This is a genomic window from Cutibacterium sp. LaCa_255, assembly GCF_057458005.1.
This window is the reverse complement of the sequence record NZ_CP190956.1, coordinates 1,494,339-1,609,681: the sequence shown is the minus strand read 5'-3', so window position 1 is coordinate 1,609,681 and position 115,343 is coordinate 1,494,339. Positions and strand designations below refer to the sequence as shown.

Sequence of the window (115,343 nt, the reverse complement as noted above, 5' to 3'; positions counted from 1 at the left end):
CCGATCTGGCCGACGACACCGTTCGGCCTGCCGTGGCGTCGGCGGTCGAGAAGTTGCGCCAGGTCTGCCCGCAGTCCGGTCCGGATCCGGTCGAAGCCAGCGTGGAGGCCGATTACGACCCGCGTTCGGAATGGTTCACCGGAGCCTGCGCCAACAAGTGGCGCATCGAGATCGTCCACAAGCGAGGCGATGACCCCACCCCGCACACCCAGGTCGTCGATCCTGTCCGGGTGGAGGTTCGTGACGGTCATCGTTACCTCGTAGGGTGGTCGATGGCCCGCAAACAGTGGCGAACCTGGCGTCTGGATCGCATCGTGACAGGCAAGAGGGTGGGTCACGCCACAAATCATGGCCGTCCGCCCAAGACTCTTGAGTGGTTTTCCGATGTCGTCGATGAAGTGACACTGACCCTGGCCCCGCGTGCCGGATGGGTCGCCGAATACCACCCGGTGCGTCACGTCGAGAAGGATGGGGACGTGTGGAAGGTGACGTTCGCAGTCGCCTCACCGACCTGGCTCGCCGAGCTCATGGTGGGTCTGAGCCCCGATGTCCTCGCCGTAGATCCGCCTCGTGCGGCTGCTCCAGCGATTCAGCTGGCACGCGCGGCCGCCATCGCCAACGGTATTGAGGTGCCACAGCGTGAGGCTGGGGGCGAGTCCTGATATGTGGTGGATGTGGGTCCTTGTCCTCGCATTCGTCCTGTTTGTCGTGGAGATCGTGGTCGGCATGATCTGGTTGTGGCACAAGGTCGTCGCATTGCTGAGCGACGTGGAACGGACGACCAGTCGGCTCGACGAGTTGGCTCACGTCCTGGAGGATCTCGACACCACTGCTGGCAAGGAGTCGATGAGGCCCGATGTACGGTGAGCGTCGTGGTAGCCTGAACGCCGATCGTCGAGCTGGCGGCCCTCCTGTGTGGTGCGGGAAGGGTGCCAGCCAAGTCTGGAAGGAGAGCCTCAATGGCTCCTCTGCTCATCGCGAATGACATGACCATCATCATCATCGTCGTCCTCGCGCTTGTTCTCTTCGGTGGTTCCCGTATCGCCGGTGTTGGCAAGGGTGCCGGTCGCGCCATCCGTGAGTTCAAGGAAGAGACTGCCGGTCTCGACAAGGGCAAGGACAAGGAGGCCGAGAAGGACATCGAGGCCGTCGAGGCTGACGTCGTCAAGGATCAGAGCAAGCCGACCGAGTGAGTCAACTCATGGCCACGGATACTCCGGTCGAGCAAGCTGAGGTGGGGCAGACCGTCGGTGAGGAGCACCGTCGGTTTGCCCGATTTCGTCCGCCCGAGGCCGGGGAGGGCGGCACGATGTCTCTCCTGGATCATGTCCGGGAGCTTCGCTACCGAATCATCGTGTCCTTCATCGCGGTTGTCATCACGAGCTCCGTGGCCTTCGTGTTCTACCGGCCGCTGGTCGAGATCGTCATGTATCCCTACCAGCAGGCCAGCGCCGCGATCAAGGAAAAGAATCCGACGGCCTCCTTGCAGGTCGTCAACAACGGTGTCGTCGCCCCGTTCGTGTTGAACATGAGGGTGGCCATCGTCGCCGGACTCATCGCAGCCTGTCCTGTCTGGTTGTACCAGATCTGGGCCTTCATCGTCCCTGGTCTTCTCGTCAACGAGAAGAAATGGGCGCTGCGATTCCTGGGATCGGCCATTCCGTTGTTCCTCATCGGCTCCGCGCTGGGATATTGGGTGCTGCCCAAGGGCATCGCCCTGATGTTGAACTTCACTCCCCACGGCATGGGCATCACCAACCTGCTGGACATGAATGCCTTCCTTGCGCTGGAGATTCGCGTCATCCTGCTGTTCGGGGTGAGCTTCCTGTTGCCGGTCGTGCTGGTCCTGCTCAACCTGGTCCACGTGTTGTCGTCTGCGCAGTTAAAGTCGGCGCGCAAGTGGTCCATCTTCGGCTTCTTCTGCCTTGGCGCCTTCGTCAATCCGTCCGGTGACCCGATCTCGATGTGTGCCCTCGCGGTACCACTGAGCGTGATGTACGTCATCGCCGAGTGGATCTGCCGCAGCAATGAGCGAAAGCGCAACACCGATGACCTGGGCATCGACAAATCCGAGTTCAACATTCAGATCGACTGATCCGTGCCCACCTCTGCGTCGCGGCAGGAGTGCGCCGCATGACAACCCGTCTGCTTGTCAATCCGGCCGCCGGTGGCGGCCGCGCTGATCGTCTCCAGCCCTGGGCGGCAGCACAGTTGCAGCGGGCCTTCGGTGACGTCGATGCCGTACACACCACCAGCTTTCAGAATGCCGACGAGGCATTGGCTGAGTTTGCGGCCACCGACGGTGAGGGGGACCGCGTCGTCGTCATGGGCGGAGACGGCATGGTCCACCTGGGACTCAACCATCTCGCAGGGACCAGGATCCGGCTCGCCATCGTGCCATCGGGAACCGGGAATGACTTTGCCTCGTCGGTGGGCCTGCCCTCCAGGGTTGACGATGCGATCAGGCACATCGTGGCTGATCAGCCCACTCGGATCGACCTCGCCGAGGTCACAGGTGCCGTGTACGGCGGGCATTGCTGGGTGGGATGCGTTGTCTCCACCGGGTACGACGCCATCGTCAACCGACGTACCAACCGCATGACGACGAAGTTCGGCCCGCTGAGTTACGGCTGGGTCGCGCTGTCAGCCCTGGCCGAGTTCACTCCCAGGCACTACCGGATCAGCATCGATGGGCAGGACCGAGAGCTCGACGCCATGCTCATCGCCGTCGGCAATGGCGGACACTTCGGTGGCGGGATGAGGGTCTGTCCGACGGCCAGCGTCGTCGACGGGTTGCTCGACATCACGATCATCCATGCCGTATCCCGCCGGACACTGCTCAGCTGCCTGCCCCTGCTGTACGCCGGCCGGTTCACCCATCTCGACTTCGTGGAGACCCTGCGCGCCCGACGCGTTGACATTGATGGAGATGACATGTTTGCGATGGCCGACGGAGAAGAGATCGGGGACGTTCCACTGACCGTCGTCGCTCGTTCATCCGCGGTCAACCTCGTCGGTCTGCCGTGACGGTCGTACCTGGCCGCTAGGTTGGAGGCATGAGCGAGACTCTTGACCGGTTCATCGCAGGGCTGTCCTTCGAACCTGACGACTACCAGGTGACGGCTTGTCAGGATCTCGACGACGGTGCCGGGGTCCTGGTCGCCGCGCCGACGGGGGCCGGTAAGACGGTGGTGGGCGAGTACGCCACTGACTTGGCTCTGGCCTCAGGTCTGAAGTGCTTCTACACCACCCCTATCAAGGCGCTGTCCAACCAGAAGTTCCATGATCTGGTGGCTCGTCACGGTGAGGACCAGGTGGGTCTGTTGACTGGTGACGTCACCATCAACTCGGAAGCTCCCGTTGTCGTCATGACGACTGAGGTGTTGCGGAATATGATCTACCGCAACTCCCACACCCTCGACACCCTGGGTTGGGTCGTGCTCGACGAGGTGCACTACCTGGCTGATCGTTTCCGTGGCCCGGTCTGGGAGGAAGTCATCCTCGGTCTGGACCCGCAGGTCAAGATCGTCGGACTCTCGGCGACCGTGTCCAACGCGGAGGAATTCGGGGAGTGGCTGGACGAGGTGCGCGGGGACGTTCGTGTCGTCGTCTCCGAGCGTCGCCCCGTCCCGTTGACCCAGCACGTGGCCGTTGGATGGCGACTCCATGATCTCTTTGGCGACAGGCGTCTCACCGACGTCAATCCGGAGCTGATCTCCATCGCCAAGGAGGAGTCCAGATTCCAGCGGGACGACTCCCGTCGTCCCCGAGGCCGCTCTGGCAAGGGGAAACGCAATGTCTCCTATGGCAGTGGCCGGTTCGGCGGAGCCTCCGCCCAGCGTCGAGGACGAGGCGGACGTGACAAGCCGCGCGGTCCTCGTAACCAACCCAGTCGCATTCAGGTCGTGCGGTCCCTCCAGAGGGCCAATCTGCTGCCCGCCATCATCTTCGTGTTCTCCCGGGCCGGATGTGACGCCGCCGTCAGCCAATTACTCAACACCGACCTGGTCCTCACGAGCCAGCGGGAGGCCCGCCAACTGCGCCGGATCGCTGAGCGCCACGGCGAGGGATTGACAGACGAGGAGCGTCGAGCGGTGGGCTGGAACCACTTCGTGGCGGCCTTCGAGCGCGGTATCGCCGCTCACCACGCAGGACTGCTGCCGGTGCTCAAGGCCATCGTCGAGGAAGGGTTTGTCGCAGGGCTCCTCAAGGTCGTCATCGCCACGGAGACGCTGGCTCTGGGTATCAACATGCCTGCTCGCACCGTCGTGCTGGAAAAGCTCGTCAAGTACAACGGACAGACCCATGCCGACATCACACCGGGCGAGTACACCCAGCTCACCGGTCGCGCCGGACGCCGCGGCATCGACACCCAGGGACATGCGGTGGTGTGCTGGCAAGCTGGGATGGATCCCCGTGCGGTGGCCGGTCTGGCGTCGCGACGGACGTATCCGCTCAACTCGGCCTTCGTCCCGACCTACAACATGGCCGTTAACCTCGTCGGATCGATGGGACGCGAGAAGGCCCGTGACTTGCTGGAACACTCCTTCGCCCAGTTCCAGACCGATCGCAGGCTGGGTGGTTCGGCAGTACGGAGCCGTAAGACCCAGTCCGAGATCGACGCCTACCTGAAAGCGGCCCACTGCGAGCACGGCGATTTCGCGGAGTACGCCCGCATGCGTGAGGAGATCGGCGAGCTGGAGCATGAGCAGGCTCGGCTGCGCAAGGGGGAACGGCCCAGCCAGGTCGCCGATTCCCTGTCCCGTCTCGACTCGGGTGACGTCATCGCGGTGCCGTCCGGTCCGTACGCCGGGTGGGTTGTCGTCGTCGACCCCGGTACTCACGGAAAACGGGGTAAGCGTCCGCATCCACTTGTCATGACCCCGGGCCGCACCGTGATTCGCCTAGGTCATGAGGACGTCGACGCCCCCGTCAAGCGGGTTGCCGGGGTCACGGTTCCGCGCCATTTTCACCCAGGAAATCAGGCCGATCGTCGATCCCTGGGTAAGGCCCTCGATCGAGTCCTTGACGGTCTGGGGCAGCCGGTCATCCAACCGAAACGTCCCGAGGTGGACGCGGAACTGGCCGAGCGCATCCGTGAGCTGAGGGCTCGGATGAGGCAGCATCCCTGCCATTCCTGCCCGGATCGGGAATCCCACGCTCGCTTTGCCGAGCGTGCCATGAGGCTGTCGCGTCGCAGCGAGCGAGAGTTGGCGAAAGCGCGGGCCAAAGCCACGTCGATCGCTACCCAGTTCGAGCGGATCGTGCTCGTCCTGGAGGCACTGGGATACCTCGGTGAAGGGGGCCAGGACGTCACCGACGCCGGCCGAATGTTGTCGGGGATCTACTCCGAACTCGACCTCGTGACGGCCGAGGCCATTCGGCGTGGTGTCTTCGACAAACTGGACTACCCCCAGCTGGCCGCGGTGTTGTCGACCATCGTCCACGAATCTCGTCCTGGTGATCGTGGCCACCTGCACCGCATGCCCGACCATGGCAGCGAGTCGGCGGAATCCCAGCTCCGAGCCGTGCGAGCCGAAATCGGCCTGCTGGAGCGCGATCACCGTATCGAGCGTCCTCGCGATCTCGACATCGGATTCGCGGAGATGGCCTATGCCTGGGCTGCTGGGGCCGGGTTGGAAACGGTGCTCGATGACATGAGTGCCGGTGACTTCGTGCGCCGGGTGCGCCAGGTCTGTGATCTGGCGGGCCAGATCGCTCATGCCGGAGTCTCTGAGGAGCTTGCCCACACCTGCCGTCAGGTGGTCGGTGCCATGCAGCGCGGGGTCGTCACCATGGACCGCGAGGAGGAGTGAGACCGCCGCTCACCCCCGACGGCACCTGCTCACCCCCTGGGCCAAGGGGCCACGCCCGGTAGCCTGTGGCCATGGCTGTGGCTGTGCGTGTCATCCCGTGTCTCGACGTCAAAGACGGACGAGTCGTCAAGGGCGTCAACTTCGTCGGTCTGCGCGACGCCGGTGATCCGGTGGAATTGGCGGCTGAGTACGGACGCCTGGGTGCTGACGAGGTGACCTTTCTTGACATCTCCGCCTCGAGCGAGGGACGAGCCACCACCCGCGAGGTGGTGACCCGCTGCGCCGAGACGGTTTTCGTGCCCCTCACGGTGGGCGGCGGGGTACGCGGGGTTGACGACGTCGACGTCCTGCTGCGCTCGGGTGCCGACAAGGTGGGGATCAACACCGGAGCCATCGCCAACCCGGGGATCATCGACGAGGTCGCCGACCGATTCGGCAACCAGGTCATCGTGCTGTCGGTCGACGCACGACGGGAACCAGACCAGCCCTCCGGATTCGGGGTGACCACCCACGGTGGAAGCCGTTCGGCCGGTCTTGATGCCGTTGAGTGGGCGCGTCAAGCCGTCGACCGAGGAGCCGGAGAGGTCCTGCTCAACTCCATGGACGCTGACGGCACCACGGATGGTTTCGACATCGAGATGATCGAGGCGGTACGCCGGGCAGTCGACGTCCCACTCATCGCCTCGGGCGGGGCCGGCAAGGTGTCTGACTTCGTCGAGGCGGTGCGAGCCGGTGCCGACGCCGTCCTGGCTGCATCGGTGTTTCACTACCGCACCCTGACGATTGCCCAGGTCAAGGACGGCTTGCGCGAGGCCGGTTTCGAGGTCCGCTGAGCGAACATCGTCATTAGGGAGAGCTGTTGTGGTAGTCATGATTCATGGACTGCCTTTTCTGCTCAATTGCTGCGGGGGACATCCCTGCGACGATCGTTGATTCCGACGACATCTCGGTCGCATTCCTCGACATCGAGCCCTTCCAGGATGGCCACACCCTCGTCATCCCGCGGAAGCATGTCACGAGCGTTCTCGACGATGACGGGGAGTTGGCTCGTATCAGCCCGATGGTGACGAAGGTGGCTCGGCGTCTCGTCGATTCGCTGGGAGCATCCGGGGTCAACATCGTCTCCAACGCGGGTGAAGTCGCTGGTCAGAGCGTCCATCATCTTCACGTCCATGTCGTTCCGCGGTATGACCGCGAGCCCGGGATCAATGCCATTCGTTCGACCATGCCGCGACGCCCGGTCGAGGAGGTTGCTGCCATGGTGACCGGAGAGCCGAACAGAAGATAGTCCACAATATGGGACGTTTGTCCGAATTGGTTGACGGCTGGCCGCTCATGCACGAAGCTCAAAGGCATGAACGGCCAGCTTCTTGTTATTGGTTAGCGTCCTCATCCTCGGATAGGACGCTCCCTCGTGTGCCACCTCGGCAGCGAGGGTTTTTTCTTGTCCAGGATCTTGGCAGCGCCAATGAAGGGCACCGTTTCGCAACCACGGATGGAGGATGGCATGACCGAGAAATCCCGGCATCAACAGATGATGACTGGCGCACAGATCGTCATCGAGAGCCTCGAGAAGCTCGGTGCCGAGGTTGTCTTCGGACTTCCCGGTGGTGCGATCATGCCAACCTATGATCCGCTGATGGATTCCGCGAGGGTGCGGCACATCCTGGTGCGCCATGAACAGGGAGCTGGCCATGCCGCAGAGGGGTACGCAGTCGCCACCGGAAAGGTGGGTGTGTGCATGGCGACCTCGGGGCCAGGCGCGACCAACCTCGTCACCCCGCTCTACGACGCCTACCTGGATTCGGTGCCACTGGTGGCCGTCACTGGTCAGGTCGGTACCACCCTCATCGGAACTGACGGTTTCCAGGAGGCCGACATACGCGGCATCACGATGCCGATCACCAAGCACAACTTCCTCATCACCCGTGCCGAGGACATCCCGTTGGCGATGGCCGAGGCCTTCCACATCGCGTCGACCGGACGACCCGGCCCGGTCCTGATCGACATCACCAAGGACGCCCAGACCTCGGTCGTCCCGTTCACGTGGCCCAAGCAGTTCGACCTGCCTGGCTACAAGCCGACGACTCGTCCCCACGGCAGGCAGATCAAGGAGGCGACCGACCTCATCCGTGCCGCTCGTCGTCCGGTGCTCTACATCGGTGGCGGCGTCGCCAAGGCCGAGGGTGCGGGCGAACTGGCTCGGTTGGTCGACATGACGAGCATCCCGGTCGCAACTACCTTGATGGCCCGCGACGTCTTACCGGCCACACATCCGTTGGCCCTCGGCATGCCCGGCATGCACGGCTCGGTGGCTGCCGTCGGGGCGTTGCAGCGCGCTGACCTCCTCATCGCCGTTGGCACTCGGTTCGACGACCGTGTCACCGGGCGTCTCGACACCTTCGCTCCCGGCGCCAAGGTCATCCACGCCGACATCGATCCGGCTGAGATCGGCAAGAATCGTCATGCCGATGTCCCGATTGTCGGGGACGCAAGGCTGACCCTGTCGCGCTTGGCGGAGTCCCTGGAGGGCAAGGAACTGCCCGATATCTCCAACTGGGTGCGTCAGCTGCAGCGGATGAAGGAGATCTACGCGCCGTCGTGGGAAGAGGTGCCCGAGGGCGAGATTTCCCCGCAACAGGTCATCCAGCGCATCGGCGCCCTGGCACCCGAGGACAGCGTGTTCGTGACGGGTGTGGGCCAGCACCAGATGTGGGCCTCCCACTTCCTGCCGCACGACAAGCCACGCTCCTGGTTGACCTCCGGCGGCGCCGGAACGATGGGGTACTGCATCCCGGCAGCCTTGGGTGCCAAGGTCGGGCGTCCTGATGCCACCGTGTGGGGTATTGACGGTGATGGCTGCTTCCAGATGACCAACCAGGAGCTCGTCACGGCCGCCCTCAACGGTGCACCGGTCAAGATCGCCATCATCAACAACAACGTGCTCGGCATGGTGCGTCAGTGGCAGAACCTCTTCTTCGACTCCAGGTTCTCCCACACTGACCTGCACTCCGACCGTCTGCCGGACTTCGTCAAGCTCGCCGAGGCGATGGGCTGTGCGGCCTTCCGCGTGACCGATCCAGACAAGGTCGACGAGACGATCAAGACTGCCAACGAGATCAACGACCGTCCGGTGGTCGTGGAGTTCGTCGTCCACACTGACGCCATGGTGTGGCCGATGGTGGCCGCCGGGACCAGCAACGACGACATCAAGATCGCTCGCGACATGGCTCCCGACTGGGGAGATGCCGGGGATGAGATCGCACCCGTCGATGACGAGGACGATGCGGACGACAGCGGACGACAGAACCGAGGAGAACTGAGATGACCAGACACGTGCTGTCGGTGTTGGTGACGAACCGTCCGGGCGTGCTGACCCGGGTGTCGGGCCTGTTCGCCCGCCGGGGATACAACATCGAGTCCCTGACCGTTTCGCCGACCGATGATCCCAGCGAGTCCCGGATGACGATCGGGGTGAGCGTCGTCTCCGCCCAGGCCCTCGAGCAGATCGTCAAGCAGCTCAACAAACTCATCGAGGTTCACAAGATTGTCGAGTTGGATCACGGTGCGGTCACCCGTGAGCTCATCCTCGTCAAGGTGCGCTCCAACGTCGAGAATCGCTCCAAGATCATCGACACCGTCGAACTGTTCCGGGGCAAGACCGTCGACGTCTCATTGGAGTCACTGACGATCGAGGCGACCGGGGGACGTGAGAAGCTGGACGCATTGCTGCAGATGCTGGAGCCGTTCGGAATCATCGAACTCGTTCAGTCCGGACAGGTGGCTCTCAACCGTGGTGCCGCCGCTCTCGGGGCAAAACGCTCTGGGTGACCAGGAATTCCTCGAACCGAAACACAAGAAGGCCGAAACACAACAAGGAGACAACACACCATGGCAAAGATCTACTACGACGACGCCGCCGACCTGTCCATCATCCAGAACCGTCAGGTTGCCGTCATTGGTTACGGCTCCCAGGGACATGCCCACGCCCTCAACCTGCGTGACTCCGGCGTTGACGTGCGGGTCGGTCTGCGCGAGGGTTCCTCGTCGATCGCCAAGGCTGAGGCTCAGGGTCTGCGCGTGCTGCCCATCGAGGAAGCGTGTGAGGAGGCCGACGTGATCATGGTCCTGGCCCCCGATCAGAACCAGCGTCAGCTGTACGCCGAGCAGATCGCCCCGCACCTCAAGGACGGCGACGCCCTCTTCTTCGCCCATGGCTTCAACGTCCACTTCGGCTACGTCGAGGCCCCCGAGGGCGTCGATGTCTGCATGGTCGCCCCGAAGGGCCCCGGTCACATCGTGCGTCGTGAATACGCCGACGGCCGCGGTGTCCCGGTGCTTGTCTGTGTCGAGAAGGATGCTTCTGGCATGGCCTGGGCCCTGACCAAGTCCTACGCCAAGGCCCTCGGTGGTCTGCGCGCCGGCGGCATTGAGACCAGCTTCCGTGAGGAGACCGAGACCGACCTCTTCGGTGAGCAGGCTGTGTTGTGTGGTGGCCTGTCCCATCTCATCCAGGCTGGTTTCGAGACCCTCGTCAATGCCGGTTACCAGCCGGAGATGGCCTACTTCGAGGTCTGCCATGAGATGAAGATGATCGTCGACCTCATCATCGAGGGCGGCATCTCCAAGCAGCGTTGGTCGATCTCCGACACCGCTGAGTACGGCGACTACGTCTCTGGTCCGCGGGTCGTCGATGACCATGTCAAGGAGAACATGAAGGCCGTCCTGGATGACATCCAGACCGGCGCCTTCGCCAAGCGATTCATCGACGACCAGGACGCCGGTGCTCCGGAGTTCAGGAAGCTGCGTGAGGAGGAGGCCAAGCACCCGATCGAGGCCACCGGCAAGGAGCTTCGCAAGATGTACTCCTGGCTGGCCGCCACCGACGAGGGCTACACCGAGGGCAGCGCTGCTCGCTGAGCTCGAGGTTGCTGACAAATGCCGAGGGCCCGTGGACAACCACGGGCCCTCGGGCTGTGTGCAGGAGGTATGACGAGCGGTTGCTCAGCCGCGCGGGGACAGGCGGCAGGCGACGATGGCCGCCATGTCGGAGGCTAGCTGAATCTCGGTGGCATGGACCTTCGGGTGGGTGAGCCACGCCAGCCTGGTGGTGTCGACGATGCCATTGATGTCGCGCGGGGGGAATCCGTGGCTGGGGGGCATGTCGTCGATGACGACCAAACCGCCGACGGCGACAGCCTTGAGGATGTCGTCGACCTCACGTACCCGAGCCACTCGAATCGGGACGGAGAGAAGACCGAAGGGTCCGCGTTCCAACAGGTCGTCCCAGGTGCCCTCGATGATGTCAATGTCGAGGTCAGCCAAGACCTCGCGGGCACGGGCGCACACCGTCGGATCAGGCTCGTAGCTGATGACCTTGGTGCGCTTGCGGGCCCCCAGACGCAGCCAGGCAGCTCCGGCACCGGATCCTGTCTCGCATTCCCCGATGGAACCGTGCACTCCCGCAGCCAAGGTGGCCATGAAACGGCCGGTCTCATTACGGGTGGTGGTGAAATAGCCCATCTCCAGCGCATTGTGGAGGGCCTTCGTCACCGGTTCAGGAATCTCGGGAATGGATAGCACGGGGACATTGTGCCAGGAGGGCACATCCTTCTGGACGGTGGTGGCCGACAACTGGACACAGGGAGCCCCGGTCCTGTCGGGTCAGGGTTCTCGTTGCGGCTCAGAGACGCTCGGCGATGCCTCGCCCGATCTCGCTGGTGGTACGGGATGGCCCCGACGCCCTGGCAGCGATGTCGGCCGCAACAGCCTTGCGGATGCGTTCAGCGTCGTCGGCGTGATCGAGATGGTCCAGGAGCAAGGCCATCGAGAGAATCGCGGCGGTGGGATCAGCCTTACCGGTTCCAGCGATGTCAGGAGCCGAACCGTGCACCGGCTCGAACATCGACGGGTACTCACCAGAGGTGTTGATGTTTGCGCTGGGGGCCAGGCCGATGCCACCGGTCACCGCTCCTGCGAGGTCGGTGATGATGTCTCCGAAGAGGTTGTCGGTGACGATGACGTCGAAATGCTGGGGCTCCTTGACCAGAGCGATCGTCACGGCATCGACGTGCATGTAGTCGGTCGTCACCTGGGGGAACTCCACGGAGACCTCGTCGACAATTCGACGCCACAGCGAACCGGCGTTGACGAGGACATTGTGCTTGTGGACGAGGGTGAGGTGGCCACGACGGGCAGCTGCTCGCGAGAAGGCGTCGCGAACGACCCTCTCAACCCCGAAGGCAGTGTTGATGCTCACCTCGGTGGCAATCTCGTGGGAGGTTCCGGTCCGCACTGATCCGCCATTGCCACAGTAGAGACCTTCGGTACCTTCTCGGCAGACGATGAAGTCGATGGGTCCGGCATCGGTGATCTCGGGAGCCAACGGAGTGGCGGTGCCGGGGTACCAGGTCGAGGGCCGCAGATTGACACCATGGTCAAGCGCGAACCGAAGTTTGAGCAGCAGACCTCGTTCCAGGAGTCCTGAGGGGACCTCGGTCGAGCCGGGAGTGGCACCGACGGCTCCCAGCACGATGGCATCTGCCTTCGAGATCTCGACCAGGGTGGAGTCATTGAGGACCTCCCCGGTGGTCTTCCAGTGCTCGGCGCCGAGGTGGTACTCATGGGTGGTGAAGGTCTCGGTCCCGATCGTCCGCTCCAACACGTGGAGAGCCTGCTCGGTGACCTCGGGGCCGATTCCGTCGCCACCGATGACGGCGAGCTGCATCACGTCGTTCGTCATGGTCGAAACCCTACCTGGATGGTCCACGATGTGATCATGCGATTTCACGAATTGGAACAGAGGGTTCTCCCTCGGTGTAGCGTGTGGCCATGAGTTTGCGCTTTGCTTCTGCTGATGATCTGACGTGGTCCTCCGACGAGCGGATCGCGCTGGAACATGCCACTCCCCGATTTGGTGAGGTTTTCATCGACCACATGGCCCTTGCCACCTGGCAGGCCGGTGACGGCTGGGGAGACGACGCCGTGGTCAATTACCGTGGTCTGGACATCAATCCTGGTGGTGCTGTTCTCCATTACGCCCAGGAGATTTTCGAGGGCCTCAAGGCCTACCGTCACGCCGACGGGTCCGTATGGCTTTTCCGTCCCGACCAGAACGGTGAGCGTTTCGCCCTGTCGGCTGAGCGCCTTGCCCTGCCCAAGTTGCCGATTGATGACTTCGTCAACGCCTGTGTGCGGTTGGCCGAGGTCGACGCCCGCTGGGTTCCTGATCCCGGGGAGGACGGCGAGAAGTCCCTCTACCTGCGTCCGTTCATGATTGCCAACCAGGATTTCCTCGGCGTCGCTCCAGCGACGACGGTGCTGTTCTCCGTGATCGGCTCACCGGTGGGCGCCTACTTCGTCGGGGGAGTGAAGCCAGTGCGCATCCTCGTCGAGCGCCAGCAGGCCCGTACTGCTCCCGGCGGCACAGGCGAGGCGAAGTGCGGTGGCAACTACGCTGCCTCGCTGCGCTCCCAGATCGAGGCTCAGGCCCGCGGCTGCGCCCAGGTGCTCTTCGTCGACGCGGTCGAGCACCGCTGGATCGAGGAGCTCGGCGGCATGAACTTCATGGCCGTCAGCAAGGACGGCCAGCTCATCACCCCGGAGCTGACGGGCACGATCCTGCGCGGTATCACCCGTAGGTCCATCCTCGAGGTGGCCCCGGATCTCGGCCTGGAGCCGGTGGAGCGCAAGCTCGGCATCGACGAGATGCTTGACGGAGTGCGCTCGGGCGAGTTCCCGGAGGTCTTCGCCTGCGGTACCGCTGCGGTCGTCACCCCGATCGGATCCTTCCTCGACGGCGACGACGAGGTGACGGTCGCCGAGCCGACCGGAAAGACCACGATGGAGATTCGTCGTCGTCTCCTTGAGATCCAGTTCGGTCGTGCCGAGGACACTCATGGTTGGCTCAAGCGAGTCTGTTGACCGGCACAACGTCAAAACTGTCCTGACGACACCTGTCCTGACGGCACTGGGGCCGGTTCACCAGAAGTGGACCGGCCCCAGTCGTCGTCAGATGCCCTAGGTGCGATCCGCTCAGGCCGTAATGGTGTCGACGACGATGGTGCGGGGCTGGAAGGACTTCCCGACGGTGAAGGCGTCGATCAAGGCGTCCTCGGCGCGCGAGATGGTGTCGGCGGTATCGGTGAGCAGGGTTGCCAGCGGCTGGCCAGCGACGACCCGATCACCCGGGCGAACGCGCAACATGACGCCGGCGGCAGCCTGCACCGGATCCTCCTTGCGAGCTCGTCCCGCTCCCAGACGCCAGGCGGCCAGGCCGACGGACATCGCGTCGATTCCGGTGACGATGCCAGCTTCGGAGGCGATGACGTCCTGGGAATGGTGAGCCACCGGCAGCGGAGCATCGGGGTCACCGCCCTGGGCGCGGACCATGTCGCGCCAGACGTCCATGGCCTTGCCGCTGGCAAGGACGTCGGCCGGGTCAGTGCCATCCAGCCCAGCGGCCTTGACCATCTGGCGGGCCAGCGCGACGGTGAGGTCGACGACGTCGGCAGGTCCACCGCCGGACAGCACCTCGAGGGACTCGGCCACCTCGATGCCGTTACCGCAGGCATAACCCAGCGGGACGTCCATCCTGGTCAGCAGGGCGGTGGTGCGCACGCCGGCGGACTCGCCCAGGCCGACGAGACGACGTGCCAGCTCGCGGGCGTCCTCCTCAGTCTTCATGAAAGCTCCCGAGCCCGTCTTGACGTCGAGGACAAGGCTGTCGGTGCCCTCGGCGATCTTCTTGCTCATGATCGAGGAGGCGATGAGGGGGATCGACTCGACGGTGCCGGTGACGTCACGCAAGGCATAGAGCTTCTTGTCCGCGGGGGCAAGCCCGGGCCCGGCAGCGCAGATGACGGCGCCGACGGTGTCGAGCTGGGCAACCATCTCGTCGTGGGAGAGGTCGGCCCGCCAACCGGGAATTGCCTCCATCTTGTCGAGGGTGCCGCCGGTGTGGCCCAGGCCGCGGCCGGACAGCTGGGGAACGGCTGCACCGCAGGCAGCGACGAGGGGGGCCAAGGGCAGGGTGATCTTGTCACCGACACCACCGGTGGAGTGCTTGTCGACGGTGGGACGAGACAGCCCCTTGAAGCTCATTCGCTCGCCGGACTCGACCATCGCCGTTGTCCAGGTCGAGAGCTCCTCGTCGTCCAGACCCTGGAAGAACACCGCCATGGCCATGGCGGACATCTGTTCATCGGCGACGACACCATCGGTGTACGCGCGAATGAGCCAACGGATCTGATCGGAGTCGAGGGTCTGACCTCCGCGCTTGGCGCGGATGAGGTCGAGGACGGAGTAGGTGGTGGTCATGCCGGAAAGTATGGCAGGACCAGCGGGTTCCCGGTGCGTGGATGCCCCCGTTGTGTCGCGTGTCGCCATTACTCTTGGACCCATGCGTATTGCCCGGTTTGTCACAGCTGGTTCCGACCCCGCCTTCGGGATCGTTGAACTCGCCGCCGATCACGGAGACCATCCCGACACCATCGCCGGCATCACTGGAGATCCAGTGGCGGCTCCGGTTCAGTACACCGGTGCTCGTCACGACCTCGCTGACGTCCGGTTGCTGTCTCCGGTGATTCCGCGCTCCAAGATCATCGGAATCGGCCGTAACTACACCGAACATGCCAGTGAGCTGGGTAATGAAGTCCCATCCCGGCCTCTGCTCTTCCTCAAGCCCAACACCTCGGTCATCGGGCCTGACGAGGCCATCGTCCGGCCGGCCGCATCCTCGAACCTGCACTACGAGGGGGAGCTGGCCATCGTCATCGGTCGCATCTGCAAGGACGTCCCCGAGGAAAGGGCCCAGGAAGTCATCTTCGGGTTCACCGCGGCCAACGACGTCACCGCTCGCGACATGCAGAACTCCGACGGCCACTGGGTGCGTGCCAAGGGGGCGGACACCTTCTGCCCACTCGGTCCATGGATGGTCACCCACTTCTCCATCGCCGAGGCCTCACACCGACAGATCGTCACTCGTCTGGACGGCGAGGAGGTCCAGCACGGCAACACCGGCCAGATGATCCACACCATTCCCAAACTCATCTCCTACGTCTCGTCCTTCATGACCCTGTTGCCCGGCGACGTCCTCCTCACCGGAACTCCTGCTGGAGTTGGGCCCATGGAACCCGGCCAGCACGTCGAGGTCGAGATCGAGGGGATCGGTACCCTGGCCAATACCGTCGTGGAGGCTTGATGGCGACTCGTGCCGTGTCCCGCCGCTCGACGGTGACCGACCCCGAGCCGCGAGCGGACTACACCCGGGTCCTCGTCGATTCCTCGGCTGGACCGGGCCCCGGTCTGCTCGGTCTCATCGGGCTTTTACTGGGGTATGCGATCATCGTCCCCGGGCTGCTGTACGCCTTCCTGGGGATCGGTTTCCTCTTCGAGCGCAACGACGGGGAAGGGTTCAGCGCCTACTACAAGCGAGCAGCTGGCTATCACACCGTCGGAGGCCTCATCGCCACCCATCTGGCGCTGGCAAGCCTCATCGTCGTGGTGTTGGTGCTGGCGCGGTATCTCAACCATCGCGCGCCTCGGTGGGTGGCATCAGTCCAACCAGGCATTCGATGGCGTTTCGGCCTGCTGGTGGCTCTGGTTGCCGTCGTCGTGCTCAACCTGACCCAGCTGCTGGTACGCGGGGGAGCGGACTCCCATTACACCGTTCCCCGGTACTGGTGGGTGTGGCTGTTGGCGATCATCATCACATCGCCCTTGCAGGCCCTTGCCGAGGAGATGTTCTTCCGGGGATATCTCATGAACGTCATCTCCGGACTGACCTTGAACCTGCCTGAGAAAGCGGGCCGGTGGCTCTCGGTCGTCGGTTCCGCCCTCATCTTCGCCTTGATGCACGGCACCCAGAACGCCTGGCTCTTCGCCGACAGACTCGCCTTCGGATTACTCGCTGGATGGCTCGTCATCGTTACCGGTGGCTTGGAGGCCGGGGTTGCTGCCCACGTCGTCAACAACCTCTTTGCCTTCGGCTATGCGGTCTTCCTGGGAGGGGTGTCGCAGGCTCGCGGCATGACCTCGATGGGTTGGGTCGACGCGGCCTGGGACATCGGCGGATTCCTGGCCATTGCCTTGGCCGGGTGGTGGATCGCGAACCTCATGAGAGTCGCTCGAAGGGCACCCCCACGGCAAGGCATTTCGTCCTGATTTGCAAAGTGGGAGGAGAGTTCGTTAAAGTTTCTCGTCGTTGCGCCACTGAGGTACACCGAGGTGGAACGGCAATGGGGTATAGGGTAATTGGCAGCCCGACTGATTCTGGTTCAGTTAGTCCAGGTTCGAGTCCTGGTACCCCAGCTCGGAAGACTGAAACCATGAAGTTGCGAAAGCGACAGAATGATTGCTAAGGTTTTCCAGCCTGGTCCGGAAAGGATGCGGGAACAACAGAAAGAGTTATCAAGACCCGAATTTAACGAGTATTGATGTCCGATGGCCCCGTAGTGCAGCGGCCTAGCACGCGGCCCTCTCAAGGCTGAAACGGCGGTTCGAATCCGCTCGGGGCTACCATCAATCAATGGCCCGGATCCGTCGGGATCCGGGCCATTGATTTCACAGCGGGGAAATGCTGACGCTGCCATTTCCGAGAATCAAGAAGGGGTGGAAGGGAATTCCCCCGCATCCCAGGCGCACACCGGGACGACCGGCCTCACTTGGCAGAGCGCCGCAGCACCTCGGACAGACGCCCTCCGGCAGCGACGACCGCAGGAGCGTGAATACGTCCGGGTTGGCGGGTCAGACGCTCAATCGGTCCAGAGACGGAGACGGCCGCAATGACCTTGCCGGAGGGGGACCGCACCGGGGCAGAGACCGAGGCGACGCCGGCTTCGCGCTCGCCCACCGATTGGGACCAGCCGCGCTTGCGTACGGCAGCGAGGGTGACCTCGGAGAAGGCGGAGTTGCTCAATCCACGACGGATCTTGTCGCTGTCCTCCCACGCCAGCAGAATCTGAGCCGCTGATCCAGCGTCCATGGACAGGATGGATCCCACTGGGATGGTGTCCCGCAATCCGGTCGGACGCTCGGCGGTGGCTGCACAGACGCGGCTGCCAGCCTGACGACGGTAGAGCTGAGCGGATTCACCGGTGATGTCTCGAAGCCTGGCCAGGATCGGTCCAGATGCAGCCAGGAGACGATCCTCGCCGGCTGCCGCCGCGAGCTCTGAGAGCCTCGGGCCGAGAATGAAGCGGCCTTGCAGATCACGACTGACGAACCGATGGTGTTCCAGCGCGCGGGCCAGACGGTGGGCCGTCGGACGGGCCAATCCGGTCATCTGAACCAGTCCTGCCAAGGATGCCGGACCCGTCTCCAGGGCAGCCAACACGAGGGCGGCCTTGTCGAGTACGCCCACACCACTTGATTCGTCCATATGGCGATATTAGCGTTCCAAATCCTGATCGTCGAGTCAGAATGGATCTCGCCAACCGGTGGGGGCTGATGACATGCCACACAACATCGGTGACGAACGACCAGCGAAAGGGAAGACGCGATGGGGAGAACACTGAGCGAGAAGCTCTGGGACGCCCACGTTGTCAGGCACGGACAGGACGGGGAGCGCGACCTTCTCTACATCGACCTTCACCTTGTGCACGAGGTGACCAGTCCCCAGGCCTTCGACGGACTGCGGTTGGCGGGGCGCAAGGTTCGTCGTCCGGATCTGACGATTGCGACCGAGGACCACAACATCCCCACCCTCGACATTCTCCAGCCCATCGCCGACCCGATCTCGCGGGCACAGGTCGAGGCGTTGCGTGAGAACGCCCCTGAGTTCGGGGTGCCGCTGCATCCTCTGGGTGACGCGGACCAGGGAGTGGTACACATCATTGGCCCCCAGCTGGGGCTTACCCAGCCGGGTATGACGATCGTGTGTGGTGACTCCCACACCTCGACCCATGGCGCCTTGGGTGCTCTGGCCTTTGGCATCGGCACCAGCGAGGTCGAACACGTGTTGGCGACCCAGACCCTGCCGCAGGTCAAGCCCAGGACCATGGCGGTGACGGTTGACGGGAAGCTGCCGGAAGGCGTCACCCCGAAGGACCTCATCCTGGCCCTCATCTCCAAGACCGGCACCGGCGGTGGCCAGGGTCACATGGTCGAGTATCGCGGTGAGGCCATCGAGAAGATGTCGATGGAGGGCCGCATGACGATCTGCAACATGTCGATCGAGTGGGGAGCCCGCGCCGGCATGGTCGCCCCTGACGAGACCACCTTCGCCTACCTCAAGGACCGTCCGCATGCACCCAAAGGCGAGCAGTGGGACGAGGCCGTCGAGTACTGGCGCACCCTGCGTACTGACGACGACGCCACCTTTGACGCCGAGATCCACCTCGACGCATCCAAGCTCACCCCCTTCGTGACGTGGGGGACGAACCCCGGCCAGGGGGTCCCGCTGGGCGGGGTCGTCCCTGCCGCCGAGGATTTCGAGGATGAGGTCGCTCGTAGCGCCGCTGCTCGCGCCTTGGAGTACATGGCCCTCACGCCAGGTACCAAGATGCGCGACATCCCCATTGACACCGTCTTCCTGGGGTCGTGCACCAACGGTCGCATCGAGGATCTCCGGCTGGCCGCCGAGGTCATTAAGGGGCGTCACATCGCCGAAGGCACCCGGATGCTCGTCGTTCCCGGTTCGGCGCGGGTGCGACTGCAGGCCATGGAGGAGGGTCTGGACGAGGTCTTCATCAAGGCCGGAGCCGAGTGGCGCGGAGCCGGATGTTCCATGTGCCTGGGCATGAACCCTGACCAGCTGTCACCGGGGGAGCGCTCGGCGTCGACCTCGAACCGAAACTTCGAGGGGCGTCAGGGCAAGGGAGGACGAACCCACCTCGTCTCCCCGGCCGTCGTTGCCGCCACGGCCGTCACCGGACGGCTCTCCAGTCCCGCCGATCTGCCACCCGTTTCCCAGGAGGCCTGAGATGGATGCTTTCACTACGCACACCGGAGTTCCTGTCCCACTGCGACGGGCCAACGTCGACACCGACCAGATCATTCCTGCGAGCTACCTCAAGCGGATCACCCGAACCGGTTTCGAGGACGGTCTGTTCGCCTCCTGGCGCTCCGAGCCGGACTTCGTGCTCAACAAGGAGCCGTGGAGCACCGGCTCGATCCTCATCGTGGGGCCCGACTTCGGTATCGGATCCTCCCGTGAGCACGCGGTGTGGGCACTGCAGAACTACGGGTTCAAGGTCGTCATCGGATCGCGGTTCGCCGACATCTTCCGCAACAACTCCGGAAACAACGGACTGCTGCTCGCCCAGGTGGACCCCGCGGTCGTCGAGAAACTGTGGGACTTCGCCGAGCACAACCCCGGTGAGAAGCTCACCGTCTCCCTCGAAGACAAGACCATCAGCCTACCCGACGGTACGTCCCACCCGTTCGTGATCGACGACGCCACCCGTCAGCGTCTGCTTGCAGGCCTGGATGCCATTGGCGAGACCCTCGAGTACGCCGACGACATCGCAGCTTACGAGGCTCGTCGGCCATCCTTCCTGCCGACGACGGCTTGACCCGTTGATCAACCCACTCATCGATCACCGATGACAGTATCAGTGAGCCGATAGGGTGGGTTGATCCACATCACTCAGGAGGGACACCGTGGCGCTGCCCGCCGTGACCAATCCAGCCGACACCCCTGGTCTCATCTTCCGGATGGGTGTGGGGACGCTGTACCCGCTGGCTCGTACCTTGACGCGGTTCGACCACCACGGTGGTGAGAATCTGCCTGGACCAGGGCCAGCCCTTGTCGTGAGCAACCACGTCTCCAACTACGATCCCATCGTGCTGGGGTCCTTCTTGGTGGCCAATGGTCGTTGGCCGCACTGGTTGGCCAAGAAGGAGCTGTTCTTGGTGCCGATCGTCGGATGGGTGGCCTCGGCCAGTGGTCAGATTTCGGTGGACCGGAAGGGTCCGAATCCGGCCAAGGTCCTCGACGACGCCAAGGCTGCCTTGGACAAGGGCATGACGGTGGTCATGTACCCGGAAGGCACGATCACCGCGGATCCCCTGCATTGGCCGATGACCGGACGAACAGGGGCCGCACGCCTGGCCCTGGAGACCGGTGTTCCCGTTATTCCCGTGGGGCAATGGGGACCCCAGGAGGTCATGGGATACAAGGAGATGACCTTCCCCAAACTGTGGCCGCGCAAGACCATGAAGCTGTACTGCGGGACCGAGGTCGAACTGTCGGACCTCCATGGCCATCACGACCGCGCGTCGGTCCGCGAGGCCACCAATCGCATCATGGATGCCATCGACGCCCAGGTCGCCCGTGCTCGCGGAGAGTTCCCGCCGTCGGACCGTTACGACATGCGCAAGGGGAGGCGGGTTCCCAAGTCGGTTGCTCCTGCGCGGCCAGTCGTCGACCCTCGGTGACGTGATGCCTCGGTAGGGTGGGGTGCCGTCATAGCGAAAGGACCTCACATGAATCGCACCCACGTTGCCGTCATCTTCGGTGGGATGAGTTCGGAGCATTCGATCTCCTGCCTGTCAGCGGCGAACGTGGTAGCTGCGATTGACCGTGAACGATTCGACGTCTCCGGTGTGGGCATCACCCCCGATGGTGTCTGGGTGCGATACGGGGTTGACGAGATCCTTGGCCTGCCCAGCACCGGCCAGCTTCCCGTCGTGGAGGTGGGGGATCGTTCCTTGGTGTCGGTCAAGCAGATGCCGGAGGGTACCTGCATCGTTGACACCGAGGGCAACGCCGATCTCGTCCAGGTGGTCTTCCCAGTACTTCATGGTCCTTTCGGAGAGGACGGAACCATCCAGGGTCTGCTGGAGATGGCCGGCGTGCGCTATGTCGGGTGCGGCGTCGCGGCAAGTGCCAACTGCATGGACAAGCACCTCACCAAGATGATCCTGGCCGAGGCCGGGGTTCTCGTGGGTCCCTATGTCGTCGTCCGTGACCATGAGTGGCGAGAGGACCGCAATGCCGTTCTCAAGGCCGCTTCCCGCTTGGAATATCCGTTGTTCGTCAAGCCAGCGCGGGGCGGATCGTCAATCGGCATCTCCAAGGTGATGAGCCCCGACAGGCTGGAAGCCGCCATCGAGGTGGCTCGCGAGCATGACAACAAGGTCCTCATCGAGCAGGGGATCCGAGGCCGCGAGATCGAGTGTTCCGTCCTCGACGGTCACCATGGTGCCGCCCCTCGAGCTTCCGTGCCTGGTGAGATCGTCGTCCATGACCCGGATGGCTTTTATGACTTCGAGGCCAAGTACCTCAGCGGGGAACAGAAGGCCTCCGTACAGGCCCGAGCCAAGCTCGATGACGAGATTCGCAATCGGGTCCAGAAGGTCGCGATCAAGGCGTTCCGGGTGCTTGGCTGTGAAGGACTCGCCCGCATTGACACCTTCGTGGCCCCTGACGGCACCGTCTACGTCAACGAGCCCAACACTATGCCGGGATTCACCCGCAGCTCGGGGTTCCCGCTGATGTGGCAGGCCAGTGGTATGACGTATGCCCAGATCGTCAGCGAACTCATCGAGCTTGCCCTGGAACGTCCTCTGGGACTGCGCTGATCTGAGCCCTCACTGGCAGGGCTGCACCACTGGCACCTTCTTGACGGTGGCCGACAGGTCGACCAAGGCATCGGCCTCCGGGGCGTACGTGGCAGGAACGGTCACCTCGACGTTGCCAGCCCTCCCGATGGTCGTGAAGCGCCAGCCGTCCTCGATCTGCTCGGCGAACCAGCCCACGTCGTTGATGACGTCACATCGCGACGTTGGTTCGAGTTTGGCGGGCTTGTCCACCCCACAGCGCAGCACTATGCGGGGGCCACCCCAGGTCGCCACCGTCCCGTCATGATCCTCGAGGTTCGCTCCGGCAACCGTCTGTGGCAGATCGGCCATCGCGGCCTGACATCCGGCAGCGGCTGAACCGCTGGGAGACGGATGGGTGATGGGTTCCTCGTTCGAGCACGCTGCTGTGCCGGCCAACAGACAGACAGCCAGCATGGTTGCGCACCGGGTTGCATGATGGATGGGCACGCACTCACGCTAGCGTGTTCTCGACCACCAGCCCGGTACCAAGGAGATCCAATGGCCACCACGACGACCATTTCCCAGGTGGGGGAGTTCCCGCTCATTTCCTCCATCGTCAGGGATCTGCCCATGAGCCAGGCCGTCACCCTGGGACCGGGGGACGACGGTGCCGTCTTTCAGGTTGACGGATCTGTCGTCGTCTCGACCGATGTCCTCGTCGAAGAGGTACATTTCCGTCGCAGATGGTCGACGGCTACCGATGTCGGTCGGAAAGCCGTCGCCGTCAATGTCTCCGACATCGAGGCGATGGGCGCTGTCCCGGTCGCCCTCGTCGTCGGATTCTCCGCGCCGGGAGATCTGCCGGCGTCCTGGGCCCGGGAGTTCATGGCAGGAATGGCTGCCGAGGCCGAGCAGGCTGGGGTGAGCGTCGTGGGAGGTGACACGACCGCTGGACCTGTCATCAGCATTGCGGTCACCGTGATAGGCCAGACAGCTGGGATGGCCCCGGTCCGGCGTGACGGCGCCGTGCCTGGAGACGAGGTGGCAGTCGTCGGTCAGCTTGGCCTGGCTGCTGCTGGACTCGTGCTGCTCGGTCGAGGATTCCGGTCACCGCGTGCAGCGGTCTCGGCCCAACGATGTCCTGAGGTCCCTTACGGGCAGGGACGGGTGGCGGCTCAGGCGGGCGCCCACGCGATGATTGACCTCTCGGACGGCCTGTTGGCCGATCTTGGCCACATCGCAGAGGAGTCTGGATTCGCCATCGACGTCAACACCTCGGTTCTCGACATCGAGGAATCAGTGCGGACCGTCGGCATGGCCACCGGGATGGACCCGCTCGACTGGGTGCTGGCCGGAGGGGAGGACCATGCCTTGGCGGCAACCTTTGCTCCCGGCACCGTTCCGGAGGGATGGACGGTCATCGGGCGGGTCCTTCCGCCCGACCAGGTCGCCGACCCCACGGTTCTCGTCGACGGCCAACCGTGGCAGCGTGAGCGAGGCTGGACCCACTTCCATTCCTGAGATGACCACGGCATTCACATCGCGTTCGAGCGATGACACTCGCTGATCAATCACCTGACTCTCCGCCTGGCCTGTCGGCTGCTGGTGGCCATGGTTGATAACGTCAATGACATGGCGACCCGTGCGTCTTCCCCAGCGCGGTCCCGAAATACGACGGCGAAGAAATCGTCACGTGGCTCGGGCACACGCTCGAACGGAAGCAACAAGAAAACGTCGACCAGCTCGAGGAGCAGGTCGACGCCACCGAGTGCACCCGCTTCCACGAATCCGGTGGCCCGAGCGCTGTCGGCAACTTGGTCGGGTATTGCTCGCGGACTGGGAACTATGGTCCGCGGTATCGGTGGACGTCCCGCGGAGCCTGAGGTGACCCACGACGGTACCGGGCTCATGCTGCTGTTGTTGTCGGCCCTGGTAGCCGCTGGATTCTGGTTCGATCTGCCCGGTGGCTTCGGCAACGGCTTGCGAATGGGGGTGGCGACGATCTTCGGGTCGCTGTCCTACGCCCTGCCGCTGCTCGGGCTAGCCATGATGTGGCACACCCTGCGTCACCCGGCGACCAACGGCACGGGTGGACGCCAGGTAATGGGCTGGGTGTGTTTCTTCCTCGGCCTACTTGGCGTCGTCAACATTGCCCACGGCCTTCCCCGCCCGGATCGTCCTGAGGCAGTCCGCGCCGCCGGCGGCATGCTTGGTTACATCTCCTCGAGTCTGCTGGCTGACCTGCTGACGAAGTGGGTTGCCTTGCCTCTGCTCATCCTCGTGACGGTCCTGGGCGTGCTCCTCATCGTGGGACGCCCCCTCGTTGACGGGGCCGCACGGGTGCGAAACGCCTCTCGTCGCGCGGTGGCCAAGCCTCGTGAGATCGAGTCTCGCCGGGCCTACGACACCCCTCTGGTGACAGACACCCTCGTTGACCACAATCCTGACGAGATCGCCACACAAGAGATGCCCTCTGTCAAGGGTCGTCGTTCCAGGAAGCGCAAGAGCAGCTCCGAGCGCACCGATGAGAGTCTTGACGCGATCTTTGACGCCGAAATCGTCGATGAGCACCCTTCCGACGTGGCCGGGGATTCCTTGCCGCTCGATCTTCCGACCGGGGACGACGAACCTGCCAAGGAACGCACGACTGCCGGGTTGCCGCAGGGATTCACCGTTCACGAACATGCGGACCTCGAACCCCCGGCCCATGAACCGATGCCAGCTCGCGTCGAGCAATTGCAGCTCTCCGGTGACATCGCCTACACCCTGCCGGCCTCTGAGCTGCTCCATCCGGGATCGATTCCGCAGGCTCGCACGGAGGCCTCTGACGCTGTCGTCTCCAAATTGTCGTCGGTCTTCGACGAGTTCGGGATCGACGCCCAGGTGACTGGCTACTCCCGTGGCCCGACGGTGACCCGTTACGAGGTCGAGCTCGGAGCGGCCGTCAAGGTCGAGAAGGTCACCGCACTGAGCAAGAACATTGCCTATGCGGTGGCATCCCCGGACGTCCGCATTCTGTCGCCCATCCCCGGCAAGTCGGCCATCGGCATCGAGATCCCCAACCGCGACAAGGAAATCGTCTCCTTGGGCGACGTGCTGCGCTCCTCGAAGGCTCGCAATGACCACAACCCGTTGGTCGTCGGCTTGGGCAAGGACGTCGAGGGCGGGTTCGTCATCGCCAATGTCGCGAAGATGCCGCACCTCTTGGTGGCCGGTGCGACGGGTTCCGGTAAGTCAAGCTTCGTCAACTCCCTCATCACGTCTGTGATGATGCGAGCGACCCCCGACGAGGTCCGCATGATGCTCGTCGACCCCAAACGAGTGGAGTTGACCCAGTACGAGGGGATTCCTCACCTGGTCACCCCCATCATCACAAGTGCCAAGAAGGCTGCCGAGGCCTTGCAGTGGGTGGTCCGCGAGATGGACCAGCGTTACGACGACCTGGCCGCCTTCGGCTTCCGCCATGTCAAGGACTTCAACAAGGCTGTGCTGGCGGGAGAGGTCACTCTTCCGCCCGGTTCCGAGCGGGTGCTGGCCCCTTACCCATATCTGTTGGTCGTCGTCGATGAGTTGGCTGACCTCATGCTGGTGGCCCCGCGTGACGTCGAGGACTCCATCGTCCGCATCACCCAGCTGGCCCGAGCTGCCGGCATCCACCTGGTACTGGCCACCCAGCGGCCGTCGACCGACGTCTGCACCGGCCTCATCAAGGCAAACATACCGTCCCGGCTGGCCTTCGCGACCTCCTCGATGACGGATTCTCGAGTCATCCTTGACCAGCCGGGCGCCGAGAAGCTCGTCGGTCAGGGCGACGGACTCTTCCTACCGATGGGAGCCTCCAAACCCCTGCGTGTTCAGGGATCCTGGGTGTCGGACTCCGAGATCCACCAGGTCGCCGCTCACGTGAAGTCCCAGATGGAGGCCCATTACCGCGAGGACGTCGCCGCCCCTACCGCCGAGAAGAAGGTTGCCGAGGACATTGGTGACGACATGGAGCTCGTGCTCGAGGCGGCCAAGCTCGTCGTTGAGTTGCAGCTGGGATCGACGTCGATGTTGCAGCGCAAGCTGCGCGTGGGATTCGCCAAGGCCGGTCGTCTCATGGACATCTTGGAGACTCGCAATGTCGTCGGGCCGTCGGAGGGCTCCAAGCCTCGAGACGTGCTGGTGCGCCCTGACGATCTTGACGACGTCCTCGCGAATCTGCAAGCAGAAGCCTGAGGAACCCAAGAACTGAGGTACGCGAGAGGGGTCCGAACAATGTGTTCGGACCCTTTCTGATGTCTGGTGACTGAAGAGTTACTCGGTGACGGGCAGCGGCTCCTTGTCGTAGGACTGCCACGCATTCTCGTCGGAATCCTGGACGAGGTAGACCAGCACCCAGATCCAACCAATGACCGGGATGAGGGAGATGAGCAGCCACCAGCCGGTGTGGTTGGTGTCGTGCAGGCGGCGCACACCGATCGCGATTGAGGGGATGAGAGTACCCAAGAACCAGATGGTGCTCAGGACCGCGTAGAGCCTCGCCGGGTCGTTGGGGGTCCCGTCCATGGCGAAATTGATCGCATTGAGGATCATCTCGACCAGGATCGAGAAGAGGAAGATCCACCAGTACTCGGATCGGGATGCCCGCCCGTTGAAGACGGCGTAATTCTTGAAGAAGAGTTTGACGGCGCGGCCGAAATCGACGTGCGGCCTTCGGTGGTCCTCGCCAGACGGGTCACTGTGATTGGAGTAAGGATCTGGAGCCTGGTAGGGATGAGCGGTCACAGGCTGTCCGAACTGGTCGAAACCGCCTTGCGCGTGGCTCTCGCTGGGCCACTCCGGGCCGCCAAAATAGTCAGGTTGCTGTGGGTGGTTCGGCTGTGTCATGCGAACTCCTTATTCATCAATTGACGGCAGCAATATTCAGGATACCTGAATGGCACAGCACCGTCACAGCGTACACAACCAGACATGCAAAGGTGGTTCGTAGCCGCCAAAACGTAGTACCTGACCCGAATGCGATCTGCGGCGCGCAAGGGTGGGCGCAGCCGGGCTCGAACCGGCGACCTCCAGCGTGTAAGGCAGGCGCTCTGACCAACTGAGCTATACGCCCCGGACGCACCACTGTAGCGAGTCATGAGTGCGAGCACACCGTCCGGGTCGGCGTCGTCGCAGCTGAGTTGTCGTCGTGTCCCTGTAGAGTTGGTCGACGTGGCATTGGTAGACCTTCAGCAGACCGTCGAGGAGCTTGGCGCATCCCTTTCCTCGATTGAGAACGTTCTCGACCCCGAGGCCAAGAAGGCCGAGATCGCGGACCTTGAGGAGGAGGTGGCCGCCCCCAATCTGTGGGATGACCAGGAGAACGCCCAGCGGGTGACCTCCAGGCTGTCTGCCCTTCAGGCTGAGATTGAGCGCTTGGAGCGACTGCGTTCTCGCATCGAGGACGTCCAGGTCCTGCTGGAGTTCGCAGCTGACGGCGATGACGCAGAGTCCCTGGCGGAGGCGACGAGTGAGACGGCCAAGCTTCGTGAGGATATCGACGCTCTCGAGGTTCGTACCCTGCTGTCCGGTCAGTACGACGAGCGTGAGGCGGTCGTCACCATCCGTTCGGAGGCTGGTGGCGTCGACGCGGCTGACTTCGCCGAGATGTTGCTGCGGATGTACCTGCGTTGGGCCGAGCGTCACGGTTACAAGATCGAGGTTCTTGACACCTCGTACGCAGAGGAGGCGGGCATCAAGTCCGCGACTTTCGTCGTCCATGCTCCCTTCGCCTACGGCACCTTGTCGGTCGAACAGGGCACTCACCGTCTGGTGCGTATCAGCCCCTTCGACAACCAGGGACGTCGTCAGACCTCCTTTGCCGGTGTCGAGGTGCTCCCCGTCGTCGAGGAGACCGACCACGTCGACATTCCGGAGTCGGACCTGCGCGTCGACGTCTTCCACGCGTCCGGCCCCGGTGGCCAGGGAGTCAACACCACCGACTCGGCTGTCCGCCTGACCCACCTTCCCACTGGCATCGTGGTGAGCTGTCAGAATGAACGTTCCCAGATACAGAACAAGGCTGCTGCCCTTCGAGTCCTGCAGGCCAAGCTGCTGGAGAAGGCGCGCGAGGAGCAGGAAGCCGAGATGAACTCGCTGAAGTCGGAAGGCAACTCGTGGGGTGCCCAGATGCGCTCCTACGTGCTGCATCCGTACCAGATGGTCAAGGATCTGCGCACCAATCACGAGGTTGGCAACACCGACGCGGTCTTCGACGGCGACATCGACGACTTCATTGACGCCGGCATCCGTTGGCGTCGCAAGAACGAGACTGACTGACGGGACAGACGTGATCACCTTCGAAAACGTCACGAAGACATATTTCGGACAGAGTCAGGCCGCTTTGTCCGACGTCAACGTCGACATCGACAAGGGGGAGTTCGTCTTCCTCGTCGGCCAGTCCGGTTCGGGCAAGTCGACTTTCATCCGACTGATCATGCGCGAGTACCGCCCGACGAGGGGAACCCTCTACGTCGCCGGTAAGAACCTCAATCAGCTGAGGTCGTGGAAGGTGCCGGCCCTGCGTCGTCAGATCGGTACGGTATTCCAGGACTTCCGCCTGCTGCCGGGCAAGTCGGTCTATGACAACGTCGCCTTCGCGATGCAGGTCATCGGCAAGTCGACCAAGGAGATTCGTACCGTCGTCCCTGAGACCTTGGAACTGGTCGGCTTGGACGGCAAGGAGAAGCGGACGCCCGATGAGCTCTCCGGTGGTGAGCAGCAGCGCGTCGCCTTGGCCAGGGCCTTCGTCAATCGTCCCAAGATCCTCATCGCCGACGAGCCGACCGGAAACCTCGACCCTGATACTGCCGTGGGCATCATGAAGGTCCTTGATCGCATTAACCGCACTGGTACCACGGTTGTCATGGCCACTCATGACTCGACGATCGTCGACCAGATGAGACGACGAGTCATCGAGCTCGAGTCCGGACATGTCGTCCGGGACGAGAACGAGGGCGTTTACCGCAACTCCTGAGATCCCCGACACGAGACAGAACGAGGAAATACATGCGTCACACCTTGCGAGAGACGTGGTCCGGGCTGCGCCGCAATGCGACGATGACCCTGGCCGTCATCGTCACGATGTGGGTTTCCCTGTCCCTGTTCGGGGCGGCCCTGCTGGCCACCCAGCAGGTCGACCTGCTCAAGGGCAAGTGGTATGACAAGGTCGAGGTCTCGGTCTTCCTGTGTGTTGACGGCGTCTCGGGGGCGCAGTGCTCGGGGGAGAAGGCCGCCACTCAGGCTCAGAAGGACGAGATTCGTCAGGCTCTGCAGACCAATCCCCAGGTCTCGCATGTCTACTACGAGTCCAAGCACGAGGCCTTCCAGGAGTACCAGCGCATCTATGCGGATTCACCGGTCAAGGACGTTCTCACCGAGGACACCATTCAGGACTCCTATCGCGTCAAATTGGTCGATCCCCAGCAATATGAGGGGGTGGTGACGGAGGCGCAGGGCCTGCCCGGTGTGCAGTCGGTCGTTGACCTGCACAACGTGTTGGACCCGATATTTCTGTGGATGAATGCCCTCAAATGGGTGACCTTCGGAATGTCGGCGCTCTTGTTGGTCGCTGCGGCCTTGCAGATTGGCAACACCATTCGGATGGCTGCCTTCGCCAGACGTCGCGAACTGGGCATCATGAAGTTGGTAGGTGCTTCGAACGCGTATATCCTCATGCCCTTCCTCCTGGAGTCCCTCATCGCGGGTCTCATCGGAGCGTTGCTGGCCTGCCTCACCCTCGCCTTGGGCGCCGACTTGGTGGTCATGCGCAAGATGGCTCATTTCATCACGACGGTGGCGTGGGTTGGGTGGCCCCAGGTGTGGACCTCGATCGCGTGGATGATCGTCGTGGCCATCGTGTTGTCCGTGGCACCGGCCTACATTGCGACCAAGAAGTACCTCAGGGTCTGAGTTCCTCCGTATAGGATGGAACGTCCTGTGTCGAAGGAGGTCCGCCATGCCCAGGGAACAGGGTGTCAAGGTCGTCGCGCGTAATCGCCGCGCCACCCACGACTACACCATCGGTGATAAGTGGGAGGCCGGGCTCGTCCTACAGGGCACTGAAGTGAAGTCCTTGCGCGCCGGCAAGGCTACCTTGACCGATGCTTTCGCCCAGGTCGATGACAGGGGCGAGGTGTGGATGTACAACCTGCACATCCCCGAGTACGCCTTCGGAACCTGGCGCAACCACGACGTCATGCGCAAGCGCAAGCTGCTTCTCAACAAACGCGAGATCGCCAAGCTGTCGCGGGAGGCTGACGGTCCGGGCAAGACGATCGTCCCGCTGCAGCTGTACTTCAAGGACGGTTACGCCAAGGTCGAGATCGCCGTCGGTACCGGCAAGAAGGACTGGGACAAGCGTCAGGCCATTCGTGAGCGCGACGCCAAGCGTGAGGCGCAACGAGCACTGGCGAATCGCGTGCGCAACCGCAAGCGCTGAATCGTTGACGACCGCCACTGCGCTCACAGTGCGGTGGCGGCATTCTGACTCCACATTGTGAATGCGAATTGGAGGAACATGCGTTCTAGTGTATAACTATGCACATGAGCGCAAAAGGATTCACCGTCGCGGTGGTTGGAGCTTCCGGATACGCGGGAGCTGAGGTCGTGCGCTTGCTGGCCCAACACCCCGAGCTGACGATGGGGGACCTTGCCGCGCACCGGCAGGCTGGCCTCCCAGTGGGCCAGGCGATGCCACACCTGGCCGGGGTGGCGGGGGAACGGACGCTGTCCGAGATTGACGTCAATCGGTTGGCGAGCCATGACGCCGTCGTGCTGGCCCTTCCCCATGGCGCCTCTGGCAGGATTGCCAGCGGGCTCAGCGAGGTCAATCCTGATGTTGTCATCGTCGATGCCGGTGCAGACTTCCGGCTGTCGTCGTCCTCGGACTGGCAGCGCTGGTACGGCGGCGATCATGCCGGCACCTGGACCTATGGTCTTCCGGAACTTCCGCTGGCTGCCGGCGGTTCGCAGCGCAGCAACCTCGTCAGGGCCAGGCGGATCGCCGGACCCGGCTGCAATGCCTCAGCGGTGGCCCTCGGTTTGGCGCCGCTGGTCGACCTCGTCGACACCTCTCAGACGGCAGTGACCCTGGTAGTGGGGACCTCGGGGGCCGGGAAGTCGAGTCGTCCGGACCTCACCTTCTCCCGCATGAGTGGGGGAGCCCACCCCTATTCCGTCGGCAATGCTCACCGGCATATCCCCGAGATCATGCAGTCCCTGCGTACCTCGGGTGCCACGGATCCGCACCTGAGCGTCAGCGCCGTTCTCGTCCCCATGACCCGTGGAATTCTCGCGGTGTGTACCGCACCGTCCCAGGCCTCGACCGCGACACTCGGCGGACGCCTGCGCGAGGTCTACCACGACGAGCCGCTCATTCACGTCACCAATGCTCACCCAGACACCCATGACGTCGCCGGATCGGCGATGGCGCACATCAATGCCGTCGGTGACCTCGACAACGGTCTGGCCACCGTCGTCGTCGCCCTCGACAACCTCGTCAAGGGCACCGCCGGTGCTGTCGTCCAGAGCCTCAATCTGGCCATGGGACTCCCCGAGACAGCGGGGCTTCCCATGGTTGGCCTCAATCCGTGACAGGAGGATTCATGTCCGTTACCTATCCGCTCGGATTCCGCGCCCGTGGCGTCCAGGCCGGGCTGCGAACCAAACCGGCCCCGGATCTAGCGTTGATCGTCAACGACGGCCCTCGCGACACCGTCGCCGGAGTGTTCACGACCAATCGCGTCAGTGCCGCTCCCGTGCAGTGGTCTCGCCAGGTTGTTTCTGACCACAAGGCACGAGCGGTCATTGCGAATGCAGCTGTCGCCAATGCCTGCACCGGAATCGACGGCCTGACGGACTCCCAGTGCGAGGCCGAGCATGTCGCAACACTGGTCGGTTGTCAGACTGACGAGGTGGTCGTCGCCTCGACAGGAGTCATTGGTGTGCGACTCGACATGCCCTCAATCTTGGTGGGAGCCACGACCGCGCACACCTCCTTGGACAGGGGAGACGCCGTTGACGAGTCGGCGGCACGGGCAATCATGACGACCGACACCGTTCCCAAGTCCGCCACCGTCGAGAGGAATGGGACACGATTCGGAGGGATCGCCAAGGGGGCAGGCATGTTGGCTCCCCAACTCGCGACGATGCTCGTCTTCCTTACCACCGACGCCGTCGTGGACCCCGAGGAATTCCAGGACGTCCTGGCCCAGGCGTGTGACGTCACGTTCAGCCGCGTCGACTCTGACGCCTGTATGTCGACCAATGACACTGTCGTTGCGATGTCGTCCGGGGCATCCGGCGTCAGCCTCACGGGTGATGCCCTTGTCTCTACCCTGACCGACTTGTGTGCAACCCTGGCTCGCCAGCTCGTCGCCGATGCCGAGGGATCCCACCACGACGTCAAGGTGACCGTCCACGGAGCGACGAGTACCGAGGCTGCGGTGGCCGTCGCACGCGAGGTCACCCGATCCAACCTCGTCAAGACCGCCATTGCCGGCAACGACCCCAACTGGGGACGAATCCTGGCAGCTGTCGGATGCGTGCCCGAGGACGTGGCCCCCTACGATCCCGACGCGGTGGACGTCTCGGTCAACGGCATCCAGGTGTGCAGATCGGGAGGGATCGGCGACGACCGCGATCTCGTTGACATGAACCCGCGAGAGGTCCACATCGACATTGACCTGCACGCTGGTGATGCCGAGGCCGCGATGTGGACCAATGACCTGACCCACGAGTACGTCGAAGAGAACAGCGCATACACATCATGACCCTTGCCCTTGACATTCCCCTCAACGATTCACAGTTCTCGGCTCAGCGAAAGTCAGAGGTGCTGGTTGAAGCGCTACCTTGGATCAGACGGTTCCAGGGCCGGACCGTCGTCGTGAAGTACGGTGGCAATGCCATGGTTGACCCGGGCTTGCAGCAGGCCTTTGCCGACGACATCGTCTTCATGGCGTCGGTGGGTATCCGTCCGATCGTCGTCCATGGCGGTGGACCTCAGATCAACGCCATGCTCGCCGAATCCGCGACACCCGTGGAGTTCCGCAACGGTTTGCGGGTGACGTCTCCCGAGGTCATGGAGGTCGTCCGGATGGTGCTCGTGGGCCAGGTCGGTCGTCAGCTCGTCAACCGGATCAATTCCTACGCACCACTTGCGGCTGGCATGTCGGGCGAGGATTCCGGATTGTTGGCGGCGCGGAAGTCTCGGGTCATCGTTGATGGGGAACGGATCGACATGGGCTTGGTCGGAGACATCGTCGACGTCAACACCGAACTCATCAACTCCATGTTGGATCGCGGGCAGATCCCCGTCATTGCCCCGGTGAGTCCCGAGGTCGACGAGGCCGGCCGACCGACCGGGCAGGTCCTCAACGTCAACGCTGACGCCGCTGCAACCGCCATCGCCCAAGCTCTGTGTGCCGAGAAACTCGTCATGCTGACGAACGTTGCTGGTATCTACGGCGCCTGGCCGGATCCGCACACCCTCATCTCGGAGATCTCGGACACGGATCTGCGCGCCATGATCCCTCGCCTGGGGGAGGGGATGCGGCCCAAGGGTCAGGCCTTACTCGACGCCATTGACGGCGGGGTCGCGAGCGCGGCAATCGTCGACGGACGAATCGAGCACGCCTTGTTGTTGGAGATCTTCACCACCAGGGGAGTCGGAACGATGGCCCGGCGCGATGACTACGTCTGAGGGGATGACGATGACTGACGATCAGACGACTGGCACTTGGCGGGAGCGCTACCGGCGCGACCTGCTCGGCGTGTTCGGCAGCCCCCAGCTGTGCCTGGAACGCGGTCACGGTTGCGTCGTCGTCGACAGTGACGGCAAGGAGTACCTCGATCTGCTCGGCGGTATTGCCGTCAACGCCCTGGGCTATGCGCATCCCGCATGGGTTGAGGCCGTCAGCCATCAGGCCGCGACCCTTGCCCACGTTTCGAACTTCTTCACCACCGGGCCGCAGCTCGACCTTGCCGAGAAGCTGTTGGCCCTGGCCAAGGCTCCACAGGGATCCGCGGTCTTCCTGTCGAACTCGGGTGCCGAGGCCAATGAGGCGGCGGTCAAGATCTGCCTTGCCCGTGACCCCGGTGGTCGAATCATCGCGCTCGAGCATGCCTTCCACGGCCGGACCCTGGGTGCTCTCTCGGTGACGCACAAGATCGCCTACCGTCAGCCCTTCGGCCCCTCAGCCGTTGACGTGACCTTCGTCCCTGCGGAGGACCCCGATTCTCTCGCCGCTGAGTTGGACAAGGGCGACGTGGCCGGGGTCTTCGTCGAGCCGGTTCAGGGAGAGGCCGGGGTCGTGCCGCTGTCAGTGGCGTACCTGCAACGGGTACGTGAGCTGACGGCCTCCCACGACGTCCTCATGGTCGTTGACGAGGTGCAGTGTGGGATGGGGCGCACCGGTCACTGGTTCGCTCACCATGGCGCTCACATCACACCCGACATCATGACCCTTGCCAAGGCTCTGGGCGGCGGCTTCCCCATCGGGGCGACGATGACCTTCGGACCCGACGTCTCCGGCATCCTCTCCGCCGGACAACACGGGACGACCTTCGGCGGCAACCCGTTGGCCTGCGCGGCGGCCTACTCAGTCATCAACACCATCGAGTCCGAGGATCTGCTGGCCCATGTGCGTCAGATCGGTACCTTGCTGTCGTCCACGCTGAGGCAGTGCCATCCTCGCATCACCGAGGTGCGGGGCAGTGGCGCCTTGCTCGGTGTCCAGTTCGATTCCGAGATTGCTGCCGACCTCGTCGTTGCGGCCCGCGACGCTGGGTTCATCGTCAATGCGGCCAATCCGTCGACGCTGAGGCTGGCCCCTCCATACATCCTGACCACGGAGCAGGCCCAATCCTTCGTCGACGCCCTCCCCGGCCTCATCGACGCGGTGACCGTCTGACAATCTGGTCGGGGTCCCCGGGAAACGCCACAGATGAACGGGGACGGTCATGGTGGTGGGTAAGCTGAAAATCACGTCCCCGAGTGAGGAGTTCTTCTTGACCACCGAACCGCACGACCACAACCGGAACAGCTCTGACCGTCCGATGGCATTGTGGGGTGGACGCTTCTCCGGTGGGCCGTCCGACGCATTGGCGGCCCTGTCCGTGTCGACCCAGTTCGACTGGCGGCTGGCGCGCCACGACATTGCTGGCTCCAGGGCCCACGCCGGAGTTCTCCACACCGCGGGTCTGCTAGACGACGAGCAGTACCAAGGCATGATCGAGGCCCTCGACAGGCTTGAGGACGATGTCGTCTCCGGACGATTCGTCGCCGGCCCTGATGACGAGGACGTTCACACCGCCCTCGAGCGCGGCCTCATGGAACGAGCTGGTGACGATCTTGGCGGACGTCTGCGTGCTGGTCGCTCTCGTAACGACCAGATCATTGCGCTGCTGCGGCGGTATCTGCGTGAGGAGGCTCGTAGCCTGGCCGGCGAGGTACTGGAACTGGTCAACGTGTTGGCGCGACGGGCCGAGGAGGCTGGTGACGCCGTCATCGCTGGTCGTACCCACATGCAGCACGCCCAGCCGGTGCTGTTGGCTCATCATCTGCTTGCTCACGCCTGGCCGCTGGTGCGCGACGTGCAGCGTTTCCGTGACCTCGATGCCAGGATGGACTGCTCTCCGTACGGCTCGGGGGCCCTTGCGGGGTCGTCACTCGGTCTGGATCCGGAAGCCGTCGCACGGGACCTCGGGTTCTCCTCGTCTGCTCCCAACTCGATCGATGGCACCGCGGCTCGCGACGTCGTTGCCGAGTTCGCTTTCGTGGCTGCCCAGGTTGGGGTTGACCTCTCGCGGCTCAGCGAGGAGATCATCATCTGGAATACCCGCGAGTTCAGCTACGTCACCCTTGACGACTCGTTCTCGACCGGGTCGTCCATCATGCCGCAGAAGAAGAACCCCGATATTGCCGAGCTCGCTCGTGGCAAGGCGGGCCGACTCATCGGCGACCTTGCTGGTCTCATGGCTTCCCTCAAGGGCATGCCGCTGGCATATGCGCGGGACCTGCAGGAGGACAAGGAGCCGGTCTTCGACCAGATCGATCAGCTCCATCTGCTGCTTCCTGCCGTGACCGGGATGATGGACACCGCGGTGTTCAACACCGAGCGCATGGCCGAGATGGCTGGTCAGGGATTCTCCCTGGCCACCGATGTCGCCGAGTGGCTGGTGCGACAGGGGGTGCCGTTCCGCGTCGCTCATGAGCTTTCCGGGGCATGTGTGCGTGAGGCCGAGTCCCAGGGCAAGGAATTGGCCGATCTCACTGACGACGAGCTGGCCGCCATTGATCCCCGACTCACCCCGCAGGTCCGTGAAGTCATGACGGTCGAGGGGTCGGTGCGCTCCCGGTCCGGACGCGGTGGCACTGCCCCCGTCCGCGTGGCCGGACAGATTGCTGAGTTGCGAGATGCTGTTTCGCAGTTGAGTGATTTCGGGAGGGACGTGTCCCGATGAGTTCCGGGTGGCAACCGGAGAATGCCTCGCTGCGGGTGACCAACACACAACGCGAGAGAGTCCTCGACCACATCAATGACGCCTACGCCCACGGAGTGATTGACGACGCGGAGCGAGAGCGTCGCACCGAGATAACCTTGTTGGCGCGCACTCGGTCCGAGCTTGACCAGGGCTACCGTGGGCTGCCGTCCTTCAAGCCATCGGTTCCGGAAGCCATCAGGGCACCCCTGCCTGACATTCCTGCCGAGAGGACGACGAAGGGAGTCGGGCTGTGTGCCTTGTCAGCATTCATCAGCGGACCAATCGGTCCGGCCATTGGTGTTGCGGTGACGAGGAGGGGATCCTGGGCGCGACGCAGGGTGAAGCGCCAGTTCATCACTCAGGTTGTGTTCTTCGCCTTGATGGGCTTCTTCGGTGCGTTCTCTCCTTCCGCATTCTCTGGTGACAGCGCGGCGCTCGGTACGGTCGGACTGATCTGGATGATCGTGACCATCGTCCAGGCGATTCGCGGATTCGAGGGACAAGACTGAGACGCTGGTCTGTGTTCATGCCGTGGCCCTATGACCGCGGTCGGTGTCGAGGTGGCCTTCATTGGTTTGGGCAACGGACCGAATCACGATGGATGTCGTGAATAGTTGTCAGCCGTGGCAGTCGGGAGAGGATCAGTGGCTCGTCAACGACGCTCAGCGTGATCGAGTCGTTGACTTCTTGCGAAATTCCTATGTCGACGGTCGTCTCTCGCCTGCTGACTTCGAGGACAGGGTGAGTCGTGCCCTGGCTGCGGTGACACGAGCTGATCTCAATGCGACCCTGGCTGGTCTAGCTGTCATCGGTGGTCGGGCCCGTTCCCCTCAGACTGCACGTATCGCTCCTGGGGAATCGTTGGCTGCCGGGCTGATCGGGTTGTCTCCGCTCTTCCTCGGGCCGCTGGGTCCGATGTTGGGTGTGGCGATTTCGCCTCGAGGTTCCTGGACTCGTCGTCAAGTTGCCCATCAGGCCAATTTCCAGGTGCTTGCCTTGTTGTTGGCCATGGTTGTGTTGGGGGTTGTTGCCAAAACGGGCATGCTTGTCATCGCCTTCCCCCTCGTCGGAATGGCGTGGTTCGCCGGGACGATCACTCACGCCGCTCGTGCCTTCGAGGGTGTCGAGTGGACGAATCCGCTGCTCGACGCGATCCCGCTGAAGTTCTTCGACGACGGTCGGCGTCGGCTGACGGGTTCGGTGACTCGGGGCCGATGAGGTAGACTTGACTGGTACAACACCATAGAGGGGATGACTGGTTTCGACTTGGAATGGTTGTTCCAGGAGAAGCGGGCCGAGGACCCAGGGTCAACTCGTTAACGACCCCTGGAAACCTATAAGTGCCGAGAACACTCGCACTGACTTCGCTCTCGCTGCCTGATCAGTGATCGAAGGGTCAGCCCGGATGTAGCCTTCCGTCCGGATTCTGGCCTCATTTAGAAGGCTTGCTGTACAGCCGTGGTCACGGAGGCTGTACGGGACTTTTCCGTGACTGGGCTTGTCTGCACCATGTCGGTGTGAGTGCAGGAGCCGAGTAACAACGACAGCATCGACTGCGCCCGGAGAATGTCTGGACGGTCTTTCAAGGACGCGGGTTCAATTCCCGCCATCTCCACTGAGTGCCTGCTGGCGTTGGTACATTGGCGCGCCGGCAGGCATTTTGATGCTGTCTACGCTGGGGCCATCGGTCCTAACCGGGGGGCAGGAGGACCGGGACATCGAGCGCACTCTCTACTACCCGAGGAATAGAACGGGACGAGCTGGTCAATGTCCAAATCGGTCGGGGTACTCACTCGATAGGTTGCAACGACCAGGACAGTGTGACGGCCTTTCCGGTTGAACCCGTCGTCAACCGGAAAGGCCCTCACGGTGGCTCATGATGCCGACCTTAGTCCTTGGCCCCAACCATCAACAGGCGCTCAGCAAACCTTGTTGACGACTTTGCTCGTGGTCAGCAGCTGGTTGGTCAGAGTGGTGCTCGAGGGGGAACTGGACGGTTGCCCGGTGTATGTGATGGTTGCTGACTGCACATATGACCTGAGACTAAATGATGACCATCCGTCATTAGCGATCATCCGGAATGTTGCCGGCATGATGAGGGTTTGCCCGTAGTACTTGCTCTTTGCCTGGGTCACCGTGGATGACGCCGTGGTCGTGTAGGTGAGCGTGCCGGTGACCTTCAGGGATCCGTCTGGCAATGTGGTTGTTGTCGGCGCGGTGACGGACCAGTTGCCAGCGACACTTTGGCTGTTCAGATAAGTCGCGTTGCCAGTTACCGTGACTAGTCTTCCAGAAAGCTCTTTAGTCCAGTCGTCCCGGTTCACCTTAATGTGGTTCGCCGCGTTCTGGGCCTTTTGCGGAACGATGACCTCGATATCGGTCACGAAGGTGGCCCCACGGTTCAGCGTTGCGGTCGAGCCAGGAATATATCCGGTGCCCGTCTGTGGCGACGTGGTGGGAACGGACCACCAGAAACCGCTCGACGAAGCATAAGAGCCATCCGCTCCCGATGAAATGTTGGTGACGGGAGTGAGTGACCCTTCACTGTTGTGAAAGTAAGTGAATAACCCTTCACTGGTGTGCACGTAGGCGCCATTGGTGTAGCACGTGTCAGAATCGTCCCAATGGGTGTCAGTTTGAGGGCTGCTACCGGACTTGACTGCAGCGAAGTATTTGCTGGGGGTCGTCGGGTAGTTGCCGGTAGAAGGATCGTCGGTTTGGTCATATCCGACATAATTCTTCGTCTTCGGATTGCGATTTTCCGGATTGATCTGAGTGGTCATGCCGGTAGTGACAAACAGACCATATTCGGCGGAGGCTGCGGGGTGGGGGGTGGACGCTGCGGAAGCTGGCAGTCGGTGTGCGGAGATGACAGCCGGCGTCGCCCACGCAGTGCCTGAGATCACGGTGCGCCGTCGGATCGCGGGAGAATTCACGATAGCCTTTCACAGTATGGCAGCATAAAAACGGTTTGGTGATACCCTATTGATTGATGCCATGCAAAATAATGCTCATCATATGGTCTCACTGTGTTTGCGCCCATATCTTATGGCTATCCTGCTGCGGATGCCGATCATGTGCCTCTGAACCCCTACACCGTCGAGTTGGTCACAGGTCGACACGATTGAGCTACTGCGGCGGCCGCTTACAGCCGACCTCACATTGACGATTACCTCGAATCACCCCGGCTCTGGGTGACACAATGGGCGTCGTGATACTCGCGAACCCTCTCAAAGCTGGTGACCTGCTGTTGGCGAGTCGCCACATCGACGAGGGGTGCTTCTGCGAGTCCGTCGTCTATCTCATCGACGTCGCCCCTGACGGTGTCCTCGGAGTCATCGTCAACCAACCCTGCTCGGCGGGAACGTTGCGCAGCCAACTACCCGACTGGGAGCCTCTCGCCACCCCTCCGCAGGACCTCTTCTTCGGGGGTCCGATGTCGCCCAGCGGGGCGATTTGTCTGGCTCGTGTGCAGCGTTCCAGCGAGGAGCCTCCCGGGTGGCGACGAGTCCAAGGACTGATCGGTCTGCTCCATCTCGACACCCCGACGGAATTGGTTGTGGGAGCGTTCACGGACGTACGGATCTTTGCCGGATACGCGGAGTGGGGGCCTGGACAACTCGAGGCTGAGCTCATTCGCGGTGATTGGATTCGCGCCATCGCTCACCCGGAGGACGTCTTCTCCTCGGAGCCGCATGGCTTGTGGCGAGCCGTCCTCCACCGCCAGAACGGCACGGCGGCGATGCTCGCCACCGCTACGGACAACCCCGCCCTGAATTGATCGATGGCTGGATGCCGTTGGGACTACGATGTGCACCATCCCGGAATGAGTCAGGAGGTCTGTGGTGGGCGCCACCGGTGAGCATGGGCCGATCCTCGTCGTCGATGACGACCCGGCCCTGGCCGAGATGCTCCAGCTCGTCCTGGTGAAGGAGGGATTCTCAACCGTGTGGGTCGGGCACGGCAACGACGTCATGGACGTCTTTCGGCAGCGCAAACCCGCACTCGTCCTCCTCGACCTCATGCTTCCGGGCCGTGACGGCATCCAGATCTGCCAGGACATCCGACGAGAATCCGGCGCCCCGATCATCATGCTCACAGCGCGGTCCGACACCCCTGACGTCGTTCGTGGATTGGGTGCCGGTGCTGACGACTACGTCTCCAAGCCCTTCCGCTCCGCAGAACTTGTGGCCCGAATCCGAGCCCGACTCCGCACCCCAGCTGCTGAGCGGGATGAGGGGGGAATCATCACCGTCGGGGACCTGACCATCAATCCTGCCGCTCACCTGGTGCAGCGAGGCGGGGAAGAGATCTCCTTGACGCCATTGGAGTACTCCCTGCTCATGACGATGGCCCAACGCCCCAACAAGGTGTTCAGCCGTGAGACCCTGCTGCGGGAAGTTTGGGGCTACACCAGTAATGCGGACACCCGGTTGGTCAATGTCCACATGCAGAGATTGCGCTCCAAGGTGGAACGCAACGCAGAACGTCCACAGATGATCGTGACGGTGCGCGGAGTCGGATATCGCATCAGGACACCCGGGGAGGAAAGCTGATCACCCCAGCGCGGCATGCTGGCCGCCCCCGACGACCTGCTTGGCCCCAGTCCTGGCTCGCCGGGCTGCGACGACTGTGGTGGTCGTCATTGCCGCTGCGCATGGTGACCATCACCATGTCGAGCAGTCTGGTCATTCTCATCGTCGGTGGCTTCTTCCTGGTTCGTCAGGCCACCGTGGGAATCCTCGACGCCAAACGCGCCTCTGCCATTGCGGAGACGACCACGACAATCAATCGCATCCAGGGCCAGCTACGTGACACCGATCTGCGCACAGCTTCTCTCTACGAGCGGCTCAATCGACTTGCAGACGACGCAGCTGGACAGTCGGGGCAGTATCACGTCCTCATCCAGGGTCCTGTTTCCGGACTCATCTCCCAGGGGGTTTCGCCGGACTCCGTCCCAGCTGAACTCACCGCGAAGGTGGGGGAGTCGAGCGGGATGTGGACCGCGCCAACGATGGTCCATTACACCGATCACGTGCGTCCTGACGTCCCCGGGATTGTCGTCGGGTCGACCTTGTGGTCCCCCGGGGCCAGCCAGTCCATCCCGGTCTACTTCATCTTTCCGGAGACCCAGGAGGTCGCCACCGTCGAGTTGCTGCGACGCAGTGTCATCAGCGTCGGAGCCCTCATGGCCCTGGCCATCGCCCTGGCAACCTACTTGGCGACCCGTCACCTGTCCCAACCCATTCGGCAAGCCTCCATCACAGCCTCGAAATTGGCCGACGGGGCGTTGGACGAGCGCATGGCGGTGCGGGGGACTGACGACCTCGCGGCCCTTGCCAAGTCGATGAATGACATGGCAGCCCAGTTGGATCGGCGAATTGGGGAATTGGAGAGGCTGTCGACACTGCAGCAGCAGTTCGTCTCGGATGTCTCCCACGAGTTGCGCACCCCCATGACGACGATGCGGATGGCCTGCGACATGATCGAGGCCAATCCCGATGATCCGGTCCAGGTGCGGTCGGTCGAGCTCATGCGGGCCCAGATGGAGCGTTTCGAGGTTCTGTTGGCCGACCTGCTCGAGATCTCTCGGTTTGACGCCGGCGCCGCACAATTGACACTGGAAGACTGCGACATCGTCGAACTCGTGCGCGCCGAGACCGTCGACGTGACTCCGCTCGCAGAGCGCCTGGGAGTTCCGATCGTACTGACCACCGATACGACGCAGACTGCTGAGGTTGACCCGCGACGGATCAGCCGCATCGTCAGGAACCTGTTGTCGAACGCTGTTGAGCATGCCGAGGGAAGGACGGTCGAGGTGACCGTCGTCGGTAATGACTGTGCTGTAGGGGTCGCCGTGCGTGACCACGGAGTCGGATTCGAGCCATGGCAGGCAGAAAAGGTCTTCGGCAGGTTCTGGCGTGGGGACCCGTCCCGGGTGCGCACCGTGGGTGGCAGTGGTCTCGGCCTGGCCATTTCTCGTCAGGACGCCAACCTGCACCATGGCTGGTTGACGGCGTGGGGACGACCCGGAGATGGTGCCTTTTTCCGGCTGGTCATTCCGAGGGATTCCGGGGGAGTGATCGTCGAGTCCCCATTACCCGCTGCGCCGAGCGATGCCGGTCCGACCGAATCGGAGGAGGAGCGATGACACTGCGTCCCACACGGCGTGCCGTGCTGTCGGGAGCCGCCCTCCTGCTGGCAGGTTGCGCCGAGGTGCCGTCCACAGGGGCAGTGACACAGGCTGAAGACCCACACCAAGCCTCAGGTCAGCGGGAGGGCATTGACGTCGCCCCTCAGCCTCCTGCTGATGGCGCATCGATTGACCTTGTCGTGGGCGGTTTCCTGCAGGCCATGACGAGTGCTCGCGATGACTACCGGGTCGCTCGTGCCTATCTCACGAAGGACATGGCGGACCGCTGGGATCCCCATTCCGGAGCGACGATTTACCAGGCCACCAATCACAAGCCGACCAGCACGGTGGCGACGGCTTCTCTCCAGGCTCCGATCATCGGCACCGTTGATGCCGACGGTCATTACCACCCAGGGGAATCGCAGACGCTCAAACATGATTTCGGCATGGCCCAGGAATCCGGACAATGGCGGATTTCCCGGCCTCCCGAGGGGCTGCTGATCTCGCAGTACACCTTCCAGCGCGCTTGGTCGGCGATTCCGGTCTACTTCTTTGCTGCCGACGTTGACCGTCTGGTCCCGGACGTCATTCATCTGCCGAGCCTGGGGGCTACCCCTGACGCCGCGCTCAGGGCGATGATGGCGGGTGTGCCGGAATACCTGAAGCCTGCGCTTCGCACGGCACTGCCGGCAGGGGTGAGAGCCGTCGGGACGACCACGGTTGACGCCGTTGGCGTCGTCACCGTGCCACTGAGTGCGTCCGCAGCCCAACTCTCAGAATCTCAACGTCGGTTGCTCGCCAGCCAAGTCACCTGGACTCTGAGTGGTTTCGCTGCCATCTCACGTATCCGATTCACCGCCGGCGGGTCTCTGCTGCCTCTTCCCGAGGCGGCTGAGGACAACACAGTGTCGGCAGACTTGTACGCCGACCTCCTACCGCTCCCGTCGACGGATTCCCCCACGGTGGTCGCCGTCGTCAAGGGACAGATGGGACGGGTCAACGCAGTAGGCCAAGCCCTCCAGATCATGCCTGGAGCGTTGGGGCAGGACGCTCGCCCGGAAACTGGTGTCTCAGCTGTCGCCTCCACCCAGTTCGCCATGCCGGTCGCAACTGTGAGCACCCCGGGTGCGGTGTGGCACGCCGTTTCCGCGGATCGACGGTCGCTGGTGAAATGGCGTGAAGGCAGTGATCAGGTCGACGTCGTTGCCACCGGGGTGAATCTGCTTCGTCCTCAAGTCCTCGTCGATCGCAGTGTGGCGACCTTCTCGACAACAGATCCGACGCTCATCGTCGTCGCCGCGGATGGTTCCCGAATGTCCACTGTCGTTGACCTTGGTGGTCGCACAGTGACTTCCTTCAGTGTCTCTCCTGATGGCATTCGCGTGGCCCTGGTCCTTCAGCGGGGGAAGACCTATGGATTGGGTATCGGCCTGCTGTCACGGCAGGACGGCGCAGTTCATCTCGGCCACATCGTCGACATGCCGTTGTCCTCCTCGGACGCGAATCTGTCGAGGATCACCGACGTTGCCTGGCTTTCCCAAACCCAATTGTGTGTCCTGGGCAGCGCGATCGAGTCTGGGGTAACTGCGCCGTACGAGGTCATTGTTGACGGCTCGGGTGCGACGTCCATGGGGCCGCTCAGCGGGAAGAGCGTGGAATCCGTGGTGGCAGTCCCGATGGAAATTGGCACTGAGGCTGTCATGCTCAGTGAGGACGGAAAACTGCTTCACCACGAGGAGAGATTTCACTGGCGCCAGGTCCTGCAGGGGGTCAGTGCGGTCGCGATTACAGCTTGACCCTTCCGTGACACGACGGTGACCGGCGACACTGGTTCATCGTGAACCCAATGGACTCCCTGGCCGACCTGCTGCTGGGAGCGTGCTGTCCTGGATGTGGGGAGCCGGGCGTGGGTCTGTGTGACGCGTGTCGGTCTGCGATCAACCCGACCCCTCGGGTCATTGTTGACGGGCCGCCACCGGTCATTGCCTGCATGGGCTACCACGGTCCTGTTCCCGGGATCGTCACAGCTCACAAGGATCGTGGTGCGGCATGGTTGACCGACGAGCTCGGCCACTGGCTGGCTCATGGGCTCGCTCCGGCGATAGCAGCCGTTCCCGGCCACGTTGACGTCGTTCCAGTTCCCTCGACGGCGAGGGCTGTGCGACGACGAGGTGCTGATCATGCTGCCGACATGACGCGATCAGCTCTGCGAACTCTGGATGCGTCCAATGCCTCCCTCGCCCAGGTCTTGCACCGAACTCGACGCGTGGCGGACCAGCTTGAGGTTCGCCATGAGGATCGCAGCGCCAATCAGCGCGGGTCGATGAGAGCTCCGACGGGAGAGGGAGATGTCATTCTCGTCGACGACGTTCGTACCTCAGGGGCGACGATCGACGAGGCGTGCAGAGCCTTGGGGTGGTCCGGGCGGCGAGTGCTGTCCGTGGTTGTCCTGGCTGATGCTGCGACCCCACTGAGATGGCCGTGACCACACCTGGACGCGAGCGTGATCACATTGTCGGGCGACACGTCAGCGTGGGTGTCGAACCTTGCCAAACAGCTGTTGTGAGCCCCTCTTATGGGCTAGCGTAGGTGCATGGCACGACCGATTGGTACCCGGACCTCCACGAGGGGGATGGGACGCGGTCGTGTCATTTGTTTCTGCGTCGGAAACACCGATGCGAACCCCAATACAGGAGGTTGTCATGGATGTCATCGTTACGGGACGGCACTGCCACGTCAGTGACGACGTGCGCGCCCAGGTCGAGGACAGGCTCTCCGGGGTCGAGAAGTTCAGGGACCGGGTCCAGCGCGCGGAGGTGGTTTTCACTGCCCAGGACGCCAAGGGGTCCAAGGACCAGGCCATGACGTGTGAAATCACACTGCGGGCGAAGGGGCCGGTGGTGCGAGCTGTCGGGCAGGCGGAAGACAAGATGGTTGCCTTTGACATGGCTGCCGATCGACTCCGCACCCAGCTCGTCAAGGCTGCTGATCGTCGTCGCAGTCGTCGTGGCTTGCGCGTCTCCCAGGTCCTGGACGTCTTGCCCGAGGAAAGTACCGATGATGCACCCGAGATCCTGGCCACCAGGAAGATCGCGGGCGACGTGGAAGTCACCGGGGACAGCCCCATCTATGTCAAGGAAAAGGTCTTCCAAGCCGTTCCCCTGACCCTTGCCCAGGCTCTCGACGAGATGGAACTTGTCGGGCACGACTTCTTCCTCTACCTCGATCAGGATTCCAAGCAGCCCAGCGTCGTCTACCGGCGCAAGAAGGGGTACAACTACGGCGTGATCCATCTGGATCTTGACCACGAGTGATTCCTGGATCGTCAAGACACAACGACATCGGCGGCGGTGCGAGATAATCTGGCGCCGCCGCCGATTCATGTCGCGGGTCAATGGCGGGAAAGGACGGTGAGGAATGGACTCATGAGGGGTTCAGCAACCCTCACGTGGCCAGGACGAAAGGTTGCGGCGTTCTTGGTTCGGCCGCAAACCCCCTAGGATGGGGAAGGCAGCTCTCTTGAGCTGCTCGTCCGGGATGCGCCCGGACGACACGACGTCTACTCCTTGAAGGACCCACCCCGTGAACCTCATGGATCGCGTGTTGCACGCCGGTGAAGGCAAGATCATCCGCCGACTCAACCGCATTGTCGGCCAGGTCAACAGCATCGAGGAGGACTACGTCGCCATGAGCGACGACGAGTTGGCGGGACAGACCGCCGACTTCCGTCAGCGTCTCGATAACGGCGAGAACTTGGACCGGCTGCTTCCGGAGGCCTTCGCGACGGTGCGTGAGGCGTCCAGGCGAGTGCTCGGCAAGCGTCACTTCGACGTTCAGATCATGGGCGGTGCGGCCCTGTACCAGTGCAACATCGCCGAGATGAAGACCGGCGAGGGCAAAACCCTCGTCGGTCTTCTCCCCGCCTACCTCGAGGGACTGCTCGGCAAGGGCGTCCACGTCGTCACCGTCAACGACTACCTGGCTCGAGTGCAGTCCGAGCAGATGGGTCGTGTGCACCACTTCCTGGGTCTGACGATCTCGGCGATTCTGTCGGACATGCCTCCGATGGAGCGCAAGGAGGCATACAAGACCGACATCACCTACGGCACGAATAATGAGTTCGGCTTCGACTACCTGCGCGACAACATGGCCAGCTCCTTGAGCGAGTGCGTGCAGCGTGGCCATCACTTCGCCATCGTCGACGAGGTCGACTCGATCCTCGTCGACGAGGCTCGTACCCCGCTGATCATCTCCGGCCCTGCCGAGGAGAACAAGCAGTGGTACCCGGAATTCGCCAAGATCGTCTCGAGACTTCAACGCGACGTCGACTACGAGGTTGACGAGAAGAAGCGGACCGTGGCCGTTCTGGGGCACGGCATCAACGTCGTCGAGGAGCGTCTGGGTATCCAGAACCTGTACGAATCGGCAAACACTCCTCTCATCGGTTACCTCAACAACGCCATCAAGGCCAAGGAGCTCTTCCACCGCGACAAGGACTACGTCATCATCGATGGCGAGGTCCTCATCGTCGACGAACACACCGGTCGTACCCTGGCAGGGCGTCGCTACAACGAGGGTCTGCACCAGGCCCTCGAGGCCAAGGAGCACGTCGAGATCAAGGACGAGTACCAGACCCTCGCGACGATCACCCTGCAGAACTACTTCCGCATGTACGACAAGCTCGCCGGCATGACGGGTACCGCTAAGACCGAGGAGAGCGAGTTCCAGAAGATCTACGGTCTGGGCGTCATCCCGATCCCGACGAACCGCCCGATGATCCGCAAGGACCAGAAGGACCTCATCTACCGCACCGAGGATGCCAAGTTCGACGCCATCATCTCCGACGTCGTCGAGCGCCACGAGGCTGGTCAACCGATCCTCATCGGTACCGCATCCGTCGCCAAGTCGGAGCTGCTCTCGGAGAAGCTCAAGCGGGCCGGCGTTCCCCACAAGGTGTTGAACGCCAAGCACCACGAGTCCGAGGCGGCGATCGTCGCCCTGGCCGGCCGCAAGGGAGCTGTGACGGTCTCGACCAACATGGCCGGTCGTGGTACCGACATCATCTTGGGTGGTAACCCAGAATTCCTCACCGAGCTGGACCTTCGCGAGAAGGGGCTCGACCCGGTGGAGGACGAGGAGGCCTACCAGACCGCCTGGAACAACACCCTGGCCAGGTACGAGGAGCAGTCGAAGGCCGAGCACGAGGAGGTCGAGGAGCTGGGCGGCCTCTACGTCATCGGTTCCGAGCGTCACGAGTCTCGCCGTATCGACAACCAGTTGCGTGGACGTTCCGGCCGTCAGGGCGACCCGGGCGAGTCCAGGTTCTACCTGTCCTTGCAGGACGAGCTGATGCGCCTGTTCAAGCCTGAGGTCATCGACCGCGCCATGGTCACCCTCAAGATGCCCGAGGACATGCCGATCGAGTCCAAGTGGGTGTCTCGTCAGATCGAGAGCGCCCAGAAACAGGTTGAGGCGCAGAACTTCGAGATGCGTAAGAACGTCCTGAAGTATGACGACGTCATGAACCGTCAGCGTCACGTCATCTATGGGGACCGTCGCAAGGTTCTCGAGGGTGCCGACGTCGAGGTCGAGCTGCGCGCCACCACTGATCGCGTCGTCGAGGCCGGTGTGCGCAAGTACACCCAGGGCTACTCCGAGGACTGGGACCTCGAGGCGATGTGGGACGAGGTCGGCACCGTGTACCCCGTTGGTCTCGACATCAACGAGTACGCCGACTGCCAGGACAGCGAGGAGCTCGTCGAGGACTTCAAGGCGGATGCCCAGGATGCCTATGACCGTCGCGAGGCCGAGCTCGGTGAGGCGACGATGCGCCAGCTCGAGCGTGAGGTCCTCCTGACGGTGCTCGACCGCAAGTGGCGCGAGCACCTCTACGAGATGGACTACCTGCGCGAGGGCATCGGCCTGCGTGCGATGGCCCAACGCGATCCGCTGGTCGAGTATCAGCGTGAGGGCGGCGACATGTTCAACTCGATGATGGATTCCTTCAAGGAGGAGGTCGTCGGGTTCCTGTTCAATCTTGAGATCGAGACCAGTCCGCAGGTTGGTCTGGTGACCGACGCCGGAGGACAGCCGGTGACGGCAGATTCGGTGCTGCCCCAGGAGAGCCGTCCGCGTCGCGCTCTGAGCTACTCGGCTCCCGACGAGCAGGGTGACGCCAAGACGACTGCTGAAGGTGGTGCGCCGAAGAATCCCAAGGCGGAGGGAAACCGGGCCGCGAGGAGGTCTGCGTCCAAGAAGTCGAGGAAGAACCGCAAGAAGCGCTGATGTGACATCGGGGACGGCGTCGACACGACAGTGTCGGCGCCGTTTTCGTCACGCCATACCGACGGCCTCCTGCGTGATGTGCTTGTTGCTGAGGAGCGCGGCCACCTTGGGGTTCAGAACGAGCTCGACGGCGTCGAGATGCCAGACACCCTCGTGCTGAACCAGGTTCGTGGCCAACGGGAGCCGCCTGCCACGCAGATCGATCAGGCCGACCCCGTCCACGTGGTCGTCGTCAAAACTGACTTGAGGCTCGCCGACGAGGAGCATACGGCTCCAGCCAGGTCCCCGGGGCCATTTGCGCATGGTTGCCGCAGCACGAGGGCTGGATGCTCGCATGAGCTGATTCATGGGGCGTCGCCCGGCCATCGTCTCCACGATGATGACGTGGATTGCCCGCGTCAGTCGCACAGCCTGTTGGCGAGCCTGGATGCTGCCTTCCACGGCGCTCGTCACCGGTGATGACGAGACGACGCGCAATTCGTCCGGCCACCAGTCCCGGTCGAGCTCCAGGAAGATGTCCGAATGATGTGGCCGGGCCGAATCAAGGGGAATGGGCGCTGATGTGGTCGTCATGGGCTCTAGAACAGTTCACGCTGCCTTCCTCGGGAAGGGTTGATGCGCAAATCTGTGGATAACTCGAGCGAGCTAACGATGTCGTCATCTGGGACGACGCGAGCCAATATATGATTCCCGTCCGCATCTGAGTACCGTGGACGATGCATCAGGGGTCACGCTGACCAAGGAGGGTTCAATTGTCGACGTCCACCATCGTTTTCATCCCAACCAATGCGCAACGGGCTCGTGAGCTCGTTGCCGCGCCGGGAGAACAGGTGACGGCCTTCACGGTCACCGAGGAGCTTCGTGTCATCCTCGACGTCACTGATCCCGAGGAAACCGAACATGCTGCTATGGTCATCGGTTCGGTATGGGGCCTGACCCATACCGGTCGTCGACTGGTTCTCGTCGCCCATGTCCCTGCCGAGCAAATTGCAGAGCACGAAGAGGTCGACAACGGCGGAGTGACGCTGACCCGTCTCGAGCCCTCGCAGATCACGGCGTGGTTTGCCGACGATGACGACGCCGACTCCAAGGATGCTGCCGCGGACGTCAAGGGCATGATCATCGACGATGCCTGGAATGACGTCGCCGTTCAGACTCTCATCGGTGAGCACGAGTTGTCGTGGCATGACATCACCGAGGAGCTTCCGGCGGCCGACACCGACCCCGAGGGTTTTCCCGGATTGGAGTGACGGACCGCCGCGACGGGTGGGGTTGGCCTCAGTGGGAGGCCAACCAGTCGTCGCCCGCCCGCTGCTGCATGTCGAAGGCCTGAGTGATGTGTGGGGCCGCAGCCTTTTCTAGTTTCTTGCCCACCAGCGGGACCGACACGGTGAAGGTACCGGTGTACATGACCTCAGTTCCGGTGACGTCGGGACGCACGGAGACGTGTCCGTCTGCCTTCGCCCGCATGCCCTGAGGAACGATCTGCAAGGAGCCCTCTCTCGATCCATCAGGATTGGCGGGCTGCCACCACACGGTCTGCTTGGCGGTGAGGGTGGAGCCGACGAACTTCGTCACCTGGCTGGGAGCGGGCACGGCCACGTCCAGGCTCAACGAATCCCCCGTGACGACGGCATTGCTGGTGGTGGCCCCGGCGCGTCGGTGGACGTCCTGCCACCATGCCGGATCGGTCATCATGGCGACGACTTGATCAGGGGTTGCGTCGAAATGGGCCCGTGAATTGATGTCCATGTCACCATGATGCCGGACGTTTGCGACACACCTCGCAAACGACCTTGTTCGGTGGTTCACGCGAAGGCATAAACCCTTGTAGAGTTCTCATCGAGGACCACGTTGAGGTGGCCCCGTGACCATGACGAAGGTGACCTGATCGTGTCAGAGATGGAGAAAGTCATCCCGGCTCTCGTGGCATCGGTGCTGGAGCAGCACGCCACTGGAGATCACTGCTGTGAAGAGGTGATTCGTCAGGCGATGGAACGGCAGGTGAAGGTTGCCGTGAAGCCTGGACCGGTTCGCGTCGACGTTAGCATCGCTCCGCCGTGGTCTGACGGTCAGGTCAACTCGGTGCAGGTCGTCATGGATGACCGTCCCTTCCTCGTCGACACCGTCGTGTCGTGCCTGCTTCGTCATGGGTGGCGAGTTGAGGACGTTCGGCACCCGATTTTCGGTGTCAAGCGCAACGCCGAGGGAGCTGTTGAGAGTGTCGGAACTCCCGGACGCGAGGGCTGCGAGCCGGAGTCCTGGATTCACATCGATGCCACGGCGCCGATTGGTGTTGACACTGGCGAGGCTGCCAAGCAGCTCGATGAGGATCTTCACAGCTGCCTTGACCAGGTTGTTCGGGCCACGGACGATTGGGCGGCGATGCAAGAGGCGATGTTGCGGACCGCTGAGGTGGTGAGTGCTTCCCAAGGGCGCGCCGATGATCGTGACTCGACGCGTGAGCTCCTGGAATGGTTGGCCGATGACCATTTTATGTACTTGTCGTACGAGGAGTTCCGGGTCGACGGGGACACCATGACGCCAGTACCCGGTACCCGGCTGGGCATCACCGATGACGGGCCGCGCTTCGATGCGGTCCCTCACAGCGAGGATCAATCCACCATCGTCGTCACGAAGGACTCGGTTCGTTCCACCGTGCAGCGCAATGGATACCGGGATTACGTTGGCGTGCGAATCCGTGACGAACACGGCACCGTCGTCGCTGAGCACCGCTTCATCGGTCTGCTGGGGTCGGCCGCATACACCGAGTCGGTGACGCACATCCCGGTCCTTCGCGCCAAGGCCTCCCGTATGCTCGCACTCTCGGGATACCGAGCCAACTCCCATGGCGGCAAGGCGGTCATTCGTACCATCGCCGAGTTCCCACGTGACGCCCTTTTCGAGGCCTCGGCCGAAGAGCTCGTGCCGCTCATCATGACGATCGTCGACCTGCGCGAGAAGCAGCGCCTTCGGGCACTGGTCCGCCGCGGTCCGTGGGGCCGGTTCTTCCACCTGTTGGTCTTCGTCCCGGCCGACCGTTTCGACGCCAGCACTGTTGGCGTCGTCGAGGGAATCGTCGCCAAGCGGACCGGCGCGGTCGAGTTCGACTCGACCATCATGATGGGTGAGTCCTCCCTGGTCAGGATCATCTTGACTGCCAAGGTCCCTGACGGTGAGGTCCTTCCTCCGGTTGATGATGCGGAACTGCAGGCAGAGCTCGCTGACGCCACCTCGAACTGGGATGACGAGTTCATTGCCCTGGCCAGCAGCATTGAGAGCGACCGACGTGGAATTGACTTCGGACCCGAGTACAAGCAGGAATTCACGGCCAAGCAGGGCATTCTGGACCTCGAACTGCTCAACGGGTTGGCTGAGGACGACCTGGGCCTGGTCATGTACCGTCCGGATGACCCCGCCGATCCTTCCGACCTGCGCCTCAAGATCTTCAATCAGCACGCGCCGATGACGCTGTCCCAGGTCATGCCGCACCTGTCGAGCCTTGGCGTCCAGATCGTCGATGAGCATCCGCACCGGATTGTTCTGCGCGGTCGGGAGATCTGGCTGTTCGACCTTGGCCTGCAGGCCCCCGGTGAGCTGTGGAAGGAATCCGAGCGACATCGTTTCACCGAGGCGTTTGCCGCGTCCTGGCTTGGGAAGTGCGAATCCGACACGTTCTCGGGCCTCGTGACCGAGGCGGGCTTGTCCTGGTCCCAGGTGGCCATGTTGCGCTGTATCGCTCGTTACCTCCGGCAGGTTGGTAGCCCATTCTCCCAGACCTACATGGCGAAGGCACTACGGGCGAACCCGAATCTGGCAGGGGACCTCGTGAGGATCGTCGAGGCCAAGTTCGATCCGTCGGCTTACGATGACGGGGTCGATGCCGGAGCCGAGCGGTTGGCCAAGGTGGAGGAGCTGTCACAGGCTTTCCTTTCTGATCTGGACGACGTCGCCTCCCTTGATCACGATCGCATCTTGCGCATGATGCATGCCGTCATCAAGGCCATGATCCGCACCAACTGGTGGCAGAAGGATCGCCGAGCGCTGGCCTTCAAGGTGCGTCCAGGTGAGCTTGACTTCGCCCCAGCCCCACGACCCAAGTTCGAGATCTTCGTCAATTCGCCGAGGGTCTCCGGAACTCATCTGCGTTTCGGTGCGGTGGCGAGAGGAGGCCTGCGTTGGTCGGATCGTCCCGAGGACTTCCGTACCGAGGTCCTCGGCCTGGTCAAGGCCCAGATGGTCAAGAACTCGGTCATCGTGCCTGCGGGCGCCAAGGGCGGCTTCGTTCCCGCCCATCTGCCCGATCCCACGACCGACCGCGCGGGCTGGGCAGAGGAAGGCAAGGAGTGCTATCGCATCTTCGTCTCGTCGCTGCTGTCCCTGACCGACAACGTCGTCGAGGGCAGGGTCGTCGCCCCTGACCACGTGGTGCGCCACGACGGGGACGATCCCTACCTCGTCGTTGCCGCTGACAAGGGCACTGCCACTTTCTCCGACACCGCGAACTCAATTGCCGCGGAGCACGGGTTCTGGCTCGGTGACGCCTTCGCCTCGGGTGGATCCCATGGTTACGACCACAAGGCCATGGGCATCACGGCCCGCGGCGCCTGGGAGTCGGTGACCCGGCATCTCGCCGACCTGGGTATCGACCAGTCGGCTGACGACTTCACCTGCGTCGGTATCGGCGACATGTCCGGTGACGTCTTCGGCAATGGCATGTTGCTGAGCAAGCACATCAAGCTGGTGGCAGCTTTCAACCACCGTCACGTCTTCGTCGACCCGAACCCGGATCCTGCCGCGTCCTGGCAGGAGCGTCGTCGCCTCTTCGATCTTCCGCGCTCGAGCTGGGGCGATTACGACTCGTCCCTCATCTCCGAGGGCGGCGGCGTCTGGGATCGCACCTTGAAGTCGATTCCGGTGAGCCAGCAGATGCGCGAGGCCCTCGGCATCGACGGCTCCGTCAAGAGGATGACCCCTGACAATCTCATCTCAGCGATCCTGCGGGCTCCGGTTGACCTGCTGTGGAATGGTGGAATCGGAACCTACGTACGCGCCACGAGTGAGACCGACGCCCAGGTCGGCGACCGCGCCAATGATCCGGTTCGCATCACGGCCAAGGACGTGCGGGCCAGGGCTGCTGGCGAAGGCGGAAACCTGGGATGGACGCAGGCAGGCCGCATCGAATACGCCCGAAACGGTGGCCGAATCAACACCGATTTCATCGACAATTCTGCCGGCGTCGACACCTCTGATCATGAGGTCAACATCAAGATCCTGCTTGATGCTGAGGTGGCTGCTGGCCGCCTCAGCGCTGAGGAACGCGACGAACTCCTGCCTGCCATGGCTGACGACGTCGCTACCCTGGTATTGCGGCACAACCGTTCTCAGAACCTCGCGCTGGCCAATGCGGTGAGCCCGTCAGGGCCGACTCCTGGAGTCCTGGAAGCCTGGATGTGCGAACTCGAGGAGTCTGGCCATCTTGATCGCGTCGTCGACACCATGCCGTTGACCGCTGAGATGAATCGTCGAATGGCCGCAGGGGAGGGGCTTGCCAGCCCGGAGCTGTGCACCCTGCTCGCGTGGACGAAGATCGCCCTGTGCGATGCCGTGCTTGCCACGGATCTTCCAGAAGATCCCTTCGTGGCGGATCGCTTGGTGGGCTACTTCCCGCCGCTGCTGCGTGAGAGGTTCGCTGATCGGATGCCAGATCACCGGCTGCACCGGGAGATCATCACTACCGAAGCCGTCAACAGGTTCGTTGACTCCCAGGGCATTACGGCTTTCCACCGCTTGCATCTGCAGACCGGGGCAGACATCGCTCAGGTCATCCGTTGCCAGCTGGCGGCCCGATCGGTCTTCGGACTGGGCAGGGTGGAGACGAACCTCACCCACCTCGGACTGGACGCAGCCCGTACTGCCGAGATCAGGCTCGCTCTTCGAGATCTCGCCATGGACGCCACGAGGTGGTTCCTCAACCACGGTGGTGCGGACAACATCTCTGCCACGATCGAGACCTACCGTCCGGGCGTCGCCAAACTCGTCGACAAGCTCTCCGACCTGCTGGGCGACAGTGCCGACGAGTGGCAGGAGAAGGTTGATGATGTCACCGAGTTGGGACTCGATCGTGCAGATGCCGCTGTGGTCGCCTCTCACGACTGGGGTTCAGTGCTGTTGAGCGTCGTCGAGATCTCTGACGAAGGTCATCCTCTCGACGAAGTCGCCGAGGCATACTTGACGCTGGCGCGCAGGGTGGACATGACCCGCCTGACCCATCTCGTCGAACAGCTTCCCCAGGACCGTCCGACGGATGCCCGAGTGCGGGCAAGCCTCCGCGAGGATCTCCTTCAGGTGATGTCCGAGGCAACGCGTCGGGCCCTTGAGATTGGAACGGCAAACGTTCTGGTCGATGGTGGACGTATTGTTGAAGCGATGACGACAACCCCGGATCTAGCGCACTGCGTCGTGATGGTCAGTGACCTGCGGTCCTCCGTGGGCCAGGAGGCCAAGCAGTGAGAATTGATCTCCACACCCATTCCACGATCTCGGATGGGACGGATTCCCCGACCCGCCTCGTGATGAAAGCTGCCACGAGCGGTCTGGACGTCATCGCCCTGACTGATCATGACACCTTCGATGGGCTGGAGGAGGCTCAGGCAGCCGGACAACGGTTCGGCGTCCGGCTGCTTCCTGGCCTCGAGATGACGTGCCACATTGGTGGTCGTGACGTTCACCTTCTCGGTTACGGGCCGCATCCTGACGATCCAGCTCTGGGCAGGGAGCTGCAGATCACGCGGGATTCGCGAGTTGGGCGTCTGGACGCCATCTGTCAGATACTCGCCGAGGTCGGAATGTCGGTGACGACGGCGGACGTCCATCGAGCGGCCGGTTCGGCCTCGAGCCTGGGTCGGCCCCATGTAGCGGACGCGATGGTGGCTAAGGGCTACGTCGAAGACCGTGACGAGGCTTTCCGAGACTGGCTCGCTGACGGCAAGCCCGCCTATGTTCCACGGCACAGCGTGGCGTTGGAAGAGGGCATCGACCTCATCCACGACGCCGGCGGCGTCGCCGTCCTAGCACATCCGTGGGGCAGGGGAGCCCAGCAGGTCCTCACCCCGCAGGTGATCGCGTCGTTGTCTGCCTATCATCAGCTCGACGGAATCGAGGTGGAGCACCAGGACCACGACCAGGCAGCCCGCCGAATGCTCTTCGATCTGGGAGGACGGCTCGGGTTGGTCCGGACCGGAGCGAGCGATTACCACGGCTCGGGCAAGAAGGACCACGAGCTGGGATGCAATCTCACCCGTGAGACCGCCTACCGAGAGCTCGTGACGAGGATCCAGCTGCGTGGTGGAGTTCTTCGCGTCCGGTGAGACTGCTACAGTGACCGACATGACGACTGCACCTGCGAATGCCACCTCGTGGTGGCGTCGCTGCGTGCGGCACTGACGATGTGACGGCCGCCCTGCCCGGCGGCGTCGCCTCGTCGCCGAGGTGGGCGGCGAGGAAGGATTTTCGATGACTAGCGACGTCTCCGAAATCGGATCGAACGCTGCCACCTTGGCGCGCTCGCAGGCCCGCAGTGACAAGGTTGAGACCGATCTGGCCGTCCATCCGGAGAAATGGCGGCTTCTCACCGGGGATCGTCCCACCGGAAGTCTCCACATCGGTCACTACTTCGGCTCCCTGGCCAATCGGGTGCGTCTGCAGGACGAGGGAATCGAGTCCTTCCTCGTCATCGCTGATTACCAGGTCATCTATGACCGTGACGGCGTCGGCGAGTTGCAGGCCAATGTCATGTCGAACATCGCCGATTACCTTGCCATCGGTATCGACCCGGTCCGTACCACGATCTTCACCCACTCGGCCCTGCCTGCCCTCAACCAGCTGCTGCTGCCCTTCCTGTCGCTAGTGACCGACGCGGAGCTGCGTCGTAACCCGACTGTCAAGGACGAGCTGGCCACCTCGGACCGCCCGATGTCGGGTCTCATGCTCACCTTCCCGGTGCACCAGGCTGCCGACATCCTCTTCTGCAAGGCCAACCTCGTCCCGGTCGGCCGTGACCAACTGCCACACATCGAGCAGACCCGCGTCATCGCTCGTCGCTTCGACGAGAGGTACGGGCGAGCCGATGCCTCCAAGCCGGTCTTCCCCGAGCCGGAGGCGCTGCTTTCCGCCACCCCGCACGTGTTGGGTCTCGATGGCACGAAGATGAGCAAGTCGAAGGGCAACACCATCGAGATCGGCATGACCGCCGACCAGACCGCCAAGCTCATCAAGAAGGCCAAGACGGACGCCGAGCGCCACATCACGTGGGATCCGGAGAACCGTCCCGAGGTCTCGAACCTGTTGCTGCTCACAGCCTTGTGCGAGAACGATGATCCCGCTGCCATTGCCGAGGAGATCGGTGACGGTGGCTCGGGTACCCTCAAGAAGCGTCTCACCGCCTCTCTCAACGACTACTTCGCCCCGATTCGTGAGCGTCGTGCTGAACTCGCTGCTGACGAGGGCCACCTGCGCGAGGTGCTCCGGGAAGGAAATGAGCGTGCCAACGCCGTCGCCGACCAGACTCTCGCTGAGGTGCGGACAGCCATGAGGATGGTCTACTGAATCTGGTGATATGAAGCGAGGCACGGACATGATGTCCGTGCCTCGTTCTGTGTTCAGTCCGAACTCACAAGGGACCGACGTGCCCTGCGGCGGCGCGGGACAGCGCCAGTCCCCTTATCGCCAACGGTCTTCGTGCTGGCCTTCTTCCTGGGTGCCTGCTCCTTGGCGGAAGCAGCGTCCTTCTCGGGAGCCTTCTTGTGTTCCTTGGCCTCATGCCTGCCGTGCGCGCTGCCGACCTCGTCACCACCGCGGATCACCTTGCCGTTGCGGCGACGGGTGCGCTTGCGGCGCGGCGTGCCATCGTCCGTGGAATCCTCGCGGGAACGACGGCCCCCACTGCGATCACCATGTCTGTGATGGCCGTCGTGCTTGTCGTCACGCTTGTGGTGATGACGCTCACGCTTCTCGGCGCCGGGCAAAGCACCCTTGGTGCCTTCCGGGATGTCGAGGTCGGTGTAGAGATGTGGGGAGGTCGAGTAGGTCTCGATGGGCTCGGGGATCTCGAGGTCCAGTGCCTTGTTGATGAGGTTCCAGCGAGTGACGTCAGCCCAGTCAACGAGGGTGACGGCCACGCCCTTGGCACCGGCACGTCCGGTACGGCCAATACGGTGGACGTAGGTCTTCTCGTCCTCGGGGCACTCGTGGTTGATGACGTGGGAGACCCCTGTGACGTCAATGCCACGTGCAGCGACGTCAGTGGCGACGAGGATGGTGGCGTCGCCGTTGCGGAACTTCTTGAGGGCCTTTTCGCGAGCGACCTGGGTCAGGTCGCCATGGATGGCCCGAGCCTTAAAGCCACGGTCGTCGAGGTCGTCGGCCAGACGCTGGCAGGTGCGCTTGGTACGGCAGAAGATGATGACCTTCTCGACATCGTGGGACTGCAGGATGCGCCCGATGACCTCGATCTTGTCCATCGGATGAGCCTGGTAGACGAACTGCTGGGTGTCCGGAACGGTGGCCTGGGCGTCGGCACCCTCGGCACGCACGTGTACCGGACGGTTCAGCTGGGAACGGGCCAGAGCCATGATCGGTGCCGGCATGGTGGCCGAGAAGAGCATGGTCTGGCGAGAGGTAGGGGTGCGCCCGATGAGGTTCTCGACGTCGGGCAGGAAGCCCAGGTCAAGCATCTCGTCAGCTTCGTCGAGAACGACGATGCGCACGTGGGACAGGTCGAGGTCCTTGCGCTGGGAGAGGTCCAGAAGACGTCCGGGGGTGCCGACGACGACGTCGACCCCGGCCTTCAGAGCGTCGATCTGTGGTTCGTAGCCGACGCCGCCATAGACGGTGAGGACCCGCGCGCCGCGCACCGAGGCGGCGGTCGAGATGTCCTTAGACACCTGTAGGGCGAGCTCCCGGGTCGGGCACATCACCAGTGCCTGGGGCCTGCCCGTGTGTTCGAACTCCTCCCAGTCGTCATCTCCGGGCAGGGTGATGCGCTGCAGGACGGTGATGCCGAAGGCGAGCGTCTTGCCGGTGCCCGTGCGGGCCTGGCCTATGAGATCGGTGCCCTGAATGGAAATCGGGATGGACATGGCCTGGATGGGGAAGGGAGAGACGATCCCCACCCCCTCCAGCGCCTGGCAGATGTCTTCTCGGACGCCGAGATCGGCGAAAGAGGTGGAAATGGAAACAGTGGTCTCGGTCAGTGTCTTGGCCTCTTCGTGCGTGGGCCCGTCAAGGCCCTGTGTCATTCTTCGTAGTCGTTCCTCGTGATGTCGTCGCGCGGAACTCTGTTCTGCGACGATGTCACGTGCGGTGTGGACCTGCGAGGTGACGCGGTCGACACACCATTGAGCATCCTACCTCCAGTGTCGTCGACCCTCTAACCTGTTGGCGTGAGCATTGACGACACGAACCCCAACGACTCCTCGGTTGTGACGATCTTCTGGTCCGTCGCAGCGTCCTGTGCCTTGCATGGATTCTCCGCAACGGTGTCCGGCATGGTCCTGGCTCCCAGCCTGTCCGAACGGTTCCTCATCGTTGATCGCAGTGCTGAGATTCAGCAGATCTTGGCCGAAGCCAGAACCCATCTGACGGATCGCACGGTTCTGGCAGAGACGGAACCCCTCATCGGGTCCGTGGAGGAGTACGTGCCCTCCCAGTCTTGGTCCCAGGTGTTGCTGCGCGACCACATCGTCGTTGATCTCATCGCCGATTTCCTGGACCGGGTCGAGCCGAATCTCGCACCCGAACTTCGTCCGGCCTGCGGCTCTTTCGGCCCGTGGCTCGGTCGCGGTACGGGGAGCCGCGTGAGATGGGATGCCGCGATGCGTCACATCATCGCCGGGCAACGTGACAAATCGGCAGAATCTCTGTTCGCACGACGTCTCGTGGGAGAGGTGCTGTCGGTGGCCCAACGGCTCTTTGCCCGTCATCAGGCGCTGACCGCGGCCCTGACGAAAGCTGGTGGGGGAGAGTTCGATGATCTCGACCTCATCAATGAGGTGATGGCTGGTGTGTTGAACGCCCATGACGAACGCATGATCGATCTCGGCCTCGAACCGTGATTGACGAAACGGCGAGTGGCCTCGAGTGGTAGATGACAATGGCAGCTTCCGGAATGACCCGAAGCTGCCATGACTTTCAACCGTGACCGAGTTCAGAGAGTCCCAAACCCGACCTGACGGCTGTTGGGCTGCCCCAGGTCGAGGTAGGCGATCCCACGGGCGGGAACGAGAACCTTGCGGCCCTTGGCATCCGTCAGGGTGAGGACGGCGTCGGGCTGGCTGAGGCTGTCCTTGAGCTGCTGCTCAATGGATCCAGCGCTTTCCTGAGCGTCGATGCTGACTTCGGTTGCGGTGTTGACGATGCCGATCTTGATCTCCATGACGACAAATCTACCGTTGGATCAAGCGTCCCGACGCCACAGCGCCACAGTGATGTTGTCATGACCGCCGCACGCGTTGGCGTGCGCAATGAGTCCGGCCGCGAGATCTGCTGGGTCGGGACGACCCTGGTCATTTTTTCGCGCCGTGCCCGCGAGATCAGTGACGAGCGTGGTCAAGTCGTCCGGATCGGGAACGTGATTCCACAATCCGTCACTGCACACCAGGAGCCATCCGGAATGCTGTGGCTGATAGGCCATGACGCGGGGAGCGAGGTCGGTGGCGGAGGCGCCGAGCCACTTCGTGATGGCATGGGCGCCGATCCCCGCCTCTGCCTCTTCCCGAGACATTCCCAGATCCATTTGTGCCTGGGCCATGGAATCATCGATGGACAGCCGGACACAGTTACCGTCATCAGGGAACCAGTAGGTTCGGGTGTCACCGATATTGCCCACGACAATGCGTTCTTGTGTCGCAACGGCGACGGCAAGAGTGCACGCACCAATAGGACGCGATTCGCTCACCACAGCCTCGTGCGCCTTTCGGAATGCTCGCTCGAAGAGGGTGACGATGTCATCGTCGTTGGCTGGCATCCCCTGGTCCATTGTCGCCGTCAGGTAATCGCGCGCGGTGTGAGATGCGATTCTGGCGCATTCCTCTGCACCCTCGGTCGACGAGACACCATCAGCGACGACAAGGACGATATGACGCCCAGAACTGTCGATGCCGAGGGCTGCCGCGTCCTGGTTCGTTTCATGACGTAGTCCGATGTGTGAGGCGCAGGCAACATCTCCACGAGCTGCGGCTCGCTCGGTGAGGTCCACTCGCGAGATGGCGGAGGTATCGGGCGTCACGATTTCGGTCGATGACTGGTCCGATTCATTCATGAAGGTCCTCAGACTGGGTAATTGTTCTCCGCAGGGCTCCGGCTGTATCCGGGTGCAGCGCTCGACGTGGTGTGGCGATCGCGGTAGACCCATGTCTACCGTCGAGGTTCATGACCAACTACGAACATGCGGACGCGTCCCATGGGGATGAGACAGCTCTTCTACCCTTTCACATGGTGGGCCGATGAGACCAGGAAATGACTGCTGACGTCGTTGTTCTGTGGAAAAGACCCAGCCGGACGGCAATGCTGTCGCAGGTCGGTGGTGGGATGTGTGCCATGCATGGATGGGATGACGCTCAGGTGCGGGTGCTCAATGATGACGCCGGCACGGTCCTCGTCATGGGAGGGCCGGGCACCGGACGGACGGGTCTGTGTCTTGAGGTGGCCGCGCAGTACGTCGAAGCTGGCGGCTCCCTGTCCGACATCCTGCTGCTCGGCCAGACAAGACCGGCTGCCCAGACATTGCGCAATGGCCTCGTACGACGACTCGGAGGCGCTCATCTGGACCCTCATGTCATGACGGTTCACGCGTTGGCCCGGCGCATTCTTGGATCTCGACATTTCTCGGGACGGCTGTTGACCGCTCCTGAGCAGGAGTTTCGTATCAGAGAGCTTCTTGCGGCTCGTGACATGACGGACTGGCCCGAGGAGCTGCAGGCATGCGCACAGACCTCTCAATTCGCGTCTGACGTGCGTGTCATGGCGGCGCGACTTCGTCAAGAAGGATGCGACCCGCAGGACCTCACTGCTGCGGGGATGACCTGGGGCGTGCCGGAATGGCAGGTTTTGGGACCATTCCTGACGGATTATCTGGACGTTCTTGATCTGGAGGGGGCAGTGGATTACGCCGAGGCGGTGCATCGTGCTCGGATCGCCTTGACCCGTCCAGGTGCGGCCATCGACGTGAGGTCACGGGTCAAGCTGCTGGTGTGCGACGATCTGACCGAGTGCGATCCGTCTCAGATTCGCCTCATTGCCCAGATTGCGCAATGCCATGTTCCTTGTGTGCTGACCGCCGATCCGGACCAGACCGTCTACGGTTTTCGAGGAGCAGCCGCGGAACGCCTCGACGATCTGATCGATGAGTTCCCGGACGTGTCGATTCACCACCTGACGATCAATTACCGTAATCATGCGCATGTTGCCGACGTCGTTGAGTCGTTGCGTGCAGGAATGCCAGCGATACCGTCCTCCAGCCGTCTGAGACGGCGGGCAAACAACGCCGCGGCCACAGACGCGGGAACGGTAGCCGCCGTTCGAGCTGGCAGCGCCACTCGCCTGGTGAGAAAGGTCGCTGGAAGTCTTCGCCATGCTCACGTGGCCGATGGCGTCCCTTGGAGTGAGATGGCGGTGGTGACCCGTCATGGCGCTGAGCTGGGAGTGATCGCGACGATCCTTGCCTCTCAGGGCATACCGGTCTTGCGCTCGCGGGATGAGCACGCGTTGTCCGACGTCCACGCCGTCACTCAGATCCTCAATGCTCTTGAGGTGGCGGTCTATCTCGCAACAGGAACCCAACCGGGCCGGCGAGAAGTGTCGGCCCTGATCACGAACCCATTGGCAGGAATCGATCTCACTGTCGTTCATCGCCTCGAAACCTGGTGCCGACTCGTTCGCCGGGAGGAGCTGAATTGGGAGGTGTTGCAGGAGCTGGCCGCGGATGCGAGCAGCTCTGTGACGAGGACAGAAATGGCCGACGACGCCGTCAGTGATGGAGCTCACGATGACAGCGATGTGACCACAGTGCCTCCAGGACTACGAGTTCTGGCCGAACCGCTTGCCGCCTTGGTCCGGCGAGTTCACCTCTCGGCAAGCCTTTTGCGCCTCGGTGGCACGTGTCATGAGGCGTTGTGGGCCTTGTGGCAGGGCAGCTCATGGGCGTCCGCCCTGCGTCGTCGCGCCTTGGCCGGGGATGCATCAGCTGATCGTGATCTCGACGGGCTGTGTTCTCTCTTCGACATGGCCGAGGCAGCCCGCACCATGGCTGGTGTGTCGGGAGGACGTCGCCTCATCGACATGGTCAGTCGGGAGCAGATTCCAGCAGACCGCGCTCGTGAATCTGATGAAGATCGCGATGGGGTCACCGTCGTCACTGCTCATCGTGTCAAGGGAAGAGAATTCAGCGTGGTGGCGGTCTGCGGACTGGAAGAAGGCAACTGGCCTGCCGACAACCACACTGGTTCCCTGGTCGCTGCAGACAGATGGTCTCCGGACGGTCCCGTGATGGTTCCTGGATGGTCGGAAAACCTTCGTGCCGAGACCAGGCTGTTGCTTGTGGCATGTTCGCGCGCGAGAGATCAATTGCTCTTGTGCTCAGTCGAGTCTCCGGATGAGGGCATTCGCCCGTCCGGGGTGTTGACGGGGATTCCACACCTCGAGGACAGCGCGAATGCCCTGAACTTCGCCAGCCTTACCGAGCTCGTTGGTGAACTGCGTCGAGTTGTCGCGGACGAGACCGAGTCACCCGGGGTACGGGTCCAAGCCCAGGAGCTTCTGGATAATTTGCGTGGTGAAGAGCACCACGGACGGCCTCTCGTGCCACAGGCTGACCCGCAAACCTGGTGGCGTGAGGGTGCCCCTCGTCAGGCTGATGTCACCGGTGAGATCGAGTTGGGCGCCTCGCACATTGGGGAATTGCTCACCTGCCCGAGACGGTGGTTCATGACTCGTCGTGCCGGAGCCAGCAACGGTGCCGCCCTCAGGGCAAGTATCGGTACCCTTGTCCACCGGATCTGTGCGGAGAACATGGATCAATGGTCCCTGTCCGGAGCACTGGCTGAGTTGGAGGAGTCGTGGTCGGACATCGAATTGACCGCGGAGTGGCAGCAAGAGGCCGAGCTCGACGATGCAAAAGCTGCGCTAAAGCGTTTTGACGGGTGGTTGGCTTCGCGTGATCGAGATCTCATCGGTGCTGAGGTGCGTGTCGATGGCACGATCAAGGTTCCGTCCGGTGTGGCTCGAGTACGTGGAAGCATAGACCGGCTCGAACGAGACGCAGAAGGCGCCTGTTATGTGGTGGATCTCAAAACTGGGACAAGCAAGTCTCCTGAAACGAAGAACTCCCATCACCTACAGATCGGTGTCTACCAAGCCGTCGTCGCCGCCGGTGGAGTCGCGAGTCTTGGGAAGGCGTCGGTGAGTGGCGCGGAATTGGTCCATCTTCGGATCGGGGCGGGCAAGGGACAGGCAAATGCGAAGATCGACCGCCAGAGTGGGCTTTCGGACGTTCCCTGGCCCAAGGGCACGGAGCCAGTTGATGGTTGCCAGAACTGGATTGAGGCGAGCGTTGACAAGGCCGTCAAGATCGTCAAGTCCGGTGAGTACACCGCGATTGCGAACAAGGGTTGCGGTCATTGCCCGGCGAGGGCTGGATGCCCGGCCTTGGTCCCGAAGGACTCCTCAACTGCAGTACCTCGACAGCGCGGGAGGGCCTCATGACGGAGTCGACTGACGAGATCCGGAACGATGACGTCGACATTGCATCTCTGCTGGGGATCCCCATCTCAGCTGAACAGCAGAGGGCCGTCACGGCACCGCTCAAACCGTGCGTCGTCATTGCTGGAGCAGGCACGGGTAAGACGACAGTGATGGCGGCCCGGGTGGTCTGGCTTGTCGCCGGTGGGCTGGTCAGGCCGGAGGAAATCCTGGGCTTGACGTTCACCAACAAGGCCACATCCGAATTGTCGGAGCGGATCGAGAAGAACCTCACCAGTGCAGGCTTACTGACCCCGGAGCAGCCCAGGCCCACAGTGGCGACGTACGACAGCTTTGCCGGAACTCTGGTAGCCGACTACGGGGCGTGGGATGGGATAGACACGGGTGCTCATCTCATCACAGGAGCGAGGGCGTATCAGTTGGCCACGGAGGTTGTGTCAGAGCTGGACAGGCCACCATTGGTGGGCGCCCATCTGACGCCGACGTCGATTGCTCAAGCAGTGGTGTCACTGGCCGGAGCGATGTCCTCACACGATGCGAGTGAGGATACGGTGCGAGCTGCGGATGCTCGTTGGCGCCAGATGCTTGTCGATGCACCGACACGACGCGATGGGGAGCAGTACGCCAGTGTGAAGAAGAACCTTCTCACGGTGGACGAACGTGAGGACCTACTCGATCTGGTCAAGACTTACCGGGATCTCAAACGGCAGCGCGGATTCGTCGAGTTCGGCGATCGCATGCTGCAGGCCCTGCACCTCGTCGCACATCATCCAAGGGTCGGGCAGGAATTGAGGGCCCGATACCGTGTCGTTCTTCTCGACGAGTATCAGGACACATCGTCGGCGCAGGCTGATCTGTTGGCCGCCCTCTTCTCGGGCCCGGATGCTGATCACGGGATGGGTCATCCGGTGATGGCTGTCGGTGACCCGTTGCAGGCCATTTACGGATGGCGTGGAGCGGCCGCGAGCAACATCTTGGATTTCCACCGGCGGTTTCCGGATGAGACGGGTCGCCCTGCGACCATGTTGTCCCTGGCCACGAATCGACGATGTGCCAATCAGATCATTGACGCCGCGAACGTGGCATCCGAGGAGCTACGGGAGTCGCTGGCATCGTCCATGGAATCTATCGACGACAGCGCGGCCGAGGACCGCGTGGAACTCGCGGTGGGGATGCCTCTCGCAGCTCCAGAGGGGAACCGTCAAGGGGACGTCGGTGTTGCCGCATATCCGACTTGGGTTGATGAGTGCCGTGCGTGTGCCGACATGCTGGTGGAGGCCAAAGAACGTGGGGCAATCACACGGTGGTCCGATGCCGCAATCCTGGTCAGACGCAACGGCGACATTGCCGACCTCTACGATGCGCTGAGCTCTCGTGACATCTCGGTGAGAGTGGCAAACCTCTCCGGGTTGTTGTCTCTGCCGGATGTTGCCATGGTGGTGGCTCATCTTCGTCTGCTCGTCGATCCTCACGACGATGCAGCCATGACGACCCTGCTCGCTGCCCCTCGATTCGGGTTGGGAACGGACGATCTTGCTTGGGTCCACCGACGGGCACGGACCTTGGCCAAGACACAGGCGGAGGCTGACGGCCTGGATCCCAAGGCTGTCGACGTCCATCTCGTCGACGCTGTCATGGAAGGTCTACCGGTAGGCGATGAACGGGTGCGATCTGCACTCAAACGTCTCGCTGCGGAGATCGTCGAGGTCGAGGTCCATCAGGGGGACAGCCCCGACGACCTCATCCTGCACATCGAAAAAATTACCGGGCTCGTGGACGACATGGCTGCCGACGACCTAGGTCGTGGCTTGGCCCGTCGTGACCAGCTCGACGAGTTGTGGGACGCAGTACGAGAGATACGGCGGAGCGACCCCGACATGACGATCGCGGGGATCGTCGCATGGCTGGCAGCCGAGGAGGACCATGGGCATGGCCTTGCCCGAGCCTCCGCAGACCGCAGCGATGCCGTGACGATATCGACCGTCCACGGGGCCAAGGGACTGGAATGGCCGTTCGTGATCATTCCTGACATGGCCCAAGGCGTGTTCCCATCGGAGCTGAGCCCGGATAATTTCGTGACCGTGGCCGCTGTCCTGCCATCCTTCGCCAGGGGAGACGCGAGTGAGATCAACCACCCCGTTTCCGGAAGTGAGACCGATGCCAAGGAATACGTCGCGGCTCTCAAGGACGATTCACGATGGTCAGAGGCCAGGCTCGCCTATGTCGCCCTGACGAGAGCCAAAGAACGCTTGATCGTGTCATGGCACAAATGGGACTCACGACGACAAGGCTGTTACATACCCGGCCAGTACGCAGATCTCCTTGCCACCATGCTCGATGTCACGTGGCCAGAGCTTGGCGAGCGACCTGAGGCCAGTACCCAGGATGGGACTCCATGGCCGGTGTTCGCCGATGAGAGCGTCATCCCATGGGCCAGCACCAGGATGCCTGACGGTGCCGATCTCCCAGCTGTTGATGATCCCAAGGACGCTGATCGGGTGGCATCGTGGCGGTCTGACGCGCATGCCTTGGTGGCTGATGCTCGACGTCGGCGCGATGACAGTGATTATGCGGTCATTCCGCCGAGACTGACCACCTCGCAGATGGTGAGGCTCCACGCCAATCCACAGGCGTTCCGGGAGGAACTGCGGCGTCCGATGCCCCGACCTGCAGACAGGGGAGCCGGTATTGGAACGGCATTCCACGAGTGGGTGAGCCAACGCCTTGCTCCGACCGAGCCGATCCCGCTCCTTGACATCGAAGAGATCGACGAATCTGAGAAGGACAGCCTGGAACTCGAGGGTAGTGCGGTGGCAGAGTCGGCCGGGGGTCACGCACTGCGAACCCTTCGCCAGGCTTTCGAGGAAAGTCGGTGGGCAGACGCGACAGTCCTCGCGGTGGAGAGCTCTTTCGTCATGACGATTGGGAACACCGTCGTCCGTGGGCGTCTTGACGCGGTGGTGGCCGATCCCGATCATCCCGGCGATGAACTGGTCATTGACTGGAAAACCTCGCGGCCACGGTCGGCTGACCCGCTTCAGTTGTCCATCTATCGGTTGGCATGGGCCCAGGCCCGAGGGATCGATCCGTCTCGGGTGCGAGCGGTTTTCCATCATGTCGGGGCCAACGAGACCATCACCGCAGAACCATTGTTGGATGCTGATCAGGTGGCTGCGATTTTGGACGGTGTGGAGGACGAATCCGATATGTCGTCCAGCAAGTCCCGGCCCTCGTCCCGTTCGCGATGACCGGGATTACAGTGACAACGTGACTGGGATCAGCGAGACGCGCATCGTGGCTCGACCCATATTGGATCGGTGCCATGCAGACCGGGACGACGACGAGGCGAATCGAGCTCGGTGGAAGGATCCGATGGCCCGATTGTTGCTGATCGATCCGCACGACAAGGTCGTGATGTCCGACGGACGCGTGGCGACGGTTCCAACTGAGGGGGATCGGGACGACCAGCGCGACCTGTTCCTGGGCGTCGTCGGTGGAGTGCCGTGGTTCGCCCGGCGGAACGGTGAGCCGCGTACAGAAGCTTGCAGCTTGCGCACAGTGGACCTTGACCCGACTGATCGTGAAGTGGTGATGTCAGCGGTTGCAGCTCTCGCATGGCACGAGAGCAAGCCGACTTGCCCTCGGTGTGGGGAACCGACACGCATCACGAACGGCGGCCCGGCTCGGATCTGTGCCCATGGTCACCAGGTCTTCCCGCGTACCGACCCGGCGATCATCGCTGCGGTACTGGACGCCGAGGACCGCATTGTGCTGGCTCGGCAACACTCCTGGGCTCCTCATCGTCGGTCCCTTCTGGCCGGGTTCGTCGAAGCTGGGGAACCAGCGGAACATGCCCTGGTCCGTGAAGTTGCTGAGGAGACGACTCTGAGTATCACCGCTGCTCGGTATGTTGGCTCACAGTCATGGCCTTTCCCGCGGTCACTCATGTTCGGTTACGTCGCACGAGCAGCCGGAATGATCGACGTGGGCCACGACGAGCTGGCAGAGGCTGGTTTCCTCACCCGCGACGAGGTGTCCGATCAGGTTGAGTCCGGTCGGTTGCAGCTGCCACCGACCTTGTCGATTGCCAGAGCTCTCATTGATGCATGGTTGGCACATCGGCTTCCGGAACCTGAGAGCGGACTCGACTTGTCGTCTCCGCTGAGGTGAGCGACCGCAAGTTCTTCGGCAACTGCTTTGGTCACAGTGAGCGAGTCTCCTCCCACCGACGCTGGATACCAGACCGACGATCATTGGTCCGATCAATGGCCCGCTCCACGGACTCCTTCATCCCGACAACCGTGAGGTGCTCACGGGCACGAGTAATCGCCGTGTAGAACAACTCACGGGTGAGGAGCGGGGAATCCGGGGGCGGCAAGATCACCGTGACATTGGTGAACTGACTGCCCTGGGCCTTGTGGATCGTCATCGCCTGCAGAGGTTGCAGAGATGGGATGAGGGAACAGGGCAAGCGTCGAGGGGCCCCGCCAGGTCCGGGAAGAGCTACTGTCGGAACAGGCCGCGTCTCCACGACAACCCCACAGTCGCCATTGTTCACGCCCAGCTGAGCGAGATTGTGTGTGACCATGGCAGTTTCACCGAGCGCCCATCGGCTCTGATCGACTCCGGGAAGGACATCGGCGAGGACAGAAACCATGCGTTGCGACCACTCGTCGACGCCATATGGTCCTTCCCGATGGGCGCACAGCAAGCGATGGCCATCCACGAGTTTGAGGGCAGCGGCGTCGGAGCCCGACCGGGCCAGCTCGAGCATCTGCGATCCCGTCCGTGCGATGACGTCCGCGACAGCTGGAAGGTCAGCCATGGTGATGTTGGCGGGATCGGCGTCGATCCAGGAAATGCTCGGCAGGACGGAGCTCGGCGTTGACGCATCATGGTCGGGCTGAGACCTGGTGAGCACCTCCAAAGCGGCTTCCTTGGCGCCCTCACGAACGGCTTCCGACAGATTCGCGATGTCGCCTCGCGACCGGTGGTTGCGAGTGAGGATCGTGACAGGCAGACGTGTATCGAGGGTACCGGCTGACGACACAATGTCTGCCAGAACACTTCCGGCGTCCACTGAGACGAGCTGGCCCGGGTCTCCCACCAGGATGAGGCGAGTCCCGGTCCCAATGGCGGCGAGGAGGCTGGCCGCCAGTGGGAGGGAGAGCATGGACGCCTCGTCGACGACGACCACTCCGAAGGGAAGCTGGTGCTGCTCGTCGTAGCCGAAGGATGTCCCTGGTCCCTGCCACTTCAAGAGGGAATGGACGGTCGTGGCGTCAGCGACGACGGGGCTGAGATCGTCAGGCATGCGCTCTGATACCTCTGACACCGAGTCGCGAAGTCGGGCCGCTGCTTTGCCGCTGGGGGCCGCGAGGGCGATGGCACCGAGGTGAGGATCCGCCTTCTGAAGTGATGCCAGGAGGGTGCACACTGTCGTCGTCTTGCCTGTTCCAGGTCCACCAGCAAGGACACTGATCCTGTGGGTGATGGCGGCAACAGCAGCCTCGGCCTGAGCCTGGTCCAACGTGATTCCGGAGGATGCAAGAGCAGCGCTGACCTCTGACACGATCTGCTCGGCGGGCACGGGTCCCTGGCTGGGTGGGTCTGCGGCGAGTGAGGCCAAATCGCGAGCGACATCGTGCTCAGCCTGCCAGTACTTCTCAAGGTAGAGCAGACCATCGTCCAAGCGAGCCGGCAATTGGTTGAGTGGATCACCACGGCCCGCGATGACAGGGCTCTCCGCAAGGGCAGACAGCCATACTCTCGGTTCGGGCCATTCCAAGTCGTCAAAGAGCGCGGCCTGCTCACTGTCGTTGATGTCCGGGATGGCTGGGTCGAGAACCTGACGTCGGATGGACTCGGCAATCTCGTGGGGGTCCCAGAACACCGACCCTCGACGCAGCTCACGACACGACAACGCAATGGCCAAACTGACGTCAGCGTTGTGTTCCTCGCCGATACGGCACACCAGGTTGGCGAGGTGGATGTCGCTTGGTTCGAGAACGCCGGCGCGGGCGAAGGGCTCCAACCTGCTTCCGGCCCCGACCGGTACAAGTTCAGGCATGGTGACCTCCCAAACACTCGCTGATGGCCTCGATGAGTTCCGGCTTTGGATGCCAGGTGAACACTCCCTGCGGCATCCCCATCTCCGGAGCTGGGCGACCGGCCATCCCTCGAACGAAGAGATACCCAATCGGACCGAGATGACGGGCAGGGTCATACCCGGTAAGGCTCGACGACAGGAAACGATGCAGGGCAGCCGAATACAACAGTCCCTGAAGGGGATAGTGAGAGCTGAACATCATGGCGCGCATGGTGGCGGTGTCGTACATGTCGGCCCGTAGCTTCCGAGCGCCGGGAACCCGATTCGTCTTGTAGTCGACCACAAGGTGGCGTCCATCCGGCCGTCTCAGGACGGCATCAATCGAACCGGTGAGGAACCCTCGCAGAGTCTGGTCACTGTTGGGTATGTGGGCCAGGGCGTCCCCATAGCCATTGATCGGATCGTCAGATGGCACCAAGCCTGGATCCCTGAGTAGAGCTGTCAGATCGGCCATCGTCGCTGCCAGACCAGATTGGGACATCGCCAACTCGAAGTTCATCTCCGCGAGTCGGTCGTCGGGGGAGAAGCTCGCCAAGGACATGCCCGGCGCCAGGTCGCCAAGATCAGTCCGCAGAACCTGTTCCAAGCCGCTGGCAAGATCTGTTGCAGGGACATCCGGCAATGGCGTGGTGCGCAGAGTTCTGCGGGTGATCGTAAGGACCTCGTTGAACAAATTTGCAGAACCGGTGTCGACGTATTCAAGGACCGCGTGTACCAGTGTGCCGAAGGAGGTGCCGCCTGGGAGTCCGCAGAGACCTGGTGCAGTGGTGTCGGGGGACTCGTCGTCCTCAGGTTCGTCAGTCAAAGTGGTCGGCAGGGGAGTGAGGACGGAGCCATGAAGTTCGGCAGTCAATCCCGAGTACGAGGTTCGGACGAAGTCGAGGTCGAGGGGTCGTGTCAGAGAACGAGGAGCCGCAATGCTCTGATGCTCGGCGTCCGATGCTCGAGTGAGCTGTTTCTGATTTGCGGGTGCAATGGCTGTCGTGATTGGCCCTGAGTTGAGCCAGGGGAGGGTACCCGGATCAGTTCCGGCCCTACCCAGGCCGAGTTCACCAGTGGAACGGTCCATCTCGACCAGGCGTTGGAAGGCCGACCATCGATTGCGTCGTGAGCATGGAGACCACCACAGCCGAACGGCTGATCGAGCTCGGGTGAGAGCGACGTAGAGAAGTCGCAGATTCTCGCCACGCTCATCCTCCTCGTGGCTCTCAATCGCCCTGGCGCGATCAATCCCCTGGGAGGAAATGTTCAGGACTCGGCGCTGCCCGTCATGCCAGACAACCGGCCCACTGATGTTCTTTCTCGGTGCCCATCCATTGGCGATGTCTGGCAGCAGGACGACGGGGAACCCCAACCCCTTCGCCTCATGAATGGTCATGACGTTGACGGCCTGATGGTCGCTGTCGAGACGACGGGGGTCATCGTCCCCCGCTCGTCGTTGCTGATCGCGTATCCATCCGGCAGTTGCCGTCGGCGTCAATCTGGCCTCGACAGCCGCGGCATGGGCCTTTTGAGCGACCTGGCGGAGGTCGGTGACGTATCGCTCGCCCCCGCTCATGCTGACTAGACGATCCAACACCCCTGGTCGGTGGAGTGCCGCTTCGACGGTGCCCCACGCTCCGGTGCTGGGCCACACGCTCGCCCAACGGGCCACATCGATGGCGAGGTCGGAACGCACCCTTGAATCCGATGCCGCGAGGTCAGCAGGGGTTGCACCAATGAGGTCAGACAGGCACAACCGGGTGCGCAGCCGCTCGTCAGTGTTGTCGAGAGCTTCCAGGAGAGTGACGAGATCCTCGGCGGCCTGGGAAGACCACACCGGTGATGCTCCGGAGAAGACAGCGGGCTGATTGGCCCGTGACAAGGCAGCAGCGATCTCCGCACCTCTCCTGCGCGTCCTGACGAGGATGGCGATGTCGTTGGGGCGAAGTGGCTTGTCCTGCTCATCCTCGTCATGGATGATCGTGCCGCCTTCCAGCATCATGATGACTTGATTGACGAGATCCTCGGTGACGAGGCGATCCGAGGTCGTGGCATCCAGTTGCCCGTCGAGAGGGGCTTGGAGACAACGGATTTGGAATGGTTGTGACCAGCTGTACCGGTGAGTCTGCGAGGCGTCAGTGCCAATTCGTGACGTCTGGTGACGGGCGGTGACCGGCTCCATGGCGATCCCGCGTCCTAGCTGTGCGTTGTCGAAAAGGGTATTGACCGCCTCGACGATGGGCTTGTCCGCCCGGTAGTTGACGTCGAGATGGAGGACGTGCTCAGCGGAATTCGCGGCGTCCTGATAGGCGTAGATGTCGGCGCCGCGAAACGCATAGATGGACTGTTTGGGATCTCCGATGAGCCACAAGTTGCTGTGTCCGTGAAATGACCGGTGTAAGATCTCCCACTGGAGAGGATCTGTGTCCTGGAACTCATCAACCATGACCAGGGAGAAGCGCCGTGCCAACGTCGCACATGCCATCGGGCCACGTACCGGATCTCGCAGTGCTCCGACAAGATCTCCGATGAGGTCGTCAAAGGTATGTATTGCTCGCTTTCGTGAGCGCTTTCGTACCTCGTCACGCACGGACATGGCCCAGCCAGCATCGGGCGACATGGCTTCCATATCTGTCGCGATCGGCACCTCGCCATACCTGACGGCAACATCCCTGGACAGATCCCGCTTGTCACGGACAGACGGAGGTCGGTCAGCATCGAGATGTCGAGCCAGATAAAAGTCGTCAGACACCTCGTTGGCCACTGGAGTGAGGTCGGCCATCAGGACTGACGACGGGTCGTGGTCTGACAGGACTCCCAACTCGGCGAGCATTCGGGAGGCGAACTCGTGGGTGGTCGTGATGACGGCCCGGTCGAAGGAGTCGAGGGCCGCCTCTACACGTTTCAGCCCTTCTGCGCCGAGGCTCATCACGGAGTCATCGCAGGCATCTGCAGGCTTCCGGCGCCCCGCGAGCAGGGATGCGGTGCTGATAAGGCGTTCATACACGCGGCCACGCAGTTCCCGAGCTGCCGATCGGTTGAAGGTGACCAGGAGGAGACTTTCGATGTTCACCATTCCGGTGGCGATCGCTTTGGCGCACACCGCCGAGATCGTCCAGGTTTTCCCGGTTCCCGCGCTCGCAGCCAACAGGACCGTTCCCTGAGGTAGCGGATCAACGATGTTGAATGAGGTCTTCGTCGTCATGCTATACTCCCGGGACGAGCGAATCGAGCCATCGAGGGTGGTGAGAATCCGGTACCTTGCGATGCCCGAATGATGGGGTCGAACAACCACCCGGAAAGCTCCTCAAGAGTGGTGCCGAGTTCATGACAGCGGGTAATCAGCTCGGTGACGTCAGTGCCCAGGAATGCTGCCCAGTTCGGATCACGCTCCCGCGACCACTGCACTTGCAGTGCGCTGGCGCCGGTGCGGTAGTCATTGCGAGCCATGGGAGACAGGCCTACCAGGGCATGGGCTAGTTTGACGGGTAGGGGGATGAACTGCTGGTTGCTCCACCAGGCCAGACGTGCCAGACCGGTGAGAATCCCGCGTGCGCGTTCGGGGTCCGGAGCCACCATCCTTCGAACCCCGTCGCTCGAGACCAGAGTCCCGAACCATCCGACCTCGTCAGTGGCAATGGCGACCGCGAGGAGGTCAACCCACAGGTCAAGTATTGGCCTGGCATTCGCACGCGTCGCGACAGCATGAACGATCTGGTTGTTCCTCACGCCGACACGGCCTCGCAGTGAGACCACATGCATCGGATCAACGATGAGACCATCAGGCCACGTCAATGGCGGGTTGTCACCGTCAATGAGATCAAGGTTGATTTCGATGAATCGTTCATCGTGGCCACCACGAAGTTCCTTGGCCGTCTGCGAAATACGCACCGCATCGTCTGCCAAGGAACTGACGATTTGCTGCCCCAAGCGGCCTGGGGGAGTTGACCCGCGCAAACGCTCGGCGTTGATGGCATCTTCTGGGTTCGAACCATGTTCGAGGTCCGCGAGTATCCGAGAACGGATCCAGTACTTGTCCAACGATGTCGGGGCAAGGGGGAGGTCGACTGGCAACTCCGTGTTTCTCTCGTTGGCTGGCGCACCTGCCCGTGCCCGGAGCAATGTCCGAGCGGAGTGAGACAACGCCAGGGTGAGATCGGTTGGCGACATCCGTGATTCGGGAAGCTCCGTCACCGGTGGTAGGACAACGCGTTGACGACGTCGCTGCGAACCAGGTTGGCATCGTGCCGCGTGGGCTGCGGTGTGATCGAAACCGCGCCACCATGCACCGTTTCCATCGCAGAACTCATCAGGCGAGAAGGGCTGCAAACCGTGATCGACGGAGCGGGCAGTGACGGACCCCACCTCCAATGACTGCATGAGGGTCGTTGTGAATGGGCCAGGCAGGACGGGCAGGTTGGTCACAGCGTTTCGAGCCTGTCGCACGACGATGAGGCGGCTCCTTGCCGACAGGGCAACGTCAAGTAGGTCCTGGCGTGCTCTCGCGGTCGGGTCAATGCAGTCATCGCGCAACCCTTGAAGCTGGTCGGCCCGAATGACGTCTTGATCAGGGTCAACGATGATGACGACCTGATGATCAATGGGAGAAAGGTCCCCGGGACGACAAACGTGAAGCGAACCGTCGAACCATGTGTGACGGCCGTGATGCGTGCGCGACAACCAGATCAGAAGATCAATGATCTCCTGGCGATCGAACAGTCGATTCTCGGCAGCTACATCCAGACCGGTCAGAAGGGAGAGGGTGTCCAGGACCGATCGCGGAGCATCGCTGGGCGCGGCGGTGAGGTTGTCGACGATGTCGCTGATGCGAGTCGACCACGCGGTGATTGGCGCGGGTGCCGCGGTGTCCAGAAACGCCTTGCGCAATCGCGATACCAGTTCGGCCAGCTTCCCGACCACTGGGATCGTGGTGGAACCGACGTCAGTAATGGGTGTGACGGTACCGAGGTGGGTAGGAGGAGCCGACGACATCGCGATGGCGAGAACCATGCGCTCGATTCCGGCCAGCCAGGTCGACTGCCTGATGCGTCCCAGCCCGGCATCCTCACGAGCTGCTGGATCAATTCCCCATCGGATGTCGGCCTGGCTCACCAGCCGTTCGATGGTTTCCTGGTCATCGTCGGAGAATCCGAAACGTGCCCTCACGGCCGGCATCGCGCACAGATTGAGGAGGTCTTGCCCAGTCGCGCGAGAAGACGCCAGACCAAGGACGGTTGTGACGGCCTCGGTCACCGGATTGACGCGATCCTGGGGTGGGGGAGTCGTGAACCGGATTTGGTTGGCCGGGTGACTGACGTCCGCCATGGTGCTTGCGGACAACAGGTGCGCGGTATCCTGACGTCCCGAACAGACGATGACGACGTCCCTTGGCTGAACCGTCTCGTCGTCGGCGAGAACTGCGCAGACGACGTCGCGGATGACTTCTGCCTGACGGTCCGGCCCATGGCAGTTGTGGATCTCGACGGGGGCTAACTCGTCGCTTGGAGCGCCCGGAGCTTCACTCGTCGCCGGAAGCGATGATGAGGTCCACCTCGTGGTCGTCGTGGTGCGCAGGCGGTCGAAGGTGTGCCACGGATCGTCATGTCCAATGGCGTGGTCGAGGTGGACGATCGTGATGGTGCGCGATGCTGCCAGTGCTTCGGCCAACTCGACGTCATGATGGGGCAGAGCCGTCGATGAGAACCACACGATGGGTGCACCGGAGGAGGTTTCTTGGCCTCGCAGTGCGTCCACCAACATCTCGTGTCTGGTCACCGGATCGGCAACGGAGCAGGAATCGGCGAGCAGGGCACGCCAGAGTGGGGCCCACCAGGATCGGGCGGGGTCCAAGGGGGCACCAGCGAGGTCGACGTCATGTTCATCGTCGTGTCCGGGGCCGTGGCCTTGTGCCCAGGTCCGCAACACCTCGTGGGAGTCTCGGGCGAGCGCCGTCAAAACTTCTGCGGCTTGTCGGGCTGTCGTCCATGATGCACGTGGAATGCCTTGTCGGCGGCTGGCATCGACATGAGCGGAGACGATCTCGAAACCTGGGGAACTAGTCTCGATGATGCGCGCAATGCGTAACGCCAACGGCCCCGGGCGCCACGGATCCTCGTCGCGCCCGATCTCGAGGAGCTGTTCTTCGAGGTGGGCTCGAAGACCGTGGGGCGTGGTCGACTGGATGCCAGCGGCGATGCCATGGCGGCGGGCAAGGGATTGCAGCAGAGCGCGGGAATGGGCGGTGCTGGGTGCCACGAGCAGCGGACGAACGAAAGGGTCCTCAGTGGGTTGGGCAAGGGCCGTCGTCACCGCTTCTCGGACCTGGTGCCAGGTACGAACCACCTTCACCACACCTGCCATCGGGGCACCTCCTCGTGACGACTCGGCCTTGTCCTGAACTGTTGGAGGCCGAACTGGTGAATCAGTCTAGGGACGCTGTCGGACAGGTTTCGGTGTAGTCGGTGGTACAGGAGCGGAACATCGCGGCAGAACATGCCGTCGCGGAGCTGTCGGTGCGTGCCCCTATGGTGATCGCCGTGAGAACCCAGTCGGCAGATGCGATCCTGGCAGCACTGGATCCTGAGCAGGTCAAGGTTGCTAAGACCTTCGACGTTCCGGTGTGTGTCATCGCTGGTGCCGGAACGGGAAAGACTCGCGCTGTCACCCATCGCATCGCCTACGGAGCCGCGACCGGGAAGCTCGACCCGCGCCGGACCCTTGCGGTGACCTTCACCACCAAGGCCGCCGGCACGATGAAGGGACGACTCGCTGATCTCGGCGTGGTGGGGGTTCAGGCTCGCACCATTCACTCGGCCGCCCTGCGCCAGATCAAGTTCTTCTGGCCACGCGCCTACAACTGTGAGTTGCCACCGGTGAGTGATTCCAGGTTCTCCATGGTCGCCGAGGCAGCCCGACGCATTGGTCTGGGAAATGACAAGGCACTGGTGCGGGACCTGTCCGCCGAGATTTCCTGGGCGAAGGTCTCGAATGTCCCCAACGAACAATATGCAGCCTTGGCGCGAACGGAAGGACGAGTCGTGGCCGGGGTTTCGGCCACCGATGTCGGTAGGGTCCTGGCCGGATACGAAGCGGTCAAACGGGAACGTTGCGTCATTGATCTGGACGACATCCTGCTGTGTGCCGTCGGAATGATGGTCCAGCACCGGGACATCACGGAGGAAATCCGCTCCCGCTATCAGCACTTCGTCGTCGACGAGTATCAGGATGTTTCTCCTCTCCAGCACCGATTGCTCGAGCTGTGGTTCGGCGACCGCAATGATGTGTGCGTTGTCGGGGATCCCCATCAGGCCATTCACTCCTACGCTGGTGCACGTGCTGACTACCTGATGAATTTCGTGGCAGATCATCCGGGTGCGAAACGTATCGACCTGGTCCGGAATTATCGTTCGACCCCGGAGATCATCCGGCTGGCCAATGAGGTTCTCGTCAACCGTGTGACCCCGGACGAAGCTCCCGAGCATGGCAGGGGAGTGACCTTGGTTTCTCGTGGCCGGTCGGGTCCCGAGCCGGTCTACCAAGCGCTCGGTGACGACTCCTCCGAGGCTTCGGCGATCGCAATGTGGGTGGAATCCCGTCATGCCGCGGGGATTCCGTGGTCTGAGATTGCCGTTTTGTACCGGATCAATTCTCAGGCATCCCACCTTGAGACGGCGTTCGCCGAGCGGTCCATCCCATACCTGGTCAAGGGATCCGAGCGGTTCTACGAGAGACGGGAGGTGCGTCGCGCTCTCGATGCTCTCGTCCGGATCGTCGCCGATGAACCCGGGGCCGACGCACTGCCTGCTTTCGACCGCCTTCTTGTGTCGCAAGGGTGGACGGCCGCAGCTCCTCAAGGAGAGGGGGAGGTGAGGCAGCGGTGGGAATCGTTGCAGGCACTCCGTGACTTGGCGGCTTCCGCTGTCGAGGAGGGGACGGCAACTCTGGCGGATTTGGCCACTGTGTTCTCCCGGCGAGCTGCCACCCAGGAGGCCCCTGTCGGAGACGGCGTCACCCTTGCGACATTGCACGCGTCGAAGGGTCTTGAATGGGATGTCGTTGCCCTGTACGGGATGAGCGACGCCATGGTGCCGTTCATCATGGCTGAAACTCCCGTCGAGATTGCCTCGGAGCGACGTCTGCTCCACGTCGGAGTCACCAGGGCTCGTCGAGACCTGTGGGTTTCGTATTCCTGGTCGGGTTCGAACCGAGACCGTCAGGGTATCTCGCGCTTCCTGCGGGGATTGCCAGGGACCGGAAATGCGTCGACCAAACCCCCACGCCACCGCAAACGTCGCGCCACCGTTGCAGTGTGCTCGGTCTGTGGAGAGGCGTTGACGGCTGCCCGGGATCGCAAACTCGGCCACCACATTGCTTGCGAGGTCGGGGTTGACCCGACCCTGGTCGAGCGGTTGCGCGAATGGCGCAGCGAACGAGCGGAGGCGGATCGTGTGCCCGCCTTCGTCATTCTCACCGATGCCACCCTGCTCAGCGTGGCCGAGAAGCGGCCAGATTCGGTGGAGGGACTGCTGCAGGTGCCTGGTATCGGCCGACGCAAGGCCGATCACTACGCAGCTGATCTCATCAAGGTATTGCACGACGCCTCCTGAGGCGGCCAGCAGCGACAACCGGGCTGGGCCGGCACGACGAGACTGCGTTCTCCGGCGTTCGTACGTACATGGACGGACTTCACGCTATAGACGTCTAAGCCATCGCGAAGGGCGCCAGCTGTGGCTTCGATCTGGTTCACCAGCCACGCAGTGACGGCCGGATCGTGGCTGTCTCCCGTCGTCGTACGGGCCACCGTCACCCAGTCGGGGTCGCGCGCAGCCAGTGCCATGTCTGCGCAGTGTTGGCATCCGGGGTGGTGATCGTTGATCGGTCCGAGAACACCCCAGCGATGGCGTCCCCAGGCAATGACCGACGGGACGCCGGCTCGATGGCACTGTTCGGCGATGTCACGTCCCCCGAGCAGGGTCCTCGGACAGATCACGACGACGTGAACCACGGGGCAGGACGCCCCGGACACACACCGAAGGTCATGGAATCTCCCCGGCTGCCGGCCACGCATCCACGTCGTCACCTCGATACGTCGTGCCTCCAAACCGCGGACAATGTCTTGGGAGACACCGTCATCACTGACAACGGCTACCCGTAGGCCGGTCGGCATCGTCACCATTCCGGACTCGTGAAGGCGATTCGCGATGTCTGCAGGAACATCGACGTGTCCGTCATAGCTTGCTCGCACGCCTCGCAGCCGAAATGATCGACCGTCTGGAGCAAGCAGACGCAATCCGCCCGGTACGGGCGTCCAGGGACAATCAAGTTCAACACGCATGCCCTGAGAATTGCGAAAGGCTTGAAGCGCGGGGAAGGACCAACGAGACGACGGGCAACACGTCAACAATGACGGGCAACACGCTGTCCTTCACGGACAACACATGCGGGAGTTCGAACAACACTGAATTTCGAACGCCATCTGGCATGTCAGAGCAGGGGATTCGGGGGACACGGGAACCCCCGGACCATCACGATGTGCCTTCCCCTGCACATCCGAGATCCGGGGGTTACTCTCAATCTAGGGCAGGTCGGGGTTCTCGTCAACCACGTCGCCCCCGGACGTCATGATGTTTCTGAGTCGAGCTGCGGGGCAGAACACCGCTTCACCGAAACTGTCCTAACCACCGGGCATGATGGGCCACATGGCTGGCAGGGCGACCACCGACGAGATCATCGCAGCATGCGACGGCAGGCCGGAAATCATCATTCGGCGTAGTTCCCGACGCCACCGCACCCTGAGCGCACGGATGGAGGGCACATCCGTCCTCGTCATGGTTCCCATGGGGATGCGGAAAGCCGACCAGAACCGTCAAGTCATGGAACTGGTCGACAAGGTGACGCGATCCCAGGCTCGACGACGATCCGGTGCGACCTCCGACGAACTGACGCGTCGTGCCCGTCGGCTGTGTCGGGCCCACCTCGAGCCGCGGGTGGGGCACCCGGTCGAGCCCATCTCAGTGAGGTGGGTGTCGAACCAGAACACTCGGTGGGGGTCATGTACCCCGGCGACGGGACAGATTAGGCTCTCAGATCGCATGGTCGGCTTTCCCAACTGGGTCATAGATCATGTTCTGGCTCACGAGCTGTGCCATCTGGTGGAAGCCAATCACAATCGGCGGTTCCACGAGTTGCTCGCAGGATTCCCCAATGCGGAGCGCGCGGAGGGATTCCTCAACGGGTACCAGTGGGCTGTTTCCGGGGGAGTCGATTCCCCCGAACGTCAGCCGGACGATCCGTTGGCTCAGTCGTCCTGACCGTGATCGCGCAGCAGCTTCTCCAACTCGGCATCGAGATCATCGCCGCCTTCAGCAATGTCCTGACGGTCGCCTGAGACATAGCCCAGCGGGTCATCGAGGTCGGCGGCGGTAGGCACGATATCGGGGTGGTTCCACACCTGATCGCGTCCGACCGTGCCGCGGGCATCACGCAGTGCCGCCCATAGGTTGGCTGCGTCGCGGACGCGGCGAGGGCGAAGCTCCAGACCGAGCAGGGATTGGAAGAACACCTCGGCGGGGCCAGATGTGGCGCGACGTCGACGCACGGCCTCGGCCAGCTGATCGTGACTGGGAAGCCAGGTGCGGGCGACCTGGGATGTCACCTCGTCGACCCATCCCTCGATGAGGGCGAGCAGGGTTTCCAGGCGCTGTAGGACGCCCTCCTGCTCTGGCGTGCGGGTCGGCTCGAAGAGGCGTCCTTGCAACCGCTCGGACATCTCCTGGGCCTTCTCCGGGGTCAATTGGGACAAGTCATCAATGTCGATGGCGTCCTCGATGGCCGAGGAATCGATGCGAATTTCGCGTGCATAGTGCTCAACCAGGGCCAACAGCTGTGGTCCGAGCCAACTCACCGCATTGAATAGACGCTGACGGGCCGACTCACGCAGCACGAGGTAGAGCTCGACATCTCGTGGATCGAGGTCGAGATCCTTCCATGCCGCGGCGATGTTGGTTGGGAGAAGGACGACCTGAGGTACCGACAAGACCTGGAGACCAATTTCGGTTCCCGTCACCGTCGAGGTCGACAGTTCGCCGAGGCCCTGGGCCAGCTGAGCTCCATACAGCATGGCTGACATCCGGCGAAGCGCCGGTCCCATCATCTGGGTGAGGGCAGCCATCGGGTCATTGGGACCGCCAGGTGACATCAATCCGGTCATCGCCTCGGTCAGGGAGACCAGCACCGGCTCGACGACAGACTGCCATGAGGAAAAGGTGTGCTCGATCCACTCTGCACGGCTCCAACAGGCAGGTTGTGTGTTGACCTGGGCGAACTCGCATTCTCGGTCGAGCCAGCTCTCTGCAAGACGCGATGCGTCGAGCAGAGCACTGCGCTCCTGCTGTCCTGGCGTCGGGTCAGGGCCGTGGGACGCCGTGATGTGGCGGGCCATGTCCTTGATGTGAGACCAGTCGACCGGTCCCTCACTCGGATTGGCTCCGGGCATTCCGAAACCGACCGGTCCGCCTGAGCCGAACATCTGCGACAACTGGGTCATGAAAGAGGTGAGGTCCCCATTGGCGGGCAGGCCCAGTTGCTGCATCATGCGGCGCAACTGCTCGGCCATCTCCTCGGGGTCGGGCTGCCCAGGATTCTGGGGTCCGTCATTCATTCCCGTCTCCGTTCGCTTGGCATGGTGTCCTCGCCAAGTCTAGAGCCGTCGCCGTCGTGGAAAAGTAATTGTCCGTTCCGGCTAGCATGGCCACCATGTCCGAGTCGATCACGCCCAATTCACAGGCGCATGACTCCGGCACGCCCGCAGCGACGACCACCGCGGTCGATGTCGAGGCCCGACAAGGGGTGCGTTTCCCCACCCGTTGGACGGCAATCTCGTCGGCTCTTGTCGTGCTGCTGTGCGTGCTGGCCCTGATCCTCGTGCCCATCCCGTTCGTGGCCAGGTCGCCAGGACAGACCGTGGATCTGCTCTCAACGAACGAGCAGGGCAAGCCGATGATCCAGATTGACGGCTTGACGGCTCGCCACAGCGAGGGCGAAATGAGGATGACAACGGTGTCTATCACCCGCGCGGATTCGCGTCTCAGCCTCGCAGAGGCCTTGGTGGACCGCATTCGTCGGGACCATGACGTCTTGCAGCGGGAAGCCATCTATCCGCCAGGCCGCTCTCCTCAGCAGGTCAATGCTGAGGAATCGTACATGATGGACACCTCCCAGCGTGACGCTGCCGTGGCTGCACTGCGCGCTGCAGGCCAGCCTGTCACTGAGATGCCGATGGTCAACGCCGTCAGTGCGGCTGGTCCGGCTCACGGAAAACTCGAGCCGGGTGACCTCATCGAGAAGGTCGATGGGAAGCCGGTGGCCTCCCTTCTCGACGTCGGCAAGGCGGTTCGCAAGCATGCCGTGGGCGACACCGTGGTGTTCGTGGTGTTGCGGAACTCCACTCGCAAAACGATTGCCGTGACGACGGTCTCATCAGTCAGTGACCGCAGAGCTCCTGCCGTCGGCATCACTGTCGACACTGGATACCGATACGCCCCGACGATCACCTATGGAATCCCGGCGGACATCGTCGGTCCTTCAGCCGGACTTGCCATGGCCCTGTCGATCTATCAAATGGTCGCCCCGAATGACCTCATTGGTTTGCTGCGGATTGCCGGTACCGGAAGTATTTCCCCTGATGGCAAAGTCGTTGCCATCGGCGGTGTCCAGGAGAAGATATCCGGTGCCGAGCGGGATGGCGCCAAGATCTTCCTCGTGCCAGCAGGTAATTGCCGAGACATCAGTGGGGTTCAGACCTCGATGCGCCTGGTCAAGGTCTCTAGCCTCAAGGACGCCATCGCGGCCATCCAGAAGATCCGCGCTGGCGGAACGGGAATACCACATTGCTGAATGATGAGGACGACAAGATGAGTCAGGACGCCGAAAACGCAGGGCTCGAGACACCGTCGGTCAATGATGCCCTGGTGGCATGTCTGGCTGAGATCGAGAGGTTCGTCGGGACATCGAGCTGGGGCGGCCCGCCACGCCTGTTCGCCTTGGTGCGCACCGTCGACCTCATGAAGGCTGAGCCTGCCCTTGCCGGTCAGCTCGCCGTGGGTGGACTAGACAGTCTTTCCAGTATCGAGCAGGACGACTTCCGACCGGGAGAGGATCTGGCCCAGGCCCTCGCCACGACAGCCTGGGGAGAGGCCGTTGACGGGGCGGCCATCTGCGTCGAACGGATCTTCCTGCCCGACGAGTGCGCCAACGAGATTCCGGACGATCCGGACAAGGCTGCGGGTTTCGTCGCGGCTCATCCCCGTCGTCAGGAAGTACGTGTCGTGGCCGGTGCGCTGCGTGATGGAAGCCATTACGGCGTGGCCCGTCTCGTCGACCATCCGGAGGATTTGCTCGGATCGGTCAACCTCGTCCCGGCCCTGGAGTCTGCGGTTCTCGGCACCCTGGAGTGACGACCGGTCACGAGATCGTCTCGTGGTCGGTAATGTGCATCGTGTCGGTAGCGTGCCGCGACATCTAGGAGACGATCATGACGGAGCAGCAACCCGAGATGGCCAAAGACGAGTTCGAGACCAACCGCCATGCATCCGTGACATACGAACGTTCGCCCCGAGGCACGATGAGGGGCCGTCCGGTCATCATCGCGATCATGCCGGACATCCCACGGGCAGTACTCGCGACTGGCGTCGAGCATGCCAGGGCCATGGGTAGCAAGATCGTCTTCGCCCATGTCGCGACCGATCGCGTGCCGAACCCGTCTGATCCCGACCAAAGCCACCCACTCGACCCGACCGCCGAACGCATCTCGAATGCGACCGCCCGATCGTCGATCCAAGGTTCCTTGGACACTTTCATGGCGAACTACCCAGAGACGGAGTGGGAGCTCGTCTATCTGTCTGGTCTGCCGGATCAACAGCTTGCCCACCTCGCCCATGACATTGGCGCTGGTTGCTTCGTGCTGGGAACTCGGCGTCCCGGTTTCCGTGCCGGTTTGCAGGAGTGGCTGGACGGATCGGTGGCAGTCCAGCTGGGACGCCGTCAGCTGCGCCCGGTCATCATCGTCCCATTGCGAGGCGAGGACTGGGATCAGCCGCTCTGCCAGTGAGTGCCGTCGCGTCTGGCAGCTCCGTGTCGGAAGGCGACCGACGACCGGGACTGGCGAGATGTCTCAATGCGGCTCAGCCCTCGCCAATCTCGAGTTCAGGTACCTCGCGGCGAGCCTGCTCCCACACTTCCTTGGCAGCCGTGGCATTGATGGCGGCCATCACGAGTCCGACGATGACGTCGGGCCAGACCGTGAACCACACCGTCGTGATGAGACCAGCGACGAGGATGAGCACGTTGCCGAGTACGTCATTGCGTGCTGCCAGCCACGCACCTCGAACCAGGCTCGATCTCTGGCGACGCAATGTCATGAGGGCGATGGCACACGACAGGTTGATGAGTAGGGCGATGATGGCCGTCACTGACAACGGCACGGGCTCAGGCGGGACTCCCGAGGTGATCTTCCAGACGGCAGTTCCCAATGCTGCAGCTGCCGGAATGAGGATGAGACCGGCCAACCAAATGCTGGCTTTCCGTCGTGACTGCACCGACCACCCGAGGGCCACCAGGACGAGCCCGTTGATGAGGACGTCCTCGAGGAAGTCGGCCGCGTCGGCGAAGAGAGATGCCGATCCGATGATGGATGCCACCGTGACGTCAATGACCAATCCGATGGCATTGAGGATTGTCACGAGAGCGATGATCCGCCTGGTCGACGGGGAATTGATCTCGTCGGCTGCGTCGTTGATGCAGGTGGGGGAGTCATCGAACTGTGCCACGAGAGATCACTCTATCAGACTACGCATGACCGGGTACAAGGCCAAGGAGTGGTTTGACGGCTCGGCCTGCGAACAGGTTTCGGCAGCCGAGCGAAAACCCCGTCGCTACCACGGATCGGACGTGATCGCGGTGGCGACGGGGCTCACGTGTGACTGGGTGTCGGTATCAGAAGATGCCGTCGCGATGGCGGATCTCGGTGATCGACTGGCCGACGGAGGAGGTCTTGACCACCGAGGTACTCCACGTACCGACGCCGGTGACGCGGCTCGTGTCGTACTCGGTTCCAGCGGCCATGAAGTTACCGACATCGGTGGACCAGTACCACGTGTTGGGGGCACCGGAATTCTCCCATCCCATCACGCTGCCCATGGTGGCGTTCCATCCGTCAATCGAGATCTTCATGTTGCGCAGGCCCTCCCGGCCCGCGATCCACCTCTCCACGCGCTGGTCGTACAGCTTGAGGTAGCAGTTGGTGACGGTGTTCTCCGTCATGCCGGGGTGGGCCGCCGTCGCATTCGTCACGAGGGTGGTCCACGGCAGGGGCGCGAACCCTCGCAGCCGGATGCCCCACGCGGCGTAGATGCGGCCACCATTCCAGGCGCCGTCGCCCGGGACGATGGCGAGGACCTTCTTCCTGTCACCGGGATTCCACGTGGTGTTGCGCAGGGCCACTCGCCAGCCGTAGGCGCTCGGGGTGTCAGGGAAGGGGGTGGCGTTGGACTGGTCGGAGGAGGTCCCGATGCGTGCGTTCGTCGACGGGTTATAGAAGGTGAGGTTCGAGGACGTCATTGAGAATGACCGTTTGCGCGTCGTGTTGCCGACGGCCTGGGCGTCGCTGAGGGAGGGAGACCCATTGTCGCCTTGAGGGGCCCACGGCTTGAGGATGGGATTGGTGTTCGCCGGTCCGGCCACGGCGGTCAGGCTGTCATTGACCACCTTCGACGTGGCGACGTTCTGGATACCGACGTCGAACCCCAGGGGGAAGGAGGAGTCGAACGACTTGGTGCCGATGTTCTTGAGGCTGATGCCGACATTGCTCAAGCCGGCACCATTGAGTCCGCCGGACTGGTTGAACGAGATCGCCATGTTGACGCCGGTGAGGTCAGGCAGGCTCGACTGGTAGGCGGCGAACCATGAATCGATCTCGGCCGCGGCAGTGCCCGGGCACGAGACGGCGTAGGCGGGAAGGGCTGCTGCGGCGCTCACAGCGGGAACGGCCCATGCCAAACCCTTGGTGATGGTCCGGCGGTTGACGTCGTGCTGCGACATGCGGGTTGACCTCCTGTGGGACGACTGGCTCGAGATGGTGAAGCGGCTGGAGGTACACACGTCGTAGGAAAGAATACACGAGGGCGGTTGACCCCGCAGCGACATCGTCTCTCGTGGCCCTCGCCACACGCGGGCCACCTGCGTTCCGGGTCCGGGACGAGCCCGCAGGTTAGTCACTACAGGTGGGTGTACGCCACAGCACGGGACGCGCCTCCCGAGGTACGTTGACGCTGAAGTGGTACTGCATGACGGGCTCGGTGGTGCTCCCGGAGCGTTCCTTCTGTGGGATGTTGAGGAGCGGGATGTCCTTGCTGTCGGAGGTCGGGAAGCCCTTGCAACCATTGCACAACAAATCCTTGTTGCCGTGGCAGGAAGCAGCTGCTCGAATAGTTGGGGGCAGGTGCTGTTACCGTAGGCAAGCCTGATAGATGTGAGCACCGACCCGATGTCGGTTTCGCTGAAGGAACCGTTGTTGGTGACGATCGAGTCGTTCGGTGCCGGGGGTGCTTCTGCCCGTTTTCGGGTCGTAGTCCTGGACTCGGAGTCCCAAAGAGACCGCGGTGATCCTCGCCTGGGGTAGACCGTAAATGTCACCGGCGCCGGAAGAGAAATGCTTGCGCGGTGTTCTGGCGACCGTCCCGTGACCTTGGGGGACGCAACGATACCGTCGCTGTCCGGGGTGCAGATAGCGGTGCTCTAGGTCGTCACACAGGAGATGTCGCTCAGGATGACGACCTGGCTGGGGTGGGCGGTTGACTGAATCGTGCCCGAGTAGGTATTCGCCAACTTGATGGTGACGGTGCCGGGATTGGCGATGGTGTAGGTGACGCTTCCGACCCCCATGGTCGTGGCCGTCACCCAGCCGGAGTGGGCTGTCGTGTTGAGGTTCGACGAGGAGGTCGGGGCGATGACCGCGTTATTGTTGGTCACTTGGATCGTGTCGGTGTAATAGGTGGCCCCCGATGTGGTGGCATTCGAGGTGCGGGCATCCAGGTCGCTGATGGTGAAGGAGATCGGGCCCGTCAGACCGGTGAGGTTGAGGGACATGTACTTACTCGTCGTACCGGCGGAGCCGACCTGCTGCCAACCTGACAGATAGATCCTTACGGGCGCCGGACTCATGGTGAGCCGTTCCTGCGAGTCGGTGGCACCGTTGAGGAAATAGGGGTAGGACCCACCGGAGGTGAAGGTCGCGTCGGCCCACACCGATACGTTGCCGTAGGTCTGGGCCGTACCCGGTCCGTAGGCGTTGGGTTTTCATCCAGCGGTGTAAACCCGGTCTGGGACCACGTCAACGGGACACATGTTGCGCGGGAGATGTGGCCTTGCCACAGGTGATTTCGCTGAGCGTGACGGCCTGGTCGGGATGGGTGTTTCCATAGCGGTCCGAGACCGGGATCTTTGAACCGTACGCATTCCCGAGCTTGATGGTGACGGGTCCGACTGCGGGATCGGCGACGGTGTACGTGGCGCAGCCGCTGGTCGTACCTGTCGCCACGGTCCAGGAGGTCGTCTTGTCGACGGTGGCGTTGCTCAGCGCGGAGGGCGTGATGATGTTGCCCGACTGGCTCACCTGGACCATGTCGGTGAAGTACTGGGCGTGCGTCGAGTTCCTCGAGCGCGTGTAGGAGTCGAGACCGCAGATCTGAAAGCTGATCGGTCCGCCCGCCGTCGTGGGAAAAGCGAGGACGGTCTCACCGTAATCATTCAACGTCGGGGTGACGCCAGTCGTGACATAGCCCGAGAGGATCAGCGAACCGCCGGAAGACGTCAGGTCGAGGGGGGAGTACGTGGTTTCGCGGGTGTAGTTCCAGTTCCCATGTTTGCTAGCAGCAACGGTGACCGCAGAGCCCGAGCCGTCCGAGGATGCCTGGGAGTAACTACCCGTCGGATTCGCGTAGCCTCTGAGGGACGTCCACGTGTACGAGGAGCATGTCGCATTGCTGATGGCGTACGCAGGGATGGCCGACGCCAGGGAGACGGCTGGAACGGCCCAGGCCGCCCCCTTGACGACGGTTCGACGACTTGTCCGGGTTTTGATCATGGGCGTTCACGATTCTTCCTAACTGCCGGTGAAAGTCGAGCACGGGAGAACCCACAGGCTGTCACGGCAGCTGCCAAGGCGCTACTTATCTCATGCCAGCTGTATGAGGTGACTTTGCGCCCGTCAAATCTCACCGTCACCCCCGCAGACCCATGGAGGTCCGTCGTGCTCTCGAAAATTCGACCTTGGAGCGCGTGCGAGGGTTCTCGGTGTCGTCGGGGTCATCATGCTTGGCTTCGCCGTGGCCGGTGGTGGTGTGTGGGCTGTCATGTCGTCGTTCGGTTTCCCGGACGGCTCTCGTTACATTTGGCACCAGTTCATGAATACTTGAATCGCCCTGGGATGTCGGGAGACTCCGAACTTTGGGAAGGTTGGAGTTATGCTAGGCAACACGATCAAGCGCTACCTGGCTGAGTTGAGGACCAGGGTGGTGTGGATGTATCACCAGACCCGCCCGGACTATGCGGGGGATTGGCCGGCGATGGTCAAGGTCGCTGAACTGGTCGGGGTCTCGTCCGCGGAAACCCTGCGGCGCTGGGTCTGTCAGGACGAGGTAGACCAAGGTCAACGTCTTGGCCTCACGAGGGGTCGGCCCAGATCAAATGCTTGAAGTGAGAGAGTGCTGAGTTGAGAAGGGCGAATGCGATCCTGAAAGAGGCCTGGGCTTTCTTCGCGGCCGAGCTTGACCGGCCAGGGCAGTGATCGTCGACTTCATCGGTGAGCATGCCGAGCGGCGTGAGGGGGATGGGTTGTGGTGGGGTGTCGAGCCGATCTGCCAGGTGCTGCGCGAGCATGGCGTGTAGATCGCCCCATCGACCTACTACCAGTGGCGCGACAAGCTGTTCTCCAAGCGTGAGCAGCGTGATGAGGCCCTGCTGGTCGAGATCCGTCGGGTCCACGAGGCTCATTTCGGTGTTTACGGGGCCGGTAAGGTCTGGCTGCAGCTCAACTGGGAAGGTATCCCGGTGGCTCGCTGCAGCGTCGAACGACTCATGCGCGGTGCGGGGCTGGAAGGGGCACGTCGTGGGAAGGTGAAGCGGACCATGATCGCTGGTCCTGCTGCTGAGCGGCCGGATGACCTGGTCAGTCGCCGGTTCGTGCCGTTGGCGCCGGACCGGTTGTGGGTGGCCGACATCACGTATGTGTCGACGTGGTCGGACTGGGTCTACGTCGCATTGGTCACCGATGCCTATGCCCGCACAATTGTGGGCTGGCGTTCGGGTACCACGATGACTACCCAGCTGGTGCTGGACGCGTTGGAGCAGGCGATCTGGACTCGGTAACGCGAAGGCCATGACTTGACTGGGCTGGTGCATCACTGGGACCGGGGCAGCCAGTACACCTCAATTGTCTTGTCACAGCGTCTTTCGGAAGCCGAGATTGCTGCCTCGGTCGGATCGGTCGGGTCGAGCTATGACAACGCTGTGGCGGAGACGATCAACGGGTTGTTCAAGACTGAGCTGATCAAGCCCTGAGCGCCGTGGAAGGGCGTTGATGAGGTCGAGTTCGCCACCGCGGAAGGGGTCGACTGGTTCAACCACCGACGCCTGTATAAGTACTGCGGCGACATCCCGCCCGCCGAGCTGGAACAGGCCTACTACGCTGACCACACCCAGCCCCATCAGGAGCTGGAACTGTCACACCACTGAATCCCCGGACTCACCGGGGCGATTCAAGAGCCAGTTTACGCATGGTGTTGAAAGAGGCGTCGGTCTACGACGAATGCGGGTTAATGGTCTTGCGGTGTGGGGCGCTGGGCGATGGCATCGAGAACGCGTGAGTGGGTGGCGATCCATTCGGCCGCGTCGGGGTTGATGCTGCGGGCGACGGTGTCGATCGCTGTTACGTAGTGGGCAAGCCTACGAATCTCAGCTTGTCGGTCAGGGTGAGCGCTGATGAGGGGCTCTTGATGGGAGGCGCGGTTACGGACGTGGCGGATGAGCTCGACGTTTTCCTCGAAGTCGCGTCGGCTACGCCCCGGGTAGTGAGGCATGCCTCCGTTACGTAAGTCAGTGAGAGCTTTCCATACGGTTGCTTCCAGGCGCGGGGTGAGCAGAAAGCGCCAGTTGTCCAGTGACAGACTCGCCACGATCTGATCAGGGGTCGCATCGAGCCCCGCGCGCCGCAGTCGCGCCTCGGCCCTGGCGACGTTACGCGGGAAACCACCGAGCCGATAGCTCGGGGATTCCCACCAACGCCGTATGCCAGTATCGGCGCTCAGGCGCACGTCAATGAAGTTTCTCAGGAGTACCTCGACATGGCTGATGTCTTCCAAGAACGCTTTCGAGATGCGGGTGTTCCACACGTACCACGCATCGACTGGTTCGATCCGGTAGCGGCTGAGCCTGGCGGGTGAGAACCACTCCTGCAACGTCTCACGACTCACCGTGGGAGCGTGGTAGGGTGGGTGACGATAGGCCTCGGGAAGGTCAATGCCGCGAAATATCGGTATACCCCCGAGGTCATTGTTTTGCCCAGGCCCCTCCTCGCATACTTGCGGGGCGTCATTGGCTGCCGTCATCTCGTGTCTTCCCGGTACGTGGCTGTCCATGTTCACGGCCAGGTACGGCAATGAGGTTCACCAACCGGTATCCGCACATGAACCTCCACCAAGCATACGCTGGCAAGCCCCCTCTCGGCCCCACCACAACATCAACTGCCGACTCGAACACCTTTGAGGCAGCGCTTTCGACTTGCGCAACCCCACCCACGACACCGTCCGCTTACTACTCGAAGCTGAGGGATTCAGACCCCACCTACCCCCTCGATTGTGAAGAGCCTCCAAAGCCCGATACAACGTCTGGCGAGACACCGTGAACGACCTCGCCACCGCAGCAACGCACCAGCAGCGCGGGATGGCTTGGTATTAGCCCAGCGCAGGGCCCCCAGGCACCAGCCCTAACGACCCCGCCCCGGATGTGGCTAGAGAATAAGCCGCACGGGAGGACTCCATACCCGCCGACTCATTCCAGCCCGCCACCAGCCGAGCCATATGATCAACCGCGCGCGGTAAATAATCCAGCCACTCACGCCGCTCGTACAAGGAACCGGCCCCGCTCCAGGCATGTGCCCACGACCGCCACAACACATCCAGCTCGACCACCACGCCCGGAATAGATTCCCACTCCAAATCCGGATCAGCGGCCGCCACGTACCAGGTGCGCCACAACCAATCAACCCACGACCTGAAATCGTTGGCTAACTCGCTATACGTCGGCGTCTCATAAGAATGGATTGGCGGGGGAGTGATCGTCATGTCGGGTCCTTCTTCCGTAATCAGCATCGAACGCGGCCGCCACATCGGCAGGAACCAACCGACGCAACTCGTCGAGTTCCCACCACCCAGGCTGACGCAACCGGGCCGGCTTATGACGGCCCATCACCACGATCGTCTCATCAGCACGCATCGTCTTCAGATCAGCCACCGGGGCCACGTCAACCTCGTGGAACGACCGTGACGTCGTCGTACGACCCCACGTATCAGTCGACCACGACACCGCCTGCATCTCATCGCGGCCAATCAACTCCGACAACGCCCGCAACGACTTCTCATCAGAAATACCAGGCATATACACCCGGCCCCAATGATTCGACATGACCACCGCAGCCTGCTCCCGGCCATACCGGGCCACAATCTGGCCCTCATCCTGCCACACCGACTCCAGCAGACACCCCCTGCCCGCCACCAGCCGAGGCTATCTCAGGCAGCCGCTTGATCGGGGCGACATTGCCCGCCTCATCCAACGCCAACAACAAAAGAGGATCGAGAGGGTGAGACCCATTGGCCGCATACGCCTCCTCCACCTCCCGATACACCGCGTTCACCAGCGTCTCAAACACCGGCGCAAACAACTGCTGCTCTGAGGCATGAATCGCCCCGGTGAGTCCGGGGACTCAGTGGGGCGATTCAAGAGCGTCTCCCCTAGTCGGCTCCACTGTGTCACCAGTGTCACACTGGACCCCACTACGGGTTTCACGATCACGCGACGCCGCCACTCGCCGGCGCACAACAGACGGCCTCGACGCCCCCGACGACCGGCGTGACACACTGTCAGGAATCATCAACCGCCACACCGACTGCACCCGCCGAGTCGAGCCATTCCACTCCGGCTCAAAACCCTCCAGCCGCTCAATCAGACCCGTCTGAGCCAGGCCATCCAACGCCCGAAACACCGTCCGCCGCGACGACGACGTCAACTCCGCCAACGTATCCACACGCGGCCACGCCCAATCATTGTCATCGGCGTAATTCGCCAACGCCACCAACACCAACTTGTGCGTCGGATTCGCCACACACTTCTGCAACGCCCAGTTGACCGCCCAAATCGACATCGCCCACCACCGCTCACGAAACCGTGCCAAACAAAGACGCCTGACCATCAGGCAACGACGGGCCAGATTCGACAGACTCAGGAGGCGTCACAAGGTCGAGACCCACGCGGTCGGAATAATCCACCGACCCGACGGCAACTTCCGAGCGCCAGGAAACCGACCATCGCGACACCACCGAGTGACCGTGGCCGTACTCGTTTCCGGCAGCACCGCGGCGACAGTCTGGGGGGACAGAAGACTGTCAGCGACAGCTTCGACATCGAGATGGGAGGAGGTCATACACATAGCGTGCTACATAGATATGAAAGTGGCAATAATGGAAACATTGACACCATATATGCATCTATGCACCATCTTGTTCATGGCTAAGATTTATGAGCAAGCCCGTGAAGCTGGCCTCATTGACACCTACTCTGCTGATGAAGCTGTCGGCATGACCGTACAGATGTTGCTGTTTAAGAAGCGGTTGAAGTTTCGTGACCTTGCTAGAGCACTGCATGTCTCTCCGGCTACCGCGGGCAAGAGAATTCGTGGAGAGCTCGGATGGTCGGTGACGGATCTCATTGCGACCGCTGAACTCCTCGACGTCCATGTCGAGGACCTCATCCCCAAGCGCAAAGAAAACCAGCCCGCCTCCCAAGGGGGAGACGAGCTGGCCTCTCTCGTAGCGGGGACAGGATTTGAACCTGTGACCTCCGGGTTATGAGCCCGGCGAGCTACCGAACTGCTCCACCCCGCGTCGACCTGCTCGACTATACAGATCACACTGGTGCAATACAAATCGGGGTGGGATGTGCCCGAACGATCGGCGCATCACCCCCTATCTGCGACGTCCGTTCGGTCGCCTTCGGAAACCGTGCACATCTGACTGCAGTACTGACCCCCGCAGACTGCGTGAGGTCGGGGGTGGTTATGCTCATTCGCAGGGCACCACGCCCGAAGGGAGCATGACCAGACGATGCGAGGCCAGTTGAAGGCTGCGGGACTTGCCGTGGCAGTGGCTCTGTCGACCACCGGAATTACCGGCTGCCAGTCCACAGAAGAGGGAGTTCTCACCATTGGGGCGACGGCTGCTCCGCCGACACTGGACTTGGTGTCAAATGCTGCCGCAGCGATCCCGCAGGTTCTCCTCTACAACGTGTACGAGACCCTCATCCGCGTCGACGACTCGGGCAAGCTCGTCGGTCTGCTGGCGAAGTCGTGGCAGCTGTCCGAGGACGGACTTCACCTCGCCTTCCACCTCGATCCCTCGGCGCGCTTCGCATCCGGGGCCGCGGTGAACTCAGCGGCGGTGAAGGCATCTCTGGAGCGGATGAGAGCCGAATCCGCCAGCCCCGTCAACCAGGCGAACCTGTCGGCAGTCAAGGCCATCCGTACCCCTGACGACGCCACCGTCATTCTTGACCTGTCCCATCGCGACAACTTCCTGTTGTTCAACCTGGCCAGCACATCGGGTGTCGTCATTGATCCCGCCACCAAGGATCTGGCCACTCGGCCGCAAGGATCTGGCCCCTACGTCGTCACCGAGTTCACGCCGGGTCACTCGGTGACCTTGTCGCCGTCCCCTCATCCGTGGCACGAGGGGGGCCGTCCCACCGTTCGCTTCTCGTACTACTCGGACCCGACCTCGCAGACAGCCGCCCTGCTGTCGGGAGACCTTGACGTCGTCTCTGATCTGACGACTCCCCAGGCCCTCTCCCGCTTCACGAGCAACCCGGCCTACCGGGTCCTGCGAGGAACCACCAACGGCGAGGTCGTGCTGGGTATGAACAACACCTCCAAGCCGCTGTCAGACCGACGGGTTCGGCAGGCCATCCTCATGGCGATCGACCGCAACGGATTGCTGGACGTCGTGTGGAATGGCCAGGGAACACTCATTGGCTCGATGGTTCCACCCACAGACCCGTGGTTCACCGACCTGTCCCACACCTGGCCCTATGACCCGGCACGGGCGCGCAAGCTACTTGCTGAGGCCGGGTACCCCAACGGACTGACCCTCAGACTGCGGGCCGCGGCCCTGCCCTACGCGACGGCAGCCTCTCGGGTGGTTGCCTCCGACCTGGCCCAGATCGGGATCACCGTCGAAAGCGACGAGCTGGAATTCCCGGCCCGCTGGCTCGATGTCGTCTACACCCATGCTGATTACGACCTGACGATCGTCGCCCACGTGGAGGCACGCGACATCGTCAACTGGGCCAACCCCGACTACTACTGGCGCTACCGCAACAAGGAATTCAACCGGCTCATCGAATCCGCCCAGACGGGACCAGCCGACCGCACCAACGAGACCATGATGCAGGCCAGTCGGATCTTGGCGACTGACGCCGCCGGAGGATTCCTCTTCCTGATGCCAAAGATCACCATCAGCAAGGCTGGCATCAGCGGGCTACAGCGCAATTCCACCTCGATGAGCTTCGACCTCACCAAGGTCAGGAGGACGAGGTGACCGTCCTCAAACGCGTGCTCCTCCCATTGGGGGAGTTGCTGGTGTGGCTACTGGTCGCATCCTTGATCATCTTCGCCCTGCTCAGCTTGCTTCCCGGTGACGTCGCCCAGGTCATTCTGGGCGCCAACGCGGACCCGAAAGCTGCAGCAGCCGTGCGTACCCGACTGGGCTTGGACCTCCCGTGGCCCCAGCGGTACTGGGATTGGATCAGTTCCCTGGTCAGGGGCGACCTGGGCATCTCCATCGTTTCCGCTGAACCGATCGGTCCGCAGATTGTGTCGCGACTGGCAGTGACGGGTTGGCTCGTCGGGCTGTCGTTGCTGCTGGCCCTGGTGGTCTGCTTGCCGGTGGGAGCCTACGCGGCCGTCCATCGTCGTGAGGGTCGAGGATTTGCGGCTTCCGCACTGTCACAGGTCCTCATGAGCATTCCTGCCTTCCTCGCCGGAATCCTCCTCATCCTGCTGTTCTCGGTGACCCTCGGATGGCTGCCTGCCGGAGGATACGTACCGCTGCATGAGGATGTCGGAGGATGGGTGGCGCACCTGGTTCTTCCGGTGTTGTCCCTGTCCATCGTGCAGGCCGCAGTGATGACACGTTACGTACGCAGCGCCTTCATCGACGTTCTCGCTGACGATCACCTGCGCACGGCACGCGCCGTCGGCTGGCGGCTGTGGCCCGCACTGCATCGTCACGGATTGCGCAACGCCTCGATCAGCTTGGCCACGGTTCTTGGTCTGCAGGCCAGCGCAATGCTGGTGGGAGCCATCGTCGTCGAAGAGGTCTTCGTCATTCCCGGTCTGGGGTCCTATCTCCTCGACGCTGTCAGTACCCGTGATCTTCTCGTCGTCAGTGACGTCGTCATGGTCATCGTGGCCATCGTGTTGGTGATCTCCTACCTCACGGATCTCCTCATCGTGGCCCTCGATCCTCGGCTGCGTACCAGTGCCACCTCCAGACAGGGGGACCACTCATGAGGAGGGCAGGTCTGGTCATTGGGTGTGTTCTGGTGGGCGTGGTCGTCGTGGCTGGAATCACCTCTGCGGTGTGGACGCCATACGATCCCAATCTCGTCGTCCCGGCAGATCGTCTTCTGGGACCAAGCAGCCAGCATTGGCTTGGGACTGACGGATTCGGCTCCGACATTGCATCCCGGATGCTCGTGGGTGCTCGTACCTGTCTGCTCGTCGGAGTGGTGTCGGTACTCATCGCCGCCGGAATCGGCGTGCCGTGGGGGGTGACATCCGCCATGCTTCCTCGCCCCTGGTCCACGATCGTGGGACGAGCTGCCGATCTGCTGTACGCGTTCCCAGCCCTGTTGCTGGCGATCATCCTGGCCGCCGCAGTGGGGGGATCAACTCTGACCGGCATGGTGGCCATCGGTGTCTCGACGGTCCCCGTGTTCGCCCGTATCACGCGAACCGCCAGCCGACAGATCCTTTCCCAGGACTACATCGTCGCGGCGCGCAGCTCAGGGATGTCATGGCATTCCATCGCCTACAACCACGTGCTGTCCAACATTGCTCCGCTGATCGGCGTGCAGGCCTCAGTGTCCTATGGCACGGCGATCCTCGCGGAGGCCGCGCTGAGTTATCTCGGTCTGGCCACTCCGGCAACCGTCGCCACCTGGGGACGAATGCTGCGTGATTCCCAGGTGTACCTTTTCGACAGCCCCTGGCTGGCCGTGGCGCCTGCCCTGGCGGTTGCCGCAGCCGTCATGGGATTCACGCTCCTGGGAGACGGGTTGCGTGATTTCCTTGATCCGAGATTGCGGGAGGTCCGCTGATGGCACTTCTGGAGGTCAACGATCTCGTTGTCGATTTCGGACGGCATCGTCGGGTCGCTGTGGACCACGTCAGTTGGTCCCTGGACCCCGGTGAGCGTCTCGGCCTTATCGGTGAGTCCGGATCGGGGAAATCTGTCACCGCCCTGGCGATCATGGGTCTGCTTCCTGGCAACGCCCACGTGTCGGGTTCCATCCGCTGGCGTGGCGAGGAGCTCATCGGGGCCAGCGATCGGGCCGTGTCCGCGTTGCGGGGCAGTGGCATCGGCATGGTTTTCCAGGAACCCATGACAGCACTGGACCCGACGATGAAGGTCGGGAGACAGGTTGGCGAGGTTGCCCTGCTGCACCATTCCGTCGCGCGAGGCCGGACTCATGACCGCGTCCTGGAGATGCTGGAACAGGTTGGTATCGAGGATCCGACCCGAGTGGCGAACTCCTACCCGCACCAACTCTCTGGTGGCCAGCGTCAGAGAGTTCTGCTCGCCATGGCCTTGGTCAATTCCCCAGACCTGCTCATTTGCGATGAACCGACGACAGCCCTTGACGTGACGGTGCAGGCCCAGGTTCTCACAACGATTGACCAGGTGCTCGGCTCAGTGGGCGCGGCATGTTTGTTCATCACCCACGACCTGGCGGTGGTGTCCCACATTTGCCACGACCTCATCGTCATGACCTCGGGCCAGATCGTCGAAACCGGTCCAGCCCGCACAGTGCTGTCCGAACCTGATCACCCCTACACCCGACGGCTGCTGCGAGCCGCCCGACTCGACCTTGTCGAGCCCGGGACGACGATTGTGTTGGAGGATTCATGACCACCCAGATCGAGGTCGAGGACCTGCATCTTCATCTGGGACCGCGTGGCGCCGGGATCGACGCCCTGGACGGAATCTCCCTGCACGTCGGCGAGGGGGAACGGCTCGGCCTGGTGGGGGAGTCTGGGTCGGGGAAGTCAACCCTGCTGAAAGTCATGATGGCCTTGCGTCGACCGGATTCCGGCACCGTCCGCTTCCGGGGACGATCCCTGAGCGAGATCGACGCGGTACGCGATTTGCGTCGGTCGGCCGCGATGGTGTTCCAGGACCCACGGTCCTCCCTGGACCCGCGTATGAACATCGGTCGGGCGATCACCGAGCCACTGCGGTCCCCGGTTGCCCGGCGTATGACCCGTGAGGAACGCAAGGACCGGCTGGCAGAGGTCATGGTTGACGTCGGTTTGGATCCCGAGTCCGCCAGCCGATTTCCACACGAGTTCTCTGGCGGCCAGCGTCAGCGCATTGCCATTGCCAGGGCCTTGGTCACTGAACCTGACGTCCTGCTGGCCGATGAACCGGTGTCCGCTCTCGACGTGTCGGTGCGTGCTCAGGTGCTGAATTTGCTCAATGACTTGGTGCGTCGACGGGGACTGACGATGGTCTTCGTTTCTCACGACCTGGCCGTGGTGCGTCACCTGTGCGACACCGTGGCCGTCATGAGTGCTGGACGCATCGTCGAGCGAGGCCGACTTTCTGACGTCTACCGCGATCCGCAGCACGAGGTCACCCAGGAATTGTTGACAGCGATTCCTCGTATCCGTGTGGACGATTCCACCCACTGAGACGAACTCGGTAGTTCGGCCCTGCTCCCTCCATAAACTGACCGTCATGAAGGCGCTCCTGCTCGAAAACATCCACGATGAAGCCGTTCGAACCCTGAAACATGCCGGTTACGAGGTCGAGCGGGTGAGCGAGGCCCTCGACGAGGACGACCTCATCAGTGCCCTCGACGGAGTTGATCTGTTGGGCATCCGGTCGCGGACTCGCATCAGCCGTCGAGTCGTCGAGGCGTGTGGTGACAACCTATCCGCCGTGGGTGCCTTCTGCATTGGCACGAACCAGATGGATCTGGCCACCATGGCCCAGGCTGGTGTTCCGGCCTTCAACGCCCCTTATTCCAACACCCGTTCGGTTGTTGAACTGGTGATGGCGGAGATCATTGCGTTGGCCCGTCGTCTCGGTGATCGCAATACCCAGATGCACAACGGAGTGTGGCGCAAGTCCGCCATTGGGTCCCACGAGATCCGCGGTCGTCGTCTCGGCATCATCGGATACGGAAATATCGGCCAGCAGCTGTCCGTGGTGGCCGAATCCATGGGCATGCAGGTCTTCTTCTACGACATTGCCGACGTACTGCCCATGGGGAACGCCCACAAGTGTGAGTCCATGGAGGAGTTGCTGGGCAGCGTCGATACCGTGTCCTTGCACGTTGATGGACGCCCGAGCAACAACAACCTCATCGGAGCGCGGGAGTTCGCCATGATGAGGCCGCGCTCGTTGTTCCTCAATCTTTCCCGCGGCAAGATCGTCGACATTGACGCCCTGGTCGACAATCTGCGTACCGGCCACATCGCGGGTGCTGGAGTCGATGTCTACCCCGAGGAACCCGCCTCGGGCAAGGAGCTGTTCACCTCCCCGTTGCGCGAGTTGGACAATGTGATCCTCACTCCGCACATTGGTGGTTCGACCCAGGAAGCCCAGGTCGACATCGGTCGCTATGTCGCCGGAAAGCTCATCGATTACGTCGAGAATGGCGCAACCGGGATGAGCGTCAATATTCCCGAGATCACGCCTTCCCCGCGTACTGGCGCCCGTATTGGTCACCTTCATCGCAATATTCCCGGTGTGATGGCCACGCTCAACCGACTCGTCGCTGACCAGGGCGGCAACGTCACGTATCAGGCGCTGGCCACCAAGGGGGAGCTCGGCTACTGTGTCCTCGACATTGCCGAAACTGACGGCGGGTTGTTGGCCAGTGTCACCGATCTCGAGGGGACGATTCGCGCCAGAATCCTCTGATCTCCACGACACAAAGAGCGGGCGGGTGATCATCACCCGCCCGCTTCTATTCTCAACGGGTTCTGATGCTGACGACGCAGCCTCAATCCTCAGGCTGAACCATGGCCAAGGCCTCGGCATGAAGGAATCCGTTGGACGCCATGGCATTTCCTGACCAGGGACCGTCCTTGCCGTCGAGACCAGTGAATGTGCCGCCGGCTTCGGTGACGATGACGTCAAGGGCGGCCATGTCGTGCAGCCCCAGCTCCGGTTCGCACGCCAGGTCAACGGTTCCCTCGGCAACCATCATGTACGACCAGAAATCACCGAAGGCGCGGGTACGCCACACCGATCTCATGAGTTCACCAAAACCGCGACCGCGACCTCCCTCCACCCATCCATGGAGGGAGGAGTAGGACAGGAAGGCGTCGTCAAGGTTGCGCACATTGGATACGTGAATGGGCGTTGCCGAGGCAAGCGACTTGCCGGTCCGCGCGCCGGAGCCCTTGGCAGCCCACCAGCGACGTCTCAAGGCTGGAGCCGACACGACGGACGCGACGATCTCGTCCTCGACACTGAGTGCAATGAGGGTTGCCCATACCGGAACTCCGCGCAGGAAATTCGCGGTGCCGTCGATCGGATCGATGATCCAGCGACGCGGGCCCTCGCCGGTGTCAGCCCGTTCCTCGCCATGCACCGCGTCTCGGGAGCGCATCCGTGACAAGGTGCGGCGAATCGAGTCCTCAACGGCCAGATCTGCATCGGTCACTTCGGAACGATCGGGCTTGGTCGAGACCGTCAGGTCCCTGGCTCCGAATCGAGACATCGTCAAGGAGTCGGCATCGTCAGCGAGGATGTGTGCCAGGCGGAGGTCATCGGTGTGGTCGGCCATGCCCTTACCTTACTGGTGTGGGTGTGGCATCAAGGGCACCAAAACCCGGGTGGCTTGCGACCGACGGCCCTAGGCTTAGGTCATGACGACAGACGAAACCCCCACCGTGGCCGCTGACGCGCCAGCTCCGACTGATGACCTGGTGACAACTCACCACACCATCTCCACGGTTGACGGTGACCTCAGCTACACCGCAACCACCGGACGCATCGTTCTGGGCAGCGAGAAGATCGCCAACAATGCCTTCACCGCTCATATGCCGCAGGCTCTCATGGGCATCACGGCCTACACCCTGGACGACACCGATCCCACCACGAGGCCTTTGACATTCGTGTTTAACGGCGGCCCGGGATCCTCCTCGGTGTGGCTGCACATGGGCCTTGTCGGACCACGTGTGGTTGATCCGGGGACCCCCGAGGAGCCGGCCACCCCGCCGTTCCACCTCATTGACAACGGGCACACGCTGCTTCGGGAGACTGATCTCGTTGTCATTGATGCGATGTCGACCGGATACTCCCGAGTCGTCGATGGCGAGGATCCAAATCAGTGGCACGGCTGGAGCAAGGATGTCGAGCTCGTCAGCGAACTCATCCGACTGTGGGTCACCCGTCATGGCAGGTGGGGAAGCCCGCTCTACCTGCTGGGAGAATCCTACGGAACTGTTCGGGCCGTGAGTGTTGCCGAGCGCCTGCAGGACACCTTCTCGCTGTACCTCAATGGCATCATCCTGGTCTCCTCCGTGCTCGACTTCGGTAACCAGGACTTCGAGGACCTCACCTGGGACCGAGCCTGCGTCGACTTCCTGCCGACCTATGCCGCCGTCGCCCACTACCACGGCCACAACTCTGATCGCGGCCTGGAAGACGTCCTCGCAGAGGCCGAGGAATTCGCCGACGGCCCCTACCGTCAGGCTCTCGCTGCCGGCCATCGCCTCGACCCTGCGGAGAGGGCTCAGGTCACGGCGACCCTGTCCCAGCTCACCGGCCTGGATGTCAGCTACATCGAGCGTGCCAACCTGCGCATTGAGCACATGCGCTTCTGCACCGAGCTGCTGCGTGGCGAGGGCAAGGTCGTCGGCCGTATCGACGGTCGCTACAAGGGTGCATTGCCGAAGCGGACCGACGAAGTCGCCGACACCGACCCCAGCGGCGACGACACCGGCGCCGCCTTCGTCCACGGCTTCCAGCACTACCTGCGCAGCGAACTCGAGGTGACCACGGAGTCCCAGTACAACCTGGGCCTGCCGCTGTACCGGAACTGGAACTACAAGGAGTTCCAGGGCCGTCCGGTCAACGTCACCGACAAGCTGGAACGGGTCATGCGTGCTCAGAAGGGTCTGCACGTGCGCGTCGAGTACGCCCATTACGACCTGGCCACCCCTTACTTCGCGGCCCGTGACACCATCAACCATCTCAAGCTTGACGACGATGCCTTCGATCGCATCGAGGAGGCCTTCTTCGACACCGGTCACATGCCGTACCTCGGTTGCCGTGACGAAGAGGCTGACGGTATCGCGACCTTCATCCGTCGGACTAGTGGACGTCCCGTGACCGAGGTGCTCGAGGAGAACGCCGAGGACCACGGGGACGGCAGCGAGTGAACGACGTTGCTACCGCCCTGCTCAACGCGGGGCGGTAGCACTCAACAGACGTCGCAGCGAGTCCACCCGGGACTGCCGCACCGTTCCCGCAGTGAGGGCGTCGTCGATGGCGCACTCGGGACTGTCGGCACTGTGGCGGCATCCGCGTGGGCAGTTGACGGCAACCTCATCCAGTTCCTTGAAACCGGCGAGGATGCCGTCGGGCTCAACGTGGGACAGACCGAAGGATCGCACCCCTGGGGTGTCGATGATCCAGCCGCCTTGGGGCAGCGGGATGGCTTCCGCGCTCGTGGACGTGTGACGACCGCGCCCGGTGACGTCATTGACGTGGCCGGTGACGCGATGGACGCCGGGAACCACGGCATTGATGAGTGTTGATTTTCCGACCCCGGAGTGGCCGACGAGTACGCTGATCCTGCCGTCCAGCAACTCGTGAAGGTCCTTCAGGTCACTACCAGGGCGGCTGGTCACGACCGGAATCCCCACATCCGAGTACAGCTCGACGAAGTCATCTCCGGGCGCCAGATCGGCCTTGGTCAGGCAGAGGATGGGGGAGACACCAGCGGCATGGGCAGCTACCAGGATGCGGTCGATCATCCCGGGACGCGGTGGGGGATCGGCGAGGGCGGTGACGATGACCACCTGATTGGCGTTGGCAACGATGGGACGCTCATGCGGATCGGTGTCATCGGCCGTGCGCCGCAGGACGGTGGCCCGGTCCTCGGTGTGGACGATTCTGGCCAGGGTTCCCTCGGCACCTGAGACATCGCCGTCAAGACGCACCTTGTCCCCGACGATGACTGACTTCCGACCGAGTTGTCGTGCCTTGGCGGCGATGACCTCGACGTCGTCATCGAGACGGCAGCGGTAGCGGCCCCTGTCGATGGTGATGACGGTCCCGACGGGCAGCGATGAGTGATCCGGGCGTTGCTTGGTTCGCGGCTTGGTACGGCGACGCGGCCGGTCGTAGGAGGACCAGTCGCCGGTGTCGATTCCCGAGGAAGCCAGACGTCGTGGCGACACTCAGCCCTCCTTGACGAGTTCAGCCCACATCTGTGGGAACTGCGGCATGGTCTTCGACGTGCACGTGATGTCGTCGAGTTCGATCCCCTCGACGGCCAGGCCCAGGAGGGCCCCGGCATGGGCCATCCGGTGATCGGCGTAGCACCCGAACAACCCGCCATGGAGGGAGTCGGCACCCTGGCCATCGATCTGCAGACCGTCCTCGGTCTGCCGGACGGTGACGCCGATACCGGACAATTCATGCTCGAGGGCGGTAAGGCGATCTGTTTCGTGGCCGCGAATGTGTGCGACCCCACGAATACGGGACGGGCCTTGGGCAAGGGACGCGACTGCGGCTACCACGGGGGTGAGCTCGCTCGCCTCGTGCAGGTCGACGTCAATCGGTTGGAGGGCATGCCATCCGGGAGCCTCCAGTGTCATGGATCCCTCGGAACGAGTCGCAGCAGCTCCCATCGTGGCGGCGATCTGGATGAACTGCGCTCCAGGTTGAGTGCTGGAAGCTGGCCACGCCGGCACTGTCACGGATCCGCCAGCAATCATGGCTGCGGCGAGGAAGGCGGCGGCATTGGTGAGGTCTGGCTCGATGACATCGTCGAGAGCGTGAATCGGGCCGGGACGCACCACCCAGCGGCAGGGCTCGTCACTGATCACCGTGACGCCACGCTCTGCCAACATCTCGCAGGTCATGGCAATGTGGGGAGCTGACGGCACAGACGCCCCGTCATGACGAAGATCAATACCGCGCGGGAAGCGAGCGGCGGGCAACAACAAGGCCGAGATGAACTGGCTAGACGCCGAGGAATCGATCGTCACCTCGGGGCCACCGAGACGGGCAGGAGCCGTCATGGCGAATGGCAGTTGGTCGGCATCAACTGTCACACCGAGCTGACGCAACCCGTCGAGAACGGGTCCGACCGGGCGCCGGGACGCCTGCTCGTCACCGATGAATCGGGTCTTGCCAATGACGAGTGCGGCTACCACCGGGAGAAACCTCATGACGGTACCGGCGAGGCCGCAGTCAATCGGGCCGGCAGAACGCGCCAGGTCAGGAACGACCCGAACTGAGGACGGGCCGGCAGGCTGGATGTCGGCACCGAGGCACTGCAGCCCGGCGGTCATGAGGTCAGAGTCACGTGAGGTGAGGACACCGTCGAGGATGCTGGGCCCGTCGCCGAGTGCCGCGAGGACAAGGGCGCGGTTCGTCTGGGACTTGGATCCCGGGACGACGACACGCCCCGCGAGACGATGGACGACTCGCGGGGCGGTCCAGTGATGCTGGTCAGTCAGCAATCTTCTTCTGAGCCTTCTTGGCCTTCTTCTCGGCCTTCTTCTGAGCCTTGGCGGCTTCCCTCTGGGTCTTCTCGAGCTTCTTGCGGGCCGACTTCGACAGGTCGTCGAAGGAGGAGCTGATGGCCTTGCGCTGGTCACTGGCAGCAGACGAGACGCGACGCTGGGTGTCACCAGCGCGCCAGGCCAGGCTGGGACGACCGGCGGTGTCGCGGGAGGCCATCATGGCCCCACCCAACAGAGCGACGTTACGCAGCAGGACCGAACGAGCCGCGGCACGCTCGTCCCTCGGCAAGGACTTGTCAGGTATGGAAGCGAGCACATGCGGAACCATCGTGGTGGCAACAACGCCGGCACCGACACGACGGGCGAGACCCGTCGCCATTCCGAGACCGCCAAAGGCCTGGGCAGCGCCGGTGATGCGAACCAAGGTCTTGGTGTCCTCAGGGATGTATGCGCCGACAGATGCCGGCAGTGTGCGCTGCACCAGAGGAAGGAGACGGTCAGCAACCGGCTCGGCATCCTCCACGAAAGAATCGGGCTTCATCGCGGAGTTCGTCCCCTTGACGATGAAGTAACTGGCGAACATGGTCCGGCCCAAGCCTCGGATGATACTCATGAGCATATGTCTACCGCGCCAAGGCTTTCCGCGGTAGCCGGATGGGCAATATTTTCGTCAGATGAACGGTCGCCGTGGGAATAGATCAACCTTTGTGATGCGTTGACCCGGTATGAACGCTGTCCTCACCACGCCGTGCACCAGGCGGAGCCGTCGCCCGTCCGGTCATCGGCGCTGTGCACTAAGCTGGACAGCGATGACCACACGACAGTTCGAACCCAGGATGGATCGTCACGGGGACGTGCCGGGCACCGTGGATGTCGCCAAGGAAACCGAGGCTGAAAGAGCCGAGCGGTTCGAACGTGACGCCCTCGAGTATCTCGATCAGCTCTATGGTGCTGCATTGCGGATGACCCGAAACCCGGCTGACGCCGAGGATGTCGTCCAGGAGACCTACGCGAAGGCATTCGCGTCATTCCACCAATTTCGTCCCGGAACCAATCTCAAGGCCTGGCTGTATCGCATCCTGACGAATACCTACATCAATTCGTATCGCAAAGCGCAGCGTCGACCGCAGACCTCAGATGACCAGGACATCGAGGACTGGCAGATCGCGCGGGCGGCCTCCCATGACAGCAATGGGCTTCGGTCCGCCGAATTGGAAGCCTTGGACGGGCTGCCCGACCAGCAGATCCTTGACGCTCTCGACGGGCTGTCCGACGAGTTCCGGCAGGTTGTTCTGTTGGCCGATGTCGAGGGATTCGCCTACAAGGAGATCGCCGAGATCATGGGAACGCCTATCGGGACGGTCATGAGTCGGCTCAATCGTGCCCGTAAGCAGTTGCGAAAGCAGTTGGTCGACGTCGCCGGGGCGCGGGGGATTGGCCCTCATGCCGGTCAGATTGACGAGGAGGACCTTGGTCGTCCGGAATTGGCGCGTAGTGCAGGAAAGGAGGGATCACGATGACGCTGTCTAATGGTGACGAGGAGTCCTGTTGTTGGGTCATCGACCACCTCCAGGAGTTCTTGCACGGCGAGATGAGCGAACAAGAGGCCGACGCCTTCCGTCGTCACATCGCGGCCTGTGAGAGCTGCATGGACGAGGCGGACATGGAAGCAGCCGTGTCCCGAGCCCTCAGACGATGCAATCGCACCGTTGCCGCACCGATGCAGTTGAGAACCCGCGTCGTGCAGATGCAGGTGTCGTATCGTTGGCAGGCCGGAGACCGCTGACTAGTAAAAGACCCCTTACGCACAAGCAGGGGTGTGGTCCTCGGGGATAGTCAATTGTGTGGAGGAATCACCACCACGCAGGACGTCAGGGGACTGGCGTCAATGACGGGGGAGATCTTGCGACATGACCTCCTCCATCACCAACTGAAGCACACGTTTGTGCATCCCATGCCAGTCGTGAGTACGGGATGCACAAACCTGAGGTTTGATGAGGTTCTAATTACCAGTGTTGGGTAGCTTCGGCCGCTTAACGGGCGGGCTCGATTCACCTGGATCGGCAGTCGGGGCAGTCGTCGGTGTGGGTTTGCGCGAGGCGGGCTGCGATGGGGCCATCGACGGGGTTGCGGATGGCGAGGAGCTGGGCGACGCAGGGTCGACCACCTTCACGAACACCGGGTTCGCGTAGAACCAGGTATCCACCCATGGATTGCCCGCGCGGGCCGTGCCGTCGTGCATGATTGGACCGTGCGGATCCACATCCGCGCCGTGGTATCCAGCGCCAGTGCGCTTGCCGTCGGAGCCGCGGAAACGGATGTAGAAGTCCTCCTTCAGATCCTTGAACTCGTGTGTGAGGACGAGCTTGCCCTTCTGACCCTTCGTCTTGAACGTGTGCAGTACGCGGGTCTCAGGTGCGCGCAGCGTCTCACGATCCGCAACCGGGCCAGTGATTGGCCCGCCGATGATGTCCACGAATGCCAGTTCCGGCACCCACTCGACACCCACCGTCGGGTCCGTAGCCTTCGGTTCCTTCGGTGACATCTTGATGCTCTTGACCGGCTCGGTCGCCGTCTCGATCGTCAGCTCGACGGTGATCTTGCCGCCCTTCGACGCCTCAATCGTGTCACCGAGCGTGACGACTCGACCATTTGCGCTCACCTTGGCGATGAAGCTTTTGATGAGCTGGCCGTGGCTGGCCCATACGCGGCCTGCGCGCAGCGCATCCATGACGGCGGTGTAGCTGCGTTCCGTTGCACCTGCGTGGATGCGGGTGAACTGGCCGGGCCAGAAGTCCGAACCACCTTGTGGGTCAATGAGGGGCTCCGGATACTTCGGCTCCTCGCCCTCGGGGGTCTTCGCGTCGATCTCGGCGCGGACCTTTTGCGCGTCCTTGTACAACTTCGCGTCCTCAGGGCTGCGCAGCAGATCACCGGAGATGCCGACCGAACCGTCGGGGTTCTTGATCAACAGATCGCCGGCGACCTCACCCGTCGCGGTGTCAATCGGGTGCGGACGGCGCCCGCCGAGGAGCTTCATCTGCACGTTCTCGTTCTTGGCGTTGTCGTACTCCGGCTTCTTCGGGTAGTCGCCCAGACGCCACGTGTGCCACGAGGCGAGGTGGGCGTCCGAATTCGCGGTGATGTAGAAGCGGCGTCCCTCAGCCAGCATGGAGTCCCAGAATCCGCCCACGGTGGCCGTCAGCCAGTCCCAACCGCCATACGGTCGCATGTGCTCAGCCTTGTAACCGGGGTAGGAGTCCTCACGCGGATCGTGGGTGTATTCCCCGCGCATATCGCCATTGCCGACGTTACGGCCGTACGGGTAACCCTGCGCGCCTGGCGCACCCTCCATGCCGATCATGACGTGCGGGTCGGCGTCGTGCCACAGACGGAACTCGTCGGGGGAGTCAATGCCCAAACGCATTGGGTGGTTTGCGAGGACGAGGACGTCGTCGATCTTGCCCTCAGCCTTCTGCTTGCCGAGCCAGGCGATGCCGGCGGCGGCCATCCTCTCCTGCTCGGCTTCCTCAGGACTGCCGACCTTCGGTTTCTCCCAACCGTTCAATTTGCCGTCGTAGGCAAGTTCGAACGCACGGAGAATCTTCGCTTCGTTCTTACCGGTGACGAAGACCGTGCCGTGCTCAGCCGCGGGGATGTACCACTCCAGGCCCTGGAAGATGAGCAAGTTCTTGCGTGCCTTACGCTCGGCCTCGATCTCTTTATGGGAGTTGAACACACCTGGGTCGGCATGCACGAAGTTGGAGTGCTCCGTAAACACCACCCAGTCGCAGCCGAAGTACTCGGCGGCATCCAACTGATCCTTAATCCGGTACTTTGCGTCGTAGCTCCACTGGGTGTGGACGTGGTGATCGCCGATTAGCCAGAGCAGCTTGTCGGGGTCGATTGAGTCCTTGTTAGGAGCGGCGGCAGCTTGGGCGCCTTGTAGTGCGAAGCCAGTGACCATCGCATTGGCTGCCGCGGCCATGCCGACCTGCAGGATCGAGCGGCGGCTGAAGCTCAGGCGGGCCAGTTCTTCGTCGCCGCGGTGACGGACATCCTCGAGTTCGTCAGGCGATAGGTGCTTATCGTCGTGGTGATGGTTCATGGTCCCCTCTCTCTGAGCCACAACTTTAAGCACAGTGAGGTGAAGCGTAGTTAACGCCCATGCGAACACATGTCACACGGTGGGGTGCAATAACCGCACCTGCTCCTGGGGTTGTTGATTGTAAGTCTGTTTATGGGCTCGCTCGTGGCCATCGTCGCGTCATTGGTTGACGCACTGGGTGAGAATCGCGCTCATGGTGCGCGCCGTCGTCGCTCTGTAGCTGCACCGATGCAACTGAGAATCCGAGCGTACAGATGCAGGTGTCCCATAGCTGGCAGGCCTGAGACCGCTGATTAGTAAAAGGCCCCCGTCCATATGGACGGGGGCCTCGTCATCCCAAAAACTCAGGCGTTGGGACGCTTGCCGTGGTTGGCGCCCTTTTTGCGACGCGCACGACGCTTACGACCAGTCTTGCCCATGGCGCTCTCCTTCCTGAGGGGTCAGAAGCCTCCCTACTGATGAAGGAGGGTCCGCGCGGATACGCGGCAACGACTATCAATTCTGCCGTATGGGGCGGGCCTGGCCCAAATTGAAACGCACATTCGTCGACACGTTGATGCCAGTTGGAGCTGGCTGGATTCTGGTCACTAGAGTGACGGCATGCCCGCCATCAATCGTTTGGTCGCTGACCGGACCAGCCTCGCTGCCGCCGACATCACGTGGCTCGAGGAACTTGTCGACGACTGGCAGATGCTCGCTGACACGTCCTTCTCGGATCTCATCCTGTGGGTTCCGGACAAGGACCCCAATGTGTTCTGGGCAGCCGCCCAGGTACGTCCGGACACCGGCCCGACGGCCCTGGAGGACGACGTCGTCGGTGAGTCGGTCTCCTACGACGACGAGAGCCTGGTCACCGAGGCGTTCATGAGCGCCGAGATGTGCGAGACCAGCGACAACAAGCTGTCGGCGGGTATTCCTGTGGACGTCTGGGCGATTCCCGTTATTCGTCATGACGATGTCATCGCCGTGGTCGAAAGACACACCAACCAGATGGGGGTGCGAGCTCCCGGAAGCACCGAGGACAATTACCTTGAGATTGCCGACATCCTGTCGGAGATGCTTCATCACGGCCGGTTCCCACTCTTCCCGGACTTTGACAGGGCTCTGGCGCCGAAGGTCACGGACGGGGTCATCCGGGTCGCATCCACAGGAATGGTGACCTTTGCTAGCCCGAATGCCCTGTCGGCCTTTCGACGCTTGGGCCTGACAGGAGACTTGGACGGCGAGTACTTCATCCCGATGGTTCGGGACCTGTGCCCCAAGGTGCGTGAAGTTGGTCAGTCCTTCACCCTTGATCTGGAGGGTCGTTGGCTTTCCGAGACCGATATTGAGAATTCCGAGGCGACCCTGCGTGCCCGCGTCATTCCGTTGCAGACCTGGTTGGACGACGTCGAGGTCTCGGCAGGAACGATGATTCTCATCCGCGACCTCACCGAGTTGCGGGACCGAGATCGTCAGCTCGTCACCAAGGACGCCACGATCCGCGAGATCCATCACCGGGTGAAGAACAACCTGCAGACCGTGGCGGCTCTCCTGCGCCTGCAGTCGCGGCGGATGAAGAATCCGGATGCCAAGGAAGCTCTCCGACAGGCCATGGGGCGAGTCTCGGCCATCGCCGTGGTGCACGAGATCCTGTCGCAGAACTTCGAGGAGCAGGTGGCTTTCGACGAGGTTGCCGATCGCATTCTCCACATGGTCGGAGACGTCGCGGCATCTTCGGGGTCCGTGGCGGCACGGCGTGAAGGGAGCTTCGGCAGTGTTCCTGCCGAGACCGCCACAGCCTTGTCCTTGGCAACGACGGAGCTGTGCCAGAACGCCATCGAGCACAGCTTGGATTCCTCGTCGGGAAACGTCATCGTGCGTCCCTACCGCACCGATGATTCGCTGGTCGTCGACATCGTCAACGACGGAAGTCCCCTGCCGGAGGGATTCTCACTCGACCAGCACCGCAGCTCCTTGGGGCTGTCCATCGTCACGACGTTGGTCCAGGACCTCGGTGGAACCTTCACCCTCGAAAACAATCCTGACGGCGTGGGAACCTGCGCCAAGCTCATGATTCCGCTTGACCGGTCGTGAGTATGTGACGCGACCGATGGTTGTCCCGGAACGGATTCGAATGATTCCGGGCTGCCTGTCCGAGCTGAGTCAGGAACGACGAACGCGGGAGCGGGACTGACGACGCTTGATCGCGCGCCTCTCATCCTCGCTCATGCCGCCCCACACACCGTGATCCTGGCCGGCTTCCAGAGCCCAGGCCAAGCACTCGGCGCGAACCTCGCACCGGGCACAGACCTTCTTCGCCTCCTCGATCTGGGCAAGGGCCGGGCCAGTGTTCCCAATCGGGAAGAACAGCTCGGGATCCTCACTAAGGCAGGCAGCCCTGTGGCGCCAGTCCATGCCTCTTCGACTCCTTCTCCCCAGCGCAACCCGGGGCACGTGTGATGTGCGGGTGGATGACCCGTCATGCCGTACGACCGACGAGTGGCCATTCGGCGGGCAACCATGAAATTCTGGCAACCGTCGAATGTTTTGGCAAGAGCATCCACCGAAGGACGAACATCCTCCCACGAATCGCTCGGACACGATGAACGTCGGTCCAGGCGAGGACGCTTCGAGGAGTTCGCGGCCAGTTCAATTATGATACGTCGTCGGTCCACCCGTGCAGGAGCAAAACAATGATTCCGTCAAGTGAGCAGGATTCACGATCGTCAGCGTTGCGCGGCGGCATCCCGGTATCGGTCCTGGTCGCGGTGGTGGCGACCTGGATCTGCGCGATTGCCCTCCTCGTGGTGGCCATCGCGGTCATGGTGAGTGGTCGCGACGTCTTCAGCGCCGGAGTAGGCGCGATGCTCATCATCTATGCCGCTCTCGTCGTGCTGGTCGGCTGGATGGCCGTGAAGGGACGACCGCCGGCGCAGGGGCTCATGGTCGCCAGTGGTCTGCTACACGTCGTTGTCCTGGTATCACTGCAGCGTTCAGGTGGCCCGGTGTGGTTCTGGATCCTGGCCGTCATCCCGGCTGCGGCTGTCATAGCTTCCTTGTCGCCACGGTCGCGAGCCTGGCTGCGGGACTGATTGCCCCGCAGCCAGTCGTCACCGCATCGGTTCCGGGCTCGTGGTGGCTCAGTCGTCCTCGTCGTCGAGTCGGGCGAGGAAGGTGGCCAGACGCTCAACGGGGACTTCGAACTCCGGGTTGAGGTCGACGAAGTGACGTAGCTCGTCGGCCAACCACGCGACGGTGATTTCCTCGTCTCCGCGACGATCTTCCAGTTCCTCAATGCCCCTGTCGGTGAAATACATGGGCACAATAATGCACCACAGCATGCGCCACGGCGCCACCCCTCATGGGATGGCGCCGTGGTGGTGTTCGGGCGGGTCAGGCCATGGCCTTCTCGAGCAGCTCCTGCTCCTCGCGGACGTGCACACTGTGCTGGCCTACGGAGGGGGCCGAGGATGGCGGGCGCGTCACGGCTGTCAGGCCATCGAAGAAGCCAGGCAGCTTGTCGGACATCGCGTGGGGCAGATGAGTGAGGATGTAGTACCAAGCACCCTGGTTCTCCGGCTCCTCCTGCACCCAGCGAACGTCAGTGACATTGCTGTAGGGCTCGAGCACCTCGGCCAGTTCCTTGTCCGGCAGCGGGTAGAGCCGCTCCAGCGGGATGATGGCCAGCTGACCGTCGAGCCCGGCAGCCTTGCGCTGCTTGACGAGTTCCCAACGCACCTTGCCTGAGCAGAGGATGATCCTGGTGACGGCCGACGGATCAGTGATGGACGGATCGGGCAGAACCGGGCGCCACTTGCCAGTGGTGAACTCCTCCGGGTCAGAGGTCGCCATCTTGTTACGCAGCATGGACTTCGGAGTCGCGATGACGACCGGTCGGTGCCTGTTGACGTAGGCATGCTGACGCAGCAGGTGGCTGTAGCTCGCCGGGGTCGAGGGCTGGCAGACAGCCAAGGCTCCCTCACTGCACAGGTTGAGGAAGCGCTCCAGGCGGGCCGAGGAATGGTCCGGTCCCTGGCCCTCATAGCCGTGGGGGAGCAGCAGGACGACGCCGGACTTTTGCCCCCACTTCGAACCTGCCGAGGCGATGAACTCGTCAATGATCGTCTGGGCTCCGTTGACGAAGTCACCGAACTGGGCCTCCCACAGCACCAAGGAGTCCGGACGGGCGACCGAGTATCCGTACTCGAAGCCCATCGCCGCATACTCGTTCAGCGGGGAGTCGAGGACGTCCAGGTGACCCTGCTCACCACCGAGGTGGTTGACGGGCACGTAGAACTCTCCGGTCGCACGATCGACCAGGGCTGCGAAGCGCTGCGAGAAGGTGCCGCGGCGGCTGTCCTGCCCGGCCAGGCGGACGTGGATGCCGTCACGCAGCAAGGAGCCCAGGGCGATCATCTCGCCGGTCGCCCAGTCGATCCCACCCTCGCGAATGTGCTTGGCACGACGCGTCATCTGAGGGGCAACCTTGGGATGGGCGTTGAAGGTCTCCGGTAGGTTCTCGTGAGCCCGGGCGACGGCCTCCAAGGTGTCGGCCTCGACCGTGGTCAGATGCAGGCCACTGTGCTTGACCGGGTAGTCCGGAACGCCGCTGTAGGGCTCGGGCTTCGAGGTGGCCTCACGGACCTCCTTGAAAACTGTCTCGAGGCGAGACCGGAACTTCGACATCACGGCATCGGCGTCCTCGTCGGTGATGTCACCACGACCGATGAGGCTCTCGGTGTAGAGCTTTCGGGTCGAACGCTTCTCAGCGATGAGGTCGTACATGTGCGGCTGGGTGAAGCTGGGATCGTCACCCTCATTGTGGCCGCGGCGGCGGTAGCAGACCACGTCGATGACGACGTCACGGTGGAAGATCTGGCGATACTCGTAGGCAATACGAGCAGCGTGGACCACCGCGGCGGGGTCATCTCCATTGACGTGCAGGACCGGAGCCCCAACGGCCTTGGCAACGTCGGTGCAGTAGGTCGAGGAACGTCCGTCACGGGGCGAGGTGGTGAATCCGACTTGGTTGTCGACGATGACGTGGATCGTGCCACCGGTGCGGTATCCCTCGAGCTGGCTCATCTGCAGGGTCTCGTAGACGACACCCTGACCCGAGAAGGCAGCATCACCATGCATGAGGATTGGCAGGACCGGGAAGTTGTCCGGGTTGCCCAGAGCGTCGAGTTTGGCCCGGCAGATGCCCTCGAGGACAGGATCGACGGCTTCGAGGTGACTCGGGTTGGCGGCAACCGAGGCCTTGATGGTGTTGCCGGAGGCTGCGGTGAACTCACCCTCGTCACCGAGGTGGTACTTGACGTCACCCGATCCCTGGGAGTTCACCGGCTCGGCATTGCCCTCGAACTCACGGAAGATCTGCCCGTAGGACTTGCCGATGATGTTGGCCAGCACGTTGAGACGACCACGGTGAGGCATGCCGATGCAGACCTCGTTGAGGCTGTCGTCGGCAGCCAGGTTGCACAGTGCGGCCAGCAGGACGATGGCCGACTCGCCACCCTCGAGGCTGAACCGCTTCTGACCGACGAACTTGGTCTGCAGGAAGGTCTCGAAGATCTCGGCCTCATTGAGCTGGTCGAGGATCTGCAGGTGCATCTCGCGGGAGAGGGGCTGGTGCTCCTTCTCGAAACGATCCTGGAACCACTTGCGCTGCTCGTGATCAGCGATGTGCATGTACTCGATGCCCATCGTCGAGGCGTAGGAGTCACGCAGGATCGTGAGGATCTCACGCAGGGTCATGATGGCGCGACGCTGCCCGGCGAAGTTCGCGATCGGGAAGGTGCGGTCCATGTCCCACAGGGTGAGGCCGTGGCTGTTGAGCATGAGGTCGTGGTGGAACCGCGGCC

Annotated in this window: 95 protein-coding genes, 4 tRNA genes, 1 other RNA gene and 3 pseudogenes (2 of these 103 cut by a window edge); 67 read left to right on the top strand and 36 right to left on the bottom strand. The window is 62.7% G+C overall.

Annotation, left to right across the window (positions count from 1 at the left end; genetic code table 11):
- From ACP8ML_RS07255 to ilvC, 11 genes are all read left to right on the top strand, one after another.
- A protein-coding gene (locus ACP8ML_RS07255; protein WP_065674031.1) for a WYL domain-containing protein crosses the window boundary here: on the top strand, nucleotides 1-662 show its 3' portion. It extends 307 nt beyond the left edge of the window; the window shows 662 of its 969 coding nt (coding positions 308-969); the start codon falls outside the window, past its left edge; the stop codon is at nucleotides 660-662.
- A 1-nt stretch (nucleotide 663) separates the two neighbouring features.
- Complete coding sequence (locus ACP8ML_RS07250; RefSeq protein WP_004810945.1) at nucleotides 664-867, top strand: hypothetical protein; 204 nt, start codon at nucleotides 664-666, stop codon at nucleotides 865-867.
- Nucleotides 868-959: 92 nt separating this feature from the next.
- Nucleotides 960-1,193, top strand: coding sequence for a twin-arginine translocase TatA/TatE family subunit (locus ACP8ML_RS07245; protein ID WP_004810948.1), 234 nt, complete (start codon nucleotides 960-962; stop codon nucleotides 1,191-1,193).
- A gap of 8 nt (nucleotides 1,194-1,201) precedes the next feature.
- A complete protein-coding gene (gene tatC / locus ACP8ML_RS07240; protein WP_065674033.1) occupies nucleotides 1,202-2,095 on the top strand; it encodes a twin-arginine translocase subunit TatC in 894 nt (297 codons plus the stop codon).
- Between the two features lie 38 nt (nucleotides 2,096-2,133).
- On the top strand, nucleotides 2,134-3,027 hold the full coding sequence (locus ACP8ML_RS07235) for a diacylglycerol/lipid kinase family protein (RefSeq protein WP_117189226.1): 894 nt from the start codon (nucleotides 2,134-2,136) through the stop codon (nucleotides 3,025-3,027).
- A 29-nt stretch (nucleotides 3,028-3,056) separates the two neighbouring features.
- Nucleotides 3,057-5,816 (top strand): DEAD/DEAH box helicase, encoded by a 2,760-nt coding sequence (locus ACP8ML_RS07230; RefSeq protein ID WP_117189224.1) that lies wholly within the window; start codon nucleotides 3,057-3,059, stop codon nucleotides 5,814-5,816.
- A gap of 71 nt (nucleotides 5,817-5,887) precedes the next feature.
- Nucleotides 5,888-6,649 carry an imidazole glycerol phosphate synthase subunit HisF gene (gene hisF, locus ACP8ML_RS07225; protein WP_016667809.1) on the top strand — a complete coding sequence of 254 codons (762 nt, stop codon included), beginning with the start codon at nucleotides 5,888-5,890 and terminating at the stop codon, nucleotides 6,647-6,649.
- 44 nt (nucleotides 6,650-6,693) lie between these two features.
- A complete protein-coding gene (locus ACP8ML_RS07220) occupies nucleotides 6,694-7,104 on the top strand; it encodes an HIT family protein (RefSeq protein ID WP_016667808.1) in 411 nt (136 codons plus the stop codon).
- A gap of 207 nt (nucleotides 7,105-7,311) precedes the next feature.
- A complete protein-coding gene (locus ACP8ML_RS07215) occupies nucleotides 7,312-9,144 on the top strand; it encodes an acetolactate synthase large subunit (RefSeq protein ID WP_117189222.1) in 1,833 nt (610 codons plus the stop codon).
- Entirely contained in the window at nucleotides 9,141-9,647 is a 507-nt protein-coding gene (ilvN, locus tag ACP8ML_RS07210) for an acetolactate synthase small subunit (protein ID WP_065674038.1), read from the top strand. Before ACP8ML_RS07215 ends, ilvN begins: the two co-directional genes overlap by 4 nt.
- Before the next feature lie 60 nt (nucleotides 9,648-9,707).
- Complete coding sequence (ilvC, locus tag ACP8ML_RS07205; RefSeq protein ID WP_117189220.1) at nucleotides 9,708-10,736, top strand: ketol-acid reductoisomerase; 1,029 nt, start codon at nucleotides 9,708-9,710, stop codon at nucleotides 10,734-10,736.
- Nucleotides 10,737-10,820: 84 nt separating this feature from the next.
- Here ilvC and ACP8ML_RS07200 read toward each other — a convergent pair whose 3' ends face one another.
- The gene (locus ACP8ML_RS07200; RefSeq protein ID WP_036976641.1) at nucleotides 10,821-11,399 is read right to left on the bottom strand and encodes an O-methyltransferase; all 579 of its coding nucleotides are present in this window, start codon (nucleotides 11,397-11,399) and stop codon (nucleotides 10,821-10,823) included.
- 100 nt (nucleotides 11,400-11,499) lie between these two features.
- The gene (locus tag ACP8ML_RS07195; RefSeq protein ID WP_117189218.1) at nucleotides 11,500-12,558 is read right to left on the bottom strand and encodes a 3-isopropylmalate dehydrogenase; all 1,059 of its coding nucleotides are present in this window, start codon (nucleotides 12,556-12,558) and stop codon (nucleotides 11,500-11,502) included.
- Between the two features lie 89 nt (nucleotides 12,559-12,647).
- Here ACP8ML_RS07195 and ACP8ML_RS07190 point away from each other — a divergent pair, with 89 nt between their 5' ends.
- Nucleotides 12,648-13,739, top strand: coding sequence for a branched-chain amino acid aminotransferase (locus ACP8ML_RS07190; protein WP_065674083.1), 1,092 nt, complete (start codon nucleotides 12,648-12,650; stop codon nucleotides 13,737-13,739).
- 111 nt (nucleotides 13,740-13,850) lie between these two features.
- Here ACP8ML_RS07190 and ACP8ML_RS07185 read toward each other — a convergent pair whose 3' ends face one another.
- A complete protein-coding gene (locus tag ACP8ML_RS07185) occupies nucleotides 13,851-15,134 on the bottom strand; it encodes a thymidine phosphorylase (RefSeq protein ID WP_065674040.1) in 1,284 nt (427 codons plus the stop codon).
- An 82-nt stretch (nucleotides 15,135-15,216) separates the two neighbouring features.
- Between ACP8ML_RS07185 and ACP8ML_RS07180 the strand changes: the two genes are divergently transcribed.
- The 4 genes from ACP8ML_RS07180 (at nucleotide 15,217) to ACP8ML_RS07165 (ending at nucleotide 17,336) form a co-directional block, all read left to right on the top strand.
- Entirely contained in the window at nucleotides 15,217-16,017 is an 801-nt protein-coding gene (locus ACP8ML_RS07180; RefSeq protein WP_065674084.1) for a fumarylacetoacetate hydrolase family protein, read from the top strand.
- Nucleotides 16,017-16,979, top strand: coding sequence for a CPBP family intramembrane glutamic endopeptidase (locus ACP8ML_RS07175; RefSeq protein ID WP_117189216.1), 963 nt, complete (start codon nucleotides 16,017-16,019; stop codon nucleotides 16,977-16,979). Before ACP8ML_RS07180 ends, ACP8ML_RS07175 begins: the two co-directional genes overlap by 1 nt.
- Nucleotides 16,980-17,054: 75 nt before the next feature.
- Nucleotides 17,055-17,126, top strand: a tRNA-Gln gene (locus ACP8ML_RS07170).
- A 134-nt stretch (nucleotides 17,127-17,260) separates the two neighbouring features.
- Nucleotides 17,261-17,336 (top strand) — tRNA-Glu (locus ACP8ML_RS07165).
- A gap of 139 nt (nucleotides 17,337-17,475) precedes the next feature.
- Here the strand turns inward: ACP8ML_RS07165 and ACP8ML_RS07160 are convergent.
- Nucleotides 17,476-18,195, bottom strand: a complete 720-nt coding sequence (locus ACP8ML_RS07160; RefSeq protein WP_004810977.1) for an IclR family transcriptional regulator — start codon at nucleotides 18,193-18,195, stop codon at nucleotides 17,476-17,478.
- Between the two features lie 120 nt (nucleotides 18,196-18,315).
- Here ACP8ML_RS07160 and leuC point away from each other — a divergent pair, with 120 nt between their 5' ends.
- From leuC to ACP8ML_RS07140, 4 genes are all read left to right on the top strand, one after another.
- A complete protein-coding gene (gene leuC, locus ACP8ML_RS07155) occupies nucleotides 18,316-19,737 on the top strand; it encodes a 3-isopropylmalate dehydratase large subunit (RefSeq protein ID WP_065674042.1) in 1,422 nt (473 codons plus the stop codon).
- Between the two features lies 1 nt (nucleotide 19,738).
- The gene (gene leuD, locus ACP8ML_RS07150; RefSeq protein WP_117189215.1) at nucleotides 19,739-20,329 is read left to right on the top strand and encodes a 3-isopropylmalate dehydratase small subunit; all 591 of its coding nucleotides are present in this window, start codon (nucleotides 19,739-19,741) and stop codon (nucleotides 20,327-20,329) included.
- 142 nt (nucleotides 20,330-20,471) lie between these two features.
- Nucleotides 20,472-21,194, top strand: a complete 723-nt coding sequence (locus tag ACP8ML_RS07145; protein WP_171048575.1) for a lysophospholipid acyltransferase family protein — start codon at nucleotides 20,472-20,474, stop codon at nucleotides 21,192-21,194.
- Nucleotides 21,195-21,242: 48 nt separating this feature from the next.
- Entirely contained in the window at nucleotides 21,243-22,340 is a 1,098-nt protein-coding gene (locus ACP8ML_RS07140) for a D-alanine--D-alanine ligase family protein (RefSeq protein WP_004810986.1), read from the top strand.
- Between the two features lie 9 nt (nucleotides 22,341-22,349).
- On the opposite strand, the gene ACP8ML_RS07135 is transcribed toward ACP8ML_RS07140, so the two are convergent.
- The gene (locus tag ACP8ML_RS07135) at nucleotides 22,350-22,808 is read right to left on the bottom strand and encodes a DUF3515 family protein (protein ID WP_171048563.1); all 459 of its coding nucleotides are present in this window, start codon (nucleotides 22,806-22,808) and stop codon (nucleotides 22,350-22,352) included.
- Nucleotides 22,809-22,859: 51 nt separating this feature from the next.
- Here ACP8ML_RS07135 and ACP8ML_RS07130 point away from each other — a divergent pair, with 51 nt between their 5' ends.
- Nucleotides 22,860-23,822: a thiamine-phosphate kinase gene (locus tag ACP8ML_RS07130; protein WP_004810989.1), complete on the top strand. Its 963-nt coding sequence runs from the start codon at nucleotides 22,860-22,862 to the stop codon at nucleotides 23,820-23,822.
- Nucleotides 23,823-23,872: 50 nt separating this feature from the next.
- Here the strand turns inward: ACP8ML_RS07130 and ACP8ML_RS07125 are convergent, their stop codons facing one another.
- On the bottom strand, nucleotides 23,873-24,127 hold the full coding sequence (locus tag ACP8ML_RS07125; protein WP_065674085.1) for an amidase: 255 nt from the start codon (nucleotides 24,125-24,127) through the stop codon (nucleotides 23,873-23,875).
- Between the two features lie 19 nt (nucleotides 24,128-24,146).
- Between ACP8ML_RS07125 and ACP8ML_RS07120 the strand changes: the two genes are divergently transcribed.
- Nucleotides 24,147-26,519: an FtsK/SpoIIIE family DNA translocase gene (locus ACP8ML_RS07120; RefSeq protein WP_065674046.1), complete on the top strand. Its 2,373-nt coding sequence runs from the start codon at nucleotides 24,147-24,149 to the stop codon at nucleotides 26,517-26,519.
- 78 nt (nucleotides 26,520-26,597) lie between these two features.
- Here the strand turns inward: ACP8ML_RS07120 and ACP8ML_RS07115 are convergent, their stop codons facing one another.
- Together ACP8ML_RS07115 and ACP8ML_RS07110 are read right to left on the bottom strand one after the other, a co-directional pair.
- A complete protein-coding gene (locus tag ACP8ML_RS07115; RefSeq protein WP_004810996.1) occupies nucleotides 26,598-27,170 on the bottom strand; it encodes a DUF805 domain-containing protein in 573 nt (190 codons plus the stop codon).
- A 152-nt stretch (nucleotides 27,171-27,322) separates the two neighbouring features.
- Nucleotides 27,323-27,396 (bottom strand) — tRNA-Val (locus tag ACP8ML_RS07110).
- A gap of 98 nt (nucleotides 27,397-27,494) precedes the next feature.
- Between ACP8ML_RS07110 and prfB the strand changes: the two genes are divergently transcribed.
- The 12 genes from prfB (at nucleotide 27,495) to ssrA (ending at nucleotide 38,424) form a co-directional block, all read left to right on the top strand.
- Entirely contained in the window at nucleotides 27,495-28,601 is a 1,107-nt protein-coding gene (gene prfB / locus ACP8ML_RS07105; RefSeq protein WP_172590591.1) for a peptide chain release factor 2, read from the top strand.
- 10 nt (nucleotides 28,602-28,611) lie between these two features.
- Complete coding sequence (gene ftsE / locus ACP8ML_RS07100; protein WP_117189208.1) at nucleotides 28,612-29,298, top strand: cell division ATP-binding protein FtsE; 687 nt, start codon at nucleotides 28,612-28,614, stop codon at nucleotides 29,296-29,298.
- Nucleotides 29,299-29,330: 32 nt separating this feature from the next.
- Nucleotides 29,331-30,233, top strand: a complete 903-nt coding sequence (ftsX, locus tag ACP8ML_RS07095) for a permease-like cell division protein FtsX (RefSeq protein WP_212750683.1) — start codon at nucleotides 29,331-29,333, stop codon at nucleotides 30,231-30,233.
- 46 nt (nucleotides 30,234-30,279) lie between these two features.
- Nucleotides 30,280-30,762, top strand: coding sequence for an SsrA-binding protein SmpB (smpB, locus tag ACP8ML_RS07090; protein ID WP_004811003.1), 483 nt, complete (start codon nucleotides 30,280-30,282; stop codon nucleotides 30,760-30,762).
- A 98-nt stretch (nucleotides 30,763-30,860) separates the two neighbouring features.
- On the top strand, nucleotides 30,861-31,916 hold the full coding sequence (gene argC / locus ACP8ML_RS07085) for an N-acetyl-gamma-glutamyl-phosphate reductase (RefSeq protein WP_117189206.1): 1,056 nt from the start codon (nucleotides 30,861-30,863) through the stop codon (nucleotides 31,914-31,916).
- 11 nt (nucleotides 31,917-31,927) lie between these two features.
- Nucleotides 31,928-33,094 carry a bifunctional glutamate N-acetyltransferase/amino-acid acetyltransferase ArgJ gene (gene argJ / locus ACP8ML_RS07080; RefSeq protein WP_117189204.1) on the top strand — a complete coding sequence of 389 codons (1,167 nt, stop codon included), beginning with the start codon at nucleotides 31,928-31,930 and terminating at the stop codon, nucleotides 33,092-33,094.
- Nucleotides 33,091-34,023 (top strand): acetylglutamate kinase, encoded by a 933-nt coding sequence (gene argB, locus ACP8ML_RS07075; RefSeq protein ID WP_004811010.1) that lies wholly within the window; start codon nucleotides 33,091-33,093, stop codon nucleotides 34,021-34,023. Before argJ ends, argB begins: the two co-directional genes overlap by 4 nt.
- A gap of 10 nt (nucleotides 34,024-34,033) precedes the next feature.
- Nucleotides 34,034-35,233: an acetylornithine transaminase gene (locus ACP8ML_RS07070; RefSeq protein ID WP_036980101.1), complete on the top strand. Its 1,200-nt coding sequence runs from the start codon at nucleotides 34,034-34,036 to the stop codon at nucleotides 35,231-35,233.
- A gap of 145 nt (nucleotides 35,234-35,378) precedes the next feature.
- The gene (argH, locus tag ACP8ML_RS07065; RefSeq protein ID WP_117189258.1) at nucleotides 35,379-36,785 is read left to right on the top strand and encodes an argininosuccinate lyase; all 1,407 of its coding nucleotides are present in this window, start codon (nucleotides 35,379-35,381) and stop codon (nucleotides 36,783-36,785) included.
- Nucleotides 36,782-37,315, top strand: a complete 534-nt coding sequence (locus tag ACP8ML_RS07060) for a DUF1707 SHOCT-like domain-containing protein (RefSeq protein ID WP_117189202.1) — start codon at nucleotides 36,782-36,784, stop codon at nucleotides 37,313-37,315. Before argH ends, ACP8ML_RS07060 begins: the two co-directional genes overlap by 4 nt.
- Nucleotides 37,316-37,412: 97 nt before the next feature.
- On the top strand, nucleotides 37,413-38,024 hold the full coding sequence (locus ACP8ML_RS07055) for a DUF1707 SHOCT-like domain-containing protein (RefSeq protein ID WP_171048562.1): 612 nt from the start codon (nucleotides 37,413-37,415) through the stop codon (nucleotides 38,022-38,024).
- Between the two features lie 29 nt (nucleotides 38,025-38,053).
- Nucleotides 38,054-38,424, top strand: a transfer-messenger RNA (tmRNA) gene (gene ssrA / locus ACP8ML_RS07050).
- A gap of 301 nt (nucleotides 38,425-38,725) precedes the next feature.
- Here the strand turns inward: ssrA and ACP8ML_RS07045 are convergent.
- Entirely contained in the window at nucleotides 38,726-39,589 is an 864-nt protein-coding gene (locus tag ACP8ML_RS07045; RefSeq protein WP_117189198.1) for an amino acid oxidase, read from the bottom strand.
- Nucleotides 39,590-40,008: 419 nt separating this feature from the next.
- Here ACP8ML_RS07045 and ACP8ML_RS07040 point away from each other — a divergent pair, with 419 nt between their 5' ends.
- The 7 genes from ACP8ML_RS07040 to secA all read left to right on the top strand — a co-directional run bounded on the left by ACP8ML_RS07040 (nucleotide 40,009) and on the right by secA (nucleotide 49,224).
- Nucleotides 40,009-40,587 carry a YqgE/AlgH family protein gene (locus tag ACP8ML_RS07040; RefSeq protein WP_065674053.1) on the top strand — a complete coding sequence of 193 codons (579 nt, stop codon included), beginning with the start codon at nucleotides 40,009-40,011 and terminating at the stop codon, nucleotides 40,585-40,587.
- 64 nt (nucleotides 40,588-40,651) lie between these two features.
- A complete protein-coding gene (mtrA, locus tag ACP8ML_RS07035) occupies nucleotides 40,652-41,362 on the top strand; it encodes an MtrAB system response regulator MtrA (protein ID WP_117189196.1) in 711 nt (236 codons plus the stop codon).
- A gap of 116 nt (nucleotides 41,363-41,478) precedes the next feature.
- On the top strand, nucleotides 41,479-42,957 hold the full coding sequence (gene mtrB / locus ACP8ML_RS07030; RefSeq protein WP_117189256.1) for an MtrAB system histidine kinase MtrB: 1,479 nt from the start codon (nucleotides 41,479-41,481) through the stop codon (nucleotides 42,955-42,957).
- Nucleotides 42,954-44,735, top strand: a complete 1,782-nt coding sequence (locus ACP8ML_RS07025; protein WP_117189194.1) for an LpqB family beta-propeller domain-containing protein — start codon at nucleotides 42,954-42,956, stop codon at nucleotides 44,733-44,735. Before mtrB ends, ACP8ML_RS07025 begins: the two co-directional genes overlap by 4 nt.
- A 194-nt stretch (nucleotides 44,736-44,929) precedes the next feature.
- On the top strand, nucleotides 44,930-45,424 hold the full coding sequence (locus ACP8ML_RS07020) for a ComF family protein (RefSeq protein ID WP_117189254.1): 495 nt from the start codon (nucleotides 44,930-44,932) through the stop codon (nucleotides 45,422-45,424).
- Nucleotides 45,425-45,641: 217 nt separating this feature from the next.
- Nucleotides 45,642-46,253, top strand: coding sequence for a ribosome hibernation-promoting factor, HPF/YfiA family (hpf, locus tag ACP8ML_RS07015; RefSeq protein WP_016667783.1), 612 nt, complete (start codon nucleotides 45,642-45,644; stop codon nucleotides 46,251-46,253).
- A 268-nt stretch (nucleotides 46,254-46,521) separates the two neighbouring features.
- Nucleotides 46,522-49,224, top strand: a complete 2,703-nt coding sequence (gene secA, locus ACP8ML_RS07010) for a preprotein translocase subunit SecA (RefSeq protein WP_442542392.1) — start codon at nucleotides 46,522-46,524, stop codon at nucleotides 49,222-49,224.
- A 48-nt stretch (nucleotides 49,225-49,272) separates the two neighbouring features.
- Here the strand turns inward: secA and ACP8ML_RS07005 are convergent, their stop codons facing one another.
- Nucleotides 49,273-49,797: an Rv3235 family protein gene (locus ACP8ML_RS07005; protein ID WP_117189192.1), complete on the bottom strand. Its 525-nt coding sequence runs from the start codon at nucleotides 49,795-49,797 to the stop codon at nucleotides 49,273-49,275.
- A gap of 179 nt (nucleotides 49,798-49,976) precedes the next feature.
- Here ACP8ML_RS07005 and ACP8ML_RS07000 point away from each other — a divergent pair, with 179 nt between their 5' ends.
- Nucleotides 49,977-50,474, top strand: a complete 498-nt coding sequence (locus ACP8ML_RS07000) for a DUF6912 family protein (protein ID WP_016667780.1) — start codon at nucleotides 49,977-49,979, stop codon at nucleotides 50,472-50,474.
- Between the two features lie 28 nt (nucleotides 50,475-50,502).
- On the opposite strand, the gene ACP8ML_RS06995 is transcribed toward ACP8ML_RS07000, so the two are convergent.
- A complete protein-coding gene (locus ACP8ML_RS06995; protein WP_065674056.1) occupies nucleotides 50,503-50,976 on the bottom strand; it encodes a DUF2505 domain-containing protein in 474 nt (157 codons plus the stop codon).
- A 150-nt stretch (nucleotides 50,977-51,126) separates the two neighbouring features.
- Here ACP8ML_RS06995 and ACP8ML_RS06990 point away from each other — a divergent pair, with 150 nt between their 5' ends.
- From ACP8ML_RS06990 to trpS, 3 genes are all read left to right on the top strand, one after another.
- Nucleotides 51,127-55,737 (top strand): NAD-glutamate dehydrogenase, encoded by a 4,611-nt coding sequence (locus tag ACP8ML_RS06990; protein WP_065674093.1) that lies wholly within the window; start codon nucleotides 51,127-51,129, stop codon nucleotides 55,735-55,737.
- Between the two features lie 59 nt (nucleotides 55,738-55,796).
- Entirely contained in the window at nucleotides 55,797-56,594 is a 798-nt protein-coding gene (locus ACP8ML_RS06985) for a PHP domain-containing protein (RefSeq protein WP_065674092.1), read from the top strand.
- 145 nt (nucleotides 56,595-56,739) lie between these two features.
- Complete coding sequence (trpS, locus tag ACP8ML_RS06980; protein WP_117189191.1) at nucleotides 56,740-57,831, top strand: tryptophan--tRNA ligase; 1,092 nt, start codon at nucleotides 56,740-56,742, stop codon at nucleotides 57,829-57,831.
- 53 nt (nucleotides 57,832-57,884) lie between these two features.
- On the opposite strand, the gene ACP8ML_RS06975 is transcribed toward trpS, so the two are convergent.
- Nucleotides 57,885-59,522 (bottom strand): DEAD/DEAH box helicase, encoded by a 1,638-nt coding sequence (locus ACP8ML_RS06975; protein ID WP_117189189.1) that lies wholly within the window; start codon nucleotides 59,520-59,522, stop codon nucleotides 57,885-57,887.
- 249 nt (nucleotides 59,523-59,771) lie between these two features.
- Between ACP8ML_RS06975 and ACP8ML_RS06970 the strand changes: the two genes are divergently transcribed.
- Nucleotides 59,772-60,338, top strand: coding sequence for a hypothetical protein (locus ACP8ML_RS06970; RefSeq protein ID WP_171048573.1), 567 nt, complete (start codon nucleotides 59,772-59,774; stop codon nucleotides 60,336-60,338).
- A 92-nt stretch (nucleotides 60,339-60,430) separates the two neighbouring features.
- Here the strand turns inward: ACP8ML_RS06970 and ACP8ML_RS06965 are convergent, their stop codons facing one another.
- Together ACP8ML_RS06965 and ACP8ML_RS06960 are read right to left on the bottom strand one after the other, a co-directional pair.
- On the bottom strand, nucleotides 60,431-60,658 hold the full coding sequence (locus ACP8ML_RS06965) for a DUF3107 domain-containing protein (protein WP_065674060.1): 228 nt from the start codon (nucleotides 60,656-60,658) through the stop codon (nucleotides 60,431-60,433).
- 21 nt (nucleotides 60,659-60,679) lie between these two features.
- Nucleotides 60,680-61,543: a PP2C family protein-serine/threonine phosphatase gene (locus ACP8ML_RS06960; protein WP_065674061.1), complete on the bottom strand. Its 864-nt coding sequence runs from the start codon at nucleotides 61,541-61,543 to the stop codon at nucleotides 60,680-60,682.
- Nucleotides 61,544-61,812: 269 nt separating this feature from the next.
- Here ACP8ML_RS06960 and ACP8ML_RS06955 point away from each other — a divergent pair.
- The 4 genes and pseudogenes from ACP8ML_RS06955 to nudC form a co-directional block, all read left to right on the top strand.
- Nucleotides 61,813-63,207, top strand: a pseudogene (locus tag ACP8ML_RS06955) (UvrD-helicase domain-containing protein); the annotation flags it as partial.
- Between the two features lie 72 nt (nucleotides 63,208-63,279).
- A pseudogene (locus ACP8ML_RS06950) lies at nucleotides 63,280-64,983 on the top strand (RecB family exonuclease); the annotation flags it as partial.
- Nucleotides 64,980-68,228, top strand: coding sequence for an ATP-dependent helicase (locus ACP8ML_RS06945; protein ID WP_117189187.1), 3,249 nt, complete (start codon nucleotides 64,980-64,982; stop codon nucleotides 68,226-68,228). The pseudogene ACP8ML_RS06950 and the gene ACP8ML_RS06945, both read left to right, overlap by 4 nt.
- Before the next feature lie 133 nt (nucleotides 68,229-68,361).
- The gene (nudC, locus tag ACP8ML_RS06940; RefSeq protein ID WP_371258435.1) at nucleotides 68,362-69,150 is read left to right on the top strand and encodes an NAD(+) diphosphatase; all 789 of its coding nucleotides are present in this window, start codon (nucleotides 68,362-68,364) and stop codon (nucleotides 69,148-69,150) included.
- 31 nt (nucleotides 69,151-69,181) lie between these two features.
- On the opposite strand, the gene recD is transcribed toward nudC, so the two are convergent.
- Genes recD through ACP8ML_RS06925 form a run of 3 tightly spaced genes read right to left on the bottom strand, consistent with a single transcriptional unit; the run spans nucleotide 69,182 to nucleotide 77,431 of the window.
- Nucleotides 69,182-71,050 (bottom strand): exodeoxyribonuclease V subunit alpha, encoded by a 1,869-nt coding sequence (gene recD / locus ACP8ML_RS06935; protein WP_065674064.1) that lies wholly within the window; start codon nucleotides 71,048-71,050, stop codon nucleotides 69,182-69,184.
- Nucleotides 71,043-74,276, bottom strand: a complete 3,234-nt coding sequence (locus ACP8ML_RS06930) for a UvrD-helicase domain-containing protein (protein WP_117189185.1) — start codon at nucleotides 74,274-74,276, stop codon at nucleotides 71,043-71,045. Before ACP8ML_RS06930 ends, recD begins: the two co-directional genes overlap by 8 nt.
- The gene (locus ACP8ML_RS06925; RefSeq protein ID WP_117189184.1) at nucleotides 74,273-77,431 is read right to left on the bottom strand and encodes an exodeoxyribonuclease V subunit gamma; all 3,159 of its coding nucleotides are present in this window, start codon (nucleotides 77,429-77,431) and stop codon (nucleotides 74,273-74,275) included. Before ACP8ML_RS06925 ends, ACP8ML_RS06930 begins: the two co-directional genes overlap by 4 nt.
- A gap of 164 nt (nucleotides 77,432-77,595) precedes the next feature.
- Here ACP8ML_RS06925 and ACP8ML_RS06920 point away from each other — a divergent pair, with 164 nt between their 5' ends.
- A complete protein-coding gene (locus ACP8ML_RS06920) occupies nucleotides 77,596-79,677 on the top strand; it encodes an ATP-dependent DNA helicase UvrD2 (RefSeq protein WP_117189252.1) in 2,082 nt (693 codons plus the stop codon).
- Here the strand turns inward: ACP8ML_RS06920 and ACP8ML_RS06915 are convergent.
- Nucleotides 79,635-80,315, bottom strand: a complete 681-nt coding sequence (locus tag ACP8ML_RS06915) for a hypothetical protein (RefSeq protein WP_249361213.1) — start codon at nucleotides 80,313-80,315, stop codon at nucleotides 79,635-79,637. The two genes, ACP8ML_RS06920 and ACP8ML_RS06915, sit on opposite strands and share 43 nt — an antisense overlap.
- A gap of 442 nt (nucleotides 80,316-80,757) precedes the next feature.
- On the opposite strand from ACP8ML_RS06915, the gene ACP8ML_RS06910 reads away from it, so the two are divergent.
- Nucleotides 80,758-81,381 carry a M48 metallopeptidase family protein gene (locus tag ACP8ML_RS06910; protein WP_117189180.1) on the top strand — a complete coding sequence of 208 codons (624 nt, stop codon included), beginning with the start codon at nucleotides 80,758-80,760 and terminating at the stop codon, nucleotides 81,379-81,381.
- Here ACP8ML_RS06910 and ACP8ML_RS06905 read toward each other — a convergent pair.
- Nucleotides 81,369-82,730 (bottom strand): zinc-dependent metalloprotease, encoded by a 1,362-nt coding sequence (locus tag ACP8ML_RS06905; RefSeq protein WP_065674070.1) that lies wholly within the window; start codon nucleotides 82,728-82,730, stop codon nucleotides 81,369-81,371. The two genes, ACP8ML_RS06910 and ACP8ML_RS06905, sit on opposite strands and share 13 nt — an antisense overlap.
- Before the next feature lie 86 nt (nucleotides 82,731-82,816).
- Between ACP8ML_RS06905 and ACP8ML_RS06900 the strand changes: the two genes are divergently transcribed.
- From ACP8ML_RS06900 to ACP8ML_RS06890, 3 genes are all read left to right on the top strand, one after another.
- The gene (locus tag ACP8ML_RS06900; protein WP_117189178.1) at nucleotides 82,817-83,965 is read left to right on the top strand and encodes a YlbL family protein; all 1,149 of its coding nucleotides are present in this window, start codon (nucleotides 82,817-82,819) and stop codon (nucleotides 83,963-83,965) included.
- Entirely contained in the window at nucleotides 83,962-84,525 is a 564-nt protein-coding gene (locus tag ACP8ML_RS06895) for a PPA1309 family protein (RefSeq protein WP_171048572.1), read from the top strand. The genes ACP8ML_RS06900 and ACP8ML_RS06895 overlap by 4 nt, the downstream gene beginning before the upstream one ends.
- Before the next feature lie 167 nt (nucleotides 84,526-84,692).
- Entirely contained in the window at nucleotides 84,693-85,178 is a 486-nt protein-coding gene (locus ACP8ML_RS06890) for a universal stress protein (protein ID WP_171048571.1), read from the top strand.
- A 73-nt stretch (nucleotides 85,179-85,251) separates the two neighbouring features.
- On the opposite strand, the gene ACP8ML_RS06885 is transcribed toward ACP8ML_RS06890, so the two are convergent.
- The 4 genes from ACP8ML_RS06885 to ACP8ML_RS06870 all read right to left on the bottom strand — a co-directional run bounded on the left by ACP8ML_RS06885 (nucleotide 85,252) and on the right by ACP8ML_RS06870 (nucleotide 89,210).
- Nucleotides 85,252-85,896 carry a cation efflux transmembrane domain-containing protein gene (locus ACP8ML_RS06885; RefSeq protein WP_117189176.1) on the bottom strand — a complete coding sequence of 215 codons (645 nt, stop codon included), beginning with the start codon at nucleotides 85,894-85,896 and terminating at the stop codon, nucleotides 85,252-85,254.
- Nucleotides 85,897-86,062: 166 nt separating this feature from the next.
- Nucleotides 86,063-87,166, bottom strand: coding sequence for a hypothetical protein (locus ACP8ML_RS06880; protein ID WP_117189174.1), 1,104 nt, complete (start codon nucleotides 87,164-87,166; stop codon nucleotides 86,063-86,065).
- A gap of 696 nt (nucleotides 87,167-87,862) precedes the next feature.
- The gene (locus tag ACP8ML_RS06875; protein ID WP_138774609.1) at nucleotides 87,863-88,288 is read right to left on the bottom strand and encodes a hypothetical protein; all 426 of its coding nucleotides are present in this window, start codon (nucleotides 88,286-88,288) and stop codon (nucleotides 87,863-87,865) included.
- Nucleotides 88,289-88,457: 169 nt separating this feature from the next.
- Nucleotides 88,458-89,210, bottom strand: a complete 753-nt coding sequence (locus ACP8ML_RS06870; RefSeq protein WP_117189168.1) for a hypothetical protein — start codon at nucleotides 89,208-89,210, stop codon at nucleotides 88,458-88,460.
- 379 nt (nucleotides 89,211-89,589) lie between these two features.
- Between ACP8ML_RS06870 and ACP8ML_RS06865 the strand changes: the two are divergent.
- A pseudogene (locus ACP8ML_RS06865) lies at nucleotides 89,590-90,859 on the top strand (IS3 family transposase).
- A gap of 80 nt (nucleotides 90,860-90,939) precedes the next feature.
- Here the strand turns inward: ACP8ML_RS06865 and ACP8ML_RS06860 are convergent.
- From ACP8ML_RS06860 to ACP8ML_RS06845, 4 genes are all read right to left on the bottom strand, one after another.
- Entirely contained in the window at nucleotides 90,940-91,761 is an 822-nt protein-coding gene (locus ACP8ML_RS06860) for a hypothetical protein (RefSeq protein WP_117189166.1), read from the bottom strand.
- A 670-nt stretch (nucleotides 91,762-92,431) separates the two neighbouring features.
- Nucleotides 92,432-92,896, bottom strand: coding sequence for a TraM recognition domain-containing protein (locus tag ACP8ML_RS06855; RefSeq protein ID WP_171048561.1), 465 nt, complete (start codon nucleotides 92,894-92,896; stop codon nucleotides 92,432-92,434).
- Between the two features lie 208 nt (nucleotides 92,897-93,104).
- The gene (locus tag ACP8ML_RS06850) at nucleotides 93,105-93,503 is read right to left on the bottom strand and encodes a helix-turn-helix domain-containing protein (protein ID WP_283240438.1); all 399 of its coding nucleotides are present in this window, start codon (nucleotides 93,501-93,503) and stop codon (nucleotides 93,105-93,107) included.
- A 704-nt stretch (nucleotides 93,504-94,207) separates the two neighbouring features.
- A tRNA-Met gene (locus ACP8ML_RS06845) sits at nucleotides 94,208-94,281 on the bottom strand.
- A 219-nt stretch (nucleotides 94,282-94,500) separates the two neighbouring features.
- Between ACP8ML_RS06845 and ACP8ML_RS06840 the strand changes: the two genes are divergently transcribed.
- The 6 genes from ACP8ML_RS06840 to serA are packed head-to-tail and all read left to right on the top strand — an operon-like array spanning nucleotide 94,501 to nucleotide 100,602.
- Nucleotides 94,501-95,988, top strand: coding sequence for an ABC transporter substrate-binding protein (locus ACP8ML_RS06840; RefSeq protein WP_065672829.1), 1,488 nt, complete (start codon nucleotides 94,501-94,503; stop codon nucleotides 95,986-95,988).
- Complete coding sequence (locus ACP8ML_RS06835) at nucleotides 95,985-96,962, top strand: ABC transporter permease (protein WP_065672828.1); 978 nt, start codon at nucleotides 95,985-95,987, stop codon at nucleotides 96,960-96,962. Before ACP8ML_RS06840 ends, ACP8ML_RS06835 begins: the two co-directional genes overlap by 4 nt.
- Nucleotides 96,959-97,771 carry an ABC transporter permease gene (locus ACP8ML_RS06830; protein WP_117189162.1) on the top strand — a complete coding sequence of 271 codons (813 nt, stop codon included), beginning with the start codon at nucleotides 96,959-96,961 and terminating at the stop codon, nucleotides 97,769-97,771. Before ACP8ML_RS06835 ends, ACP8ML_RS06830 begins: the two co-directional genes overlap by 4 nt.
- Nucleotides 97,771-98,583, top strand: coding sequence for an ABC transporter ATP-binding protein (locus ACP8ML_RS06825; RefSeq protein ID WP_117189160.1), 813 nt, complete (start codon nucleotides 97,771-97,773; stop codon nucleotides 98,581-98,583). Before ACP8ML_RS06830 ends, ACP8ML_RS06825 begins: the two co-directional genes overlap by 1 nt.
- A complete protein-coding gene (locus ACP8ML_RS06820) occupies nucleotides 98,580-99,365 on the top strand; it encodes an ABC transporter ATP-binding protein (RefSeq protein WP_117189158.1) in 786 nt (261 codons plus the stop codon). The genes ACP8ML_RS06825 and ACP8ML_RS06820 overlap by 4 nt, the downstream gene beginning before the upstream one ends.
- Nucleotides 99,366-99,411: 46 nt before the next feature.
- Nucleotides 99,412-100,602 carry a phosphoglycerate dehydrogenase gene (gene serA, locus ACP8ML_RS06815; RefSeq protein ID WP_016667745.1) on the top strand — a complete coding sequence of 397 codons (1,191 nt, stop codon included), beginning with the start codon at nucleotides 99,412-99,414 and terminating at the stop codon, nucleotides 100,600-100,602.
- A gap of 82 nt (nucleotides 100,603-100,684) precedes the next feature.
- Here the strand turns inward: serA and ACP8ML_RS06810 are convergent, their stop codons facing one another.
- Entirely contained in the window at nucleotides 100,685-101,473 is a 789-nt protein-coding gene (locus ACP8ML_RS06810) for an inositol monophosphatase family protein (RefSeq protein ID WP_065672825.1), read from the bottom strand.
- 82 nt (nucleotides 101,474-101,555) lie between these two features.
- Here ACP8ML_RS06810 and ACP8ML_RS06805 point away from each other — a divergent pair, with 82 nt between their 5' ends.
- On the top strand, nucleotides 101,556-103,073 hold the full coding sequence (locus tag ACP8ML_RS06805) for a S10 family peptidase (RefSeq protein WP_117189156.1): 1,518 nt from the start codon (nucleotides 101,556-101,558) through the stop codon (nucleotides 103,071-103,073).
- A gap of 21 nt (nucleotides 103,074-103,094) precedes the next feature.
- Here ACP8ML_RS06805 and rsgA read toward each other — a convergent pair whose 3' ends face one another.
- Genes rsgA through ACP8ML_RS06790 form a run of 3 tightly spaced genes read right to left on the bottom strand, consistent with a single transcriptional unit; the run spans nucleotide 103,095 to nucleotide 106,008 of the window.
- Nucleotides 103,095-104,096 carry a ribosome small subunit-dependent GTPase A gene (rsgA, locus tag ACP8ML_RS06800; RefSeq protein ID WP_065672824.1) on the bottom strand — a complete coding sequence of 334 codons (1,002 nt, stop codon included), beginning with the start codon at nucleotides 104,094-104,096 and terminating at the stop codon, nucleotides 103,095-103,097.
- Complete coding sequence (gene aroA / locus ACP8ML_RS06795) at nucleotides 104,097-105,386, bottom strand: 3-phosphoshikimate 1-carboxyvinyltransferase (RefSeq protein WP_117189154.1); 1,290 nt, start codon at nucleotides 105,384-105,386, stop codon at nucleotides 104,097-104,099.
- Nucleotides 105,376-106,008, bottom strand: a complete 633-nt coding sequence (locus tag ACP8ML_RS06790) for a DoxX family protein (RefSeq protein ID WP_117189152.1) — start codon at nucleotides 106,006-106,008, stop codon at nucleotides 105,376-105,378. Before ACP8ML_RS06790 ends, aroA begins: the two co-directional genes overlap by 11 nt.
- A 190-nt stretch (nucleotides 106,009-106,198) precedes the next feature.
- On the opposite strand from ACP8ML_RS06790, the gene ACP8ML_RS06785 reads away from it, so the two are divergent.
- On the top strand, nucleotides 106,199-106,909 hold the full coding sequence (locus ACP8ML_RS06785; protein WP_016667739.1) for a sigma-70 family RNA polymerase sigma factor: 711 nt from the start codon (nucleotides 106,199-106,201) through the stop codon (nucleotides 106,907-106,909).
- Nucleotides 106,900-107,175, top strand: a complete 276-nt coding sequence (locus ACP8ML_RS06780) for an anti-sigma factor RsrA (protein WP_171048569.1) — start codon at nucleotides 106,900-106,902, stop codon at nucleotides 107,173-107,175. Before ACP8ML_RS06785 ends, ACP8ML_RS06780 begins: the two co-directional genes overlap by 10 nt.
- Nucleotides 107,176-107,391: 216 nt before the next feature.
- Here ACP8ML_RS06780 and ACP8ML_RS06775 read toward each other — a convergent pair whose 3' ends face one another.
- Both ACP8ML_RS06775 and ACP8ML_RS06770 read right to left on the bottom strand, forming a co-directional pair.
- Nucleotides 107,392-109,497 (bottom strand): PHP domain-containing protein, encoded by a 2,106-nt coding sequence (locus tag ACP8ML_RS06775; protein ID WP_065672820.1) that lies wholly within the window; start codon nucleotides 109,495-109,497, stop codon nucleotides 107,392-107,394.
- A 344-nt stretch (nucleotides 109,498-109,841) separates the two neighbouring features.
- Entirely contained in the window at nucleotides 109,842-109,916 is a 75-nt protein-coding gene (locus tag ACP8ML_RS06770; protein ID WP_369797015.1) for a 50S ribosomal protein bL37, read from the bottom strand.
- A gap of 181 nt (nucleotides 109,917-110,097) precedes the next feature.
- Here ACP8ML_RS06770 and ACP8ML_RS06765 point away from each other — a divergent pair, with 181 nt between their 5' ends.
- Complete coding sequence (locus tag ACP8ML_RS06765; RefSeq protein ID WP_117189150.1) at nucleotides 110,098-111,573, top strand: sensor histidine kinase; 1,476 nt, start codon at nucleotides 110,098-110,100, stop codon at nucleotides 111,571-111,573.
- Nucleotides 111,574-111,642: 69 nt separating this feature from the next.
- Here the strand turns inward: ACP8ML_RS06765 and ACP8ML_RS06760 are convergent, their stop codons facing one another.
- Nucleotides 111,643-111,894: a WhiB family transcriptional regulator gene (locus tag ACP8ML_RS06760; RefSeq protein WP_002513444.1), complete on the bottom strand. Its 252-nt coding sequence runs from the start codon at nucleotides 111,892-111,894 to the stop codon at nucleotides 111,643-111,645.
- A 278-nt stretch (nucleotides 111,895-112,172) separates the two neighbouring features.
- On the opposite strand from ACP8ML_RS06760, the gene ACP8ML_RS06755 reads away from it, so the two are divergent.
- Nucleotides 112,173-112,571 (top strand): hypothetical protein, encoded by a 399-nt coding sequence (locus ACP8ML_RS06755; protein WP_016667736.1) that lies wholly within the window; start codon nucleotides 112,173-112,175, stop codon nucleotides 112,569-112,571.
- Nucleotides 112,572-112,619: 48 nt separating this feature from the next.
- Here ACP8ML_RS06755 and ACP8ML_RS06750 read toward each other — a convergent pair whose 3' ends face one another.
- Both ACP8ML_RS06750 and ACP8ML_RS06745 read right to left on the bottom strand, forming a co-directional pair.
- A complete protein-coding gene (locus ACP8ML_RS06750) occupies nucleotides 112,620-112,796 on the bottom strand; it encodes a DUF6104 family protein (RefSeq protein WP_171048560.1) in 177 nt (58 codons plus the stop codon).
- Nucleotides 112,797-112,872: 76 nt separating this feature from the next.
- Nucleotides 112,873-115,343, bottom strand: partial view of a multifunctional oxoglutarate decarboxylase/oxoglutarate dehydrogenase thiamine pyrophosphate-binding subunit/dihydrolipoyllysine-residue succinyltransferase subunit gene (locus tag ACP8ML_RS06745; RefSeq protein WP_117189148.1) — the 3' portion only. Its footprint extends 1,330 nt past the window's final position; 2,471 of the gene's 3,801 nt are visible here — the last part of the coding sequence; the start codon falls outside the window, past its right edge; the stop codon is at nucleotides 112,873-112,875.

What these genes read in the sequence shown, in the direction of transcription:
- ACP8ML_RS07250 (WP_004810945.1), top strand. Translation starts at nt 664, where the DNA reads ATGTGGTGGATGTGGGTCCTTGTCCTCGCATTCGTCCTGTTTGTCGTG.
- ACP8ML_RS07245 (WP_004810948.1), top strand. Translation starts at nt 960, where the DNA reads ATGGCTCCTCTGCTCATCGCGAATGACATGACCATCATCATCATCGTC.
- tatC (WP_065674033.1), top strand. Translation starts at nt 1,202, where the DNA reads ATGGCCACGGATACTCCGGTCGAGCAAGCTGAGGTGGGGCAGACCGTC.
- ACP8ML_RS07235 (WP_117189226.1), top strand. Translation starts at nt 2,134, where the DNA reads ATGACAACCCGTCTGCTTGTCAATCCGGCCGCCGGTGGCGGCCGCGCT.
- ACP8ML_RS07230 (WP_117189224.1), top strand. Translation starts at nt 3,057, where the DNA reads ATGAGCGAGACTCTTGACCGGTTCATCGCAGGGCTGTCCTTCGAACCT.
- hisF (WP_016667809.1), top strand. Translation starts at nt 5,888, where the DNA reads ATGGCTGTGGCTGTGCGTGTCATCCCGTGTCTCGACGTCAAAGACGGA.
- ACP8ML_RS07220 (WP_016667808.1), top strand. Translation starts at nt 6,694, where the DNA reads ATGGACTGCCTTTTCTGCTCAATTGCTGCGGGGGACATCCCTGCGACG.
- ACP8ML_RS07215 (WP_117189222.1), top strand. Translation starts at nt 7,312, where the DNA reads ATGGAGGATGGCATGACCGAGAAATCCCGGCATCAACAGATGATGACT.
- ilvN (WP_065674038.1), top strand. Translation starts at nt 9,141, where the DNA reads ATGACCAGACACGTGCTGTCGGTGTTGGTGACGAACCGTCCGGGCGTG.
- ilvC (WP_117189220.1), top strand. Translation starts at nt 9,708, where the DNA reads ATGGCAAAGATCTACTACGACGACGCCGCCGACCTGTCCATCATCCAG.
- ACP8ML_RS07195 (WP_117189218.1), bottom strand. Translation starts at nt 12,558, where the DNA reads ATGACGAACGACGTGATGCAGCTCGCCGTCATCGGTGGCGACGGAATC.
- ACP8ML_RS07190 (WP_065674083.1), top strand. Translation starts at nt 12,648, where the DNA reads ATGAGTTTGCGCTTTGCTTCTGCTGATGATCTGACGTGGTCCTCCGAC.
- ACP8ML_RS07185 (WP_065674040.1), bottom strand. Translation starts at nt 15,134, where the DNA reads ATGACCACCACCTACTCCGTCCTCGACCTCATCCGCGCCAAGCGCGGA.
- ACP8ML_RS07180 (WP_065674084.1), top strand. Translation starts at nt 15,217, where the DNA reads ATGCGTATTGCCCGGTTTGTCACAGCTGGTTCCGACCCCGCCTTCGGG.
- ACP8ML_RS07175 (WP_117189216.1), top strand. Translation starts at nt 16,017, where the DNA reads ATGGCGACTCGTGCCGTGTCCCGCCGCTCGACGGTGACCGACCCCGAG.
- ACP8ML_RS07160 (WP_004810977.1), bottom strand. Translation starts at nt 18,195, where the DNA reads ATGGACGAATCAAGTGGTGTGGGCGTACTCGACAAGGCCGCCCTCGTG.
- leuC (WP_065674042.1), top strand. Translation starts at nt 18,316, where the DNA reads ATGGGGAGAACACTGAGCGAGAAGCTCTGGGACGCCCACGTTGTCAGG.
- leuD (WP_117189215.1), top strand. Translation starts at nt 19,739, where the DNA reads ATGGATGCTTTCACTACGCACACCGGAGTTCCTGTCCCACTGCGACGG.
- ACP8ML_RS07145 (WP_171048575.1), top strand. Translation starts at nt 20,472, where the DNA reads ATGGGTGTGGGGACGCTGTACCCGCTGGCTCGTACCTTGACGCGGTTC.
- ACP8ML_RS07140 (WP_004810986.1), top strand. Translation starts at nt 21,243, where the DNA reads ATGAATCGCACCCACGTTGCCGTCATCTTCGGTGGGATGAGTTCGGAG.
- ACP8ML_RS07130 (WP_004810989.1), top strand. Translation starts at nt 22,860, where the DNA reads ATGGCCACCACGACGACCATTTCCCAGGTGGGGGAGTTCCCGCTCATT.
- ACP8ML_RS07120 (WP_065674046.1), top strand. Translation starts at nt 24,147, where the DNA reads ATGGTCCGCGGTATCGGTGGACGTCCCGCGGAGCCTGAGGTGACCCAC.
- ACP8ML_RS07115 (WP_004810996.1), bottom strand. Translation starts at nt 27,170, where the DNA reads ATGACACAGCCGAACCACCCACAGCAACCTGACTATTTTGGCGGCCCG.
- ftsX (WP_212750683.1), top strand. Translation starts at nt 29,331, where the DNA reads ATGCGTCACACCTTGCGAGAGACGTGGTCCGGGCTGCGCCGCAATGCG.
- smpB (WP_004811003.1), top strand. Translation starts at nt 30,280, where the DNA reads ATGCCCAGGGAACAGGGTGTCAAGGTCGTCGCGCGTAATCGCCGCGCC.
- argC (WP_117189206.1), top strand. Translation starts at nt 30,861, where the DNA reads ATGCACATGAGCGCAAAAGGATTCACCGTCGCGGTGGTTGGAGCTTCC.
- argJ (WP_117189204.1), top strand. Translation starts at nt 31,928, where the DNA reads ATGTCCGTTACCTATCCGCTCGGATTCCGCGCCCGTGGCGTCCAGGCC.
- argB (WP_004811010.1), top strand. Translation starts at nt 33,091, where the DNA reads ATGACCCTTGCCCTTGACATTCCCCTCAACGATTCACAGTTCTCGGCT.
- ACP8ML_RS07070 (WP_036980101.1), top strand. Translation starts at nt 34,034, where the DNA reads ATGACTGACGATCAGACGACTGGCACTTGGCGGGAGCGCTACCGGCGC.
- argH (WP_117189258.1), top strand. Translation starts at nt 35,379, where the DNA reads ATGGCATTGTGGGGTGGACGCTTCTCCGGTGGGCCGTCCGACGCATTG.
- ACP8ML_RS07060 (WP_117189202.1), top strand. Translation starts at nt 36,782, where the DNA reads ATGAGTTCCGGGTGGCAACCGGAGAATGCCTCGCTGCGGGTGACCAAC.
- ACP8ML_RS07045 (WP_117189198.1), bottom strand. Translation starts at nt 39,589, where the DNA reads ATGACCACTCAGATCAATCCGGAAAATCGCAATCCGAAGACGAAGAAT.
- ACP8ML_RS07040 (WP_065674053.1), top strand. Translation starts at nt 40,009, where the DNA reads ATGGGCGTCGTGATACTCGCGAACCCTCTCAAAGCTGGTGACCTGCTG.
- mtrB (WP_117189256.1), top strand. Translation starts at nt 41,479, where the DNA reads ATGTCGAGCAGTCTGGTCATTCTCATCGTCGGTGGCTTCTTCCTGGTT.
- ACP8ML_RS07025 (WP_117189194.1), top strand. Translation starts at nt 42,954, where the DNA reads ATGACACTGCGTCCCACACGGCGTGCCGTGCTGTCGGGAGCCGCCCTC.
- ACP8ML_RS07020 (WP_117189254.1), top strand. Translation starts at nt 44,930, where the DNA reads ATGGGCTACCACGGTCCTGTTCCCGGGATCGTCACAGCTCACAAGGAT.
- hpf (WP_016667783.1), top strand. Translation starts at nt 45,642, where the DNA reads ATGGATGTCATCGTTACGGGACGGCACTGCCACGTCAGTGACGACGTG.
- ACP8ML_RS07005 (WP_117189192.1), bottom strand. Translation starts at nt 49,797, where the DNA reads ATGACGACCACATCAGCGCCCATTCCCCTTGATTCGGCCCGGCCACAT.
- ACP8ML_RS06995 (WP_065674056.1), bottom strand. Translation starts at nt 50,976, where the DNA reads ATGGACATCAATTCACGGGCCCATTTCGACGCAACCCCTGATCAAGTC.
- ACP8ML_RS06990 (WP_065674093.1), top strand. Translation starts at nt 51,127, where the DNA reads ATGGAGAAAGTCATCCCGGCTCTCGTGGCATCGGTGCTGGAGCAGCAC.
- trpS (WP_117189191.1), top strand. Translation starts at nt 56,740, where the DNA reads ATGACTAGCGACGTCTCCGAAATCGGATCGAACGCTGCCACCTTGGCG.
- ACP8ML_RS06975 (WP_117189189.1), bottom strand. Translation starts at nt 59,522, where the DNA reads ATGACACAGGGCCTTGACGGGCCCACGCACGAAGAGGCCAAGACACTG.
- ACP8ML_RS06970 (WP_171048573.1), top strand. Translation starts at nt 59,772, where the DNA reads ATGGTCCTGGCTCCCAGCCTGTCCGAACGGTTCCTCATCGTTGATCGC.
- ACP8ML_RS06965 (WP_065674060.1), bottom strand. Translation starts at nt 60,658, where the DNA reads ATGGAGATCAAGATCGGCATCGTCAACACCGCAACCGAAGTCAGCATC.
- ACP8ML_RS06960 (WP_065674061.1), bottom strand. Translation starts at nt 61,543, where the DNA reads ATGAATGAATCGGACCAGTCATCGACCGAAATCGTGACGCCCGATACC.
- ACP8ML_RS06945 (WP_117189187.1), top strand. Translation starts at nt 64,980, where the DNA reads ATGACGGAGTCGACTGACGAGATCCGGAACGATGACGTCGACATTGCA.
- recD (WP_065674064.1), bottom strand. Translation starts at nt 71,050, where the DNA reads ATGCCTGAACTTGTACCGGTCGGGGCCGGAAGCAGGTTGGAGCCCTTC.
- ACP8ML_RS06930 (WP_117189185.1), bottom strand. Translation starts at nt 74,276, where the DNA reads ATGACGACGAAGACCTCATTCAACATCGTTGATCCGCTACCTCAGGGA.
- ACP8ML_RS06925 (WP_117189184.1), bottom strand. Translation starts at nt 77,431, where the DNA reads ATGGCAGGTGTGGTGAAGGTGGTTCGTACCTGGCACCAGGTCCGAGAA.
- ACP8ML_RS06920 (WP_117189252.1), top strand. Translation starts at nt 77,596, where the DNA reads ATGGTGATCGCCGTGAGAACCCAGTCGGCAGATGCGATCCTGGCAGCA.
- ACP8ML_RS06910 (WP_117189180.1), top strand. Translation starts at nt 80,758, where the DNA reads ATGATGGGCCACATGGCTGGCAGGGCGACCACCGACGAGATCATCGCA.
- ACP8ML_RS06905 (WP_065674070.1), bottom strand. Translation starts at nt 82,730, where the DNA reads ATGAATGACGGACCCCAGAATCCTGGGCAGCCCGACCCCGAGGAGATG.
- ACP8ML_RS06900 (WP_117189178.1), top strand. Translation starts at nt 82,817, where the DNA reads ATGGCCACCATGTCCGAGTCGATCACGCCCAATTCACAGGCGCATGAC.
- ACP8ML_RS06890 (WP_171048571.1), top strand. Translation starts at nt 84,693, where the DNA reads ATGAGGGGCCGTCCGGTCATCATCGCGATCATGCCGGACATCCCACGG.
- ACP8ML_RS06880 (WP_117189174.1), bottom strand. Translation starts at nt 87,166, where the DNA reads ATGTCGCAGCACGACGTCAACCGCCGGACCATCACCAAGGGTTTGGCA.
- ACP8ML_RS06875 (WP_138774609.1), bottom strand. Translation starts at nt 88,288, where the DNA reads ATGAGTCCGGCGCCCGTAAGGATCTATCTGTCAGGTTGGCAGCAGGTC.
- ACP8ML_RS06870 (WP_117189168.1), bottom strand. Translation starts at nt 89,210, where the DNA reads ATGATCAAAACCCGGACAAGTCGTCGAACCGTCGTCAAGGGGGCGGCC.
- ACP8ML_RS06860 (WP_117189166.1), bottom strand. Translation starts at nt 91,761, where the DNA reads ATGGACAGCCACGTACCGGGAAGACACGAGATGACGGCAGCCAATGAC.
- ACP8ML_RS06840 (WP_065672829.1), top strand. Translation starts at nt 94,501, where the DNA reads ATGCGAGGCCAGTTGAAGGCTGCGGGACTTGCCGTGGCAGTGGCTCTG.
- ACP8ML_RS06830 (WP_117189162.1), top strand. Translation starts at nt 96,959, where the DNA reads ATGAGGAGGGCAGGTCTGGTCATTGGGTGTGTTCTGGTGGGCGTGGTC.
- ACP8ML_RS06825 (WP_117189160.1), top strand. Translation starts at nt 97,771, where the DNA reads ATGGCACTTCTGGAGGTCAACGATCTCGTTGTCGATTTCGGACGGCAT.
- ACP8ML_RS06820 (WP_117189158.1), top strand. Translation starts at nt 98,580, where the DNA reads ATGACCACCCAGATCGAGGTCGAGGACCTGCATCTTCATCTGGGACCG.
- serA (WP_016667745.1), top strand. Translation starts at nt 99,412, where the DNA reads ATGAAGGCGCTCCTGCTCGAAAACATCCACGATGAAGCCGTTCGAACC.
- ACP8ML_RS06810 (WP_065672825.1), bottom strand. Translation starts at nt 101,473, where the DNA reads ATGGCCGACCACACCGATGACCTCCGCCTGGCACACATCCTCGCTGAC.
- ACP8ML_RS06805 (WP_117189156.1), top strand. Translation starts at nt 101,556, where the DNA reads ATGACGACAGACGAAACCCCCACCGTGGCCGCTGACGCGCCAGCTCCG.
- ACP8ML_RS06790 (WP_117189152.1), bottom strand. Translation starts at nt 106,008, where the DNA reads ATGCTCATGAGTATCATCCGAGGCTTGGGCCGGACCATGTTCGCCAGT.
- ACP8ML_RS06785 (WP_016667739.1), top strand. Translation starts at nt 106,199, where the DNA reads ATGACCACACGACAGTTCGAACCCAGGATGGATCGTCACGGGGACGTG.
- ACP8ML_RS06775 (WP_065672820.1), bottom strand. Translation starts at nt 109,497, where the DNA reads ATGAACCATCACCACGACGATAAGCACCTATCGCCTGACGAACTCGAG.
- ACP8ML_RS06765 (WP_117189150.1), top strand. Translation starts at nt 110,098, where the DNA reads ATGCCCGCCATCAATCGTTTGGTCGCTGACCGGACCAGCCTCGCTGCC.
- ACP8ML_RS06760 (WP_002513444.1), bottom strand. Translation starts at nt 111,894, where the DNA reads ATGGACTGGCGCCACAGGGCTGCCTGCCTTAGTGAGGATCCCGAGCTG.
- ACP8ML_RS06755 (WP_016667736.1), top strand. Translation starts at nt 112,173, where the DNA reads ATGATTCCGTCAAGTGAGCAGGATTCACGATCGTCAGCGTTGCGCGGC.
- ACP8ML_RS06750 (WP_171048560.1), bottom strand. Translation starts at nt 112,796, where the DNA reads ATGTATTTCACCGACAGGGGCATTGAGGAACTGGAAGATCGTCGCGGA.